This window comes from Pseudoclavibacter sp. 8L, assembly GCF_902506465.1.
Taxonomy (GTDB): domain Bacteria; phylum Actinomycetota; class Actinomycetes; order Actinomycetales; family Microbacteriaceae; genus Pseudoclavibacter.
On record NZ_LR733186.1, the window covers coordinates 1,196,189 to 1,310,033 of the forward strand.

The following is a 113,845-nucleotide window of genomic DNA, read 5'->3' on the forward strand; positions in this document are numbered from 1 at the left end:
CGGCTGGACTGTGGGAGGGGGCGAGCGCGGCGCGCCGCGGCGGGGCGCAGCGGGGCTCGCCGCGGCGGGGCGGAGCTGGCCGCGGCGAGGCCGAGCTGGCTGGGCGCGGCGGAGCTGGCGGAGCTGGCTGGACTGGTGGCGGGCGTTGCCGGTCCGCCGCGTGACGGTCAGTCGATGGCGCGGCGGCCGGAGAAGGCGCGACCGAGGGTGATCTCGTCGGCGTACTCGAGGTCTCCGCCGACGGGGAGCCCGGAGGCGAGCCGGGAGACGGGCACGCCGATGCTCGTGAGGAGCCGGCTCAGGTACGAAGCCGTGGCGTCTCCCTCGAGGTTCGGGTCAGTCGCGACGATGACCTCCTTGACCTCCCCCGACTCGAGCCTGGCCAGGAGCGTGCGGATGTTCAGGTCGTCCGGACCGATGCCTTCCATCGGATTGATGGCGCCGCCCAGCACGTGGAAGAGGCCGCTGAACTCGCGGGTGCGCTCGATGGCGGCCACGTCCTTCGGCTCCTCGACGACGCAGATGACGGTGCGGTCGCGACGCGGGTCGCGGCACACGTTGCACTCGGGCCCCTCGCTGACATTGCCGCAGACGGTGCAGAACTGCACTCGCTCGCGGACGGTGGCGAGGATCTGCGCGAGCCGCGACACGTCGAAGGACTGAGTCTGCACGATATGGAACGCAATGCGCTGCGCGGACTTGGGACCGACGCCGGGCAGGCGCCCGAGCTCGTCGATGAGGTCCTGGATGATGCCTTCATACATGGCTCAGTTGCTCCGACCTTCGGATGATGATGCACGCACGGCTCAATAGCCCCCGTCTTCAGGTGGTGGTGGTGCGGAGAAGTCGTCCTCAGGCGGCAGCTCGGCGGCCTCCGGCTCGGGCACGATGATGTCCTCGCCGATGAAGCGTGCGCCGAGGCGCTCGCGCACGATGGCCTCACCGTAGCGCTCGACGCCGGGAATCACGGGTGCACTCGCGACGCGCTGCGTGCGCTTCGGGGCTGGCGGTGCCGCGGGAGCCGGCGCCCCGTCGACCGGTGCCGCCTGCACCGCGGGTGCTGCGCTCGAGGTGGCCACCGCACTCGGGGCGGATGCTGCGGGCACGCGAGGCGTCGAGCTCGCGTCCGAGGCAGTGCCGGACCCGGGGATGGCCGCGGTCGCCCATCCAGAACCGGGGCCGTCGTCGGGAGCAGACTCCTGCCCGGGGATCCTCGCGACGGTCCAGTTGAGGCCGCTCGACGAGGACGAAGCCTTCGACGGAGAGGGCGTGGATACGGGCTCGGAGGACGCCGCGGTCGCGGTCGGTGCAGCCGTGGGCTGTTCTCGCGGGGCGCGGGTGGCGCGGGTCTCCGCCGCTCGTGCTTGGGCTGGAGCTGGTGCCGGGTCGGGCTCCGCTGGTGCTGGCGCCGGCTCGTCGGCGCGGCTGGGAGCCTGGCCTCCTCCTGGAGCCCCGGCACCGCCCGCTCCGCCCGGTCGCTGCGGCTGGAATTTGACGGTGATGCCGAACATCTCCTGGATGGCGGTGCGCAGCACGGCGCTCGGCGCGTCAGCGGCACCCCGCTCGCCGCGGAACTGATCGAGCACGGCGCGCGACGGCACCTCGAAGACCAGCAGGTCGCCGATGAGGTCGCGCGGGTGCACCGACTGAGCGACGCTCCAGGCGTGTGTGCCGCCGAGGTCGCGCATACGCTCAAGCAGCGTCGGCCAGGCGTCGCGCAGCTGCGCGAACACGGGGGGCTCAGCGGATGCTCGCGCCGCCGTGGCGTGCGGAACAGGACCAGGCCCGGAAACCTCGCCAGATGCGGGTCCCTGCCCGGCGGTGAGGTCCGGTGTCGAGACGGCAGCCGGCGCGGACTCGGCTTCAGGTTCGGGTTCGGGCGCTGACTCCGCGACGGGCGGAGCGGCTGGCTCGTCCTCGGCAGGGGCGTCTGCGCTGGCAGGCGCTTGGCCGTCGAGGGGCGCTTCGGCCTCGGCGCTCCGACCGGGAGCGGCGTCGGGCTCGGAACCCTGGCTCGCTTCGCTGACAGGAGAAGGCGTGGAATGCTCCTCGACTGGCGCGGAGGGAGACCCCGTTTCCACGGCCGAATGTGCCGTGGGCTCGGCCGGTGGCAGCACCACCGGGGCCGGAGCAGGTGCAGGTGCGGGTGCTTCTGGGGCCGGCGAGGCCGAAGCCGCCGCTGGAGTCGTTTCCGAGCCGGAGGCCACCCCAGAGCTCGAGGTGCCCCCAGAGCCCGGGGTCGCGGCGGCCCAGGACGCGGCGGCGAGACGCGCCGCGGATGCCGTGTCGGGTTCCCCGGCGGCAGACTCAGCAGCAGCGGCAGCGGGTGGCGTCGCGGCCTCGCTCGGCGCATGGTCGGCAGGCTTCGGCTGCTGCGACGGCTGCTGTGCGTGGGCTGCGGCTGGCTCGGGGCCTGAAGCGGAGCCGGACTTTGAGGCAGGCGAGGCCGCCTGCGGAGCTGCGGCAGGAGCATCCGCGGACGCCGACATGGCGGAACCAGTCGTCGGCGCAGCGGCACCCGAGGCAGCAGGGGCGGCGACACGCATCGGCGACGTGCCCGGCGCGTCCGCCACCGCGAGCAGCGTGCCGCTGTCGATGAAGTCGGCTCGCGATGCGACGAGGATACGTGCGACGAGCAGCTCGAGGTGCAGCTTCGGCGAGGTCACCCCGCTCATGTCGGTGAGAGTCTCGTTGACGAGGTCGGCGATGCCCGTGAGCGCGGCTGGCGAGAATCGACCGGCCTGGACGCGCAGCGCCTCGACCTCATCCGCTCCGAGCCCGCGAAGCACTGCCCCGGCACCTGGACCCGTCGCCTTGGCGACGATGAGGTCACGCAAGCGCTCGAGCAGGTCCTCGACGTAGCGGCGAGGGTCTTGCCCGGATTGGATGACGCGGTCGACCGCCGTGTAGGCGGCGGCAGGGTCGGCGTCGGCGAACGCGTCGATCGACTCGTCGAGCAGCTCCTGGCCGGTGAAGCCGAGGAGGGCAGCGGCGCGCTGGTAGCCGAGGAGACCCGTCTCGGAGCCCGCGATGATCTGGTCGAGCAGCGAGAGCGTGTCGCGGGCAGAACCGCCGCCGGCGCGCACGACGAGGGGCAGCACGCCGGGCTCGGCGGTGACGCCCTCGCTGGTGCAGAGCTCTTCGACGTACTCGAGCATGAGGGCAGGCGGGATGAGCCGGAACGGGTAGTGGTGCGTGCGCGAGCGGATCGTGCCGATGACCTTCTCGGGCTCGGTCGTCGCGAACACGAAGCGCACGTGCTCCGGCGGCTCCTCGACGACCTTGAGCAGGGCGTTGAAGCCTGCCGAGGTCACCATGTGCGCCTCGTCGATGATGAAGATCTTGTAGCGGTCGCGGCTCGGCGCGAGGATGGCGCGCTCTCGCAGCTCGCGAGCGTCTTCCACGCCACCGTGGCTGGCGGCGTCGATCTCGAACACGTCGAGCGAGCCTCCGCCATCGCGGGCGAGCTCGACGCACGACTGGCAGACACCGCACGGGGTGTCGGTCGGCCCCTCCGCGCAGTTCAGGCAGCGGGCGAGGATGCGCGCGGAGCTCGTCTTCCCGCACCCTCGCGGGCCGGAGAACAGGTAGGCGTGATTGACACGACCGGTGCGCAGCGCGGTCATGAGGGGTTCGGTGACCTGCGACTGCCCGATCATCTCGGCGAAGTTCTCAGGCCGATAGCGGCGGTACAGGGCTGTGGCCATGCGCACCATCGTAGACGGCACCACCGACATCGGGCGCGCCGCGACCGCTCCCTGTCCGCACAGTCCGACTCCCAGCGCGAGCTGACCCCATCCCTGCCAGCCAGGTGGCCCCGAAGCAGCGCCGCTTCCGAAATCGCTGCCAGCCAAGTACCCCTCCAGCGCCACCCCTAAGGGGTAAATCGGCTGGCAGCGATTCCTCCACGACGACGCGGCGGCGCGGGGCGCGGGGCGCGGGATGCGGAAAGCCGTGATCGGAAGGGCAAGGGCAAGCTGGTCCGAGTCAGGCCCCGCCAGGCCGAACCGCGCCGCGCCGGGTCAGGCCGCGTCGCGTAGGGGCCGGCCGAGCCGGGTCGGGTCGGGTCGGGTCGGGTCGAGTCGAGTCGAGTCGAGTCGAGTCGAGTCGAGTCAGGCCCCGCCAGGTCGGGCCGCGCCAGGCCAGGCCCCGCCAGGCCGAACCGCGCCGCGCCGCGTAGGCCCCGCCAGGTCGGGCCGCGCCGGGTCAGGACGCGCCGCGCCAGACCGGGCCGCGTCGAGTCAGGCCGAGTCGAGCCGCGTCGGGTTGGGCCGCGCCGAGTCAGGCCGAGCCGAGGCGGGTCAGGCCGCGCCAGGCCAGGCCGAGCCGCGTCAGCCCAAGGCTCAGGCGATCGCAGCCAGGCTCTGCCGCGCGATCTCGAGCTCCTCGTTGGTCGGCACGACCAGCACCTCGATGCGCGAGTCGTCCGCCGAGATGCGGCGAGCATCCCGCGACGACGACTCGTTGCGCTCGGGCGACAGCTTCACGCCGAGCCATTCGAGGCCCTCGAGCACGTCGGCGCGCAGCTGGGCGTCGTTCTCGCCGATGCCGGCGGTGAAGACGATCGCGTCGGCTCCCCCGAGCAGCAGCATGTAGGCGCCCAGATAGTGGCGGATGCGGTGCGCGTAGACGGCGAGACCGAGCTGAGCGCGCTCGTCGCCCGAATTCGCCTTCTGCCGGACATCGCGCATGTCGCCGGAGCCCGTGAGCCCGAGCAGCCCGGACTTGCGGTTCAGGAGGTCGTCGAGCTGGTCGATCGTGTAGCCGCCGCGACGCGACAGGTGCACGAGCACGGCCGGGTCGAGGTCGCCGGTGCGGGTGCCCATGACCAGGCCCTCGAGCGGCGTCATGCCCATGCTCGTCTCGGCGGAACGGCCCCCATCGACGGCGCACATGCTGGCGCCGTTGCCGATGTGCAGCACGATCGTCTTGAGGCCCGCCAGGTCACGCCCGAGGAAGGCTGCGGTCTCCTCCGAGACGAACTTGTGGCTCGTGCCGTGCGCGCCGTACTTGCGCACCCGGTGCTCCTTGGCGACGGCCGCATCCAGTGCGTACAGCGACGAGGCCTCGCTCATGGTCGTATGGAAGGCCGTGTCGAAGACTGCGACGTGCGGCGTCTCCGCGAAGACGTCACGAGCTCCGACGATGCCCTCGAGGTTGGCCGGGTTGTGCAGCGGGGCGAGCGGGATGAGGTCCTCGATGTCCTGCAGCACCTTACCGTCGATGACGGCCGCGTCGAAGAATCGGCGCCCGCCGTGCACGACGCGGTGCCCCACGACGACCGGCGGGAACTCGGCGAGGCTCGGGCCGTGCTCCTCGAAGCCCTCGAGCATGGCCTCGAAACCGCGCGTGTGGTTGGGGATGTCCGCCTCGCGCGCGAAGGTCTCCCCCCCGGTCTTGTGCGTGACGCTCGCGACGCTCTCGCCTATGCGCTCCACGAGGCCGGACGCGAGCGTCTCCTCGCGGTCCATGTCGATCAGCTGGTACTTGAAGGAGGACGAGCCGGAGTTGACGACCAGGACGATGCTCATGAGCACCCTTTCTCGAGACCCGCGAGGGGCGGGCGGGACGTGAGGCGGATGCTCCTAGGAGCGCTGCGCCTGGATCGCCGTGATGGCGACGGTGTTGATGATGTCGGAGACGAGCGCGCCTCTGGAGAGGTCGTTGATGGGCTTGTTCAGACCCTGCAGGATCGGCCCGATCGCGACAGCTCCGGCGGAGCGCTGCACCGCCTTGTACGTGTTGTTGCCCGTGTTGAGGTCGGGGAAGATGAACACCGTCGCTCGGCCGGCGACCTGGCTGCCTGGCATCTTCTTGCTCGCGACCGCCGCATCCGTCGCCGCGTCGTACTGGATCGGCCCCTCAACGGGCAGCTCCGGCATGCGCTCGCGCACGATGCCGGTCGCGGTGCGGACCTTGTCGACGTCGGCGCCGGACCCCGACTCGCCAGTCGAGTAGGAGAGCATCGCGACTCGCACGGCGATGTCGAACTGGGTGGCCGTCTCAGCGGAGGAGATGGCGATGTCGGCGAGCTGCTCTGCCGTCGGGTCGGGGTTGACGGCGCAGTCGCCGTAGACGAGCACGCGGTCGGCGAGGGCCATGAGGAAGACGCTCGAGACGACGGAGACGCCCGGTTTGGTCTTGACGATCTCGAAGCCGGGGCGGATGGTGTGGGCCGTCGTGTGGGCGGCCCCTGAGACCATTCCGTCGGCGAGGCCGAGGTGCACCATGAGCGTGCCGAAGTAGCTGACGTCGCGCACGCGCTCGGTCGCGGCCTCGATCGTGACGCCCTTGTGCGCCCGAAGCCGCGCGTATTCCTCCGCGAAGCGGGCGACATAGTCGGGGTTGCTCGTGCTCAGCACGTGAGCGGCCGAGATGTCGACGCCGAGGGCGGATGCTCGGCCACGCACCTCGGACTCCTCGCCGAGGATCGTGATCTCGGCGACCTCGCGCGCCAGCAGCGAGCCTGCTGCCACGAGGATGCGGTCGTCGCTCCCCTCCGGCAGGACGATGTGCTTGCGGTCGGAGCGGGCCCGGTCGAGGAGCGTGTTCTCGAACATGAGGGGCGTCACGACGAGCGACGGCTTGACGTTGAGGAGCGCGACGACCTCGATGGCCGGGATGTGCTGCTCGAACTTGGCGAGTGCGAGGTCGATCTTGCGGCGCGAGATGCCCGCGGCGGCGAGGCGTCCGCGCGTCTGCATGATGCGCTGAGCCGTGTCGTAGGTGCCGAAGTTGGTGCGGATGATCGGCACCTCGACGTTGAGGCCGTTGATGAGGCGCTCGATCGCCGGTGGGAACTCGAAGGGGCCGTTGACGACGATGCCCGTCAGCGACGGGAAGGTCTCGGCTCGCTGCGCGAGGAGCACGGCGAGGAGCACCTCGGTGCGGTCGGCCGCGATGACGACGACAGCACCCTCCTTGAGGCGCTCGAGGACGTTCTGCATGGACATGCCCGCGAGCACGATGCCGAGGACCTCGCGACCGAGGAGCTCGCGGTCGCCGTAGACGAGCTCGCCGCCGACCGCATCCAGGAGCTGCGACAGCGACGGAGCCATGAGGAGGGGCGTCTCGGGGATCGCCCACACGGGCACCTTGTGACCGAGCTCACGCAGCGCGCGCTCTGCGACGGCGGCACGCACCTCTTCCGTGGCGTGCTCGTCGGCGCGGTTGATGGCGATAGCGAGCAGCGTCGCGTGCGCCGCGTCGAGCTCGGGGAGGGTGACCTCCAGCGCCTGCGCCAGCTGCTCCGGCGTGCGCGGCTGCCCCTTGTCGGCGTCGAGGCCGGTCAGGACGAGCAGGACCGGCGCGCCGAGGTTCGCGGCGACGCGAGCGTTGAAGCCCAACTCGGCCGGGTTGCCGATGTCGGTGAAGTCGCTGCCGACGATGACCACGGTGTCGCAGCGCCGCTCGAGGGCCCGGTATCGGGTGACGATGCGCGACAGCGCCTCATCAGGGTCGGCGTGCACGTCGTCGTAGGTGACGCCGAAGCCCGACTCGTACTCGAAACCGCGGTTCTGCGGGTCGAGCTGTGAGAGCAGGAGCTCGAGGATGTCGTCTCGCGCCTCAGCGCTCTGCACGATGGGTCGGAACACGCCGACCCGGCCGATCGACCGGCTCAGGGCACTCACCACGCCGAGCGCGATAGCTGACTTGCCAGAGTGACCCTCTGATGACGTGATGTAGATGCTTGTCCCCACGTCAGGCAATGGTAGTCGGGTGCCGAGTCAGCGGGCTGTCGTGATCCTGCCAATTCGAACCGCCCCGGATTCGCGTCTCGCTCCCGTCGCGCTATGATGGTCGACGGCTCCTCGCGTGGCGCCATCCAGGCCAACTCCCCCAGGGCGGAAACGCAGCAAGGGTAACCGGGCTCTGGCGGGTGCGCGGGGGGTCTTTTCTTTTCCCGGGTCTCTCCCCTGCGGCTCCGGCTTCCTCGGCCCCTCGATCACCGGTCGACGCGGTCGCTCGCAGATCGCCCGCCGCGAACGCTGGCCGTGAACTCAGGCTGACCGGCTTGACTGCAGGCATGAGAATTGCAGTCATCGGTGGAAATGGTCAGATCGCACGCCTCCTGACAACCCAGCTCATCGAGCGCGGTCACCGCGTCACGAGCGTCATCCGCAACCCGGACTACGTGGACTCCCTCAAGGAGCTCGGCGCGGACCCGGTGGTCGCCGACCTCGAGCAGAGCACGGCGACCGACCTCGCCAAGCAGCTCGGCCATGTGGATGCAGTCGTCTTCGCCGCAGGCGCTGGCCCTGGCAGCTCCGCGGAGCGCAAGCTCACGCTCGACCGCGACGGCGCGATCCTCTCGGCGGATGCCGCCGAGATCGCGAACGTGCGCAGGTTCGTCGTCGTCTCCGCCATCGGCACGGATACGTTCGACCGCGACTCCGACGACGTCTACCAGGTGTACCTGCGGGCGAAGAGCGAGGCCGACGCCGACATCCGCGCCCGCAGCGCGAAGCTCGACTGGACGATCGTGCGACCCGGCGGCCTCACCGACGACGAGCCGACTGGCCACGTCAAGGTGGGCGAGCAGGTCGAGCGCGGCAGCATTCCTCGTGCGGACGTGGCGGCGGTGATCGCGGCCCTGCTGGTTCGCCGCGTGGGCATCCACAAGCAGTTCGAGGTCGTGTCGGGTGACGACGAGGTGGGCGAGGCAGTCAAGAACCTGTAGCCCGGGTGCGCCTCGCGGGCTCGCCGCGGGTCGATTTGGCGCTCGCGTTCACGAACGGTCGCCAGACCCGCTATGCTCTTTCGAGGTGAGCGCCTGGCGCTCCCGTGGAGGATTCGCCTAGTGGCCTATGGCGCACGCTTGGAAAGCGTGTTGGGTGAAAGCCCTCAGGGGTTCGAATCCCCTATCCTCCGCCATGTGCACGAAAGCCCCGACCAGGGATTCCAGGTCGGGGCTTTCGTCTTTGCCGCTGTCGTGATGCCGCAGTCTCCCCGGGCCTTCCTCGCCGTCTGCCTTCTCACCGACCGCTTTCGCGCCGCCGACGCACATCCCCCTCACCCGCCTCCCGAAGCTGCGAGCCGGGCACATCCGGTCGACAGAAGCACCTTCCAGACGGAGCGATGCTGCATCTTCCCCACTTCTGCGAAGGATGTGGGCGCGTCTGGCGCGATCCGCGACGGATGCGGTGGGGCGGCCGGGCAGAGCAGGACGAGCAGGCCAGCCGTTCGGGGACGCGAAGAGGGCGCCACCCGAAGGTGACGCCCTCTTCACGAAGAGCTCAGTGAGCTACTAGGCCTTCTTGGTCGCCAGGCGGCGGGCGACGAGCACGCCAGCGCCCGTAGCGAGCGCGAGGAGACCGATGCCAGCTGCGCCGAATGCGTCTTCCGCACCCGTCGTGGCGAGCTCAGGCGACTTGTGGCCCGTGCTGGTGCCTCCGCCATTGCCGACGGGGACCGTGGTGACCGTGGGTGCCGTGGTCGGCGCGGTCGTGGTGCCCGGCGTCGCCTCGGCGATGAGGAACGTGAACGTCGCGGAGAGACCGCTCGACTGCGAGAGCGTCACGGTGTACTCACCGAGGGGCAGCGGGGTGCCCGACTGGTTAATGAGGACGCCCGGGTAGCTGCCGTCTTCACCGACGACGGAGTCATCGGTGGGGTCGACCTGGACCGAGGAACCGTCCGGGGAGGTGACCGTGAGGTCGAGCGCGAGACCCGGCGTGAAGTTCTGCGCCGTGTACGTGATGTCGTCCGTGGGGAGGAAGCTGTCTGCGTTCGCGTAGGCGAGCGGAGCCTCGACCGTGGGGGTCGGCGTGGCGGTCGGCGTGCTGGTCGCCGTCGGGGTCGCCGTGGGCGTTGCCGTCTCAGTGGGCGTTGCCGTCTCGGTCGGCGTTGCCGTCTCGGTCGGCGTTGCCGTCTCGGTCGGCGTCGCGGTCTCGGTCGGCTCTGGGCTCGACTCTTCAGCCACGGTGAAGCCGAACGTCACGACGTTCTGCGCGGGCCCGGACGCGTCGGTGTAGTCCTGCGTGATCTCAACGCTGTAGTCGCCCACAGGGAAGTCCTGGGTCGAGATGAGCTCGCCGCTGTAGTTGCCGTCGCCATCGACGTCCCATGCGGAGTCGCCGCTCGGCGGGACGGAGACCGTCGAGCCGTCGGGCAGCGTGAGCGTGATGCTCGCGAGGGCGACATCAGGAGCGAGCCCCGTGAGGACGTACGTGATGTTCTCGTCGGGCGTGAAGCTCGACTTCGTTGCCTGCCCCGTCGCCTCGGACGCGGCGGACGTCTCCGCGGGAGTCGTGGTCTCGACGGGAGGGGTGGTCGTTGCTGCGAACGCAGGGGCGGCGGTCAGCACGGCACCGCCGGCGAACACGCCGAAGGCGATCGCGAACGCGGACGCGCGCTTGCGCGACGGAGAGAAGAATGAGGAAGCCATAACCAAATCTTGGCCTGACTCACAGGTCATGTCCAGAAGGTTGCGAAGGAACCTGGCGAAATCGAGCTTGATTCGGTTCAGCCTTCGACACTAAAAGTGCTGATCAGAGGCCCCTTAGCCGTCCAAGTCTGGACCGGTTTCCTGATCGGGGACTTCTCCCCAACTACGTGAGAAAACATAGATATCAGCGGCGATACACAGAAAGCGGGGCTGGAGCCCATCGGCCCCAGCCCCGCTCATCGCAGGTCGCGCTGCTGTCAGCTCTCGCGTCGGCGACTCAGGAAGCGCGCGCCAGTGACGGCCGCAGCACCGAGGCCGAGGACAAGCAGGCCGATGCCAGCCGCACCGAAGGCGTCTTCCGCACCGGTGGTCGCGAGCGACTTGCTCTGCGCCTTGCCCTTGGTGTCGGCGCTTCCACCGCCACCGTTGCCAGTACCGTTACCACCATTCCCAGCCGGGGCCGAGGTCGAACTCGGCGACGTGCCGCCCGTGGCGGGAGTCTCGCCGGTGACAGCGAAGGACGCCGCAGCAGTCTGCTCTTCGGCAGGCGCGACCGCATCCTGCTCGAGCTCGACAGCTGCTGGAGACTCCGTGGACGCCGTCAGCTCAGACTCGTCCTGGACGATGAGCGGCACCGCGCGGGCGGAGTCGGCGGCGGGAGCGCCGGTCTCCTCCCCAGCCGCGGGACTGATGGTCGTGAGCGTGATGCCGTAGTCGCCAACAGCCCAGGCCGCGTCGTACGTGATGATGCCGGCGTAGTTCCCGTCTGCATCCGGCGTGATCGGCTCGGCCGATTCGAACTCAGCGGAAGTGCCATCTGGGAGCAGGAGCGTGAGGCCAAGCTCGACGCCTGGCGTGAAGCCGGTTGCGACGTAGGTGATGCCTTCTGCGGCCTCTTCCTGCGTGTAGCTGGCCTGCTCGGTCGCCACAGCGGGAGCCGCGACCGGGGCTTCAGTCTCGGTCGGGGAGGGCGTCGCCGTCTCGGTCGCAGTCGGGGCGACACTGGCGGTCTCCGTCGGCTCGAGCGTGGGCTCCTCGGTGAGCGTCGGCTCAGGCGCCTCCGTGGCCGTCTCGGTCGGCTCAGGAGTTGCCGTCTCGGTCTCCGTGGGCTCGGGAGTTGCCGTCTCGGTCTCGGTCGGCTCAGGCGTAGCCGTCTCGGTCGGAGCAGGCGTCTGCGTAGCTGCAGGCGCGACCGCAGCGAAGGCCGTCGACGCCTGGACACCCTCGGACTCGTAGAGCACGACGGAGTAGTCACCCTCGGCCCAGGCCTCGTCGCTCGTCAGCTCTGCACTGACGGCGCCGGAGGCGTCGACCTCGTGCGACGCGGTGCCCCATGACCAGTTGGTCTGGCCTTCAGGTCCGACGACGCGCACGTAGACGAGGTTGCCCGGCGTGAAGCCCGAGCCGGTGACCGTGACGCCGGACGCGTCTGCGGCGATGGATTCCTCGGAGACAGAGGCGGAAGCCGTGCTCGTGTCGCCGTCGACACTCGCATCGACCTGGTCGCCGTTCGCAGCGAACGAAGGCGCGGCCGTGACTGCGACTCCACCGGCGACGACGCCGAAGGCGATGACGAGGGCCGTGGTGCGAGCGCGAGCGCTCTTGAAGGTGTCGGAAAGCATGAGGGGACGCTAACACGGCGGATTATTGTGCGTCGAGGCCGAAATCGGGTCAAGCGACACGCGGAAAGTTCCTGATTCTCGTCAACACACCAGTCACATTGGTCACACTGACCTCAGGAATCGCACCTTCAACAGGGGTTTTCTCACAAACAGGAACGAGGCACCGCATCCAGGAACTGGATGCGATGCCTCGTGAAAAAAGTTCCTTCGGCGTGTCGGAACACACCGCGCAGAACCGCTGCGGGATGACTACTTGACGGTCACCGAAGCGCCGGCAGCCTCGAGGGCGTCCTTTGCCTTGTCAGCAGCTTCCTTGTTGACGCCCTCAAGAACGGCCTTCGGAGCACCGTCGACGAGTGCCTTCGCCTCACCGAGGCCGAGGCTCGTGAGTGCGCGCACCTCCTTGATGACCTGGATCTTCTTGTCGCCAGCGCCCTCGAGGATGACGTCGAACTCCGTCTTCTCCTCCTCTTCGGGTGCGTCTGCTGCTGCTGCAGCAACGCCTGCAACTGCAACGGGAGCAGCAGCGGTGACCTCGAAGGTCTCCTCGAACGCCTTGACGAACTCGCTGAGCTCGATGAGCGTGAGCTCCTTGAATGCTGCGATGAGCTCTTCAGTCGTGAGCTTTGCCATGTTTTTTCTCCTTGTGTGTTGTTCTAGCCGCGAGATCCCGTAGGACTAGTTCGCGGACTCCTGCTTTTCGCGCAATGCCTCGACCGTGCGAACAGCCTTGGCTGCAGGCGCGGTGAACAGGTATGCGGCACCGAACAGCGAGGCCTTGAAGGCGCCGGCAAGCTTGCCGAGCAGAACTTCGCGGGACTCGAGGTCGGCGAGCTTGTTGACCTCTTCTGCACTGAGGGGGTTTCCGTCGAAGAAACCGCCCTTCAGGACAAGCTGAGGGTTGTCCTTGGCGAAGGTACGAAGACTCTTCGCGACTGCGACGGGGTCGCCGTGCACAAACGCGATTGCGCTCGGGCCGGCCAGCTCGTCGTCGAACGCGGTGATTCCGGCGTTGTTCGCCGCAATCTTCGTCAGCGTGTTCTTCACCACGGCGTAGCTTGCGTGCTCACTGATCGAGCGACGCAGCGTCTTGAGCTGCGCAACAGTGAGACCGCGGTACTCAGTCAGCAGGACGGCGGTCGAGTTCTGGAACAAGTCCTGAAGCTCGGCAACAGTTGCTTCCTTGGTCGCCATGGCACTCCTCTCTCTCTTGCACGTGCATGACGTTTGTCATTCACGCACCGCAGGCGCATCTTCGATGCACAACACACAAAAAAGCTCCGGTCGCAGGTGGACCGGAGCTAAGAGGATGCGCTTGCGCGCAGAGCAGATCTGCTTCGTTCACCTGCGCGGGACGTTCTTGCGAACCTTCGTTCGTGTGCGTTCTCACGCACAACGAAGACCTGCGGTCTTGGGCTTCCGAAAGAGTACATGCTCGCGCGGCGATCGTCAACGCGAGTCGCGGAGACTCTTGATGAGGAGGCTGGCGCTGGGGTGAGAACGCTGACCCTCGACGGCATACAGCTCGGTGCGGGGCGAGCCGAGCAGCGGGCGCACGACCACCCCCGGCATGTGAAATCGGGCCACCGACGCCGGCAGGATCGAGGCTCCGACGCCCGCCGCGACCAGGCCGAGAACCGTCTCCTGGTGCACGACGCTCTGCACGATGCGCGGCACAGCCTGGGCTCCCCCGAGCCAGGACATGACGGCCGAGACGAAGCCGGGCATGAGCTCGAACGGGAAGAGCACCACCGCCTTCTCGTGAAAGCTCCCGGGTGCGACGACCGCCTCGTCGGCAAGTGGGTCACCCGCCGGGAGCACCGCCACCAGGTCCTCCCCCTCGAGCAGGATGGCGCGGAGGCCGGGAACGGCGAGTGGGTCGCGGAGGATTCCGACGTCCAGCTCGCCTTCCAGCAGGAGCGTCACCTGCTCGGCGCTCGTGAGGGACCGCGGCTCGAGCTGGATGCGCGGCCTGAGCAGCTGGAACGCCCGCAGCCCCCTGGGCAGCACGCTGTAACTAGCCGAGCTCACGAAGCCGATGCGGAGCCTTCCGGCCGCCCCCGCTGCGACGTCCCCGAGGTCAGAGACGGCCCCGTCCAGATCGTCGAGAACTGCTCCGACTCGCTGTCGGAACATCCGGCCGGCCGCAGTGAGCGAGACGCTCCGCGTCGTCCGCTCGAACAATGCCACGCCGAGCTCCTCCTCGAGCTTGCGGACGGCGACGGTCAACGGGGGCTGCGTCATGTGGAGACGTGCCGCAGCACGACCGAAGTGCAGCTCGTCGGCGACGGCGACGAAGTACCTGAGCTGGCGCAGTTCCATGACTTCCATTCGTGACGCATATCAAATGCTCTGCAAATGATATTGGACACATACGAACCGCGGTGGCCTACTGGAGGTCGAGCACCATTCGAGCACCACTCGATCAACCTCGCAGGGAGCGGATATGACCGACACGATCGTCATCGGCGCGGGACTCGCCGGCGCAGCAGCCGCCTGGCATCTCGCCCAACGCGGACACCATGTGACCGTTCTCGAGCGGACGACCCCGGCGAACGAGCACGGCAGCTCCCACGGCTCCGCTCGCATCTTCCGGTACGCGTACCCGGAGCAGACCTACACCGACCTCGTCGTGCGGTCGAAGGCGGGCTGGGACGAGCTGCAGCGTGTCAGCGGCACGCAGCTCATCCGCCCGACCGGCGCACTCGACCACGGGAACATCCGCGACCCCGCGGGCCTCGCGGCCGTGCTGGAAGTCGCAGGCGTCGAGCACGAGCTCCTCAGCGCCGAAGCGGCCAAGCAGCGCTGGCCGCAGTTCCGGTTCGAGACCGACGTGCTCTGGCATCCGGGGGCCGGAGTTCTCGACGCTGGCGGGACCGTCGACGCGCTCCTGGCCGCCGCATCCGCAACCGGGATGCTCGAGCTGCGCACCTCGTGGCCCGTCGCCCGCGTCGAACGCACCGGCAGCGGCTACCGCGTGCATTCGGCCGACGGATCGACGCTCGACGCGGACAGCATCGTCGTCGCCGCCGGCGGCTGGCTCCCGTCGCTCCTCGGAGAGCTGTCGCTGCCGACCGCGTTCCTCGACCAGTTCCCGAAGCTCGAGGTGCGCCAGGAGCAGGCGTACCACTTCCCCTACCTGGATGATGCGGACTCTGGCCCCGATGCCGCCCCCTGGCCGACCTTCATCAGCAAGTCGCGTCAGCTGCAGACCTACGGGCTACCCGGCGGACGCGACGCCGACTGGCGAGGGCAGAAGGTCGCGCAGTTCAACGGCGGCAAGATAATCGACTCCGCACTCGCACAAGACGGCATCGTGGATGCGGCCAACCGCCGCGCGCTCATCGCGTATGCCGAGAAGTTCCTCCCAGGCGTGCGGCCGGAGCCGTTCGCCGAGACGACCTGCCTGTTCACGACGACACCGAGCGAGGACTTCGTGATCGACCGGGTCGACAACCTCGTGGTACTTTCGGCCTGCTCTGGCCACGGCGGGAAGTTCGCTCCGCTGCTCGGGGAGCTCGCCGCCGACCTGCTCACCGGAGCGGGCACCGTTCCCGATGAATTCCGCATCGCCGCAACGACAGGAGCCGCAGCATGACCACGACCACGACCACGTCGAACGCCGCTCACCCGAGCTCCGTGTCGGCGCTCATGCGCGAGATCGAGCACCTCGGGCGCGACCGGACGCGGGGCGGCTACAGCAGGCCCGTGTACTCGCATCCCGAGTTCGAGCTCCGCGAATGGTTCCTCGCCGCAGCCTCGGCCCGCGGGCTCGACGTCGAGATCGATGCCAACGGCATCATCTGGGCCTGGTGGGACCGCCCAGACGGCAACCGCTCCGGCGCTCTCATCACGGGCAGCCACCTCGATTCTGTTCCAGGGGGCGGCGCCTTCGACGGACCCCTCGGGGTGACGGCGGCCCTCGCCGCCGTCGACCTCCTCCGCAGCGAGGGCCGCCAGCCCACCGTCGCCATCGCCATCGCTGTATTCCCGGAGGAGGAGGGCTCTCGCTTCGGCGTGGCCTGCCTCGGCTCCAGGCTCCTCACGGGCGCCATCGACCCGGACCGGGCCCGGTCACTGCGGGATGCGGACGGCACGACCTTCGCGGAAGCGTCGGCCTCGGCCGGCTTCGACCCCAGGTATCTCGGCCCAGACCCCGCGAGAGTCGCGCAGTTCAGCGCCTTCATCGAGCTGCACGTCGAGCAGGGCCGCGGCCTCATCGACCTCGCCGGCCCCGTAGCGATCGGCTCATCGATCCTCGGCCACGGCCGCTGGCGAGTGAGCTTCACAGGCCAGGGCAACCACGCCGGAACAACGCTCATGGCCGACCGGCGCGACCCCATGGTCGCCGCAGCACGGCTGATCGTCGGCATCGAGGAGATCGCCCGCACCGTGCCGGGCGCCCGCGCAACCGTGGGTCGACTCGAGCCTGTCCCGGGCGGGACCAACGTCATCGCGTCCCGGGTCGACGCGTGGCTCGACGTGCGCCACCCGGACGACGACCTGACCGCTGCACTCGTTGAGCGCATCCGCACTCGAGCAAGCGAGGTGGCAGCCGAGCAGGGCTGCGAAGCAGTGCTCGTCGAGGAGTCGCTCTCGCCGACCGTGTCGTTCGACGCGAACCTCCGCGACACGCTCCAGCGCGCACTCCCCGAGGCGCCGGTGCTCGACACTGGAGCCGGCCACGATGCCGGAGTGCTCGCGGCGCACCTACCCACCGCCATGCTCTTCATCCGCAACCCGAGCGGCATCTCGCACTCCCCGGAGGAATACGTCGAAGACGCGGACGCCGACCACGGCGCGCGGGCGCTCGCGACGGCGATCATGGCAACCTCGGCAATCTCGCACTGACGTGCCGTGGCTGCACGACCTCGACTGACGTGCGTGGCCGACGGGGCGACGCGCCGGGAACTTCCGCGGCAACGGCGCCTGGTACCGAATCTGTCGGTGGTGTGGGGAGGAGTAGCAGCCTCTTTTCTTCCGACAGACGGCACTCCCTGCCGGATCTGTCGGTGGTGTGCGAAAGAATAGCCAGATGGTCATGTTCCGCCCGAGCCACGACGTCGACGAGACGTCCTGGTTCGGCGAACCCAGGATCGAAACCAAGACAGCACCGAAGTCGCGGCGGCGAGACCGCGAGCTCTACGGCCCCGCCGCGCTCGTCGACTACGTGGCGCCGCCCGCGCCGATCCTGCAGGAGCAGCCGCGCACGAGTGGTGGACTCACGGAGGTCACCGCTGAGCCGCTGCCGCGCTTCTACACCTCAGAGACCCGGCCCGCATCAGAAGCATCCCCGCTCTCGGCAAGCGAGGTAGGCGTCTGGCGCGCCCACGTACCGGCCTCCGCCGAGACCGCCGCCATCGAGCTCCCGGCAACCCGCGAGGTCGCGGCAATGAGCGCCCACCTCCTTCGAGTGCTCGCCGACTCCAACGACCGCGCGGTCTGGCTCAAAGCCCGCTCCGACGGCGTCACCGCAACCGACGCGGCGCGACTCGCGACCCCCTCCTCGGTCAAACAGGTCGTCAAGGACAAGGTCATGGGCACCTCCTTCAACGGCAACGCGTACACCGACTTCGGCCGGCAGCGCGAGCCGGAGATCGCCAGGTGGGTCATGGAGCGCCACGGCATTCCCGCGAGCGGCCTCCTCTTCCACGCCGAGGCGTCGAAGAGCCACCTCGCGACCCCCGACGGACTGCACTGCGACGAGGAAGGACGCATCCTCCTCGCCGAGATCAAGACCACCAACAAGGTCTGGAAGCGCATCCCCCGCTCGTACATGCGGCAGATCTGGTGGCAGCAGTACGTGCTCGGCGCCGAACGGACCCTCATGGTCTGGGAGCGGCACCAGGACTTCATCGTCGTCGACCGCGAGCCGAAGTTCGTGTGGATCGACCGCGACGAGGCCGAGATCGCGAAACTCGTGACGCTCGCCAACGAAGTCCTCAAGGACGTCGAGAAGTACCGGGGCGAGTTCGCGCAGTACTCCTCGGGCAACGCTCCGCCGTTCCAGGGATATGGCAACACGCACAGCAGCAGCGACTACACGCAGTCGTTCTACGACGCCGAGACCTACGCGTAGCCAGCAGCCACATAAGTGGGGCTCACATCCCCCGAGAGTCTCGCCTTCTGGGAGAGTCTCCCCTTCCGCGAGAGAATGGCGCGTATGACTGACGCCTCCGACCTCCAGCCCACCTCCGACACGATGCGCGCCGCCCTCCTCACGGGCATCGGCGGGCCCGAGATGATGCAGCTCGGCGAGACGCCCGTCCCGCTCACGCTCAACTCGGACACGCTCGTGCGCGTCAAGGCGGCGGGCGTCAACCCCATCGACGGCAAGACCCGTTCAGGCGCCGGCGCGTCCAAGGCGATCTCGAGCTTCCCCTCGACCCTCGGCGGCGAGTTCTCCGGGGTCGTCGTCCGCGCCCCCTACGAGCTCGCGCCTTTCCAGCCCGGCGATGAGGTCTACGGGATGCTCCTCTTCCCGCGCTACTCCGGCGCGTACGCCGAGTACGTCTCCATCCCGTTCATGAGCCTCGCGAAAAAGCCCGAGAACCTGTCGTTCATCGAGGCCGGCGGCGTTCCGCTCGCGGTACTCACCGCCTGGGCCGCAGTGGTGGAGGCCGGGGGCGTCTACACCGGACAGCGGGTCCTCATCCACGCCGGCGCGGGCGGCGTCGGCCACTTCGCCGTGCAGCTGGCGAAGTACTACGGAGCCCACGTCATCACCACGGCGTCCGAGCGCAACCACGACTGGCTGCGGGAGCTCGGCGCAGACCAGGTCATCGACTACCGCTCAGAGCGCTTCGAGGACGCCATCGCCGAGCCAGTCGACGTCGTCATCGACCTCATCGGCAACGTGAGGGATCAGACGGGGACCCGCTCGCTGCGGGTGCTGCGCGACGGCGGAACACTCATCAACGTGCCAACGGGCAGCTACCCGGAGCTCTTCGAAGAGGCCGCGGCCGAGAACCGCGGCATCGTCGCGTCGACCCTCAAGCTCTCGCCAGAAGGGCGCATCCTGCAGACCATCACGCAGCTCTTCGAGCAGGGCGCCCTGCAGACGCACGTCGACCGCGTCTTCCCCCTCGCCGAGGCCGGAGCTGCACAGGAGCTCATCGCAGAGGGCCACGTGCGCGGCAAGGTCGTCCTCGACATCGACGCCTAGTCCGGCGGGCACCGGCCGCCGTCAGGCCACGCTCTCCGCGAGCTCCAGCAGGTGGGCGCGCGTGAGCGCGGCCGCCGCTGGTGCGTCCTGCGCAGCGATCGCGTCGACGATACGGGTGTGGACGAGGTGGTCGGCGTCACTGCCGAACTCGCTGCGAAGGCGCAGCATGCCGATCATCGCCTGCCTGCTGCGAGGCGCGAAGCCCTCGAAGAGCTCCGAGAGGATCTCATTGTGCGCCGCGGCGACGATGCTGCGGTGCAGAGCGGTATCCGCATCCACATGCGCCTCGATGCTCGATCGCTGCGCGTCGCGAGCATCGGCGGCCCGCCTCATCGCGAGCAACTCCTCGCTCGTGCGGCGCTCCGCGGCGAGCGAGGAGGCCTCGACCTCGACCGCGATGCGCGCTTCGATCACCGTCTGGATATCTGCACGCAGCAGCACAGCGTCCAGTGCCTCCGGGGCGTCCAGCGCAGTCACGAAGACGCCAGCGCCCTGCCTGGTGGTGAGCACGCCGCTCCCCGCGAGTTGGCGGATGGCCTCGCGAATGGTCGACCGTCCGACTCCGAGTTGGGGTGCAAGCGTCGTCTCCCCGGGGAGCTTCTGGCCGAGTTCCCACTCGCCTGCCCGAATGCGCTCGAGCAGCAGCTTGGCCGCCTGCGCGGCGAGTGGTTCACGGTGGAGGGTGCTCATGCTCCCATCATCTCGCACTCCCGCAACTCGTCTACTTGTCTGCTTATCTACTTGTCTGAGGAGTTGTGGTAGCTTCTCTCGCATGCCGCGCACTCCACTCACGCTTCTCTGCCACGGCGGGACCTCGCCTGACCGGTCCCCCGCCGTGGAGCTGAGACGCGCGCCGGTCGTCACGCTCGCACGACAACCAAGGACACGACCATGCACAGCAGCGCATCCCGGATCTCTGCCCCAACCGGCCCGATCCCGAACAACGCACCGCACTGGAACCGCCAGCGCCACTCGCAGATGCCATCGCACCGATACCGCGACGTGTACTCGCGAGTGGAGGTGCCCCTGACGGAACGCGACTGGCCCACACGCCGACTCACGGCAGCGCCCCTCTGGGTGCCAGTCGATCTCCGCGACGGCAATCAGGCCCTGTCGGAACCGATGGACCCAGACCGCAAGCGGGTCTTCTTCGAGCTCATGATCCGCATGGGCTACAAGGAGATCGAAGTCGGCTACCCCTCCGCCTCGCAGACGGACTACGACTTCGTGCGTCGAATCGCGACAACCGACATCGCACCGGAAGACGTCACGATCGTCGTGTTCACGCCAGCGCGTCGCGACCTCATCCAGCGCACAGTGGACTCGATCCAGGGAATCAGGAACCCCGTCGTCATCCACCTCTACACCGCCACGGCGCCGGCCTGGCGCGATGTTGTCCTCGGGAAGAGCAAGCAGCAGCTGAAAGAACTGATCTTGGCCGGGGGAAGAGATGTCCTCGAGCTCGCCGGCCACCTGCCCAACGTCCGATTCGAATTCTCGCCAGAGGTGTTCAACCTCACAGAACCCGACTACGTGATCGACATCTGCGACGCCATGACAGAGCTCTGGACGGCAACCCCGGAGCGGCCGGTCATCCTGAACCTCCCCGCCACGGTGGAGGTCGCGACCCCGAACGTCTACGCGGATCAGATCGAGTACATGCACAAGCGCCTCGCGAGGCGCGACTCCGTGATCCTCTCCGTGCACCCCCACAACGACCGTGGGACGGGAATCGCCTGTGCCGAGCTCGCGATGCTCGCCGGTGCGCAGCGAGTGGAAGGCTGCATCTTCGGCAACGGTGAGCGCACCGGCAACGTCGACATCGCAGTCCTCGCATTGAACCTGCACGCGCAAGGCATCGACCCGATGATCGACTTCTCGGACATCGACGAGGTTCGGCGAACCGTGGAGTACAGCAACCGCCTCGAGATCCACCCGAGGCACCCCTACGCAGGAGACCTCGTCCACACCGCCTTCAGTGGGACGCACCAGGACGCCATCAAGAAGGGACTCGCCGAGCATCGCTCCCGCGCCGCCCTCGACCTGCGGCCAGAACGCGAAACCGAGTGGCGCGTGCCCTACCTGCCGATCGACCCCGCCGACATCGGGCGCAGCTACGACGCCGTCATCAGAGTCAACTCGCAGTCAGGCAAGGGCGGCATCGCCTACCTGCTGGAGGCCGACTACGGCATCGAACTCCCCCGACGCCTGCAGATCGACTTCGCCAGACGCGTCCAGGAGCATGCCGATACCAATGGCCTGGAAGTCGGGGCGGCACAGCTGCTCGAGCTCTTCGAGCGCAGCTACCTGCGCGTCGAGACGTCGGGCCTGGAATTGCTCGACTTCAGCGTCGAAACCCGTGACGATGTCGCGCGCACGCGCATTCGCGTGAGTGTCGACGACATCGAGCACACCGGCATGTACGACGAGCTCGGGCCCGCAGAGGCCGTCACCCAGCTCCTCGCCGGCGCGGGAATCTCCGTCGACATTCGCTCGCTCCACCAGACAGCGCTCGGTGCGGGCAACAGCAGCGATGCCCTGACGCTCCTGGAGTACAACGACTCGTCAGGCGCACACTGGGTCGCCGGCCGAGACCGGTCGGTGCTGTCGGCAACCGTGCAGGCGATCCTGAGCGCGGCACGACGCCAGCTCGCAGCGCTCGAACGCGCGTAGCCTCCGCCGCGGGAAGCCAAGAACGGCCCAGTCCGAAGACTGGGCCGTTCTCGCGTGGCGGATGCGGGGCATCCACCTGAGCTGTGCAGCTCGCGGCAGACTAGATCGCGTTGACGTCCAGCGGGATGCCGGGGCCGAAGGTGGTCGAGACGACAGCCTTCTGGATGTAGCGGCCCTTCGAGCTCGACGGCTTGAGGCGAACGACCTCGTCGAGAGCTGCGCGGAGGTTCTCGCCGAGCTGCTCCGACGTGAACGCCGACTTGCCGACGATGAAGTGCACGTTGGAGTGCTTGTCGACGCGGAACTCGATCTTTCCGCCCTTGATCTCGGTGACTGCCTTGGCCGGGTCGGTCGTGACCGTTCCGGTCTTCGGGTTCGGCATGAGGCCACGGGGTCCGAGGACCTTTCCGAGGCGTCCGACCTTGCCCATGAGGTCAGGGGTGGCGACCGCGGAGTCGAAGTCGGTCCAGCCGTCTGCAACGCGAGCGATGAGCTCGTCGCCGCCGACCTCGTCAGCACCAGCAGCGATAGCCGCCTCTGCCTTGTCACCCGTCGCGAAGACGATGACCTTGGCCGTCTTGCCGGTGCCGTTCGGCAGGCTGACGGTTCCACGAACCATCTGGTCAGCCTTGCGAGGGTCTACACCCAGGCGAAGAGCGACCTCGACGGTGCTGTTGAACTTGGACGAGCCGGTCTCGCGTGCGAGCTCGACGGCCTCGGCGAGACCGTAGAACTTGTCCTCGCCGATCTTCTCTGCCGCGGCACGGTATGCCTTGGACTTAGCCATGTTGTTCTCCTTCAAGAGTTGCGGTTGCGAGCCTGGCCGGCTCTCCCGCGATGTTCAGTACCGCGCCCGAAGCGCGACGTGTGGTGTTGGGAGCGGGAAGGCCTTAGCCCTCGACCGTGATTCCCATGGAGCGAGCCGTACCGGCGATGATGCGCGACGCCATGTCGATGTCGTTCGCGTTCAGGTCGGACTGCTTCTGCTCGGCGATCTCGCGGACCTGGGCGGCGGTGAGCTTGCCGACCTTGGCCGTGTGAGGCGTCGGGGAGCCCTTCTTGACGCCGGCAGCCTTCTTGATGAGCTCGGCAGCAGGAGGGGTCTTCAGGATGAAGGTGAACGAACGGTCTTCGTACACGGTGATCTCGACGGGGATCACGTTGCCACGCTGCGACTCGGTAGCCGCGTTGTAGGCCTTGCAGAACTCCATGATGTTGACGCCGTGCTGACCGAGCGCGGGGCCGATAGGAGGAGCCGGGTTAGCGGCGCCAGCCTGGATCTGCAGCTTGATCAGACCCGAGACCTTCTTCTTGGGTGCCATGTCTTTTCCTTCTTTCGATTCGAACTCCGCGCTGATGCGCGGCGCTCTCCCGGTGGCCCGGCGGTTCCGGACTCCGGTGGTTTCTGAGGGCAGCAGCCCTATTGGAGCGAGATCTAGAGCTTCGTGACCTGGTCGAAGCTGAGCTCGACCGGCGTCTCTCGCTCGAAGAGCGACACGAGCACGGTGAGCTTGCCGCTCTCGGGCTTGATCTCGCTGATCGAACCGGTGAGCCCCTCGAAGGAGCCCTCCTTGATCGTGATGGTCTCGCCGATCTCGAAGTCGATCTCTGCGATGGGCTGGCGCTTCTGGAGGCCAGCCTGACCCGAAGCGTTCGCCTTCGCGGGTGCTTCAGCGACTTCGACCAGACTCTTCAGCATCTCAAATGCTTCGTTGAAGCGCAACGGGGTCGGGTTGTGGGCGTTGCCCACGAAGCCGGTCACACCCGGGGTGTGACGGACAACCGACCAGCTGTCCTCGTTGAGCATGAGGCGAACGAGCACGTATCCGGGGATGCGGACGCGCGTGACCATCTTGCGCTGGCCGTTCTTGATCTCGACCACGTCTTCCATGGGGACTTCCACCTGGTAGATGAAGTCGCTCATGTTCATGGACTCAGTGCGCTGGTGAAGGTTCTGCTTCACGCGACGCTCGAAGCCGGCGTAGGTGTGGATGACGTACCACTTGCCCGGCTTGAGGCGCAGCTCGCGCTTGAAGGTCTCGTACGGGTCGACGTCCGGGTCTTCCTCGAGAGCCTCGACCTCTTCGTCCTCGGTCGCGGCAGCCGCGGCGGCCTCTTCCTCGCTCGTGTCGATCTCGAGGACATCGTTGACGATCGCGTCGACCTCGGGGTCGACGACGTCAGCGCCTTCTCCGTCGTCGAGGTCTTCCTCGGTCACGACTTCGTCGGACTCTTCGATCTCGTGGGCCGCGTCGAACTCTGCGTCGATGTCGCGGTCACCCTCCTGGGCCTCTACGACTTCGGAGTCCTGCTCCAGGGCGGTCTCGTAAAGACCGTTCGGGTCGGCGACGTTCGGGTCTGACACGATTCCTCATCTCGATTCTGTGATGCTGGGCTGCTCGCCCGTTGTCGGTGGAGGCCTGTGAGCCGGTGGAGAGCTTGGCGCGCTCCGGCTACTCCGTCGGGACCGGCGTCGCGGCCGGCTCGCTCGGGAAGAACGAGCTTCCCTGACCGAAGACCCACGAAGCGCCCCACCCGAAGAGCAGGTCGAGCACCGTGACGAGCGCCATCATGAAGATGACGAAGACGAGCACGACGCCCGTGAACTTGAAGAGCTCGGCCCGGGTGGGCGTGACGACCTTCTTGAGCTCGCCCATGACCTGTCGGAAGAAGAGAGCGATACGGCCGATGATGCCGCGCTTCGGCTCGGAGCCTCGCTTTGACTCGGCGACGTCTGTCGCCTCATCTGACTTGCTTGGACTCACGCGCTCTCCCTTTCGATGGTTGAGACCTTCGATGGTGGGCCCCGTAGTGGGTGCGTTCAGCACCGAAATGCAGGGCGGACAGGACTCGAACCTGCAACCTGCGGTTTTGGAGACCGCTGCTCTACCAATTGAGCCACCGCCCTTTGCGTGAACACCGGATGCGTGCATCCGTTCACCCTGATACCGTCTGCAGCCGTTCCATAGGGAACAGTTTCAGGCGCGGTTCAGTATGTCGCTTTCGGCAACCAGGAAAGCATACGACAGGTGCCACACGGAAGTCCAACGCGGGCGCAACTCGCTGACGAGGCGTGGCCGCCGGACCTAGACTCAGGGCCATGGTTTCCGACTCACGTCTCTCCCCTCGCATCGCCGCGATCGCCGAATCCGCAACCCTCAAGGTCGACGCGAAGGCCAAGGCCCTCAAGGCCGCTGGCCGGCCCGTCATCAGCTACGCAGCGGGCGAGCCCGACTTCCCAACTCCGCAGCACGTGGTCGACGCCGCCCTCGTCGCCGTGAGCGACCCCAAGAACCACCGGTACACGCCGGCACCCGGCCTGCCGGAACTCCGCGAGGCCATCGCCGAGAAGACGAAGCGCGACTCGGGGTGGGATGTCCCCGCCTCGCAGGTCATCGTCACGAACGGCGGCAAGCAGGCCGTCTACCAGGCCATCAACACCGTGGTCGGCGCAGGCGACGAGGTCATCCTCCCCGCCCCGTACTGGACCACGTACCCCGAGGTCATCCAGCTCGCGGGAGGCACCACCGTTCCCGTGTTCGCCGGTGCCGACCAGGAGTACAAGGTCACCGTCGACCAGCTCGAAGCCGCACGCACCCCCGCCACGAAGGCGATGCTCTTCGTCTCGCCGTCGAACCCGACCGGTGCCGTCTACTCCGAGGCCGAGACGCGCGCCATCGGCGAGTGGGCCGCTGAGCACAGCATCTGGGTCATCGCCGACGAGATCTACCAGAACCTCACGTACGACGGCGTCCGCGCAGTGTCCATCGTCGAAGCGGCCCCAGCGGTCGCCGACCGCACGATCCTGGTCAACGGCGTTGCGAAGTCGTTCGCGATGACCGGGTGGCGCGTCGGATGGATGGTCGGCCCCATCGACGCCATCAAGGGGGCAGGCAACCTGCAGTCGCACCTCACGAGCAACGTCAACAACATCGCGCAGCGAGCCGCACTCGCCGCGCTCACCGGGCCGACCGAGCCCGTCGAGCAGATGCGCCTCGCCTTCGACCGCCGCCGCACGACGATGGTCGAGGAGCTGAGCAAGGTCAACGGCTTCCGCGTGCCGACGCCAGAAGGTGCCTTCTACGTATACGCCGACGTGCAGCAGCTCATCGGGAAGGAGATCGAGGGGCGCCAGATCAACTCCTCGCTCGACCTCGCCGACCTCATCCTCGACGTGGCCGAGGTCGCGGTCGTGCCAGGTGAGGCGTTCGGCCCATCCGGCTACCTGCGCCTCAGCTACGCGCTCGGCGACGACGCGCTCCTCGAGGGCGTGCAGCGCCTGCAGAAGCTCTTCGCGGGCGTCGAGCTCTAGCGAGCCCGCGCCCGAAGCCGGCGCCAGCAGCCGCGCGTCCCCGAACCCGCGCATCCGCTTCGCCGAATAGGCCAGTTTCGCCCCATCCTGACGCTCAGGATGGGGTGAAACTGGCCTATTCGGGCTTCGCGGGCCGGCCGGAGCGCGAGCGAGCGGGCGGGCGCGAGCAGGCGGGCGGGCGCGAGCAGGCGGGCGCGAGCAGGCGGGCGCGAGCAGGCGGGCGGGCGCGGGATGGGGATGGGGATGATCCCGGAGACGCAAATGACGCGAGACATCTCGGAGATGTCTCGCGTCATGGTGTTCGTGGCGAGTGAGGGATTCGAACCCCCGAATGCTGAGCAGTCTGATTTACAGTCAGATCCCTTTGGCCGCTTGGGTAACTCGCCAGTGCACAGCGCGAAGCGCAAACGTGCAGGCTAGAGACTACCGACTTCCACCCGGTTTGTCGAAACGACCCGACGAACCGCCACGCTCGCGAGATTGTCGGCGGGCCTCGCTACCATGGACGGCATGGCAGATTCCTCGTTTGACGTCGTTAACAAGGTCGACAAGATGGAGGCGGACAACGCCGTCAACCAAGCGCAGAAGGAGCTCGAGACGCGCTACGACTTCAAGGGCGTCGGCGCCTCGGTCGATTGGTCTGGCGAGAAGCTCCTCCTCAAGGCCTCCAGTGAAGAGCGCGTGAAGGCGGTGCTCGATGTCCTGCAGACCAAGTTCATCAAGCGCGGCTTCTCGCTGAAGACGCTCGATGTCGGTGAGCCCTACGCCTCCGGCAAGGAGTACCGCATCGAGGCCTCCCTCAAGGAGGGCATCGACCAGCCGAGCGCGAAGAAGCTCACCAAGCTCATCCGCGACGAGGGCCCCAAGGGCGTCAAGGCGCAGATCCAGGGCGACGAGCTCCGCGTCTCCTCGAAGAGCCGCGACGACCTGCAGGCCACCATGGCACTGCTCAAGGCCGCCGACGTCGAGGTCGACCTCCAGTTCGTCAACCGCCGCTAGTGCCACCCGGGGTCGCAGGCGGCCGCGCCGGCTACGACCCGAGCACGACCGTCGGGGCGCTCATGCCGTGGTACCCAGAACTCGGTCTGACCGGGTTCTGGTTCGGGCTCGTGGCCACCATCTACGTGCTCATCATCGTCACGGCAGTAGTGGTCATCCCCCGCAACCGACGGCCCACGACAGCGCTCGCCTGGATCATCACGATCGTCCTCATCCCCTACGCCGGGGTGATCCTGTTCTTCCTGTTCGGCACCAACCAGCTGCCGACGAGGCGGCGACGCATGCAGGCGCAGGTCGACGGCATCATCCGCGATGCCACCGACCAGATCGCCCCGGCGGAGCGCGCCATCACACACCCCTCCTGGTTCGAGCAGGTCACGAAGCTCGGTGAGCACCTCACCGCGATCCCCCTCGCCGACGGCAACCGCCTCGAGCTCCACGGCAGCTACAACCGCTCCATCAGGCGCATGGCTCGGGAGATCGACCAGGCGGAGAGCTACGTCAACGTGCTCTTCTACGCCATGAGCCACGACGACGCCACCGCCCCCTTCTTCGACGCCCTCGAACGTGCCGTGCAACGTGACGTGAAGGTGCGGGTGCTTTTCGACCACATCGGCTCGATGCGGTACCGGGGCTACAAGAAGATGAAGCAGCGCCTCACCGAGATCGGCGCCGACTGGCACCGCATGCTGTCGCTGTACCCGTGGGAGGGCGGCATGCAGCGCGTCGACCTCCGCAACCATCGCAAGCTCCTCGTCGTCGACGGACGCACCGCCTACCTCGGCTCGCAGAACCTCATCTCCCGCGACTACCACCGTGGCCCCAAGCCCGGCACCGACTCCCTCAGGTGGAAAGACCTCATGCTCCGCATGGAGGGCCCCATGGTGACGGGAGTCAACGCCGTCTTCATCTCCGACTGGTACGCCGAGACGGAGGAGCTGCTCACCGACGTCTTCGAGAACGACCCCGTCACCCCCGAGCCCGACGAAGCGGAAGCAGAGATCGAAGCGGGCGACCAGGAAGACGTCTTCCCGTGCCAGCTCGTGCCGAGCGGGCCAGGCTACGAGAACGAGAACAACCTCCGCCTCTTCAATCAGCTGCTCTACGCGGCGAGAGAGCGCATCGTCATCGTCAGCCCCTACTTCGTGCCCGACGACTCGCTCATGTACGCCATCACGACGGCCGTGCAGCGAGGAGTGAGCGTCGAGCTCTTCGTCGGGGAGATCGCCGACCAGTTCTTCGTCTTCCACGCGCAGCGCTCCTACTACGAGGCGCTCCTCCGGGCCGGAGTGAAGATCATGCTGTACCGGCGCCCGTACATCCTCCACTCGAAGCACATCACCTTCGACGACTCCGTCACCCTCATCGGCTCCAGCAACATGGACATGCGCTCCTTCACCCTCAACGCCGAGCTCATGCTCATGGTGCACGGCGAGGAGTTCGTGAACCGGATGCGCGAGGTCGAGAACGGGTACCGGCAGCGCAGCTACGAGCTCACCCTCGAGGAGTGGCGGCAGCGACCGATCCTGACGCGAGCGCTCGACAACGTCGCACGCCTGACGAGCGTCATCCAGTAGGAACCCACTCGAGGTCGCACTTCTGGATCGAGGCCGCCCGAACGATCAGAAAGGGTCTTCAGCCGACGGCGAGCTCCCCCAGTTTCGCGCCGCGGTCAGAACGACCAATGCGACGCGGCTCAACCGCCGGCTGAAGTCGGTGCCCCGGACCGATTCAGGCCCGGGAATTTCTTCCGCTCTCTGCGCGTACTTCGAGCGTACGAGGTGAACCGTCGTTCCGCGATGGGGAGAACTCCCCTCTTTGCCAACAGGTGGCGGAAGCCCTATTCGCCGCGGGAAATCCGCGTCATCTCCTCGCGGTCCACGACTTTGATCCGCTCGCGACCAGCCGCCTCGCCGAGCGCGAGCTCGTGCGCATCCAGACGACGCCACCCCTCGAGGTCAGTGAACCGCACATCACGTGACTCGAGGAGCTGGATGATGGAGGCTTCGCTCGGGTCGGCCGGAGTCCACCAGTTGCCCTGGTCGGCAACGAGGTGCGTGACGGTCTCGAGCGCATCCGACTTCGTGTGCCCGATGAGGCCGATGGGGCCGCGCTTGATCCACCCGGTCGCGTACATGCCGTTCACCTGCTGGTTGTCGTCGTCCCACACCTGACCCTCGTGGTTCGGGATGACGCCGTGGTGCTCGTCGAAGGGAACCCCGGGAAGCGGCGAGCCGAAGTACCCGATGGCCCGGTAGACGGCCTGCACCGGGTACTCGATGAACTCGCCAGTACCCCGCACGCCACCCTCGGCGTCGGGCTCCGTGCGCTCGATGCGGATCGCGCGCACACGCTCACCCTCTGGGCCCTCCTCGGTGAGCACCGCATCCGGCTTCGAGTAGAAGTGAAGGTGCAGGCGCCGCGATGCGGTGAGCTCACGCTCGCCGCGCCACTTGCCCATGATCCGGCCGATGACCATGAGCTGCTTGTTGGTCTTCGCAAGCTCGGCCGCGGCTGGGTCACGGTCGAAGTCGTCCTCGTCGACGATGATGTCGACGTCAGGGATCTCACCGAGCTCGCGCAGCTCCAGGGGCGTGAACTTCACCTGCGCGGGCCCCCGACGCCCGAACACGTGCACATCCGTCACGGGGCTCGACTCGAGCCCGTCGACGACGTTCTGCGGCACCTCGGTGGACAGGAGGTCCTTGGGGTGCTTCGCGAGCATGCGGGCCACGTCGAGCGCGACGTTGCCGTTCCCGATCACGGCGATCTCCCGCGCCTCGAGCGGCCAGGTGCGCGGCACGTCGGGGTGCCCGTCGTACCAGTTCACGAAGTCGGCTGCGCCGAAGCTGCCGTCGGCCTCGATGCCGGGAATGTCGAGGGAGGCGTCGCGGATGGCTCCGGTCGAGAAGATCACCGCGTGGTAATGCTGCTTGAGGTCGTCGAGCGTGATGTCCTTGCCGAACTCGACCCCACCGAAGACCCGCATGACACCAGACTCGAGCACCTCGCGGAGGGCGTTGATGATGCCCTTGATGCGCGGGTGGTCCGGGGCCACGCCGTACCGGACGAGACCGTACGGCGCCGGCAGCTTGTCGAACAGGTCGATCGAGAGATCGAACTGCCGCTCCATCTTCTGCAGGATGTCTGCCGCGTAGATCCCGGCGGGTCCTGCGCCGACGATGGCAAGGCGGAGCGTGGTCACATGTCCTCCAGAAAAGGGGTCAGGGGGTGAGCTGTCTCGTGGACGGCTCGGTCAGCGGTCGCGGCTGACGACCTCTGCGGCGAAGCGCTCGAGGGCGTTCTTCGCGGGGCCGGCCTTGACCGGCCGCAGCGCCTCGACGGCGAGCGTCACCCAGTTCTGGGCCTCGTCGACCGTCAGCTGCGTCACGCGGTGCTCGCGGAGCTCGCGGATGATGCCTGAGATCTCCTCCTCGCTCGCGCGAGTCTCCTCCGGCTGCTCGTTGACGCCGGCGACCCTGGACCGGATGCGTTCCAGCAGGTCGCGGCTCACCTCGTCGGTCGCGGCCTGGCGCTCGAGCAGCAGCACGGGCAGCGTCTCGACGCCGGCTCGCAGATCCGTGCCGGCCAGCTTCCCCGTCGCGTCCGGGTTCTGCTGCAGGTCGATGACGTCGTCGGCGAGCTGGAAGGCGACGCCGACGCGCTCACCGTACTCGGCGAGCGCCGAGACGACGGACTCCGGTGCGCCGGACACGATCGCGCCGAACTGGGCTGCAGCGGAGATGAGGGAGCCGGTCTTGTCCGCGAGGACCCCGACGTAGTGGTCGATGCGGTCCACATCCGCGGCCGGCCCCGTCGTCTCGCGCATCTGGCCGAGCACGAGCCGCTCGAAGATCGTCGCCTGCAGGCGGACAGCGCGCAGGCCGAGCTCCGAGAAGAGGAGGCTCGAGCGGGCGAACAGCAGGTCGCCGGCGAGGATCGCGATGGAGTTGCCCCACTGCAGGTGCGCCGCGGCGACGCCTCGACGCAGCTCCGCCTCGTCCATGACGTCGTCGTGGTACAGCGAGGCGAGGTGGGTGAGCTCGACCGCGGCAGCCGCGGTGATGACCTCGTCCGACCCGGGGGTGTCGCCGAACTGCGAGGCGAGCACGGTGAGCATGGGGCGCAGGCGCTTGCCGCCGGCGTTGAGGAGGTAGCGGGCGGTGACGTCGGCGATCTCGTCGGCGTACTGGACTTCGGCGCGGAGACGAGTCTCGACCGCGGCCAATCCGGCGTCGAGGCGCTCGCGCAGCACGTCGGAGTTCGGACCGTCGAAGAGGTCGTCGGTTCCGCCCGGCACCACGGTGCTTCGCGCCTTCCGGCGCTGTTCGGTCTTGGGGAGCTCCACGCTCATGTCTCCTGGTGGTTCAGGTTCTCCGCTCGAAGGGGACCTTCGGGCGAACTTGGTTGGGGGTTCAGGCCGGCGCCCTGCCGGATTCCTGCTGGCGCGCCGCTCCCTAGCTCGGGACGCTGCCGGAGTCGGCGAGCGGGACGAATCCCTTGTGCAGGGCCACGACACCAGCGGTGAGGTTGCGGTACTTGACCCGCTCGAAGCCCGCCTCGCGCAGCCAGGACGCCAGCTCACGCTGCGCCGGCCAGGCGATGATCGACTCGTTCAGGTAGGTGTAGGCCTCAGGGTCGCTGCTCACGAGCTTCACGATGGTCGGCATCGCGATCTGCATGTAGGCGCGGTATCCCGTGCGGATGAGGGCCTGCGGCGGCGTCGAGAACTCGGCGATGACGAGGCGCCCGCCCGGCTTCGTGACGCGCAGCATCTCCTGGAGCGCGATCTTCGGCTGCTGCACGTTGCGCAGGCCGAAGCTCACGGTCGACGCGTCGAAGGTGTTGTCGTCGAAGGGGAGCTTGGTCGCGTCGCCCTGCACGAAGTCGATGTTCGGGTTCGCGCCGTGGATGCGCTTGCCCTCCTCGATCATGCCCGCGGAGAAGTCGAGAGCGGTGACCTTGGCGCCCGCGTCGGCGAGGACCTTGCTGACAGTGCCCGTCCCCGCTGCGACGTCGAGGATCTTCTCGCCGGGCTGCGGGGCGATGGCGTGCCGCGTCTGCACGCGCCAACGCGCTGCGTTGCCCATGCTCAAGATGTCGTTCGTCTCGTCGTATTTCTTGGAAACACGGTCGAACATCGACGACACTTGCTCGGGTCGCTTGTTCAGGTCGGCTTTTGTCACCAGATCATCCTACGTTGCGGCGCACGTCTCGCCCTGGCCGTGTTCCAGTGGATTGCTGGGGATAGTCTTGCCGTCGTGCCAGCTGTGATCCTCCCCCGCCTGCGCGCACGGACGATCGAGGTCCCCGATCCGGGCGATCTCCTCCGTTTCGCGTCGTCGACCTCCCCCCTCGTGTGGCTTCGTCAGGGCGATGGGGTCGTCGCCACAGGGAGTGCGTGGCGCGGCGAGTTCACAGGCGCGACGCGAATCCCGGACTCCGCCGCCGCCTGGCGCGACGTCGTGGGGGCAGCCGAGATCGACGATGCCGCCAAGGTGACGGGCTCTGGCCTCATCGCGTTCGGCGCGTTCGCGTTCGCCGCCGAATCCGGGGCGCGCAGCATCCTCGAGGTTCCCGAACTCGTCGTGGGGCGTCGAGGTGCGCGGTGCTTCGTGACGGCGATCACCGCCGACGGCTCGGCCCCGGAGCCGCGCCTCCCCGACGCTGCACCGCTCGGCGACATCGACGCCGCGGCGACGCTCACGGACGGCCTGATGTCCGGCGACGAGCACCGGCGCGCCATCGACCGAGCCCTCGACCTCATCCACACCGGTCACCTCTCGAAGGTCGTGCTAGCGCGCGAGCAGCGCGGCTCACTCCCGGAGGGCGCCGACCGCCGCCGCCTGATCGCGAGGCTCGCCTCGGCGTATCCGGAGTGCTGGACCTACGCCGTCGACGGGCTCACGGGCACAAGCCCGGAGACGCTCGTGCGTGTGCTCGAGCGTCAGGTCTCGGCGCGTGTGCTCGCCGGCACGGCGCCCCGCGGCAGCGACGAGGAGGCGGACGCGCGGGCCGAGGCGAGGCTGCGGCACAGCGAGAAGAACCTGGCAGAGCACCGCTTCGCCGTCGAGAGCGCGCTCACCTCGCTCGCGACCCTCGATACGCACGACGACCCGGGCACGGGCCTCACGAGCAGCCGCGTCCCCTTCACCCTCAAGCTCCCGAACCTGTGGCATCTCGCGAGCGATATCCGCGGCACCCTGCCTGCAGGGGTGACGGTGCTCGATCTCGTGGATGCACTCCACCCGACGGCGGCCGTCGGCGGCACCCCGACACCCACGGCCCTTGACGCGATCCTCGCCCTCGAGCCGTTCGACCGACAGCGCTATGCCGGCCCAGTCGGCTGGGTGGGCGCTGGCGGGGACGGCGAGTGGGCCGTCGCGTTGCGCGGTGCCGAGATCGACGCGAACGGGTCGATCACGGCGTACGCGGGCGGTGGCATCGTGGCGTCCTCGGATGCCTCAGACGAGTACCGCGAGACGCAGCTGAAGTTCCGTCCTATCGTGGAGGCGCTCCGCGGCGACAGCGCTGACGGGCCGCACGAGGGGGTCCTGCGATGACCGAGACTCCCAACAGCAATGCGGCCCTCGGCCGCACGGAGCTCCCAGAACTCGACCGGGTCGCGGCCGCCACGATGTGGGGCGCCTACCGTGCCGCCAATCCCGGTGCCGCCGCCGCCGCGCCCGAGTACTCGGTCGAGAACTTCGGCGACAGCGTCGAACTCGCCGATGAGCTGCTTGCACTGGTGACACACGGACCGAAGCGCGCTACCGCCGCACTCGTCGAGGAGTTCGCCGAGGAAGGCGAGCTGCTGCCCCGCATCGGCTCGCACTGGATCGCGTGCGATGGCCGGGGCAGGCCCGTCGTCGTCATCCGCAGCACGGAGCTGCGCGTCGGCCCCTTCGACAGCGTCGACGAGGCCTTCGCCTACGACGAGGGTGAAGACGACCGGAGCCTCGAGAGCTGGCGCCGGGAGCACCGGAGGTACTGGGAACGCACCCGGGCCGCGGTCGGTCGCGACTTCACGCCGGAGCACGAGGTCGTCTTCGAGCGGTTCAGCGTCGTCTGGCCGCCCGAGTTCGCAGACTGAGCTACGAGCTCTCGGCGAGACGCTGCTTCTCGGCCTCGACGTCGAAATCGGCGGCGGGCCACTGCAGGTCGAAGCCGCGTAGCGCATCCAGCAGCAGGCCCTTCACGACGAGGCGGGAGAACCATTTGCGGTCGGCGGGCACGCAGTACCAGGGCGAGGTCTGCGTCGACGTGCGCTGCAGCGCGATCTCGTAGGCCTCCTGGTACTGGTCCCAGAGCAGCCGCTCGTCGATGTCGCCAGGGTTGAACTTCCAGTGCTTGTCGGGGCGCTCGAGCCGCTCCGCGAGCCTCGCGCCCTGCTCTTGTTTCGAGATGTGCAGCATGACCTTGATGAGCTTGGTTCCGGATGCGGCGAGCTCGTTCTCGAAGTCGACGATGGCGCCGTAGCGGCGCTCGATCTCCTCTGGCGGCGCGAAGGAGCGGACGCGCTGGATGAGCACGTCCTCGTAGTGGGAGCGGTCGAAGACGCCGATCTTGCCTGCCGCGGGCAGCTGCTTGCGAACGCGCACGAGGAAGTCCTGCTCACGCTCCTCGTCCGTCGGCGCCTTGAAGGACGCGATCTGCACCCCCTGCGGGTCGACGCCCCCGATGACGTGACGCACGATTCCGCCCTTGCCGGACGTGTCCATGCCCTGCAGGAGCAGCAGCACGGACGGCGCCTCGAGACCAGCCCGCGAATTCGCGAACATGCGCTCCTGCAGCTCCGCGATCTCGTCGTCGTGCTCGGTGAACAGGGAGGCGGCGTCGGCTTTCTTGCCGGTGAATCCAGGGGTCGAGCGGGGGTCGAGCGCACCCAGATCGAAGTTCTCATCGACGCGCAGCACTGCAGCGTCTTCGGTGGTGAAGTGAGGCATGAGGACAGGCTAACGCCACCCACCGACGCTATGCTCTGCTCGCGCGAACAGCTTTCGCGACGGAGCGGAAGCGGCGCCCAGCAGAGGAGAAGCACATGGGCATCGAGAACATCACCGGCAAGGCGCAGGAGTTCCTCAAGGACCCGCGAGTCACCGAGGCGCTCAAGAGCGAGAAGGCCGAGGACATCAGCGACAAGATCCTCGACGGCGTCGCGAACGCCGCCCAGAAGGCGACCGGCGACAAGTTCACCGATCAGATCAAGGGTGCACGCGACGCGGCGGACAAGCAGATCGGCAACCAGTAGCTCGACGCCGACGCAGCCGCGCGCGGGAGTGGGCGCCCCAGCTTGAAGTGGCCTGGGCTCAGGAGCCCCCGCGCGTGGCTGCCGCTCGGAGCGGCGGCGCTACTCGCCGACGCGGGGCACAGCGATCGTGCCAGTCTGCGGATGCGTGGTCGGCATCCGGTCGCGCGCATACGTGATGCTCGAGTAGCCGTGCGGAACGGGATGCCCGTCATCGCCGAGGCTCACGAACACGATCTTCTCGATCGAGAGGATCGTGCGTCGTGTGATCATGTTGCGCACGACGGCGCGCATGGTCATCGACGTGCGGCCGAAGTGCGTCGCCACGAGCCCCATCTCGATGAGGTCGCCCTGCTGGGCGGAGGCCTCGAAGTTGATCTCCGAGATGTACTTGGTGACGCAGCGGTAGTTGCCGAGCTGGATGATCGCGTAGATCGCGGCCTCTTCGTCGATCCACCGCAGCAGGCTTCCGCCGAAGAGGGTGCCGTTCGCGTTCAGGTCCTCCGGTCGCACCCACTTGCGGGTGTGGAAGTTCATGTCTCCCTCGGCGGCGGCGCGCGTCTCGGGGTTGGGGGATGTGGGGGCCATCGTTTCTCCGCTGCTCAGGCCGGACAGTACACAGCAAGCATATGTCCTGACATTTGCTTCAGCCTCGGTGCAGAGGCACCTCGATGAGGACACGCTCGTACTCCCGCGAGACGAGCGCGCGTTCCAGGTCGGCACGTGTCTCGACGCGCAGGTAGCTCCAGCCGTACGCCTTGGCCAGAGCCTCGAGGTCGACCACGGTCGGCGTGTAGAGGACCCGTGCGTGCGCGGCGGCGGCGGCCGTGCGAGCCACCTCGAGATCGTCGAAGATCGTCCCCCCGCCGTCATTGCCGACGATGAGCTGCACGCGAGGCGACCACTCGCCCCCCTGTCCGACCAGCAGCGAAGAGGCGTCGTGGAGGAAGGTGAGATCGCCGATGAGCGCACGCGTCACGCCCCCCTGCGCGGAGACGGGGCCAGCGAGCTGGCTGCCCACGGCGACGCCGAGCGTCGTCGCGACGGTGCCGTCGATACCGGCGAGCCCCCGATTCGAGTGCACTCGCACGGGCTTGCCCGCGACGTGAGCATCGAGCACCCTGATGAGAGTGGACGCGCCGAGCACAAGCCGGTCATGGGGCCAGGTGGCGCTCCAGACAGCCTCGACCAGCATCCGCCTGTCGACCTTCGTGCGGGCGACAGCGAGTTCCTGCCTGGCGAATCGGCTGCGCACGGCCTTGTCGCTCGAACGTGACGCCTCGATGTCGGGCGCTGGCGGCTGCTCCGCTGACGCAGCGACGATCTCCCGACTCGCGAGCACCCACTCGCGCAGCCAGGAGCGCGACTCGGCACGGGACTCGGCGTCGCGGGCGGAGACGGGATGCACGCGCACGGCCTCGACGTGCGCCGCGACCGCGCGGCCGGGGTTGTAGGGCTCGCCGCCCGTCGACCCCACGACGACGGCGTGCACTCCCTCGCGAGCGATGAGCTGGGGAATCTCGCGGCTGAGCGTCGGGTGCCCGAACACGAGGACCCGCGTGATGGCGTCCCGGAGATCCGGCCGGGGGGAGCTCGCGCCGAGGAGCTGTCGGTACGCGAGCACGAGGTTGCGTCCGTACCGGGAGCCGCTCGACGCCTCGGCGATGAGCGGCCAGCCGCCGGCGTGGGCGACCTCCTCGGCCACTGGGCCGGCGCCAGCCCCGGCGATGACCAGCGTCCGCTGCCACTCGGCCGCGTCCACGTCGAGGACCCCGTCCGTATCGGCGGACTGGCTGGCCCCGGCGGCTCGGTCGCCGCCTGGAGCTTCGCCCGGGTCGACGCCCTCGGCCCACGCCTCGAGCGATGGAACGGCGACGCTCAGCGGGTCGCGGAAGGCGAGGTTCAGCTGCAGCGGTCCGGTCGTGGATGCTGCGCGCAGCGCGAGGCGCTCGGCCTCCGCCGATTCCGTGGGTGCCCCCGTCGGCGCATCCATCGCCTCGTGCACGATGTTGGGCCCGAAGATCCCGGGCTGCGTCGTGGCCTGGTTCGCCCCGATGCCGAGGAGCTCCTCCGGCCGGTCTGCGGTCACCGCGACAAGCGGCACTCCGGCGTGGAACGCCTCGAGCATGGCAGGGAGCAGGTTGGCGACGGCGGTTCCCGAGGTGGTGATGATGGGTACCGTGCGGGCGGTCTCCGCGGCCAGACCGAGAGCGAAGAAGCCGGCCGAGCGCTCGTCGATGCGCACGTGCAGGCGAACCGCGCCGACTCGCTCGAGCTCGGCCGCCACGAGGGCGAGTGCCTGTGAACGGGAACCGGGGCAGACCACAAGATCGGTGATGCCGAGGCGGACGAGGGAACCCAGGAAGTCCAGGCTGAAGTCGACCGCCGGGTTGCCGGTGCGAGGCATGCTCGCCCCGGGTGCAGGCGCACGCGACTCAGCGCCCACTGTGGGGCGCTGGGAGTTGGAGGCTTCGGTGTGGGCGTGCCGCTCAGGCACGGGGCGACCCGTCGCCCTGAGTCCAGTCGTCTTTGTGCTCGATGGGCTCTTCGTGCTCGCCGGGCTCGTCGTCGTTGGCGGCAGGCTTCTCGTGGCCCTTGCGGGGCTTCTTGCCGCCAGACTCGGGCTTCGCGGACTTCTCCGACTTCTCGCCGGACGATGCCTCGTCGTTCGCGTCCTCGAGTGCCGTCGCAACGCCACCCTCCGAGACCGGACCAGTCGGTGCTGCGGCCGGGAAATCGACGTCGTCGAGCGCCTGCAGCTCCTCCTCGAGCTTGCGGATGCGCTCATCGCTGTCGGACTCGATGCCGATCGAGCGCAGGAACGTCTCGTCATCGTCCGGGGTGGTCTGCACCGGTTTCGCGGCCGCCGCGTTGCCGCGGACCTTGCCGAAGAAGAGCCAGAGGAGGGGACCGACGACGGGGACCAGCAGCACGACGACGACCCAGACGGGCTTCGGGAGTGCGCGCGTGCGCTTTGCGTCCGTCATCGCGCAATCGACCACGGCGAAGATCGTCACCGCGACGACGATGACTGCGGCAGTAATGAGGAGGCGAGACATGGTCCCCCGAGGATACGCGACTTGCCTCCGCCCGACCTGGTGATGCCTTCGCCCTCCGCGAACCGTGCTCGGTGCGAGTGCCGGGCGGACACCGGGCGTTCAGGGAGTCGGTGAGGCGCGCATCCGCCTCGCTCGTAGAATTGAGGGATGAACTCGAAGCGCGCCTGGCTCGTCTACTCCGTCATCAGACTGCTCGCGTTCGCGATCCCGTTCGCGGTTGTCATGCTGGCCCTGCCCACATGGCAGTGGAGCTGGCTCGCGGGAGCTCTTGTCGGCGCCATCATCAGCGCCTGCATCTCGGTGATCTTCCTGCGCGGCACCCGCCAGAAGATGGGCGACGACCTGCAGCGCCTCAGCGAGCGCAAGGACGCGCGCACCGCGGATGACAAGCTCGAGGACGCGGCCCTCGACGGCGAAGCGGGCCCAGCCTCCGCTGCCGCTGCCGAGGCAGACGTCGACACAGCTCCAGAGGCTGTCGACGTCACGGACGCAGGAACAGACGCGGACGCAGATGCAGACGCGGAGTCACACGAGCTCACCGCAGCCGAGCAGGCGGAGGCACCAGACAGCTCCGACGAGCCGGATGCTCCGAAGGGCACCCGACCGAGCGTCAACTAGCGCACATACCCGCTGAAGACGATACCGAGGCCGAGCAGGAGAGCGTAGGCCAAGGTCGCGAAGCTCGTGAGCATCAGAGCGAGGATGAGCTCTCGCGGCTTGCGGGCCGTCGACGCGATGAGCACGGCCGGTGCCGCCAGCAGCAGGGCGAAGAAGGTGAAGACCGCGTTGCGGTACGCGATGGCGAAGAAGATCGCGAGGACAAACGGCGCCAGCGTGAAGACGCCGAACAGCCACCGCGACACGACCGGACCGACGAGCACGGCGAGCGTGCGCTTGCTCGCGAGACGGTCCTGCTCGATATCGCGGATGTTGTTGACCATGAGCACAGCGCACGCGAAGAGGCCGACCGCCGTCGCCATGATCCACACGTTCGTGGAGACGCTCCCGATCTGCACGAACGTCGTGCCAGCGGTCGCCACGAGACCGAAGAAGACGAACACGAACACTTCGCCGAGGCCCGCGTAGCCATACGGACGCTTGCCGCCCGTGTAGTACCAGGCGGCGATGATCGCGGCGGCACCGACGGCGAGCAGCCACCAGTGCCCTGAGGTCACCACCAGGAAGAGGCCGGCGAGTGCGCCGAGGCCGAAGAAGATGAACGCCACGAGCCTCACGCGCTTCGGCTCGACCAGGCCAGAGCCGGTGAGCCTGGCCGGCCCGACCCGGAAGGCGTCGGTGCCGCGGATGCCGTCGGAGTAGTCGTTGGCGTAGTTCACGCCGATCTGCAGGCACAGCGCAACCGCAAGGCAGGCGAGGGCGCGGACCCAGTGGTACTGGCCGGGCTCGCCGTCGACGATGGCACCGGCAGTGCCGAGCAGCACCGGAGCGATCGCCAGCGGAAGCGTCCGCAGACGCGCACCCGCGATCCAGGCGCGCGCATCCAGCTTGCGCACCTCCCTCGCCTTCGGCCGTGGCCGCTGCGTCGGGTTCGCCTGCTGCTGCTTCCGCTGTCTGTGCTTCTGTTTCTGCGCCACGGAGCGATTCTAGAGGGCGGCGCAGGGCCGCATCCCTGCGACGCCGGCTGGCGCACCCCAGAAGCGAGCTCTCCAGCACGTTCCCCGGTCAGCATCGCGGTGGCACTATGAGACCACCACCTCCCCGTCCCGATCGACGTCCGCTCGACAGGAGATCCATGACTTCCCGATCACGCCTGCGCGCGGCCGCCGGCTGCGTCGCGGCCGCATGCATTGCGCTGCTCGCGCCTTCCGGCGCCCTCGCGGCGCCCCTCGGCGATGCGACGGTGAACGGAGGCACCCAGGCGCGCGAGTACATCGCGCTGGGTGACTCGTATTCCTCGGGCTTCGGGCTCGTCCCGTTCAGCGAGGAGCCCGCCGCCGGCTGCTTCCAGGCGCTCGCGAACTACCCGCACCGCGTCGCCGATTCGCTCGGCCTGGCCCTCGACGACCGCACGTGCAGCGGCGCCGTGACTGCCGACATCCGCGACACCGAGCAGGTCACCGCATCCGGCGCGAGCGCACCAGTGCAGTCGGCGAGCCTCTCCGCGACGACGGAGTTCGTCACCCTGTCGATCGGCGGCAACGACCTCGAGTTCTCGGACATCGCCGCCTCCTGTGTTGCCGCGAGCTCCCTCGGCCCCCTCGTCGCCGACCAGACCGTCCCCAACTGCCGATCGCAGTACGTCGTCGACGGAGGGGGCATCGAGGTCGACGCCCTGAAGGACCGCATCGACTCGCTCATCGCCCCCGCGCTGGCCTCGACGTTCGCCCTCATCGCCGAGAAGGCGCCGAACGCCGACATCGTCGTCGTCGGATACCCCGCCATCACACCCGACCCCACGAACACGCCGGTCGGTGGATGCTTCTCCCCCGCCTTCACCTCGGCGGGCTACCCGGAGAACTCCTTCCCGTTCACCGACGTCGACACCGCGTACCTGCACGAAACAGAAGTCCACCTCGACGAGGCCATAAAGACGGCGGCCGAGGCCAGCGGCGCCACCTTCATCTCCACGTTGAAGGCGACCTCCGCCCACTCCGCATGCTCGACCACGGCGCCTTACATGAACGGCATCACGGTAGAACCCGGCGAGGGAGCGTCGACCACGCCGGGCGCAGCTCTCAAGCTCGGCGCGCTCCACCCCAACGAGGCCGGTGTCGCCTACCTCGCGGAGACCGTCGGGGCGGAGCTGCAGGCGCTCCTCGGGCCGGGCACGCCCGAGACGACCACGCCGACTGCGACAGCGACGGCGACCGCGACCGCCACCGATCAGCCGGCGGACACGGCTGCGACCACGGCCACGCCGGCAGCACCACTCGTCATCGCCGGTGTTCTGGTCCTCGTCGGAGCCGGTATCGCCACGACGATCATCCTCCGCCGGCGCTCGGCCGCAGCCAGACGCCCCCCGGAGCACGACACCGAGGCCTGACGCGGCCCACAGGGTCGATCGGCAGCCGGCGCTCAGCCCTCGCCGACTCCGCGGGCGAGCCCCGCGACCAGGCGCTCCAGCGATCGACGGTCTGGCTTCCCGCTGGGCAGGTAAGGGATGCGCCGTGCAAGCACGAGCAGCGCCGGGCGAGCCGCACGGCCGGCGGCCCCCGTCGCCTCGCGAACAGACTGCCAGCGCTCGTCGCCCGCGAGCGCACGCGCGCCCAGCAACGCCGCCTCGGCCCCGGGAGGGGGCCCGTCAAGCGCCCAGCCGGAAGCCTCCACCACAAGCGCGGGCACCTGCCCCCACTCCTCGGACGGTGCGGGAACGACAACCGCGTCGGTGAGGCCGCGCAGCTGCCGCACAATGCCCTCGACCCGATCGAGGAGCACCTTCTCACCCCCGGAGACGATGACATTGTCGAGGCGGCCGGTCACCACGAGCCGCTCTCGGCCCGTGGCCTCATCACGCTCGAAGCGTCCGCCGTCGCTCGTGCGATACCAGCGCTCGCCGCCATCTTCGACGAAGGCCTCCGCCGTGCGGCGCGGGTCACCAAGGTAGCCGGCCGCGAGCACGGGACCAGCCAGCTGCACCTCACCATCGCGGATGCGCATCCGCACCCCGTCGAGCGGCTCACCGTTGTAGAGGCTCCCGCCGCTCGTCTCGCTCGACCCGTAGCTCGTCGCGACGTTCCAGCCGAGAGCCTCGGCCCGCGAGCGAAGCGCGGGCGGCAGCGACTGCCCGCCGACAAGAATGGCGTCGAAGCGAGCAACCGTATCCGCGACCGCAGGAGACGCATCGAGCAGGCGCGCCAGCTGAGCGGGCACCAGTGAGACGTATCGCCGCTCGGCAGTCAGCTCCGAGGCAGCGCGCGCGAACCCTTCAGCCGTGAAATGCTCATCGCCCAGCACGACGGGCTCCGTCCCGGCCAGGATCGACCGCATGAGCACCTGGGCGCCCGCCACGTACGACGCAGGCAGTGTCAGAAGCCACTGGCGAGTGGGCTCAGCCGCACGCGCCCTCCCGAACAGCAGGTCGAAGCGCGCGTACGTCGCCGCAGCGGATGCGCGCAGCGCGTCTCCGGTGAGCATGACGCGCTTGGGCTCCGCCGTCGACCCGCTCGTCTCGATCACCAGCACGACGCCCTCCGGCACGGCGCCGAGCGCCTCACCGGCCAGGCCAGGACCGCCCGACAACAGCGCCTCCGCCGGCAGCTGCGTGGGCAGCACGGCAGGACCTGCGCCGCTCAGCGCGCTCCGGAGCGCGGCCGTGACCGCGGACGCGTCACGCGCATCCACGCGGACCAGCGGACGCGTGCCGCCGACTCCGAGCTCAGCGCCCACGTCGAAGCCCCCGCTCCAACGAGACGCCAGGGATCCGCGACGTCAGAACTGCCACGGGAACGGCGACCAGTCCGGTTCGCGCTTCTCGAGGAACGAATCCCGACCCTCGACCGCCTCATCCGTGCCGTAGGCCAGGCGGGTCGCCTCGCCAGCGAACACCTGCTGCCCGACAAGCCCGTCGTCGACCGCATTGAAGGCGAACTTCAGCATGCGGATAGCCGTGGGCGACTTCGTCAGGATCGTCTCCGCCATGCGAACGGCCTCGACCTCGAGCTCCGCGTGCGGCACGACCCGGTTGACGGTGCCCATCTCCATGGCGCGGTCCGCCGAGTACTCCTCGGCGAGGAAGAACACCTCGCGCGCGAACTTCTGCCCGACCTGCTTCGCGAAGTACGCGGAGCCGTAGCCGGCGTCGAACGACCCGACATCCGCATCCGTCTGCTTGAACTTCGCGTGCTCACGCGACGCGATCGACAGGTCGCACACCACGTGCAGCGAATGCCCGCCACCAGCGGCCCAGCCGGGAACGACCGCGATGACCACCTTCGGCATGAAGCGGATGAGCCGCTGCACCTCCAGGATGTGCAGCCGACCGTTGCGGGCCGAGTCGATGGTGTCGCGCGTCTCCCCGTCGGCGTACTTGTAGCCGTCACGACCGCGGATGCGCTGGTCGCCGCCCGAGCAGAACGCCCACCCGCCGTCCTTCGGGCTCGGACCGTTGCCCGTGAGCAGCACCACGCCGATGCGCGGGTTCATGCGCGCATCGTCGAGGGCACGCGCGAGCTCATCGACCGTCTGCGGGCGGAACGCGTTGCGCACCTCGGGCCGGTTGAACGCGACGCGGGCGATGCGACCCGTCAGATCCTGGTGGTAGGTGAGATCGGTGAGCTCCTCGAAGCCCGGGACGGTGCGCCAGCGCTCGGCGTCGAAGAGTTCGGAGACGAAGGCAGTCATGCCATAACGCTATCCGACGAGCGGGCAGGGTCCTGCGGGGGGCGTGAGCCCGCGGAGTCCGCGCCTTCAGGTGTGGCTCGCTACCAGAGGGGCGGCGCGACGGGGAGGGTGCCGCCGTTCGCCATCAGCTGGATGATCGTGTTGCCGACCAGCCATGCAGGGGGTGCCCCGAACGGCAGTCCGAGGATGATCGCGAAGATCGCCGCACCCCTGGCACTGTTGAAGATGATTCCCCAGAGGGCCATCGCGATCGTCAGGAAGCCCGCGATGCCGGCCGTGAGCAGCCACATCTCGATCTCGAACTTGCGGTCGATGCCGAACAGGTTCGAGGCGTAGAAGAAGACGAAGACGTCGGCGAGCACCGTGATGAGCACGCCGAGGAGCGCCCAGTGGCCGGCCGACCAGCGTCTCGGGTTGAAGGCGATCTCGTACCAGGTGCGCTGCACGAGCGAGCCGTGCCGATACTGCGGCTTCCCGTACCCGAGCCTGCCCAGGCCGCCCGTCGAGGCGACTCGTGGGGGGCGGTGCTCTCCCGAGCCGGAGCTGACGAGGGCGTCACCGAAGTCCTCGTCGGCCGGCGGAGGGCTGAAGCGAGGTGCGGGGCTGGAGAGGTTCGTAGACATAGGAGTTTGCGTCCGGCATGACCGATCGATGCCTCAGCCTAGCGCGATCCGCGCCGAACGTCCCCAGCCGGTGAGACCTTCCCGGGACCGCGCGAGACAATGGCGGCATGCAGCTGCCCGAGATCGACGAGCTCCTCGACCGCACGCACATCGTGACGCTTCCCCTCGTGACCCGGTTCCGTGGGGTGGATGCACGCGAGGTGGCGATCATCCGCGGCACCGTCGCGTGGAGCGAGTTCTCGCCGTTCCTCGAGTACGGCGACACGGAAGCCGCGAACTGGCTGCGCGCCGCGATCGAGTTCGGCTTCGATGAGACCCTCGAGCGTCACGCGGACGGCGAGATCTGGGTCAACGCGACCGTGCCCGCCGTCGAGGTGTCCGCGCTCGACGGCGTGCTCGCGCGCTTCGACGGCTGCCGAACGGCCAAGGTCAAGGTCGCCGAGCGAGGGCAGACGCTCGCCGACGACGTCGCCCGGGTGGCCGGCGTGCGCGAGCGCCTCGGCGCGGATGCGCGACTGCGGATCGACGCGAACGGTGGCTGGTCGGTCGACGAGGCCATCACGGCGCTCCGGGCTCTCGCTCGCTTCGGCCTGGAGTACGCGGAGCAGCCGTGCGCGACGACCGCCGAGCTCGGCGAGCTCAGGCGCCGCCTGCGGGACGCGGGTATCGAGGTGCCCGTTGCCGCCGACGAGTCCATCAGGAAGGCCGAGGACCCCCTGGAGGTCGCGCGTCTCGGCGCGGCTGACGTGGTCGTCGTGAAGATGCAGCCCCTCGGCGGGGTCCGCCGCGCAGTCGACATCGTCGAGTCTGCTGGGCTTCCCGCGACCGTGTCGAGCGCCCTCGACTCCTCGGTCGGCATCGCGATGGGAGCACAGCTCGCCGCAGCCCTGTCAGCGCCGCGCCACGACGCGGGCCTCGGAACGGCGTCGCTGCTCGCGGAAGACGTCGTGATCGAGCCACTCCGCCCGCGCGCCGGGCGCATCCCGCTCGCCCCCGTCACGGTCGACGAAGCCGCACTCGAGCGGCTCGCGTCGCCCGCCGAACGGCAGGAGTGGTGGAGGGAGCGCCTCCGCCGCTGCCACGCCCTCCTCGCCGGAGGGTCTGCTCAGATCCCCGAGTAGGCGTGCAGTCCCTTGAAGAACACGTTGACGACGCCGAAGTTGAACATGACCGTCGCGAAGCCCGCGATGGCAAGCCACGCCGACGGCGTTCCGCGCCAGCCGCGCGTGGCACGAGCGTGGATGTATCCCGCGTAGACCACCCAGATGATGAAGGTCCACACTTCCTTGGTGTCCCAGCCCCAGTAGCGGCCCCAGGCGCGCTCAGCCCAGACGGCGCCCGCCATGAGGGTGAAGGTCCAGAGGATGAAGCCGATGATGTTGATGCGGTACGCGAGGTTCTCGAGGCGCACCGCGTCTGGCAGCGCCGAGAGGAGCTTGAGCTTCGTGGGCAGGCCGGCACGCACGCGCGCAACTCGACGAGTCTGCAGGAGCTGCGCGGCGCTGAGGCCCGCGCCGATCGCGAGGCAGCCGGTCGCGAGAGACGCGACGAACACGTGGATGACGAGCCACACCGACTGCAGGGCGGGGGCAAGCGGCACGACATCGACGTAGAAGCCGAGCGTGGCGATGCCAAGCGTGATGACGGTGAAGCCCGTGATGAAGGTGCCGAGGAAGCGCACGTCGGCCCAGAAACGGGCGAGGAGGAAGACGAGCACGATGAGGAGCGTTGAGGTCATCGAGAACTCGAACATGTTCGACCACGGCACCCGATCTGCGGCGATGCCACGCAGGGTGGTCGCCGCGAGGTGCACGACGAACGCGGCGATGGTCAGCCACATCGCGATGCGCAGCGACGGCGTCGCGCGAGTGTCGCGCCAGGCGTCGCCCGACTCGGTGCGGGTGGATGCGAGAGACACCGAACTCGCGGGGTCTTCCGTCGTGTAGCTGGCCGGCTCGGACACGTCGCGGTCTGCCGCGACACCGTCGTGCGCCGCTGCTCCTACCGGGGCTGCCGCGCCGACGAGTGCGTTGCGGCGCGCGGCGGTCGCTCCGACCGCAGACTGCCGTTCGGAGCGTTCGGCTGCGCGTGCGCTGCGACCGGCCAGGTCCATGGCGAACGCGATGAACGCGATCGAGTACACCGCCATCGCGACGTAGAGGAGCAGGTTCGACCAGCTGGACAGCGTTTCGATCATGGAGCTTCCTGAGTGGGAGAAGAGGCGAGCGCCGCGCCTTGGTTGCCGGCGCCAGATGGTGAGCTTTGGGTGGCCTCGGACCCTCGAGGTGCCCCGGCGGCGCGGGCCGGCGACGCAGGTTCCGCTAAGCCTACGATTTTTCTCGTGTGGGCGTCGAGGAGATCGTTGACCGAGGCGGCCAGCTGGGGGTCGTCTCCACGCGCGAGGCCCGCGTACTCGACGAGCACGGTGCCGTCGGAGCGGGTCGTGGCCTTCACCCAGAGGCGGCGCCTCGGCACGAGCAGTGAGGTGAAGAGGCCGCCGATGATGAGGATCGCGAAGATGAGCACCGGTATCTGCGTCGGGTCCTCGTGCACGTCGAAGGACGCGTAGCGGGGAACCTCGCCGAGCTCGATCGTGCCGAGGCCGTTCGGCAGCTCGGCGGTCTCACCCGGCCGGAGCTCGATGGGCTTGAAGTCGAGGTCGCGCGCCGCGATGGGCGTGAGCGTATCCGTGTCGAGCGTGTACACGGACCTCGGGACCCCGTCGTCGAGGCCGAGGTCACCCGAGTAGACGTTCAGCGTCAGCATCGGGTCGCGGAGGTCGGGATGGTTCGAGGTGAGTGCACCCGACTCGAGTTCGACGGCTGAGGGGTAGAAGAAGCCGAGCATGCCGATCTGCTCGTCGAGCCCATCCGGGACCTTCACGACGCCCATTGAGGTCAGGAAGGAGTCCTGCGGGAGGAACGGGACGAAGTCGGAGAAGACCTCGTTGCCGTCCGGGTCGCGCACCGTGATCTCGGGGGCGTACCCGTTGCCGAGAAGGTAGCTGTCGGTGCCGGCGAAACGAAGCGGGTCGTTGACGCGCACCGTCTCGGTCTTCGGTTCGCCGCCCGGCGTGTTGACGGTGACGTTCGCCGCGTAGTCGGTGGCCTGCCCGATGGCGTTCTGGTTCTCCTCCTCGTAGGTGATGTCGAAGGAGTCGAGGCGCATCGAGAACGGCGCGAGCACGTCGGGCGTGAAGAAGCGTCCGGGGTTGAAGGACGAGTAGCTGACGAGGCCGTTCACGAACGTCTGGCCCTCGACGAGCACACGCTGCCCGGACCAGGTGAAGCCGCCGCCGATGCCGACGGCGACGATGATGCCGACCATGGCCGAGTGGAAGACCAGGTTGCCTGTCTCCCGCAGGTAGCCGCGCTCCGCGGACACTGAGATGCCGCGCTTGCCGTCATCGAAGATGACGGTGCGGTACTTCTTGTCGCGCAGCAGCTTGGCGGCTTCATCGATGACGGCGCCGCGCTTGGGGTCGAGCGACGAGTCGAGGACCTGTGTGGAGTAGGCGTCGAGCCGCGAGAGCCGCGCGGGAGTCTTCGGCGGCTTCGAGCGCAGCGCATCCCAGTGGTGCTTGATGCGCGGGATGATGCAGCCGATGAGCGAGACGAAGAGCAGCAGGTAGATCGCCGTGAACCACGGGGAGCTGTACACGTCGAACATGCCGATGTCGTCGAGGAACGGCGCGATGTCCGGGTACGTGTCCTGGTAGACGATAACCCCGTTGGGGTCGCTCGAGCGCTGCGGCACCAGCGAGCCGGGTACGGCGGCGATGGCGAGCAGCAGCAGGAGGAGGAGCGCGGTGCGCATGCTCGTGAGCTGACGCCAGGCCGTGCGGAGCCAGGCGACGAGCGCAGATGCGCGGCCGGGCTTCTTGATGTCGCCCGGCTTCGTCGGCATGCTCGCACGCGCGGCGCCTGATGCGGTCTTCTTCGGTTCGCGGTCGCGGGCTTCGAAGCCGTCTTTCCCCGCGTCGAAGTGGTCAGAGGGCCGGGACATAGCCGCCGATCGTCGCCGCGAACGCGGACATGAAGTGCTGCCAGACGCCGATCACCATGAGGAACCCGATGAGGATGAGGATGCCGCCGCCGACGAGGTTGATGGTGCGGATGTGCTTGCGCACCCAGTTGATGCCCGTCGTCACGCGGCCGATGCCGAGCGCCACGAGGATGAACGGGAGGCCGAGGCCGATGCAGTAGAAGAACGCGAGGAGCGCTCCGCGGCCGGGGGACGCGAACTGGTAGCTGAGGGAGTTGATCGCGATGAGCGTGGGACCGAGGCACGGGACCCAACCGACGCCGAAGACGATGCCGAGGAGGGGCGCCCCGAGCAGGCCGGACGGCGCGAACTTCATGCGTGCCGTGCGCTGCATGAACGACACCTGGCCGATGAACACGACGCCCATGACGATGACGACGACGCCGAGCACCCGCATGATGACGCCCTGGTACTGGATGAGCCAGAACCCGAGCAGCCCGGAGGCCGCCCCGGAGAGGACGTAGACGACGGTGAAGCCGAGCACGAACAGAGCCGCGCCGAACGCGACTCGGCCGCGTCCGGTTGTGAGACGGGCGAGCAGGCCCCGTTTCGCTTCGGGCTGGTCGTCTGGCCGAGAGGCGGGCTCGGCTGCGGTTGCAGGGCCGGAGCTGGCTCCGACGCTCTGGCGCGCAGGAACCTTGGCCGGCGCATCCTGTGCCACTGCGCCGACGAGTCCGAGGTAGCCGGGCACGACCGGCAGCACGCACGGCGAGGCGAAGGAGATGAGGCCGGCCAGGACGGCGAGCGGGATCGCGAGGAGGAGCTGGCCGCTCACGATCGTCTCGCCCACCGCGCTGCCGGGGGCGATCGCCGTCAGCGCGGAGGAGGCGAGCAGGGGGGTCGTCACTTGCTGCTCTCTGCGAGCGTGTCGGTGATCATGGAGTTCAGGATCGAGGGGTCGATCGGCCCGCGGATGACGGAAGCGACCCGGCCCTCGGCGTCAAGCACGAGCGTGGACGGGATGGCCTGGGGAGGCACGTTGTCGGCGAAGGCGAGTCGCACACTCGCGTCGTCGACGTCGAGGATCGACGGGTACGTGATGCCCTGCGTCTCGGCGAAGGTCTTGGCGGTCGCCGCCTGGTCGTAGATGTTGACGCCGACGAACTTCACGCCGTCGTCTTCGTGCTCTTCCCAAGCTGCCTGAAGGTCGGGGGCCTCGAGGCGGCAGGGCGGGCAGGAGGCGTACCAGAAGTTGACGACGGTGACGGAGCCCGCGAGGTCTTCGCTGGAGAGCTCGTCTCCGAACTCGGTGACGCCGCCGAACTGGATCGGGTCCTGTCGTTCACCTTCCGGGAAGATCTCGTAGCTGCCGTCGCCCGCGACGTAGCCCTGATCTCCCCCGGCGGCGTAGTCCTGGGCGAGCGGCTCGTCTCCGGAGCAGGCCGCGAGCGCCAGCATGGCGGCGACCCCCGCCGTCGCGAGGGCTGCACGGAGGGTTCGGGGAAAGCGCGACGTCTTCACGCTCTCTGAGCGGATGGTCACACGGCTCCCTCATCGGTGGCGGCGCCGAGTTCGTGCGCCGCCGGTTCGCGGTAGTCGGCTTCCACGAAGCCGGTTGCGGGGTGGTACTCCAGCGTCGTGATGCTCGAGAGCGAGCACCGCCGGTGCTTCGGGTTGTGCGCGAGCGCCTCCTTCGAGAGCGCGCGGTGCACCATCCAGATCGGCAGCTGGTGAGAGACCACGATAACATCGCCGCCATCTGCCAGCTCGGCCCCGTCGAGCACGGCCTCTCGCATGCGGGCGACGATGGACTTGTACGCCTCGCCCCAGCTGGGGCGCAGGGGGTTCACGAGCTTCGGCCACGAGCCCGGGCGACGAAGGGCTCCGTATCTGCCCGTCATCCGCCGCCCCTCGAACGCGTTCGTCGGCTCGATGACGCGCTCGTCGATGACGGGCTCGAGGCCGAACAGCTCGGCGATGGGCGCAGCCGACTCGCGGGTGCGCTGCAGCGGGGAGACGACGAGACGGGTGGCGGGAACAGCCCGGGCATGCAGGTCCTCGGCTGTGACGCGCGCCATTCGCGCGCCGAGCTCGGAGAGGCCGAAGCCAGGGAGGCGCCCGTAGAGGAGCCCGTTGGGGTTTTCGACCTCGCCGTGGCGGACGAGGTGGATTCGCTGTGCCGCCATGCGCTCCAGTCTACGAACCGCCACCGACACTGAGGCACAGGATGCGCGTCCGCCCCCCAAGCTGTGCCTTGTTCTCTTCCCGCTCGCACGCGTCTGCGCCTCGGGTACCCTTGCGAGGTGACTGATCGCGCCCTCATCTCCTCCCTTTCCACGCTCGAAGACGGCCCCGTGCTTGTGCAGGGGTGGGTCGATACGGTTCGAGACCAGAAGAAGGTGCAGTTCGTCGTCCTCCGCGACGAGAGCGGCGCCGTCCAGCTCGTGAACCCGCGCGCCGAGGGCCGCGAGGCGATCTCCGACACGATCTCCGCGCTCGCCCAGGGCAGCTTCATCTCCGTGCGCGGCCAGAAGAAGGCCGACGAGCGCGTGAAGCTCGGCGGGCTCGAGGTGAAGGTCGACGAGATCGTCGTCGAGACCGCAGCGCTCCCCGAGACGCCAATCGCCGAGGACACGTCGATCGACAAGCGCCTCGACTGGCGCTTCCTCGACCTGCGCATCCCCCGCAATGCCCTCATCTTCCGCATCCAGACGACGTTCGCGCACGCGTTCCGCACCTACTGGGTGGAGAACGGCTACGTCGAGCTGTTCACCCCGAAGCTCATGGCGTCGGCCTCCGAGTCGAAGGCCGAGCTGTTCAAGGTCGACTACTTCGACACGAGCGCGTACCTCGCGCAGAGCCCCCAGTTCTTCAAGCAGATGGCGATGAGCTCGGGCCTCGGCAAGATCTTCGAGATCGGGCCCGTGTTCCGCGCTGACCCCTCGTTCACGTCGCGCCACGCGACCGAGTTCACGGGCATCGACGCCGAGGTGAGCTGGATCGAGTCGCACGAGGACGTCATGCAGATGCAGGAGCAGCTCATGGTTGCCGGCCTGCAGGCGGTCAAGAATGCCCACGGCGAGGAGATCAAGGCGCTCTTCGACGTCGACATCGTCGTTCCTTCGCTGCCGTTCCCGCGCATCCCGCTGCTGGAGGCTCGAGAGATCGTCGAGGCCCGCGGCCACAAGCTCGAGCGCAACGACCTTGACCTCGACCCGGAAGGCGAGCGTCAGATCGCGGCGCACGTGCAGGAGACGTTCGGCCACGAGTTCGTGTTCCTGACGGACTACCCGGCTTCGATCCGGCCGTTCTACCACATGCGCCACGAGGGCGACGAGTCGCTCACGAAGAGCTACGACCTCATCTGGAACGGCGTCGAGATCTCGACGGGCGCTCAGCGCGAGCACCGTGTCGACGTGCTCGAGGAGCAGGCGAAGCAGAAGGGCATGGAGGTCGACGAGCTCGGCTTCTACCTCGACTTCTTCCGCTATGGCGCACCGCCCCACGGTGGGTTCGGCATGGGCTTCGCGCGCATCCTGATGCTGATGCTGCACCAGACGACTCTGCGCGAGGTCACGTACCTGTTCCGCGGCCCGAACCGCCTGCAGCCGTAAGCCATCTGGCAGCCTGGTCTGCCGAGCTTCCTCAGAGCCGTCCGCGAGTGATCGCGGGCGGCTCTGCTGCGTCGGGGCACGGGTCAACGTCGTCGGGACACCTGGTGACCGGGCGGTGGCGGCGTGCAGGGCAGGTCGTCGCCGCGGCGGCTGGTGCTCTCGCGAATGTCGGGGCTCGCCTCGAAGGGCCCGTCTGGACTGAAGAGCACGCCGAGATGGTAGTCGGCATGGTCTCGGAACCAGAGAGACGCACCTCCGGGCACGTCCTTCAGCTCCTCCCACGCCTGCCAGAGCCCACCGAGGCGGAGCACCGCTTCCGGCGAGTCCCACCAGCGCGCCGACCAGACACGCGTCCGGCCGTCGACTCTGCGCGCGCAGCTCCGAGCGATGAACTCGCGCACGAAGTCGGCGAGGCACTCGAACTGCGGTCCTGGAGCCCGCGAGAGTTCGCTCGCGAGGCCAGCCTGGCGCTGCTCCTGACTCAACGCAGTGCCTCATCTCCTCGTTGCGCCTCGTCACGTTCCGCCTCGTCTCCTTCTGCGGCGTCACTGCGTGGTTGGTGCGCGGTGATCGACGCGCGGATGCGCGGGGCGTGTGGGCCCTGCATCCACGACCTGGTCCTGATGAGGGTGGGGCGACTGCCGGATGCCAGGACAAGCGCGCGCCCGCGCGGGAGCGCGCTGAGTTCGGCGACGTCGAGGATGCGCTCCCGATGGAGCTGCTTCGAGACGGTGCGGTGGCCTCGCCCGTAGCTCAGCGAGGAGAGCTCGCGGTCGTGGTCGCCGACGAGTTTGGAGAGCTCGTCGAGGAAGGTCGCCTCGCTGACGCCTCCCCCGTAGATCTTGATGTTGGCCGCCGACCAGAGCTTGCGCATGCCGCCTTCGCCCCAGACTTCGACGCCTTGCGACCACGATTGGAGGATGGTGATGAGCACGATGCCCCGCGAGCCGTAGTGGCTGTACAGGTCGGGGAGGCTGCGCCAGCGGCAGACGTTCGCGGCCTCGTCGAGGACGCCGAGCAGGGGCCGAGCGAGACGTCCGGACGGCGAGGTCGAGGCGAGTTCCTCCGCCGCCTCGGCCACGGCGACGGTGAGGGCGGTGACCAGTGGGCTCGTGGTCCCTTGCCCTTCGCGGGACAGAGAGTAGAGCGTGTCGGTCCCGCGGATGAACTCGTGGGGGTCGAACCGCGGCCTCGTGTCGAGCTCTCCGGTCGCTGTGATCCACGGGGCGAGCGCGCCGTTGGTGAGGCAGGAGGCCATCTGCTGCGCGGTTCCGTAGATGCCGCCGCGCTGGCGCTCGGGCGCGCTGATCACCCCCTCGAGCTGGTCGGCGATGAGGCGGTACCCAGCATCCCGCAGGATGCCGACTGCGTCGTCGTCACCGGGCCGCGTCACCCACCGGTACACCTCGGTGATGCGGGTGCCTGCGACCGCCCCTGCGAGGAGGAGCGCGGCGAGGAGATCCTTCGCAGCTGGGTCGAAGAACGCGTCTGCCCTGGAACCTGGCTCCCGGGATCCGCTCGCGAAGTGCTCGGCGAGCTTTGCCGCCTGCACCTCGTCGGTGACGTAGCTGAGCGGGTCCCACCACCAGCCTGCGGCTTCGCCTGCGACGCCCTGCGGGTCGAACACCCAGACTCGCCCGGCCTCTGCGCGCACGCCCCGGGTGGCGTCGACGACATCCCGTTTGTTGGACGTGACGATGACGGCTCCCGGCGCCTCGACGATGGCGGGGATGGCGAAGACCGTCGACTTCCCGGTCCGCGGGCCGCTGATGTTGATCTGCATGTCCTCCCAGCCGCCGTAGACGGGTGAGCCGCCCGGCATGCTCGTGCCGAGCCGCACGCCGATCGGGCCCGCGACGCCGAGGCGCTGGCTGCTTGCGCGTGCCCCGCGGGCGCTGATGCCCGCGATCTCCCGACCCCGTCCGAGGAGTGCCGCAGAGCGGTCGAGGCGTCGACTGCCGGAGCGATGCCCGCGAGCGAGGAGCAGTATCGCCGAGACTGCGAGCGCAAGACCGACCCCGAGCGCCACCGCGGCCCCGGTCGCTGTGGCACTCCAGCGGATGCTCCCCCGAAGCACGCCGAAGAACAGCGCGAACACGTCGTCGGGCAGCGGCTCGCTCGGGGGTTCGACGTTCGCAGCGACCCGCACGGAGAGGTTGGTCCCGCCGATGGCGACCACGGCGACGGTGAGCCCGACCCACAGCAGCACGGACTCGGCCGCCATGCCGCCCGGGCCACGCTTGCGCGGCGCGCTCATCGCCGTGTCCGCTCTGGGTCGAGACCAGCCGACCGTTCTTGGCCGAGCCCGCCCACACGGCTCGTCTCGTGCCAGAGCTTGTTGGTGTCGTTGATGCTCGCCTCTGCGGCGGTCAGCTGCACGTCGACCGGGATGCCAGGCCTGCCGCCGACTTTGACGAGGAACTTGCCTCGCCCTGGTGGCTCGGCTTCCCGACCGCTTGCCGGGTCCCAGGCTGGCGGGTCCTGCCAGCCGATGAGGAGCTCCTGCTCTGCAAGCGACAGTGGCACCGCGGAGGTGAGGCGCGGCATCTCGGCCCCCGGCAGCCCGCCGCAGATGACCATGCCGGCGCGTTCCACGAAGCCTTTCGCCTTCATCCGCTCTGACTCGGTGGGCAGCGCGAGCAGGTCGCTCATGGTGTGCGAGATCATGGCCATGCCGACTCCGCGCTGGCGGTTGAGGCGGGTGAGGGCGTCGACTCTGTCGACCATTCCCTTGCCTGCTCGGAGCGCGCGCCAGAGCTCGTCGAGGATGACGAAGTAGTGCCGGCGGGGCTCGAGCCCCGCATCCGCGAGCACATTCGCGACGTTGACGGTGCCGAACCCCGCCGACCAGCAGGCGAGGAGCGCGGCCGCCTGCAGGTCGACGTCGGAGTCGTCGATGGAGGAGACGTCGTACACGACGGGCGCGTCGCGCCGCATGGGGTTGGTGGTCTGGCGGGAGAACGTCTCGCCGAGCCTGCCACCTCCGACAAGCCCGATGAGGGAGGCCTCGAGGTCTTCCGTGATGGCCTTGTACCTGCTGTCGTCTCCGCGGTCGAGCGCAACCGCGCGCACCTCCGGGGGGCCCGCGCGCACGACCTCGAGGAGGTCGCCGAGGACGGGCACGCCGTCGTGGTGCTGGTCGAGCCATTTGAGTGCTCGGTCGATGATCGTCTCCTCTCGATCGCTCGGTGGCTGGAGCCGCATGATCGTGAGGAGGGCTGACACCATCGTGTGCCTGCGGCCATGCGCGTCGGCGAGCACTTGCCCAGCCTCGGCGTCGAAGCCGCTCGCCCTGAGCCGCCGCGCGGCGGCCGTCGCCTCTCCGGGGTCGAGCACGTTGAGGTAGCCGCGTCCGCGCCCGAGCGAGATGACCTGCCCGCCGAGGGCGGTGATCATGTCGACGTGGTCGGGCTTGAGGTCGCCGAGCACGAGCGGCATGACGCCGTAGCCGGCGAGGCCTGTCGCCATGCGACGCACGAGCGATGACTTCCCGAGTCCGGGCTTGCCGAGGATGAACGCGGAGGGGTTGCTGATGAGCTTCGCCCGCTGGAACCACGAGATGGGGTCGCAGCAGAGGGTCGCGCCGGTCTGCGTGTGCCGACCGAGGGGCACCCCGATCATGGGAGTTCCCGTGCCGACTGCGAAGGGCCAGAGCCCGCACACCTGGACAGTGGTGCCGCGCCATTCGTCGGGTGCCTGGACGTAGGTGGACGCGCCCCGGCCGCTCCCGCTCCAGCCTCTGGGTCCCGGCCTCTCGGGTGGGCGCGCCTGCTTCTGGGTCGCCTGCTTGCGTGACCTGGCGTGTGCTCTTCTCATAGCTTCTCTCGCAGTTCGCTCGGCACTCGCAGGTGCTTGCTGAGGACCAGGCCGAGCGGGAGCGCCGCGGCGAAGGCCGAGTCCTGGGACCCGTAGACGGGGCGCAGGCGGAGGCGTGCTGTTGCGGCGAGGTTGTCGACGGCCGCTCGGGCGTCGAGCTCGTGCGCGGCGTCGAGCACTGTCGCCGTGACGAGCACTCCGAAGTTGATGAGGCCAGCGCCAGAAGCCTCCTCGCTTGCCGTCGCGGCGGCGGCGCGAACGGCGAGCGTGTCGCGCGCGGCGGGTTTCGAGGTGGAGGTCTGCCTGAACTGGGCCGCGCTGAGGTCGGCTTCGACGAGTGCTGCTGCTCTGGCGGCGTCGATGGGTCGATAGAGCAGCGTCACCCGCTTGCGCGCGATGTCACGATGGGGCGCCAGGAGCCGTGCGAGCACGCTCGACTGCACGCTGCCCCTGGGCGCGACGGTCATCGCCCAGGTCGTCGAGCAGGCGGAGTCGTGACGGTATCCGGCCCAGCTGGCGCGGGTGGCCGCTGGGCCGACGTCGCTCCAGCTGAGTTCCGGGATCTCCCCTCCGGCGTGCGCCTCGTCGATCAGCACCGCCGCTGCCGGGTCGTAGGCGACTCGGACGACCTCGCAGAGCTCCTGTGCGGTGAGTGGTCGCGCGGCGCCCGCGCCGGTTGCCTGGAGCCCCGCGCTGAGCCCGGGGAGCCGCGCCGCGAGCTCGCGCGCCATCTCGTCCGGCGCTCTCCTCCTCGCACCGGCCCGGAGGGCCCCCTGGAAGGTGAGCGCGACGAAGGCCTTCACGGTGGAGGAACCCTCCGGGTACCCCGCGACGGTCTCCTCGAGCACGGCACGTGCGAAGGCTGGTGCGTTGGGGTCGATATTCATGGCGACCTCTCGCCTGAGGCGAGAGCCGGAGTCTGGGGCCGTCTCGATCGTCACCGAGGCCGCCTCGATGCCCGGTTCGTCGCCGAGGCTGGAGAGCCAGTGGCCCCACTCGGCGACCCAGGAGTCGATCTGCTCCTGATCGACGAGCGCCGCACCATCCGGGTCCGTGCCCAACACGACGGTGTAGCTGCCGACCGCGGGCGTCAGGAGCAGCGCGAATGGTCGGCCGTGCGAGTCGACGTGCTCGCTCAGCCTGGTCGGAGCCGCGATGCCCGGCAGCTGGAACGTCGCCCACGGCACTCGACCGACCGGACCGGACCGGTACCCGGATTCACCCCTCGCCCTCGAGAGGGCCCAGCCTGAGTGGGCCCCGAGCCGCGACAGCGCGTTCTTGCCGTGCGCGTCGCGCACCACGAGCATCAGGAGCGCGACGCCGATCCCCGAGGCGACGATGAGCGCAGCGATGAGACCCGAGATCATGACGGCCACGACGACGAGCACCAGTCCGCCCAGCAGGAGCGCCGTCCCCACCGAGCCGAGACCGAGCAGTCCCGCTGACGTCGGCTTCCGCCAGTTCCCGTAGGTTCGCATCTGTCGTGTCATCGAGCTATCGACCACCGCTCGGGTCCTCTCCTGTTGTCCGTTCTGCGACCGCGATCGCGGCGTCAGTGCCGTACTGGACGGCTTTCTTCAACGGCTGGATGCCTGCGATCGCTGCCGCGACGTAGGGCCCAGCGAGGGCCTTGCCTGCTCCCGCTGCAGCTGCCGCACCACCGGAGGTGGCACCCGTCGATGCGGCTGCGCGTGTGCTCGCCGACGATGCGGCAGGAGATCCCGCTGGAGCGGGCGCTGCCTGCGGGCTCGGTCCTGACCCGCGCGACGCAGCGCCGCCGCCTGGCGAGGCACGCGCTCCGCCACGCGGGACGCTGCTCCCCTGGGGTGCTGGGGCCGGCCTGGGTCGTGCGCCCTCTGGCACCCGATCCGCGACCGTGGTGGCGATCGCAGCACCGCCTCCGCTCGACGCGATCGCTCCCACCATGGGCGTGACGAAGCGCATGAGCGCGGGGAGCGCGACGATGGCGAGCACGAGGATGACGATCCCCGTGTAGGTGGTCAGCACGGCTCCGCTCTCGGCGCTCGGGGCCGCCCCGCTCATGCGGAATCCGGCGGCGTAGACGATCGCGGCCGCTGGCTTGTAGAGGATGAAGGCGGTGAGCCAGGCTAGGCAGCGCTGGAACCAGCCCCGGCCGAGCTCGGTGTTCGTCGCCGAGGCCGCAAGCGGGAGGATCCCGGCGAGGATCACGAGCATCCCCCCTCGCACGATCATGAGGAGCACCTGGACGACGGACACGAGGCCGACGATGACCCCGATGAAGAGGCCGTTCACGACGCCGGAGAACGCGGCAGGCCCGGCAGTCCCGCCTGCTGCGCCTGCGACACCGGCGATCGAGGTGCCGAGCATCACGCCCACGTTGTCCTTGAAGCAGTTCGGTGTCCCATCGAGGTCGCATTCGAGCGACTCGTCGATGATCCAGGTCGAGAACGAGTCGCCTGCCCGGACGAGCAGCCACACGATCGTGAGGCCGACGCTGGCGACGACCACCAAGGTGAGGAGGCTCTTCAGCAGCTCCTGCCCTGGCCTCGCGCGCTGCTCCCAGGCCATGCGAGCACCGCCGATCATGACCGATACGATCGCGCAGACCCCGGCCAGCCACCACGTCGACGACTGCAGGAACGTCGCAGTATTGGTCGTCGCCGCTGGGGCCGTTGGTATGAGGGCAGACACGAGCGACGAGGCTCCCGCTATGAGCACCCCGCCAGCGAGTACCGCGAACAGCCTTCCGTGGAAGGGGACGCCGTCGCCCGAGCGGATGCGCAGACCCACCATGACGGCCAGGAAGACGAGTCCGATGACCGCGACAGTGCCCGAGATCCAGCTGACGTAGCCGAGGACGGTCCCGAGGTGCGTCTCGATGTCACCCGTCGGCGCCGCTGTCGCCGTGCCAGAAGGCGCGCCGGTCGTCCCGAGGTCGGGCGTCGGGACGTCGACCCACATCGTGCCGAGGGTCGAGAGCTGCTCGGCCATCCATTCGTTGATGTCGTTCTGGAGGGCTTCGCGTGTTCGGGTCCACACCGTCGAGGCGATCTCCTTGGAGTAGCACTCGAAGTCCATGAGTCCGCAGTCGGCCATCAGGCGCTCCATCTCACGTAGCCGCCGACGTCGCCGAGCGACTGCAGTCGCACCGGAGCAGGCTCATCGCTCGGAATGCGCCAGTCGCCGTCGATCCAGACGAGGTCGACGACGGCGGCGATGAAGCTGCTGGCCCCGTCGACGCTCACACGCTGGGCGACGTCGACGCGCGCGGTGTCGCCGTCGAACGCGAGCATCCGGTAGCCCACGATCTGGAGTCGGACGCCGGAGCCCTCCGCGCCCGAACTGGCGAGCAGAGAATCCCGGTGCTGGCCTGCGGCGAGCGCGTAGTCAAGGAGCGGTGCTCGAAGCGCGGGAGTGTTCGACTGCACGAGGAAGTTCGCAGCGGCGAACAGCGCCCCATCGGCCGAACGCTGGAAGCAGTATCCGAAGCCGCCCTCGTGCATTGCCGCCGGGCCAGCTTCCGGTGAGCTCGGTGCCAGGTTGACGTCGATGCCGCGCCAGCTGGTCTCCGGCGCGATCAGGAGTTGCCTGTCGGCGGGAAGTGGTGAGGTCTGCTCTGGTCCGCGCAGCCCGCAGCTGCTCGGCGAGACGGTCGCGATCGTGTCGGCATCGCCGACCTCGTGCTCTGGACCCGCATGGGCGGCACCCGCCGGAGCGGCTGCCCGCTGGCCGTCGCCCACCGTCATGTCGCCTCCGGATGCGTCGCCGCCGAAGGCGGCCTGGATGGAGACCACGACACCGGCCACGACAAGCAGGGCGACGCCCAGCGCGGCGACGATGAACCCTGGCCGGCTCCCGGAGGAAGCCTTTCGGCGCTGCGCTGACCGCCGTTGGATCGATCCGCCGCTCGGCATGATGCTCGTCCTCCCGGCATCAGACGAAGAAGCCGACGAGGCTGGTCGCCGCCGAGATGATGATGACGCCGCCGAGCGCCATGCCGATCTTCCCAGCGTGCTCGCCACCCTCGCCTCTGCGTGACTGGATCGCCATCATGGTGCCAGCGGCGATGAGGCCCAGGACGCACACGGCGAGCCCGATCCACTTCACCCAGCCGAGCAGCGTCGTGAGGCCCTCGGTGCCTGGAGGCTGCACGGGGTCGGGGTCGGGGAGCGTCGTGAGGCGCGCTGAAGCGTCGAGCAGCAGGTCGGTGAGTGCGGCGATCGTCATGGTCAGTGGTCTCCTGTCGAGATGAACGCGGGAACGCGCGATGAAGGGCAGCCCCCCTCACGGCGGGCTCGAGCCGTCGCCGGTCAGTCAGACCGCGAGCGCTCGAGTCAGCTCGCCATGGGCCCACCGGGGACGTGAGCCGGCAGGTCGACGACCTCGGACGGTCCGTCGGCGTTGTGCACCGGCTCGGTACAGGAATGGACTCTACGCACGGTCGACGGGGCTGCGAGGAGTTATCCACAGCCACGATCTGGGGGCTCCCCAGCCACCTAGATTGGTGCTCGCCGCAGCCGGTCTGCGGCGAGAAGGGGGTGCTCCATGCGCCGAAGGATCGCTGTCGCCGGGCTTGCCGCCATCGCCCTCGGTGTGAGCGCAGGCGTGAGCGGCTGCGCGCCCGCCGAGGTGCCGAGGCGCGCTCCAGCCAACGCTCCAGCTTCGCCATCCGTGCCGACGCAGCTCGTCCGTGGGCCGCAGGATGAGCACGTCGACACGCAGCCCCCTGGTCCGTCTCCGACGCATGACGAGGCCTCGGATGTGGAGGCTCTGGCCGTCGCCTCGGCCGCCATCGAGGCGTACCTCAGCCGCGAGATCCCGCGACGCACCTGGCTCGAAGCGCTGGAACCGCACCTCACGGCGTCGGCGATGGCAGCGCTGAGCTCGGTCGACCCCGCCACCATCCCCGGAGCCTCCCTGACCGCCGCGACATACCTCGAGCGCCACACGAGCGGGTACCTGGTTCACGCCACCGCACCGACCGGGTCGGGCTCCTACCGGCTTCTGCTCGTGCGCGACGGCAGCTCGGGGCCCTGGCTCGTCGCCGAGATCACGACCCGGGAGTCGAGCTCGTGAGCACCCGGAACGGCCTCTGGTGGGGCGTTGCGATGGTGGTCCTGCTCGCTCCCGGCCTCCTGCTCGGCGCTCTCGTCGTCGCAGCCATCGCGAGTACCTCGCTCGTGGGTGTGGCCGCCTGCGCGACACCAGACTTCCCAATGCCGGGCGTCTTCTCCGACACCGAATCGAACTCGAGCGTGGGCATGGGGGCCGAGCCGGATTCCGCGGCACAGCTCGAGGTGAGCACCATGATCGGCGCAGATCAGGTCGATTTCGCCGGCGCCCAGCTGTCGAATGCGGCCCACATCCTGCTGGCGGGCCGCGAGGCTGGACTCGGCGCGCGTGATCAGGTCATCGGCGTCATGACCGCGATCGGCGAGTCGACGCTGCTGGTCATCGACCACGGCGACGAGGCTGGCCCTGATTCACGTGGCCTGTTCCAGCAGCGCGACAACGGCGCATGGGGCAGCTACTCCGACAGGATGGACCCGCGCATCAGCGCGGACAACTTCTTCGCAGCACTGCTCGCGGTGACCGAGCGAGACGCGCTCACCCCCTCTGAGGCAGCTCACCGAGTACAGGGCAACGCCGATCCGGCGCACTACTCGAAGTACTGGCAGGCAGCCGTCGCAATCAGCGAGACGATCAGCGGTTCCAGCACGGACCTCGGCGACGGAGCACTCGCTTCCGGTGCCAGCGCAAGCGGCTCGGATCGCGATGGATGCGGTGCCGCAGGAGCAGGAGCAGGAGCAGCCACCCTCGGCGGCGGCACCAGCACGGCGGTGAGTCCGGGCGGCTGGGCAGCTCCCGGCCTGGGCGGCATCACCGACACCTTCGGCAACAGGTTCCACCCGACCGACTTCGAGTGGCGCATGCACAACGGCATCGACCTCGCCGCCGGCGGCTGCGGGGGCCAGATCTGGGCCGCGCACTCGGGCACCGTCATCGAGGCCGAACCGGACAGCTCCGGCAACGGGACGATCGTCGTCGACCACGGCGGGGGTCTCATCACCAAATACCTGCACATGGAGGCGGACGGCTACCTCGTCGGGGTCGGAGCCACGATCGCGGCGGGGCAGCAGATCGGCATCACCGGCACCAGCGGGCAGTCGACCGGCTGCCACCTGCACTTCGAGGTGGTCGTCGACAACAGTCGCGTCGATCCTCTGCCGTTCCTGGCAACCCACGGGGTGAGCTTCTGATGGCGAGGAGGCGACGGTCCGACGCAGCCGAGCCGGGCATGGCGGTGCCCCGGTGGCCCCGCATCTCCGCGCGGCTCGGAGTGGACGGCCAGGGGGAGCTGTCCTGGAACTCCGTGGTGCGCCGGATCTCCGCGTCGGATCGCGACGCGGCACGCGCCGCCATCGTCGCGCGGTGCACGCGCGTCGCGCAGACGATCGCACGCCCCGTCCGACTCGAGCTGCACGAGCGCGACCGGATGCGCGAGCTGGTGGTGCATCCGTCTGGCGCCGCGGAGCCCGGAGACACCGAGGACGGGTCCTACCGCACCGAGTCGGACCTCCCACCGCTGGTGGCGGTGACCGGCACGTGTCGCGCGTGCGGGTGCACGTCGAGCGCCGCAGACGCCCAGTGCCAGGGGTGCGGCATCCTGGAACCGCTGAGTCGAAATGCCGATACCCCGCCCAGAGATCTGAGGGCAGCTCCCGGCGAGGACGGTGCGGACGAGCGCCGGCGGACCGGCAGACGCGAGCTCCGCCGAGAAGAGCCGCAGCCACCTCAGCAGACGCAACCGCCGAGGCAACTGCCCGCACCATCGCCCTCGCCCTCATCCTCGCCCTCGCCCTCGCTCTCCCGACGTTCCCGAGAGAGATCCAGGCAGCAGGGGTCAGCTCGCGCGTCTTCACGACGGCCGGTTTCTCCTCGAGCCCTTGTCATCGAGTTCGACGACGACTCTCGCGCGGTCCTCGCGGGCAGCGCGGCCCTTGGACGCAACCCGTCACCCGTCGACGGCCGCATCCCGGTTCGTGTCGACAGCCGAGACAGCACGGTCTCTCGCACCCACGCGCTCGTCGACGTCGACCACGCCGGTCGCATCCTCGTCACCGACTACCACTCGACGCACGGCGTGCACCTCAGTGGGAGACACATCTCGACGTTCGTGCCGGGCGTCGTGTACCGCGTCCCCGACGGCGCGCAGCTTCGACTCGGCGACGTCCTCTGCCGCGTGAGCACCGAGGCCACCGCCGCCAGCTGAGTGCACTCGCAGCGACCGGCCGAGCCTACGTACGTGCCGCCGCTGCGAGCGCGACGTCCAGCCGCTCGGCCTCCACGAACCACTGCGAGTGCTGCACCCCATCGACGAGGACGACCGGGATGAGCTCGCCATACTGCCGCTGCAGGGCCTCATCGTCGAGGATGCTGAGCACCGACAGCGCCGCGCCGTGACGAGCCGTCACCTCCCGCACCACTGGTTCAGCCTGCTCGCACAGGTGACAGCCCGGCTTGCCTAGGAAGGTGACCATCGGAACGCGCGCATCCGTCATGTCTCGAGTCTCGCAGACGAGCGCCCTGAGACGGCAGGCCCGCAGGTCACCGCCGGTCGAGCACTCGACCGGCGAACCGGCCCCTTAACGCAGAAAACGCCTGACCCGAGGGCCCGGCGCTCTGCGTCGTCGCGACTACTTCTTGTTGCGACGCTGGTGGCGAGTCTTGCGAAGCAGCTTGCGGTGCTTCTTCTTCGCCATGCGCTTGCGGCGCTTCTTGACTACTGAACCCATAGGAACATCCTTTATCTACAAGTACGAGGTGTGCGCAGCGGTAGGCTGCGGCATCGCTCGCGCCAGCTTACACGTCACCTGCCGGTAACCCTGTGTCCAGCGGAACTCAGGCAGTGTGCTGGTCGAGCTCATCTCCGCGGCCGGACTGCTTGATGGCCTCGGAGACCGCCGACTCCGGCACCCGGAACGAGCGACCGAAGCGCACCGCGGGAAGTTCACCGGAGTGCACGAGTCGGTACACCGTCATCTTCGAGACCCGCATGAGTTCTGCCACCTCGGCAACGGTCAGGAACCGCACATCAGACAGGTCGTTTGCCATGTGTTGCAGCTCCAAGGTGACAGATGATCCGCGCGTTACGGAAGTGAAGTGAGTGTCAATTGAACACCTTATGGCCCAGAGCACTGCAGAAACAAGGTCCAGAGCGAATCATGCCGTGCCACGGATTCGCGATTCCACCCGCGAGGAGTAGCATGACCGACGCCTCGCGCACGCGCGGCGTCGTCGACGGTGCAGTGAATTGGGGATGGGATGCGCACTCCGCGGGCCTCGAGCATCCCCGCACCTGTGGACACGGATGGGCTGCTGCGGCGCATCGTCGCGGCCATCGGCCGGAAGATCGACGACTTCGCCCATCACACGCCCTCCCGGTTCGCGGTCATCATCTTCACGAGCATCATCCTGCTGTGGACGACGATCTACATGCTGCCGATCTCCTCAGCCGACGGAACCATGACTCCGTTCCACGAGGCGCTCTTCACCGCCGTCTCCACGATCTGCGTCACCGGCCTCTCCGTGGTCGACATGGCCACCCACTGGTCGGGCTTCGGCCACTTCATGGTGTGGCTCGGCATGCAGGTCGGGGCCATCGGAGTGCTGACGCTCGCGAGCATCATGGGCGCGATCGTCACGCGGCGCCTCGGGCTGCGGCAGAAGCTCGTCGCGGCGAGCGACAGCAACGCGCTGCGCACGCACGCCGGCCCCGTCTCCGAATCGCAGGCGGTGAAGCTGGGCGACATCGGCGGGATCCTCGCGACCGTCGCGATCTCGCTCGTCATCATCGAGACGATCATCGCGATGCTCATCATCCCGCGCCTCCTGATCGCCGGTGAGCCGCTCTGGGACGCGATCCTCGACGGCTTCTTCTGGGCGACGTCGGCGTTCACCAACACGGGGTTCATGCCGACGAGCAGCGGCATAGCGCCCTTCGCGACGGACGTGTGGATGCTCACATGCCTCGCGACGGCCGTCTTCCTCGGCAGCCTCGGCTTCCCCGTCATCTTCGCCCTCACGCGCTGGGTGAAGACGAAGCAGCGCATCTCGGTGCACGTGAAGCTGACCATCTCGACGACCGTGCTGCTCTTCGTGCTCGGCGCGGTCGCGATCTACTTCCTCGAGGGCGACAACCCCCAGACGATCGGTGCGCAGGACCCGTGGTTCCGGCCGGTGACGGCTGGTTTCATGTCTGCCATGACCCGCTCAGGCGGCTTCTCCACGATCGACCTCGCCGACGCAGACCCCGCCACCATGCTCGCCATGCAGATGCTCATGTTCGTGGGTGGCGGCAGCGCATCCACGGCGGGTGGCATCAAGGTGACGACCCTCGCGATCCTCTTCCTCGCAGCCTTCGCCGAGGCGAGGGGCGTCAACGACATCCAGGCGTTCGGCCGCCGCATCCCGAACGACGTGCTGCGCCTCGCCGTCAGCGTGACGCTCTGGGGGGCGACGATCGTGGCGGTCTCCTCGATCTCCCTCATGCACTTCGCCTCGGTGCCGTTCGACGAGGCGATCTTCGAGGCGATCAGCGCATTCGCCACCTGCGGCCTCTCGACGGGTCTCACCGGGGACCTGCCCGAGCAGGGCGCGTACATTCTCTCCATCACCATGTGGCTCGGCCGCGTGGGCACGGTCACCATGGCCGCCGCGCTCGCTTCCAGCGAGCACAAGCAGCTGTTCAGGCTGCCCGAAGAAAGGATCATCGTTGGGTGAGCCGATTCCACACAATGCGCCGGTGCTCGTCATCGGCCTCGGCCGGTTCGGCGCTGCGACCGCGGGCCAGCTGCAGCGTCAGGGTCGCGAGGTGCTCGCGGTCGACACCGACGAGGGACTCGTCCAGAAGTGGGCGGAGCGGGTGACGCATGCGGTGCAGGCGGATGCGCGGAACATCGAGGCCCTTCGGCAGATCGGCGCGCACGAGTTCGCGGTCGCCGTCGTCGCGGTCGGCACGTCGCTCGAGTCGAGCGTGCTCGTCACGGCGAACCTCTCCGACCTGAAGGTGCCGCAGATCTGGGCGAAGGCGATGTCGGCGACGCACGGCAAGATCCTCGGCCGCATCGGCGCGCACCACGTCATCTACCCGGAGCGCGAGGCTGGCGAGCGCATCGCGCACCTGCTCTCGGGGCGCATGCTCGACTTCATCCAGTTCGATGACGACTTCGTGCTCGTGAAGCTCTACCCGCCGAAGGCGATCCGGGGCGTCCCCCTCATGGAGTCCGGCGTTCGCACGAAGTACCGGGTGACGGTCGTCGGGGTGAAGAGCCCGGGCAAGCCCTTCACCTACGCGATGGCGGACACGGTCGTCTCGAACCACGACCTCGTGATCGTGTCCGGCTCGGCCTCCGATGTGGAGCGCTTCGCGGCGCTCACGTAACCGCCCCGGCGACCCACGGCACGTGACCCGTCCTGCGCTGATCGCTGTCGAAGACGTGTCCCATGCGCTTGCTGTAGTGGAGCATGATGCTGCGCTCGACGACCCGCACGTCGCCATCCTGCACGATCTGCATCTCCACATCCGGCGCCTCAGCCAGTGAGCTCAGCCAGACGATCGCGTACAGGTTCGCGCTGCCTCCCGCGAGCGCCGCGCAGGCACGCACCGACTGGCGCTGGCTGATGCGGGCCGCGGCACTGTAGAGGCGGCCAGCCGGCACGACCATCCACAGCACGAGCGAGTATGGCCAGCGAGGCTGCTCGAGCTGCACGTCGATGCGCTGCACGATGTGTCCCGACCGCACGGCGCGGTGGACGAACCTTCTCGCGTGAGCTTCCGAGACACCGAGTGCCGATGCCAGCTCGCTGCTCGGCGCGCGACCGTCGCGCTCGAGGACGCTGATGGCCGTCGCCAGGGCGGGTGAGAGCGGCGACGGCGCTGACGTGCCTCCGTCCCTGGCCTCGACGGGCCGGGAGGAGACGCCGAACCCGGACCGCCAGTGCGAGCCGTCGAGGAACATCCGAGTGACGAGCATGGTTCGCATGCGTGCGACATCGGCGTGCGAGGTGAGGCCGACACGCAGGAACCGGCGCAGTTCGTGCACGTCGGGGACGAGCACGGTGAGCATGAGGTCGTGATCGCCGGTGATCTCGGCGATGGTCACGACCCTCGGGTGGGTGACGAAGGCGTTGATGACGGTCTCGACCGACCCTGGCCGACATTGCACCGCGACGATGGCGGTGACGACCCCGGAGTTCCAGCCGACGTGCGTGGTGACCCAGGCGGACTCCTCGGCGTGGAGACGTTCCCATCTGCGCCGGGCGGTCGGGGCGCTGACCCCGATCGTCTGCCCGATCTGCGCCCATGGAGCGCGCGGATCCTCCTGCATGACGTCGATGAGCGCGAGGTCCGATTCGGACAACACCGGGGACAGTTCTCGCGGTTTGAGATCCATATCGAACATCTTGGACCAACTTGGTGGCCGATGCGACCAACGTAACACTGCCGTAAAGCACAATCAGAACACTCAGGACAGCGAAGTCCCCTCGAACATCGGAGTGCTCATGACTCGGACTGACACCACGGAGCTCACGCTCGCGGAGGCGCCAGGACTCAGCGGAAGGATGCTGCGCGGCGTTGAGCGCGTCGGCAACCGACTCCCGCATCCGTTCTTCCTCTTCCTCATCCTCGCCGGCCTCGTCGCCGTCGCCTCGGCCATCGCGGCGGGGCTCGGGGCGACGACGATCGACCCGGCGACCGGCGAGGTCATTCCCATCCGAAGCATCCTCTCGGCGGAGGGCCTCGTCTACGCGGTCTCGACGGCGATCGAGAACTTCATCACGTTCCCGCCGTTCGGCCTCATCATCACGGTCATGCTGGGCATCGGCGTCGCCGAGCGCACTGGCCTCCTGAGCACGTTCATGCGTGCCACGGTGCTGTCCGCACCCAAGTGGGCCGTCACGTACGTCGTCGTCTTCGTGAGCCTCATGGGCAACCTCGCCTCGGACACGGCCGTCATCATCCTTCCCCCACTCGCGGCAGCGGCCTTCCTCGCCGCGGGCCGGCACCCGCTCGCCGGGTTCATCACGTCATACGCGGCTGTCATCGCCGGGTTCAGCGCCAACGTGGTCCCTGCGGGCACCGACGTGCTCATGTCGGGCATCACGACGAGCGCCGCCCAGATCGTCGAACCGGGTGCCGAGGTGTCGGTGCTGGCGAACTACTACTTCTTCGCCTCTTCGACCGTGATCCTCTCCATCACGATCACATTCGTCTGCCAGCGCTTCCTCGAACCGAAGCTCGGCACCTTCGTGCCCCCGAAGAACACGCTCCTTCCGAGCGCGCTCACCCCCGACTCCGAAGCAGGACCGGCGACCAGCAAGGAGCGTCGCGCGCTCCTCATCGCCACGGTGGCGATCGTCGCCTACCTCGCGGTCCTGGTGGTCCTCCTCCTGCTGCCAGGTTCCGCCCTGCAGGGTGAGGGTGGCGCGATCCTGCGCTCGCCGTTCATGTCGAGCATCCCGATCTTCATCCTGTTCATGTTCCTCGTCGGTGGCGTCACGTACGGCATCACTGCCGGAACCCTCACCAGCTGGGCACAGGTGCCCAGCATGATGACGGAAGCGGTCAAGGAGCTCGTGCCGTTCATCGTCGTCATCTTCACGGCGGCGCAGGCCATCGCCTGGTTCTCGTGGTCACAGATCGGCCTGCTCCTCGCCACGGGCGGTGCTGACGCGATGGAGGCGACGGGCCTCGGCGGCATCGGCGGCCTCATGATCTTCAGCATCTTCGTGTTCGTCCCCGCGCTGCTGCTCACCAGCGGTTCGGCGCTCTGGACCCTGCTCGCGCCGATCTTCGTGCCCATGTTCATGCTCAACGGCGTCGACCCCGCCTACGTGCAGGCGGCGTTCCGCATCACCGACTCCGCCTCGAACCCGCTCGTGCCGATGAACCCGCTGCTACCGGTGGTCCTGGGCCTCATGCAGAAGTGGGCGCCGAAGGGTGGACTCGGCACGCTGTTCAGCCTCGTCATGCCGTTCACGATCGCGATCTGGGGGGTCTGGCTGCTGCAGCTGCTCGTCTGGGGAATCTTCGAGCTTCCCGTCGGCCCCGGCCACTCCCTCATGATGGGCGGCTGATGTGCACGCCTGGCCACTCGACCCTGACCCCGACCCCACTGGAGGAACACCCAGCATGAACATCAGCACCGACCACGTGCCCGCGATCGTCGACGAGCTGAGCGCACAGCTGCCAGCGCGACTGCCTCTGCTCGTCGACGTCGCCGCCGACCTGCACGCGAACCCCGAGATCCGCTTCACCGAGGTGCACGCCGCAGCCAGGCTCACCTCCGAGCTCGAGTCGGCGGGCTTCGCCCTCGAGCGAGGCTTCGCCGGCCTCGACACGGCCTTCGTGGGCCGTTGGTCGACGCCCGATGCGGGTGAGGGCACCCCGACGATCGCCGTGTTCTGCGAATACGACGCCCTCGAGGGCATCGGGCATGCGTGTGGCCACAACATCATCGCCGCGAGCGGACTCGGTGCGGGCATCCTGCTGAAGGACGCCCTGACCGCCGCCCCTGGCACTCCCGCCCATGTCGTCGTGATCGGCAGCCCCGGCGAGGAGGGGGCCGCAGGAAAGGTCCCGATGATCGAGGGCGGTGTGCTGGATGGCATCGACCTCGCGATCATGGTGCACCCGGCAGCGACGAACACCGTCGGCGGGTCGACGCTGTCGCGGGTGGCCCTCGACGTCACGTTCACCGGGCGCGCCAGCCACGCTGCCGCGAGCCCCGAGACGGGGATCAACGCACTCGACGCCTCCACGCTGTCGCTGACCGCGATCGGGCTGCTCCGACAGCAGCTGACCGACGATGCACGTGTGCACGCCATCGTCACCGATGGCGGCCAGGCGCCGAACATCATCCCCGAGCGCTCGGCGCTGCGCATCTTCGTGCGCGCCAATGACCGGGACCATCTGCTGGAGAACATCGTGCCGAGGGTTCGCGCCTGCTTCGAAGGGGCAGCGATCGCAACCGGGTGCACGGTGCTGATCGAGGAGAACACCCCCGCCTACTACTCACTCATCTCGAACCCGGTGCTCGCCGACATCGCAGGCACTGCCTACGAGCGGCTCGGCCGCATGGTGACGGAAGAGCCCATAACGGGCTCCACCGACATGGGCAACGTCAGCCATGTCGTTCCGTCCATCCACCCGATGATCCAGCTCATCCCCGACGGGGTCACGCACACGAGGGAGTTCGCTGAGGCAGCGGATGGCCCGAATGCCTCGGTCACGATCGCCGACGGCGCGGCCATGCTCGCTGCGACTGCACTCGCCGTCTTCCGCGAACCGAGTCTCGCGGTCGAGGCGAAAGCGGCATTCGACGCGCGCTGATTAATCCTGCGGCGGCTCCCTGGACGCTGCTGCGACGAAGCCCCTCGGATGGACACTGGGTCCATCTCGAGGGGCTTCGTCGTGCCCGACCGTCCGAGCCGAGCGGCGGGCGCTACTCGCGGCCCCGGTTCGTGTCGGCTGGCGGCGTCGAGTCCGACTGCTGCTGCTGACCGAGGTTCGGCGCCTGGCCGTCGTGCTGCGCCGGAGCCTGACCGTACTGCTGCGCCGGTGCCTGACCGTACTGCTGCGCCGGTGCCTGACCGTGAGCCTGACCGTACTGCTGCGCCGGCACCTGGCCATGCTGCTGGTTCGGGACCTGACCGTGGACCTGGCTGTCCTGCTGCACCGGGGCCCGGCCGTAGGTCTGCCCGTAACTCTGACCGGGCAACTCGCCGTAGGTCTGCATCGGCTGCTGCGCGGCCTGCTGGGCGAGCTGCGCCTGCTGCTGCGCGTACAGCTCGTAGGCGGCGCGCGCCGCTTCCTCCTTGCGCTGCTTGGCGGTCACGAGCGGCGCCGTCGTCGTCTCGATGCCTTCCTTCCTGGCACGCCAGATGACAAACGCCGCGACGATCGCGAGGAACGCGGCAGGGAGGAGCATGATCGGGCCGCCCGCACCCTCCGAGCGGTCGATGCCCTCGCTGAGCTGACCGGTGAGCACGGAAGGGATGAACAGCATGACGTTGTTGGCCGCGTGGATGAGCACCGCGCTCTCGAGCCCACCCGTGTACTTGACGGTGACCGACATGATGACGCCGAAGAAGAAGTAGTACCCGATGAGCCACCAGTCGCCGGCACCGTGCGCGAGGCAGAACAGCGTCGCGGAGACCGCGGTCCCGATGATGAAGGACAGCTGCGGTGAAGCGAACCAGGAGCCGGCCGCGCGCTGGAAGCCGCCGCGGGCCACGTACTCCTCCGACGCTGCCTGGAAGGGCGTCGTCAGCAGCACGAACACGAGCATGAGCATCGCCGTGCCGTCGATGTTGACCTCGGCTGGCTCGAGCAGGAACAGCCCAGCCGAGTAGACCGCGAAGACCGGGACGATGACCAGAGCGAGCTTGCGGAACCACGCCCACCGGAAGCGGCCCGTGACCGACGAGATCGTGCCCGGCCGGACGCCGAAGAGCATCCGCTGGCCGAGGTACGCCAGCGGGAGGAGCGCCGCGAGCGCCAGGTTGTTCGTCACGAAGATCGCGGGCGTCATGGGGACGATGCCGCTCTCGACGGCGTCCATGAGCTGCTGCTGGCCGATCTCCCCGGTCAGTGTCGAGATCAGGATTCCGAGACCGCCGATGGTCATGGAGCTGATGAAGAAGCCGACGACGAGGAACGCGATGAAGAGGAGCCCCCTCCACCATCCCTTGCCGCGCCCGATCGGGCTCAGCGCGTGGTCGTACGTGAGTCTGCTGTTGCCGGTTGCGGGTTGCTCGGTGAGCGGTGCACTGCCGGTCGGGGTCGGAGTCATGCCGTGGTTGCTCATGCTTCGACGGTATCGAGCAGCGGATGCCCGGGGATCAGCCGCACGAATGATTCCTCATCCGGTCCCTCCGCTGCGCGAGGGAGGCGCCCGCGGTGCGGCAGCGTCAGCGCTTGTGGGCGACGAGGTCGCGCAGGAGCAGCCGGTCGACGCGATTGCCGTCGCCGGCGAGCCAGTCGCCGACCTCGCGCAGCAGCGATTCCGTGGTGGCGAGCCTGACCCGCTGCCAGGTGAGCGCGTTGTCGACCTCGAGCGTCCCCTCGCGTTCCGCGACGACCGTCATCCACCCGCGCACGGCCGACATCTCGCCGAACAGCTCGTGGAATCGCTCGACGGCGTGCGGGAACTCCGCCGCGGGCGAGGAGAAGGCGACGCCATTGTGCGTGAGCTCGCCATCTGCCGAGATGCCGTAGGTGCCCGGCGCCCAGAGCTCGTCGTTGATGAGCGCCACCCGGCGGCCGCTGATCACCGCGTGCGCGATCGATCCGGTGCCCTGGCCCGGAACCCGGAGGCCATGCACGATGCGCACACCTGGGATGCGGAGCAGCTGGGCGAGGGGTTCGCCGACCGATCGCTGCGCGAGGAACGCCCGCATCGGGTTCGTCCCGCCCGCGGTTCCGCCGGCGTCCATGGCCGTCTGGCCTGGTTCACCCCAGACTCGCCTGCCATCTCCCGCCGGGGGCGCGGACTCGTTGGCGAGCTGGACGAGGAGTCGTTCGCGGGTCACTGCGACGCGGCGCTGCGTGAGGCCGGACCAGGCGAAGTAGCCGGACACCGCGGCCGCGAGGTAGATGGCCGCCTGCGCGAGCAGGCTCGCGAACGCCGGGTTCTGCATGCCAGCAGTCGTCGCGAACAGGGACATGACACCGAGCGTCGCCGACAGCACTCCCGCGACCACGGCCACCACGAGCGACACGAGCCACAGCACAAGAGCCCAGCGCTGCGCCCGGACACGCAGCCGCAGGGTCAGCCAAGCCGCGCTGACCGCCACGTAGGCGAGCACCGCGGGCCACATGGTCGGCTCCTGCCCCGGCCCGAACGTGGGAACCGTGAGGCGCACGAACGACGCGTCGACGAGGAGCAGGAGCGCACCGATGACGACGATCGCCGCGTGCACCGAAACCGCCATCAGCTCACGGCGCGTGTACGGACGCTTCGCGGCGACGGCGGGCGGCCAGTAGGCGGGCTGCTCCGGCCAGCGCGTGCGGAACCACGCCATGCGCCGCACATCGAAGATCTGCGCGGGGATGCGCGACGGCGGCGGTGCGTCCCGCGTCGCCGGCTCGGCGTGGGCGCTGCGACGAGGAGCTGAGGCGGCCGAGTCGCGCTTCGCGCTGGCGCGAGGGGGTGTGCGGAATCGCCCGCCGCCACCGGCTGAGCGCCTGCTCGTCGGCGCCCACTGCGTGCGCTGCTGGGTGCGGACACGACGCGAGCCACCGCCCGCGAGCCACGCGTCGTGTTCTCGCCGCGTCGTCTCGTCGGTCAGCACCTCGACCGCGAGTCGCACCCTGACGAAGTCGTCGGAGCTGCCGCCGAGGTCGGGGTGGGACTCTCGCTGCCTGGCACGCCCGACACGACGGACCTCTTCGAGGGACGCCGTTCTGGAGACGCCGAGCACGAGGTAGAGGTCTTCTGTGAAGACGTGCCGTCGACCGCTCATGGCCGCCCCTCCCGCTCCTGGTTCAAGTGCCCAAGCCTACGCAGTGATCGCCTCGTCGCCCGTCGCCGTGCGGGCGAGCGCGAGTGTGGACTCAGGAGTTCTCTGCGGCCAGCTCAGCGGATCGACGCCGGTTGGCGTCGAACGCACGCTCGAAGAGGCCGGCGAGGTCGGCATCCTGCAGCTCCGCGACGGAGCGCTCAGTTGTTCCCTTGGGGCTCGTCACCCGACGACGCAGCTCGGACGGCTCGGTCGCGGGATCGCGGACCACCATGCCGACAGCGCCCTCGAACGTCCCGACGACCAGCTGCCTCGCGAGTTCCTCGTCGAAGCCGAGCCGCTTGGTCGCCTCGAGGTACTGCTCGATGAGGAGGAACACGTGGGCTGGTCCCGAACCGGAGACCGCGGCGAGCGCATCGATGCGGTCCTCGTCGATGGTGGCCACCCTGCCGACACTCTCGAAGAGCGCGACGGCGACTGCGAGCGCAGCCTCGCCTGTCGAGTCGTTCGCGGCGAGCCCCGTGACGCCGAGGCCGATGCTCGCGGGCGTGTTCGGCATCGAGCGCACGATCTGCGCCCCGTCGGGAAGACGTGCCGCGAGGCTCTCGAGACGCACGCCTGCCGCCACGGAGATGACAACCGCGTCCGGCTTGAGCGCCGGCGCGATCTCGTCGAGCAGCTCACCGATCAGGTAGGGCTTGACGCCGAGGACGACGACGTCAGCCTCTTCGACCGCGGCGAGGTTCGCACGCGCATCGGACTCGAGGGCCGTAATCGTGACCCGGCCGTCGCTCTCGCCTGCCGCCGCGGAGGCCGCTGACCTCGTCGTGACGTGGACCCGCGCCCCTTCGCCGAGGGGCGCATCCAGCAGCCCGCGCAGGATCGCGCCGTTCATGTTGCCGCCGCCGAGGAACGCATAGGTGAGTGCCGTCATACCGGGATTGTACGGACGCACCACCGACATTCGCCCGCCGTGCACCCTCGCGCGCCTCCTCCCCGCCGCCGCCGCAGACACGGGCCAGGTCGAAGCCGCCTCGGCGTCGCGACTGTACGGATGCACCATGGAGGACGCCGAGATGCAGCACCTGCTCTGAGAGGCGCCAAGGTGGCCTCGGTATGCTGGCCGTTACTCGTCACCGTCGAAGGGGAACTCGTGCCGAATCAGGAACTCGCCGCACACATTCGCGAACTGCTGCTCGAAAACGTGCACGTGGGCGAGGTGCTCCAGGTGCGCAGCGTGGAAGTCGATGACCGGGTGACGCTCGTGGGAGTCCGCGTCTCGGTGCTGAACCTCCCGCAGGTGCTCGATCTGCCTCCGGTCCTCGCTCAGCTCCGCGCGCTCGTGCGCGAAGCCGCCCCGCATGCGGAGTCGATCTTCGTCGAGCCCGACGTGACCGAGCGACACAACGTGCACGTGAGCACCGAGTCGATCGTCATCCGCTCCGTCGACTGACCCGCGCGGGCACCGCGGCGCTCAGTCGCGGAAGAAGCCGCGCACGAGTGCCGCGCATTCCGCTTCGCGCACCCCGGCGATGACCACAGCACGCTCGGGGAGCCTCCGGTCGCGCACGAGGTCGTAGCGCGAGCCGACGGCGCCGGCCTTGTCGTCCCAGGCGCCGTAGACGAGCGTGCCGACTCTCGAGGAGAGGATCGCCCCCGCGCACATGGCGCAGGGTTCGAGCGTGACGACGAGCGTGCATCCGTCGAGTCGCCAGCCACCGAGGCGCTCGGCCGCACGCCTGAGCGCGAGCACCTCCGCGTGCCCCGTCGGGTCCCCGGTCAACTCCCGCTCGTTGTGCGCCGTGGCGATGACCTCGCCCGCAGCGTCGGTCACAACCGCACCGATGGGGACGTCAGCGCTCGCGAGCGCCAGCTCGGCCTCACCGAGGGCGATTCCCATGAGCTCATGCAGGCGCTCGTCGACGTGGAGTGGCACGCCGCCCATCTTCCCATCACGGCCCCGACGTCATCGACCGGATGTCACCGGGACGCCTCCAGCATCGTTACTCTGTATTTCATGCGCCTGCACGTAGCTGACCACCCGCTCATCACCCACAAGCTCTCGGTGCTGCGGGACGAGAAGACCTCGTCGCAGCAGTTCCGCTCGCTGGTCGAAGAGCTGGTGACCCTCCTCAGCTACGAGGCGACCCGAGACGTCCGCACCGAGTCGTACGAGCTGCAGACCCCGGTCGCGAAGACCACTGGCCTGCGCATGACCGACCCCGTGCCCCTGGTCGTCCCGATCATCCGCGCTGGCCTCGGCATGCTCGACGGGTTCCTGAAGCTCGTCCCCAACGTCGAGGTCGGCTTCCTCGGCATGCGCCGCAACGAGGAGACCCTGCAGCCGGAGACCTACGCCAAGCGCCTCCCCGAGAACCTCGCGAACCGCCAGTGCTTCGCCCTCGACCCGATGCTGGCGACAGGAGGTTCACTTGTCGCCGCGATCGACTTCCTGTTCGACGCAGGGGCAGTCGATGTCACCGCCATCTGCATCGTCGCATCCCCGGAAGGCATCGAGAAGATGCGGGAAGCGTTCGCCGACAAGAACGTCACGGTGGTCGTCGGAGCCCTCGACGAGGGACTCAACGAGGACGGCTTCATCGTGCCGGGCCTCGGCGATGCCGGCGATCGCCTCTACGGCGTCGCGGAATAAACTTCGCGTCATCTGTTGACATGTGCCGTCACGAGGAAAGATACTGGCGGCATGACGAACCTCTCGCGCACCCTGACCGCCATTTCGGCGACGGGAACCGCTGGCATGATGATGCCCAGCAGCGTGATGTGCTGTCGAATGTGCCGCTGACTCCGGAACTCAACCTCCGTCGAGTCGCCGCATTTTCCGTCCCCTTCTCTCATGATGGCCTGCCCATGAAGAAGGAACCCTGCGCCCCTTGGGCCAGCGCGGTCGCGCTGCACTCTGCACCCGACTGCATCCCGCCGAGGCTCCAGTCCCTCGGCACCGTCCGCGAACCGTCGCGGGCAGCACCCGCCAGCAGGTGGGTGCCATGAGCATCATCACCTCGAAGGACTTCCTCCCATGTCGCTTGCCACCGACTTCCGCCGCCCTCGCACCCTGAATGCCGTGACCCAGATCCCAGAAACCCCTCGCCCCGCCTATGTCCAGGCGGTCCCCGCCGCGCCTGAAGCGCGCGGCTTCGTCCTCTACGTCGGCCTCGATGAAGCGAAGGCCACCCTCGACGGGACGACGCTCACCGAGCTCGTCGAAGCGCTCAAGCGCGTCACGGCCGAGGTCGCCCCGCACGCCGAGACGCACGCAGCCGTCGCCCTTGCTCCGAAGGGCGCCGGCGGTCGCGATGTCGACGTCGTCCGCCTCGCACTGCAGGACCCTCAGGCGCTCGCCGCCCGCGGGGTCGAGGAGGACCACCTGCCTGACTCCGCCGAGGGGGTCACGATCGACACGACTCGGAAGCGCGTGAGCGTCTCCGGCGAGAACGCGGGCCTCACGTACAAGGAGTTCGAGCTCCTCCAGGCGCTGGTGCTGCGCGAGGGACGCACCGTCGACCGCACCGAGATCATCGACATCCTGTGGCGCGACAGCGACGAGGAGCGCCCGAACGAACGCACCATCGACGTGCACGTCCGCCGCCTCCGCTCCAAGCTGGGCGCTTACGGAGACATCGTCCGCACGGTCCGCGGCACGGGCTACCGCTTCGATCGTCACGCCGACGTCGAGGTGCTCTACCCGAACGCGCAGTCGCCCGACCGCCTCTGATCGGTCTGGGAGCATCCCCCCCCCGGATCAAGGCCTCTGCGCCGGATTGCGGTGAGTGGATGCGGCCTCGCTCGCCGCGTGGTCGCGCCGGATTCCGTCGCCTGATGTACTGGCCAGTACACTGCAACGGAACCTGACGAGACGACGAAGCTGGAGGCCCGATGCCGACGACGAGCAACCCAGTGGAGGCTTGGGAGTCCCTCTTCCGCGCCCAGGTCTCGATAATGCGAGAACTCCGCGGCGAGTTCTCGAGCAATTCCTTGTCGATGAACGAGTACGACGTGCTCTTCAACGTCGTGCGGGAACCACAGGGACGCATCCGCCTTCGCGACCTGAATCGCAACGTGCTGATCACGCAGTCCTCGGTGTCGAGGCTCGTCGATCGACTGGTGCAACGCGGGTTCCTCGTGAAGATCGACGACAGGCTCGACCTGCGATCGACGCTCATCGAGGTCACGCCGGAAGGCCGCGCCGAGTTCACGCGTGCGGCTCGCACGCACATGCGCAATATCCAGGAGCGGATGACCAGCTCGCTCGACGCCGACGAGCTCCGCACCCTGCAGCACCTCTGCACGAAGCTCCGCGTCGGCCAGACGGGTGGTCGCGGGCGTGACTTCGGCGCCTGATTTCGCGTGGGCCGGTGCTGCGTCCGCAGCACCGCTTGATGCGGCGACCGCCAACGCGCTCGCACATGGACTCCAGGTGCTCGCCGACCCGACCCGACTGCGCATCCTGTCTCTTGTCGCCGCGAATCCAGACCGGCCCACGACCGTGACGGAACTCGTCTCGGCGCTCGGATGCGCGCAGTCGACCGCCTCGCACCACCTGCGGATCCTCGTCGATGGCGGGTATCTCACCTACGAGCGCAGCGGCACGTGGGGACTGTATCGCCTCGATGCGACGAAGCTCCAGGCGACATCGGCGAGCATCCGCCCTCGCTGAGCCCGGTCCTGAGCGCGGTCCTGAGCCCGACCTTGAGAGCCTCCCCACAGTCGCAACCCGCGAGACTCGGGGTGGCGGCGGCTGGCCCGCCTCAGCCCTCGAGGTGGCGCTCGTCGACGCCGTTGTACACGGCAAGCGGGCGGATGAGGGAGTTGGCTCCGGCCTGCTCCATGATGTGAGCCGTCCATCCCGTGATGCGCGCCGCGGCGAACAGGGGCGTGAACGTCGGGGTGTCGAAGCCCATGAGGTGGTAGACGGGACCCGCCGGATAGTCGAGGTTCGGCTTGATGCCCTTGCGCTCGCCGAAGCTCTGCTCGAGCGCCTCGGAGAGCTCGAGCAGGTCACGCCGATCGTAGTGCTCAGCGAGGCGCTCGAGGGCCGCGTGCATGGTGGGAACGCGTGAGTCGCCGTTCTTGTACACGCGGTGCCCGAATCCCATGATCTTCTTCTTGTTCGCGAGCGCGTCGTCGAGCCAGGCTTCGACGTTGGCCGCATCGCCGATCTCCACGAACGTGTGCATGACCGCTTCGTTCGCGCCGCCGTGCAGGGCGCCCTTGAGCGCGCCGATAGCACCGACGACCGCCGAGTAGAGGTCTGCCGTGGTCGATGTGATGACGCGTGCCGTGAAGGTGGAGGCGTTGAAGGAGTGCTCGGCGTACAGCACCATCGAGACACGGAAGGCATCGACGACCTCGGGGGCGGCCTCTTCCCCGAACGTCATCCAGAGGAAGTTCTGCGAGTAGTCGAGGTCGTCGCGAGGCTCGACGAGCTCCAGGCCGTGCCTGCGGCGCTGGTCGTAGGCCACGATCGCGGGGAGCGCCGCGAAGAGGGCCTTCGCCTTCGCGAGCTCCGCCTCGGGCGACGGGTCGTCCGCGTCTGGGTCATTGGCGCCGATGACGCTCACGGCCGTCCGCACGACGTCCATGGGATGCGCCGTGACAGGCAGGACATCGATGATCGAGCGCACGTTGTCGGCGAGCGCACGGCCCGAGCGCTCCTGCGCCACGAACTCGGCGAGTTCCGCGTCGCTCGGCAGCTCGCCTCCCCACAGCAGCAGAGCGACCTCCTCGAAGCTCTTCTGCGCCGCGAGCTCCTGCACCGGGTAGCCGCGGTAGAGCAGGGAGTTGGTCTCCGGGTTGACCTTCGAGATGGCGCTGTAGTCGACGGGCACCCCTGCGAGGCCCTTGTAGATCTCCTGCTCAGTCATCGTTGACCTGCCCTTCCTTGTGTGGCGAACGCTGCTGTCGTCAGCGCTTGACGGTGAAATTGAACACTCCGCTGTCGAAGTGGTTATACCCCTCGTAGTCGACAAGCTCGTACAGCTCCGCGCGGTGCTGCATCTCGTCGAGCTTTCCCGTGAGCGTTCCGTGGCTGATGAGCTCGTCGAGCGCCCCGGCTGTCGCGCCCATCGAGATGCGGAGGGTCGAGACGGGCCAGATGACGAGGTTCATGCCGACGTCGGCGAGCTGCCGCACCGTGAAGAGCTCGCTCTTGCCGAACTCGGTCATGTTGGCGAGCAGCGGCACGTCGACGGCCGCGCGCATGGCCGCGAACTCCTCGAGCGATGCCATCGCCTCAGGGAAGATGGCGTCGGCGCCCGCGTCGACGAGCTTCCTGGCGCGGTCGATGGATGCGTCGAGCCCGTCGACCGCGCGGATGTCGGTGCGGGCCATGACGAGGAAGTTTGGGTCACGTCGCGCATCCACGGCCGCCCTGATGCGCTTGAGCGCCGTCTCCTCGTCGACGACCTGCTTGCCGTCGAGGTGCCCGCAGCGCTTCGGGTTGACCTGGTCTTCGATGTGCATGCCCGCGAGGCCGGCGTCTTCGAGCTCCTGCACGGTGCGGGCGACGTTCATGGGCTCCCCGAAGCCCGTGTCGGCGTCGATGATGGCCGGCAGCTCCGTCATGCGGGCGATCTGCCTGCCACGCCCTGCGACCTCGCTGAGCGTCGTGAGCCCGATGTCGGGCAGGCCGAGGTCTGCGGAGAGCACTGCCCCGGAGATGTAGACGCCTTCGAAGCCCTTCTGCTCGATGAGGCGAGCCGAGAGCGGGTTGAAGGCGCCAGGGAAGCGCAGCAGCTCCCCGCTCGCGAGACTCGCGCGGAACGCCGCGCGCTTCTCTGCGGGGGTGGTCTTGGCGTACAGCATCAGAAGATCCCTCCGCCTTCGTTGAACTCGATGACGCCGGGCGACGCGACGAAGCCGAGCTGGCCAAGCTCACCGGGGGCGAGCTCGGGGAGCCGTTGCACGGTGTCGAGGAAGCGCTCGATCTCGTGGTCCTCGACGACCTCTGCGGCGAGGGTGCGGAACTTGTTGATGTACTCGTCCCTCGCGAACGGCCGCGCGCCGAGCGGATGCGCGTCGGCGACGGCGATCTCGTCACGGATGACGGTTCCGTCGGCGAGCAGGATCTCGACGCTCCCGCCGAACGCCTTCTCGGCGATGTCGAGCGAGTGGTAGCGGCGGGTCCACTCCGGGTCCTCCTCCGTCACGACGCGCTTCCACAGCTCGACGGTGTCGGGCCTGGCGGCGCGCTCCGGCGCGTAGGAGCCCACGTGGTGCCAGGCGCCGTCCTGCAGCGCGACGGTGAAGATGTAGGGGATCGAGTGGTCGAGGGTCTCGCGGCTGGCGGTCGGGTCGTACTTCTGCGGGTCGTTCGCGCCGGAGCCGATCACGAAGTGCGTGTGGTGGGAGGAGCGGATGAGGATGCGCTCGATGCGGTCGGGCGCAGTCGCGAGCTGGGGGTGCTCGTTGTGCAGCTTGCGCGCGAGGTCGATCCAGGCCTGCGCCTGGTACTCGGCGGAGTGCTCCTTCGTGTAGCTGTCGAGGATCGCGAGCTTCGACTCCCCTGCGGCGGGGAGGGGCACCTGGTAGCGCGCGTCCACACCCCCAAGGAGCCAGGCGATGACGCCGTCCTCGCCCTCGTAGATGGGGGTGGGGCTCGTCTGGCCGCGCATGGCACGGTCGACGGCCTCCACAGCCATCTTCCCCGCGAAGGCCGGCGCGTGCGCCTTCCAGGTCGAGATCTCGCCCTTGCGCGACTGCCGTGTGGCCGTGGTCGTGTGCAGCGCCTGCCCGACAGCCTGGAAGATGGTCTCCGCGTCGAGCCCGAGGAGCGTCCCGATGCCGGCCGCCGCTGACGGGCCGAGGTGGGCGACGTGGTCGATCTTGTGCTTGTGCAGGCAGATGCCCTTGGCGAGGTCGATCTGGATCTCGTAACCGGTCGCGATGCCTCGGACGAGCTGCTCGCCGGAGATGGCTCGCTGGCCCGCGAGGTGCTGGGCGACCGCCAGGATCGGCGGGATGTTGTCGCCGGGGTGCGAGTACTCGGCGGCGAGGAACGTGTCGTGGTAGTCGAGCTCACGCACCGCGACGCCGTTCGCCCAGGCCGCCCACTCCGGTGAGGTTCGCTGTGCGTCTTCGAGGCCGAAGAGCGTCGAGCCGGCACCGTGACGCGAGACGCCGTGCGCGAGTGCCTGGTCGCGGGCCGCGACGATGGGGGCCCTGGTGAGCGAGGCGGCCGCGACTGCGGCGTTGTCGATGACGCGGTTGATGACCATGTCGGTCACCTCGGCCTGGACGGGGACGGGATCGGCGGCGACCTCGGCGATCTTCCACGCCAGCTGGTCGCGGCGCTCGAGGTTCTCGTCGCTGCGGTGGACTCGGACGTCGTGGAGATTCACGTGTGGAGGATCCCTTCTGGAGGAGTTGGTCGTGGAGCGCTCGACTGCAGGGAGGAGAGCGCGGTCGTGAGGCTGCGGTGCAGGTGGACGTGGGTCGCGTGCGAGGCGAGGCGAGGGTCACGGGCGAGGATTGCGTCGACGACGCTGAGGTGCTCGCTCGCGGCTTCCCGCAGGCGTTCGGGGTTGTGGCTCGCGAGCCTGCGGACTCGCGAGGAGTGGAGGCGGCACGATTCGAGCGCGACGCTGAGGTAGTCGCTTGCCGCAGCCTCGTCGATCGCGCGGTCGAGGGCATCGACGAGCTCGAAGTAGTCGGCGATGCCGGCTTCCCCGAGCTCGAGGAGCTCGGGTGCGTGCAGCAGGCGGATGCGGATGGCCTCGAACGGCCGCTCGTCTCGGCGCATCGCGGCGAGGGCGGCGGCCTGCGTCTCGAGCGCCTCCCGCAGCTCGTAGAGCTGGACGACGCGTTCTGCGCTGATCTCGGAGACGAGCAGCACTCGCGGTGACTGGCTGCGCACGAGCCCGTCGGCGAGGAGTCTCGTGAATGCACCGCGGACTGGCGTGCGAGATACCTCGAGGCGGCTGGCCTGCTCGACCTCGGTGAGGACCGTCCCGGGCGGGAGCGCGCCCGCGAGGATCTCCTCACGGAGCACCGCGTAGACCCGGTCACTGGCGAGCATGGAGTCCCCTCGTTTCGACACCCCTCAATGTATGCACAGTCAGGCCATTGGGCAATGTTTCTGCCCGAATTACCAGGCTATGCATACATAGCAGCATTCCCGCTCGCGCCGGCACCACGCGAGTTCGCCCCACCGCTCATCACGACGAGTCGTGCGGAGCCGGTCGTGCTCTAGCCTTAGAGGAAATCCCCTCAGAAGAAGGCTTTTTGATGCCCGATATTCGCAGCACAGCGACTGATCTCTTTCGTCGCAATCCCGTCATGTGGGCCTTTTCCGTGGCAATCGGACTTCTCCTGGCTGCGCTTCTCGCAACCACCGTCATTCAACTGCAATCGGTAGTCCTCTCCGTCTTCATCGCATTCTTCATCACCCTCGGACTCGACCCGCTGATTCGCCTCCTTCAGCGTCTTGGGCTCAAGCGAGGAATGGCGATCATCGCCGTGATCGTCGTCTTCATCCTCATCGTCGCCGGGCTCATCTGGATCGTCGTGCCGATTCTGGTCAACCAGATCACCTCCCTCGCGACGACCATTCCTCAAGAGATCACCAGGATCAACAACGAGGGCTGGTTCGACACGGTCAACAAGGCCACGAACGGTGCCGCCACCAACGCCCTCGACTGGGCGCAGAAGACCGCGACCGACCCGAACACCTGGGCGACCGTCGGCGGCGGCGCCCTGAAGGTGGGAACGACGATCGTCAACGGCGTCAGCACCGGGCTGTTCGTCTTCATCCTGACCCTGAACTTCATCGCGACCCTCGGCAGCATCAAGCAGGCGGGCTACTCGCTCATCAACGCCTCGGTTCGCCCCCGCTTCGAGGAGTACGCGGAGCGGATCATGGCATCGGTCGGCTCGTACCTCAACGGGATGGTGGTGCTCGCCTTCATCAACGCGGTGTTCAGCGGGCTCCTGCTCTGGATCGTCGGCGCGCCCTACCCGTTCATCATCGCGGTCATCTGCTTCTTCATCACGCTCATCCCGCTCATCGGAACCATCATCACCACGATCTTCATGACCGTGATCGCGTTGTTCGCCTCCCCCATCGCGGCGCTCATCGTCCTCGTCGCGATGCTCGTCTACATGCAGGTCGAGGCGTACATCCTCACGCCACGCGTCATGTCGAAGGCCGTGCAGATCCCAGGCTCCCTCGTCCTGATCGCCGCCCTCGCTGGTGGAACGCTGCTCGGTCTCGTGGGCGCCCTCGTCGCGATCCCGCTCGCCGCCGGCATCGTGCTGCTCGTGCGCGAGGTCGTCATCCCCAAGAAGGCGCGGAGCTAGCCGAACAGCTCAGTCTCAGACGGCTTCGACGACCTCACCGCCACCGGAGCGCCGGGTGAGGAAGTTCATGACGAGCCCCCCGAGGACCGCGACGAGCGTCGCGAAGAGCACCGCTTCGAGTCGGTAGATCCCGAGCGCGAAGGTGGAGAGCTCTGAGGCGGCTGTGAGGAGGATGGCTGGCGTCAGGAAGAGCACGAACAGCGCGTACTCTCCGGCGTTGACGTAGGCGACGCACAGCACGAGGAAGAGGCCGGCCAGGATGAGCGGAATCGGCTCCGGCAGCATCGACGCGAGCATGGCGAGAAGGACCCCGGCGACCGATCCGAGCACCCTGAGGTAGCCGCGTCGCAAGCGCTGGTCCGCTCCCACGGCGAGGATCACGCTGAACGAGAGCAGCGTCCAGTCGCGGTAGGGGAACTCCAGTAGCTCCGAGGCGAAGACGATGAGGAAGGATCCGCCCGCGGTGACCGCGCCATAGGCGATCCGGTCGACGAGCGGCGTGCCCGGGTCGTGAGCATGCGCCCTCGCCTTCACGAGCGCGGCGAAGCCGACGACGACACCCGCACCGATCGCGGACCCCAGCATCGCCTGCCAGAGTTCGGCACCCGTCTGCGAGAGCGCGGCGAACGCCAGCAGGTTCACGGGGGACCGCGTGAGGAAGGCCGTCTCACCGACCGTCACGAAGGCCTGCACGAGGCAGACGAAGACGACTGCGGCGAGCGTGACCCAGAGCCCGAGGCCCCCGACCGCGAAGCCGAGGGCCGCGATGGCAAGCGACCAACCCACGGAGAAGAGCCGGGCCCGCCAACTCCCCGCGCGGATGATCGAGAGCAGGAAGAGGATCGTCAGGTAGCCGGACGCCGCCGTGTTCGGGCCGATGAGGAGCTGGCTGGCCCCGAGGATGAGCGCCGCGGCGGAGACCAGGGCGACCGCCACCAGCAGCTGTTTGACCGAGAGGGCCGCGCTGACCGCACCGCCACTGACATCAGGACCATGCCGCACGATGCTCTCCCTATCTCCGGCTCCTGGAACCGTGGCGTCTCCGGCCGAGCACCCCGGCCGGCTCCTGATACGACGACAGCGGGCGCCCCGAGGCGGGGCGCCCGCTGCCGCGCGCGGACTATCCCTTCTTGCCGACGAGATCCTGCACGAGCGTCTTCACCGCAAGGAAGTCGTCCTTCTTGTTCGCCACGAACTCCAGCGCCTTGACGCCGGTCGCGAGCGCTTGCGTCGCCTCCGCCCCGACGTCGGTGAACTTGTGGCTCACGTTGCCGGCGAGTCCGCCCTCGAGCGCCAGCTGGCCGACGAGGTCGAGCTTGAGCACCTTGGATCCCTCAGCGAAGCTCACCTCGTCGAAGTCCACCCAGACGATGTTGGGACGGGTCGTCGACTCGAACACGTAGCGCTTGTTCGTGAGGTCGAGCACCACCTGCCAGATCGTCTGCGATGCGTCCGGCTTGCCGGGCTCCGGGGTCCGGAACGGCTGCGCCGCGTTCCGGATCATGCTGAACATCGCGGCGATCGCATCCAGCTGCGTCTTGGGCTGCACCTGGTGCTCGACGTAGAAGGATGCGCGAGCGAAGCGGTCGCTCGCGAGCGTCGACCCCGGCAGCGGCTGGTCGCCGCCGAGCCCCTCGATCTTCTTCGCGAGCTCGAGCTGCTTGTCGTAGGTCGGGGAGTTCGTCATGACCTTGTAGTCACGGCTGTGATACACCGTCGGCTTGCCGCTCGTGTACTCGATGATGGCCGAGTCACCCGTGGCGTCGTTGATCGCGAGGTGCAGGGTCGGGACGAGGTGGCCCGTCGGGTCGAAGAGCTGCGAGATCTGCACCTGCGACTTCTTGGTCCAAGCGACGGCCTCCTCGACCGTCGCGAAGTTGTCGAGGTAGTACTGCAGCCAGACCGACTGGCTCAGCTGAGTCGTCTTGTCGTTCGGCTTTCCGTACTCCGACTCGGCGAGCCACAGGATGTGCCCTGCGAAGCCCTCCTCGTTCATCCCGTCGGTGGCGATGAGGTCGAAGGCCGTCGCCACGATGCTGCCGTACTTGGCCGTCCAGGTGAGGTTTCCCTCGACTCCGTCTGCCCGCTCGATGCCGCGTGGGTACTTCCAGAGGTTCGTGAGGAGATCCATGTGGAAATCCATGTTCCGGCCGACAATGACGGACCCGTTGGCGTCGGGCCACACAATTCGAGTGCACATGTTCGTTGACACGTCCTTTCGTAAGGGAACTGCTGTGCACGCCGCCGCGGATGCGACGGCGGCGGGTGCGCGTGCGGGGTCAGGCGATCGCGTCGTCGCTGCGGTCGTGGACTCGAGCGTTCTGCGTGGCGGGGATCAGGTTGAAGTCGGTCAGCAGCTGGCCGAGCTCGGTCTGATCGAAGCGATTCACGAGGTGTCGCTTCGCGAAGCTCGGCCCTGGGATGTCGAGCTGTTCGCCGTCGCGCAGGACGTTCGTCGAGTGCAGCAGGAACCTGAGGTCGTACGTCGAATTGAAGACCTCCGGAACACCGCGTTCGACGCCGAGGAGCTCGTAGGTCGCCTCCATGGCAGTGCGCACGGAGTACTCCGTCGTGAAGATGCAGTCTCGCGTCGTCTCGGCGAACTGGCCGATGAAGGCGAAGTTCACGCTGCCCTTCGGGACGACGGCCGGGCGGTCGCCGGCCTTCCTCGGCATGAAGAAGGAGGTGACGTACGGCATCATCACGGGCACCGTCTTGACGCCGGTGGCGGCGAGTTCGGGGATCTCGTCGACGGGGACCCCCAGGTGGAAGAGCCACTCCTGGGTGATCTCCTCCCCCGTGCAGTCCTGCATGCTCTTCTTGACGAAGGCCCCGGGAGTGTCGACGAGGAGGCCGTAGATCCAGACGACGATCTCGGTCGGCTTCTGCGCCTTGAAGTGGGGCTGGCGGTTGACGGTCCAGCTCATGAGCCACGGCGAGTCGCGTGCCGTGACGATGCCGCCGGTCACGACCTTGCCCGAGAACGGGTCGCGCTCCGCGATGCGCTCGATGTACTCGGGCACGCGAGCGTCGAGCGTCGTCGCCGTCGCCGATTCCCACTTCGACTTCTGGATGTCTCCGCAGAACACCTCGGGGCGGCCGAACGCCTCGTCGCGTGCGGCGATCTTGCGCCAGAGGTCCCAGGCCGGAGCCGGGCCCGTGTTGAGTCGGGCCGCCGTGGCGTGGTCGCCCTGGTCGGAGTTCTCCGTCAGCGATCCGATGGTGATGTAGGCCAGGTCGTTCTCGCTGAGGTCGACGCCGCCTTCCTCGCCGTCGCGGACCCAGTCGATTCGCGTCGCCTGCTTCTTGTCGCCCGCCAGGTCGAACTGCACGTCGGTGACCTTGGTGCCGTACTGGAAGGTCACGCCGCGCTCGAGCAGCCACTTCTGCATGGGCAGCACAAACGACTCGTACTGGTTGTACTTGGTGAACTTCAGGGCCGACATGTCGGGGAACCCACCGAGCTGGTGCACGAAGCGGTGGAGGTAGAGCTTCATCTCGAGGGCCGAGTGCCACTCTTCGAAGGCGAACATCGTGCGCCAGTAGAGCCAGAAGTTGCTGTCGAGGAATTCGGCGCTGAACACCTCGTCGATCCGCTTGTCCTCCATCTGCGCACGCGTAGCGAGGAAGACACCGACGATCTCCTTCTGCGCCTTCTCGGACAGGCCGAACTTGAAGTTCGTTCCGGCGTCCTGGCCCTGCTTCTCCGTGACCCGCCTCTTCGTCGAGTTCGGGTCGTCGATGTTGAGCCAGTAGAACTCGTCGAGCACGCTGGCGTCCTCGATCTCGAGCGATGGCACGGTGCGCAGGAGGTCCCAGAGGCACTCCATGTGGTCCTCGAGCTCGCGGCCACCGCGGATGACGAATCCCTTCTCGGGGTACTTGATGCCATCGAGTGCGCCGCCGGCGATGTTGAGCTCTTCCAGGATGGTGATGCGGTCGCCGCTCATCTGCCCGTCGCGGATGAGGAAGATCGCCGCAGCGAGGCTCCCGAGCCCTGCGCCGACGAGCCAGGCGCTCTTGTCGTCGACGCCCTGCGGCTTGCGCGGGCGTGCGAATGCTTCGTAGTTTCCACTGCTGTAATGCATAGTCGACTCATTTCCCGCCGGCTCGCGTAAATGGCCAGGATAAAATGCCATCATGATTTGTCCGACGTTATCAAAGTATATATTTGACCCTTTTGCACCGATAAGAGATGCTCGTTATTTCACCCGCCCACTAACCCTTCCTCTCACCCGCGGATGAGGAATTCGAGACCTCGTCGACGGGAGACTTCTCGGCCCGCGCCAGCTGAATCACTCCGGTGATAGCGACGGCACCTGCCGCAAGGAATGCGACGACCGCCCAGAGCGGGGCATTCGTCGCCTCGCGCAGGATGACGATGCCGAGGACAACCGCGATCGTAGGGTCGATGACCGTGAGCCCCGCGACGACGACCTCCGGTGGGTTGTCCAGATGTGCGCGCTGGACGAAGATCACGGACAGGGCCCCGGCGATCCCGATGCCGAGGATGCTGGCGATGGTGAGGATGTCCGTCGAGTTGAACGGCATCTCATGGGCCTTCAGGATGGCCTGCACCCGGAGGATGACCGTCTTCCCGAGCGTCGCGACGAACGCGGAGTAGACCCCGCCCAACAGCACCCACAGCAGCGGCGGCGTCGGACGGCCCTTCCCCAGCACTTCGACGATGCCGGTCGCGACGAGCACGCCGCCGAGCGTCACGAGCACGGCGACCAGCTGCGCGTCTTCGATCGGCTGCTGCGTGCTCACGATCGCGGCGACCACGACGAATCCGCCGACGCCGACGACGCACAGCAGGATCGACCGGATGATGGCTCTCGACGGCCGCGTCTTGCGGAAGATGCTCGTCAGGACGACGGAGAACACGAGAGCCGCCACGCCGATCGGCTGCACGACGATCAGCGGCGCGAACGCCAGGCTGCCGACCTGCACGAGCATCGCGACGACCAGCGCGACGCTCCCGAAGAGCCAGATCCGATTCCGCAGCACGTGGACGGCCGCATCCTTGCGGCTGCTCGACCTCGTCTCCGCGAGGTGGACGCCGCGCGACTGGAGCAGGTTGCCAACGGCCATGAAGGCCGCGGCGGCCAGGGCGAGCGCGATGCCGATGAGCATGGCCTAGGCGTTCCGTCCGACACTGGAGCCGTCGCGAGCCGGAGTCGCACCGGCCTTCGTCGCCCCTGGCAGGACGACGAGGGACGCGAGGAAGAAGCAGACCGCGCCGATGAACGTGCCCCACGTCGCCAGCGAGGCGTTGATCGTCGCCCCGCCAGGAAGGATGTAGGCACCGACCGCGGAGGCGCCGAAGGCCACACAGCCGACGAAGTTGATGACCACGGACCAGGACGCGCTCGAACGCACGCTCCACGTCTGGTTCGTGTGCGCGAACGCTATGAAGGCGACGCATCCGCTCACGAGGAACGCGACCGACCCGCCCGCGTCCGGGTTCCACACGAGCTTCTCCTGGCTGGCCAGCGACTTGGCGTGCAGCGCCGCTGTCGTGCTGACGTTGAAGAGCAGCGTCCCGAACGACTGGGTGGACGCCGTCAGCCACTCAGCTCTCACCATTCGGCCGGGGGCGTAGGAGACGGGAACCGCCACCGCGCCGCTGAGGAAGAGCTGGATGAGGCCGGCTGAGGTGAAGAACCATGCCCCGACGAAGAAGAACAGGTTCGAGAGCTGCGAGCCCATCTGCTCGCTGAGCACCGGCGCGGAGCCCAGCGCGAAGAGCGCGGAGCCCACCATGAAGAGCCAGCACTGCTTGACGACGGTCGGCACGAGGAGCTTCCCAGTGGCGCCGAGGGGTCCCGTGTGCTCGCGAGGGGAGGTGGCTGCGCTCGTCATGTCCGTGGGTTCCGTCTCCTGCTCGTGGGCGAGGGCCGGCGGGAGAGCAGCTCGGCTCCCCCGCGCGGCCGCTGATCTCAGTGGTGGAAGTGCACGCCGCGGCCGGCTTCGCGCGGCAGCGGCGTCTCGAGGGAGTCGAGGTACTCCACGTCACCGCGGATGTCCGCGAGGAGCGACGACGCGAGGTCGCGGCTGAGGCCGACCTTGACGACGATGCGCTGGAGGATGACGTCGCCCATGTTGTCGGCCATGGGGTACGCGGGCACGAGCCAGCCCTTCATGCGGAGCCGGTCGGCGAGGTCGTAGAGACTCCAGTTGCCGGTGTGGCCGTCTTTCAGCACCCAGGCGAAGACGGGGATCGTGTCCCCGCGGCTCACGAGCTCGAACGGCCCCATCTTCTCGATCTCCGAGGAGAGGTAGGTGGCGACGTCGATCGAGTTCTGCTGGACGAGCCGGTAGCCCTCGCGACCGAGGCGGAGGAACTGGTAGTACTGCAGCAGGACCTGAGCGCCCGGGCGGGAGAAGTTCAAGGCGAGGGTCGGCATGTCGCCGCCGAGGTAGCTGACGTGGAAGATCATGCTCTCGGGGAGCACCGCCGTGTTGCGCCACACCACCCAGCCGACGCCGGGGTACACGAGCCCGTACTTGTGGCCGGACGTGCTGATCGAGTTCACCCGGTCGATCCCGAAGTCCCAGCCGAGGTCCGGCTGGCAGAACGGTGCCACCATCGCGCCGGATGCGCCGTCGACGTGGATCTTCACGTCGTTGCCGGTCGCGGCCTGGATCTCGTCGAGTTTCGCGGCGATCGCCACGACGTCGTCGTAGAGACCGGTGAAGGTCTGTCCGAGGATCGCGACGACGCCGATGGTGTTCTCGTCCACGTACTTCTCGAGCTCGTGGCCGTCGAGCACCAGGTGGTCGGGCGACACGGGCACGTACCGCGCCTCGATGTCCCAGTAGTTGCAGAACTTCTCCCAGACGACCTGCACCGCGGCCGACATGATGAGGTTGGGCTTCTCGGTCGACTTCCCCTCCGCCTTCCGCTTCTCCTGCCAGAGCCTCTTGAGTGCCAGGCCGCCGAGCATGCAGGCCTCCGACGATCCGATCGTGGAGGTGCCGATGGTGTCAGCGACGTCCGGGACGTTCCAGAGGTCGGCGAGCATCCGCCAGCAGCGGTCTTCGATGGCCGCCGTTCCCGGGTACTCGTCCTTGTCGATCATGTTCTTGTCCGCGGCTTCGGCGTAGAGCTTCTTCGCCTCGTCGTCCATCCACGTCGACACGAACGTCGCGAGGTTGAGGCGCGAGTTGCCGTCGAGCATGGCCTCATCGTGCACGATCTGGTAGGCCGTCTCCGGGAGGCTCTGGTCTGCCGGCAGCTTGAACTTGTCGAAGACCGTCGCCTCGCCGGGTCGAACGAAGACGGGGTTCACGTCGAGATCCGGGTTGATGTTTCGGTGGTGGCCGTTGCTGGTGCTTTTCTCCATGGGAACTCTCTCTTCTCGTTCGGACGGGGACTTCGTGGAAGTACTGGGGGTTCGTGGTGATGCTGACACGGTCAGACCTCCACCGGCGGATACAGGCGGTCCATGTTGTACTGCCGGTTCCTTCTCGCGGCCCAGGTCGAGATGGCGATGAAGGCGACGGTCATGGAGAGGATGACGATGATCGCTGTGAGCAGGCGGTCGTCGATGCCGCCGAGGATCAGCTGCCGCAGTCCGTTGTTGGTGTAGGTCATCGGGTCGATGACGTTGATGTACTGGAACACGTTGGTGGTCGTCGGCACGGGATAGATGCCGCCGGCGGAGGTCAGCTGGATCATGAGGAAGGCGAGCGTGAACACGCGTCCGACTGCCGGGCCGAAGACCGCGTTGAACATCTGGATCATCGCCATGAACATCATCACCATCAGCAGGAGGAACCCGTACGTTCCCCAGGTGTGCTCGGGATGCAGCCCGATGCCGAAGTAGATGACCAGGTAGAGGATGGTCGCCTGCAGGAACCCGACGAACACGGTCGGCACGTACGAGGCGAGGATCACGCGGAAGGAACCGAGCCCCTGGGCGAGCGGACGCGCCTGCAGCGGGGTGAAGAGCATCCACGCGATGATGCCGCCGACGAAGAGCGCGAGGCCGAGGAAGAACGGCGCGAAGCCGTAGCCGAAGGTCTTGGCCTCGTTGTTGATCGTCTCCTTCAGCTCCACCGGCTGGGCGAGCGCCTGCACGAAGTTGGACTGCTGGTCCTCGTCCCAGTCGGGAAACAGGTTGAGCGCAGTATCGGCGGCATCGGCCAGCTCGATCGTGCCAGCCGCGAGCTGGTCGGTGCCAGACGACAGCTGTGCGGCGCCGGCGGAGAGCTCACCGAGGCCGGTGTCCAGCTGATCAGCTCCGGAGCGCAGCTGCTCCGCGTCTGAGGAGGCGGTCGCGAGGTCGCGCTGCACGGCGCCGTCCTCGATGGCCGTCATGATGACGTTGACGCGGCTGTCTGGATCATTGAATTCGCCGGCGAGCAGGTTCATGTCGGTGTGCAGGGTGTCGAAGACCGTGACGAACTCCTCCGTCAGCCTGGAGTCCTGGATGTGCGTGTGCACGCTCTCGAGGCGGGCCGCGATCGCCTGCTCGACCGGATCGTCGCTTGCTGCGAGCTCGGTCATTATGGTCGCGAGCTCGGTGTCGGCTCGCGCTTGCGCAGCAGCCGCCTCGTTGAGCGCCGTCGCGATGGTGTTCGTGCTCGTGACGACATCCGCCGAGAGGTCTCGCAGCTCAGCGCCGGTGATGCCGGAGGTGGCGATGGCGTTGTCGACTCGGGTCACGGCGCCCTGCACGGCCTCGTCGAGCGTGTCGATAGCACCGGCGAGTGTGGCCGACCCGTCCTTCGCCGTCACCAGGTTGTCCGCGATCTCCTTCGCACCGCTATTCGCCGTCTGCATGCCGGAGTTGAGTTCGTCGACGCTGCTGACGGCTTCCTTGAGCGTCGGGATCTCGGCTCTGACGGCAGCCAGCGCCTGGTCGAACATCTGCGCCGAGACCTGCTGGTTGACCATGACGATGACCTCTTCGGCCGCGTCCTGGCCGATGACCGTCGAGAGGTAGTTGTTGGAGTCGTTGTAGGTGAACTCGAGCTGCGCGGAGCGTGACTCGTTGGTGGTCACCGACGCCACGGCCTCGCTGAAGTCGGCGGGCACCGTGATCGTGAAGTAGTACTTGCCGTGGGCGAGGCCGTCGACGCCGTCCTGCTCGCTCGTCTCGGTGAGGTCCAGCTGCTTGGAGTCGATGAGGCCCTGCACGACCGAGTCGCCGGCGGTGAGCGGCTCACCCTCGACCGTGGCGCCCCGGTCGAGGTTGATGATCGCGACCGGGATCTTGTCGACGTTGCCGAACGGGTTCCAGAACGCCCACAGGTAGAGCGCGCCGTAGAGCAGCGGCATGAGGATGACAACCGCGAGCGCGAGCCGCGGCATGCGGCCACGGTAGTAGCGCTTGAAGTCGCTTCCTGGTGAGAACGCAGCGATCATCGCCCATCAGCCTCTCGCTCGAGCACGGCGAACTCCTTGTTCGTCAGGTTCTCCACGAGGAACTGGTCGCGGATTCCAGAATCTGGGCTGACGCCGTTGACGTCTGCGGTGATGACGGTCTGCTCCCTGCCGAGCTCGACGAGGCGCTCGAGCAGCTTGTGGGAGCTCTCGATGCTCGCGAGCTTGTCGATACCCCCGACGACGAGGATCGGCGGCTTGCGGGTGTTCGCGACGGCGATGCGCAGCAGCGCTCCGGTCAGCTCCGGAAGCTCCTCGACCATCGCGTCCATGGTCGGCAGGGTGTACTCGCCGAAGACCGGGGCGCAGATGCGCTCGAGGTCCGCCTGCTTCGACTGCCGCACCCAGCGGGCCCCTCTGGCTCCCCACCGGATCTGCTCGGTGATGATGTCGTGGACTCGGATGGTCTGGCCGATGCCATCGACCTCGTCGATGTTGGCGAGGGCAGCCTGCTTGAAGAGGTGGTGGGCGTCGTTGACCCGCCCGAACGACTCGAGCTGCCCCTTCGAGGGCTTCATGCGCCCGGCCAGGGTGAGCAGCAGCGCTGTCCGGCCCCGGCCGCCCGCGCCGACGAGCACGGTGACTCCACCGGACCGGATCGTGAGGTTCACCGGCCCGAAGATGTGGCCCCAGGACGCCTTCACCTCGATGCCGTCGGCGTTCAGGATGACGTCGCCGACCGCCGCCTCGCCTTCGGCGCGGGTCAAGGGAAGCGGTTGGTCACCGAACAGCTGCGTCACATCGCTCACGTCAGGCACTCCTGTTCGATGGTCCGGATACATGCAGCATCAGAGTTCGTCCTTCACGATCTGGCCGTTCTTGACGATGAGTGGGAAGTTCAGCTCCGGCTCGGCGATGAGCGAGAGGTCGGAGAGCGGGTCGCCGTCGACCAGGATGAGATCGGCCCAGGCTCCCTCGGCGATGACGCCGAGCTTCGCGTCCCGATACGAGTTCCGCTCGCCGGCCATCTCGAAGAGGCTCGCGTTCCCGGAGGTCAGCATCAGGAGCGCCTCGGTCGGGCTGTAGAACTCGCCGAGTCGAGCTGCCATGACGCTCTGCCTCGCGGCCGCTCCGGGCTCGAGCAGGAGGTCGGTGCCCCAGGCGGTCTGCACTCCATGCTGCTTGGCCCAGGCGTAGACCTGCGCTGTGCCTCGGCAGATCTCGGCGTTCTTCTGCGCGCGATCGCGGTCGGGATAGTGGTGGTCGTCCTCCGCGAAGGGCTGCACTGAGAGCCAGGCACCCGCGTCCCGGATGAGCTTGACGGTGGCCTCGTCCATGAGGTGGCCGTGCTCGATCGAGCGCACACCGCAGTCGAGCGCCCTGGCGACTCCCGCGGAGGTGTAGACGTGCGCGGCGACGTAGGTTCCGTAGTCGGCAGCAGCCTGGACCGCTGCGCGGATCTCCTCCGGCGTGTACTGCAGCGTGCTGAGCGGGTCGTAGAGCGATGCCGCACCGCCCCCGAGCGTGAGCTTGATCTGGCTCGCGCCGGTCTTCAGCTGCTCCCTCACCGCGGTCAGCACCTGGGGGACTCCGTCCGCAACCTTCGTGAAGTGGATGTCCTCGGTGCGTGCGGGCCTGCCACCGAACTCGCTCGGCTCCTCGTAGACGAACGAGAAGTCGGCGTGGCCTGAGGTCTGGGAGATCATGGCCTGGCTGGGGAAGATGCGCGGCCCTTCGAGCACGCCGCGGTCGATGAGCGTCTTGATCGGGCTGGTGTCGCCACCCATGTCGCGCACGCTCGTGAAACCGCGGAGCAGCATCTTCTTGGCTTCCGCGATCGTGTTGCCGTACAGCTCGCCCGTCGCCGCCTGCAGGAAGTCGTTCATGCTGTTGGCGTTGCCCATGAGGTGGACATGGGCGTCGGTGAGCCCGGGCATGAGGAATCTGCCGTGGGCGTCGATCTCACGCGCGCCGTCCGGGGAGTTGCTCGCCAGAGGAGATTCCGAGATCGCGAGCACTCGCGCCCCCTCGATAAGCACGTCCACATGATCGCGAACACGTTCACTTATCCCATCGAAAAGCCTGGCATTTCGAATGATGATTCGTGGAGGGTTATCCGCATCCTGGGGCATGAAAGCCACAGTAACCCGAGAGAAAAAATGTACCGCGACTGCCAGAGAATTTCACCCGGTTCGTAACCTGGGGTGTAACCCGACGCTTCACCCCGGGTTTCACCCCGCGCTCCAAAGGCGTTCGCGACACCGCTCGTCACGACACGCTCGAGGGTCGCGTGACGCGTTCATTTCAGGATAGGTTTCTTCGGACAAGATACCCACCGACCCGTATCGACAGTCGCCGCTGACGCCGACTCTGCGGGAATTACAGCCATCACACCCGTCCCTTCTCCCCACTCCGAGAGGGGCGAAGAGACCCTTGAGAAGACGGACGGTCGATCGATGAACATGTTTTTACCATGAGATAAACACTTTCTCGCCGAACCATCGAAAATGCCCCGCACTTCCCCCAGAGAATGGCGATTCATGACCGCAGCCACTGCCGCAGACTCCAAGCAGAAGCTCGACGCCGCAGTGGAGACGGGAAATCCGCGCAAGATCGCACAGGCCGCGATGGCGCACATCTGGCCACTGTTCGACAAGCACTACCTGGATCTCATCCACGCTATAGAGAAGATCCCGCTGTCACTTCTCGAAAATTACCCGGTTCTTTGGATTCTTCACCGGGTGAATCCGGTTCTCGCCCATAAACGAACCCCGTTTAAACCGCACCTCAATCCGGAAACCGTCAAGAGCATGACCACCGACGAGGTCGACATGCTCACGCTCGCGCAGATGATCGCCTTCCGGTACAGCGGCGATGTGACCGCCGCACTCGCCTACGCTGCTCGCCTCGCCGACCGCATCAGATCGCGGGGAACAGGATTCCGCGAGCGGGCCGACGGGCCGCTGTGGTTCTACCACCAGCAGATCGGCTCGACGATGCTCGCCGCCGGAGAGACGGGGCCCGCGCTGACCGAGCTCGCCGCCTCAGCGGAGATCGGCCAGATCGCGGGCCGCCCGGACGCCAGGCGGCTCGCCCTCTCACGGGTCGCGCTCGCCCACGCGAAACGGGGATCGCTCGAGGAAGCGGAGCGCGTCCTCGCTGAACTGCCGCTCCTGCCCGAGCCGTGCGCGCCGTACATCGAGCCCACGCGCTTCGCGGAGAACACGGCAGCTGCCCTCATCGGCGTCGAGCGGATGATCGACGACATCGACCCCCTGCTCGCGAAGCTCGACTCGTTCGGCAGCCTGCAGGTGACCTGGCCGTACGGGCTCCTCGCCCGAACGCGTTCCCTGCTCGCCCGCAAGCGACCGGACGAGGCACTCGAGTGCGTGCACCTCGCGCGCGACGCACACACGGAGCAGCACGGCTCGCTCGCCATCGACGTCATGAACGCCGCGACCATCGACGCGCTTTGGGCACTCGGCTCGAAGACGCAGGCGAGAGCAGCCGCCTACCGGACCGAGCAGAAGGGGTTCCTCGAGACGAGCGCCGCCATCCGCCTCGCCATCGCCGACGACAAGCTCGACTTCGCCGAGACGCACCTGCGGCGCCTGTCCGAGCAGCGAACGCTCGCACCGGCCCAGCACACGGAGCGCATCATCCTCTCCGCCTGGCTTTCCATCGCCAGGGCCGACTCGATCGATCCGGCGACCGCCCAGCGCGTCGCGCACATCGTGCAGCGGGGCAACTCCCGGCGCATCCTGAGCCAGATCCCGCGAGAGGTGCTCTCGAGCGTGAGGTGCGAGCTCGACGCCTCCATGCACCCGATGTTCGACGTCTCCGTCACCGGCATCACGCACGTCATGGTGCAGACGCGGCCCACCCTGACCAACGGCGAGCTCCGCGTGCTCACCGCGCTCAGGAGAGAGCTGACCACCGCCGAGATCGCGGCGCAGCTGCACGTGTCCCCGAACACCATCAAGTCCCAGCTCAGATCCGTCTACCGGAAGCTCGCCTGCTCGAACCGCGCGGAGGCGATCCAGACGGCGCTCACCCTGCAGCTCATCTCCGTCGACGACGACAACCGCTGAGTTCAGCAGCGGGTGAGCTGATGCGCAACACCCTCCGCCTGCTCCTGGCAGCTCGCGACCCTGCCCGTGCACGACTCACCACGGCCACCGCCGTCTCGCTCGGTGTCCTCGCGAGCGCGCTCCTCACCAACCAGCTCATCGGACAGCTCCACGCCGAGCGCTCGCTCCTGAGCGTCGGCATCTTCCTGTCGATCATGGCCGGTGCCTCGGTCAAGGATCGTTCGCCACGAGAGCGCCTCGTCACGACGACGCTCCTCATTCCCGTCTCGGTGGCCGTGATCGCCCTCGCAGCGCTCCTCGCCCCGAACCGCATCCTCGCGATCGGCGCCTTCATCCTCGTCAGCGGAGCCGCAGTCTGGGTGCGCCGCTACGGCGCCAGGGCGGGCTCGCTCGGCACCGTCGCCTTCATGGGGTGCTTCTTCGCGCTCCTCATGAAGCCCACGCACGATCAGCTGCCGGCGCTGTGCCTGATCGCCCTCCTCGCCTGCACGACACAGCTCGGCGCGCGCGCGGCGCTTCTCCTGCAGAGACCCAGGCGGCAGCTGCTGCTGCTCTTCAGAGAGCTGCGGGCCGCGTCGGAGTCGGCGCTCGACGCCGCCTCGCGCCCCGGTCGCCCCGGAACCATGCGCCTGAGGCTCGCGCGCATAGACGCGACCAGCGAATCCATCGACGCGTGGCAGCGGAGCTCGGACGCCGAGCTGCACGCGGACGGTGACCCGAGGACGCTCGGCGATCGGGTCCTCGACGCCCGCGTCGACATTCAAGAGCTCTGCTACCTGCTGGCCCGCCTCACCGCGAGCGCCACCGATCTGCCCACCCAGCTCCATCGGGATCTCGCGCACCTCCGGACGGTGCTCGACGAGCGTGCTCCCGCGCGTGACATCAGCGCCGCTACCGAGTGGGCGACGGACATCATCGCGCATCGACCCTCGCAACGCGGCACCCGTCTCGGGGCGACGTTCGCGAGCTACCTCATCGCGCGCTGCGTTCACGCGCACGCCCGGCTGCGAGAGCTCACCATCGTCGACACGCGACCAGACCCGAGGCCGAGGTCTGGCTCAGGCTCGGCACAGCCGCACGTCTCGCTTGCCCCGAAGCAAGATCCCTGGACGCGCATGACGGTGCAGGCCATGGCCGCCGCATCGATCGCATCCATCGTCGGCGAGGCCATCTCCGCCTCGCATTGGTACTGGGCGGTCATCACCGCCTCCCTGATCTTCGCCGGAACCACCACAAGAGGCGGGATCCTCACGCGCGCCTTCCGTCGGATCCTCGGCACCGCCATCGGCATCATCGTCGGCGTCGCCGCGGTGGCCCTCGCCTCGGGGAACGTGAACGTGCTGAGCGCGATCTGCGTCCTCGGCGTCTTCGGGGCGCTCTACTTCGGGCCGCTCAACTACCTCTACTCGGCGCTCTTCACCACGACCATCCTCGTCGCCCTGTACCGCCTGCTCGGGAAGCTCGGCGCCGACGTCCTCGAGACTCGCATCGAGGAGACCATCGCGGGCGGCGTCATCGGCGTGCTCTGCGCCTACCTCATCCTCTCGTCCAGCTCGAAACCGGCGCTGGACGCCAAGGTGAACGCCTACCTGGACGCGTTGGATGCACTCCTCGGCAGACTGCTGGCGACCCCGGTGAACCCCGTCACGACCACCGCGCTCCGAACGGGACTTCGCACGCTGGAGCTCGCGCAAGGCGACGTCGACACCGCCGTCTCCGGCATGTCCACGGCCTTCCTCGTCACCGGCCCGAGGAGAACAGGGAACGCCGTGCACCTCATGTACATCGCCACGAGATCCGCAGCTCGTCTCGTCCAGCTCGACGGCGATCTCGCCCGGCCGGACCCGCTGGTGGCCGCCGCGATCTCGAGGGTCGCCGCGCGCGCATCCGCCGCCCGCCACGCGCTGGCCGAGGCTCGTGGCCAGCCCGCGATCGACAGGGACGCCGACGACCACCAGTCGGTCAACGCCCTGCTGCAGGACCAGGCCAGCTCCTTCGACCCCAGATCACCCTCCGGAGAAGCGCTGATCGCGCTGCTCCGGATGGACTGGACGCTCGCCCAGGTGATCGACGACAGCACGACTGAGCTGCCCCTCGAGCGCGGTGGACGGAACAGGAAGCGCGCACTCAAGGTGACCGTGCCACCCGTGTGACGGGGCGGCGACTCTGACGGCGGCGGACGATCGGTGCAACGAATCGGACGGACGGTCACACGCTCGACCCCGAGTTCGAGGATGCTTGGCACATGACCACAGGAACCATCCCCACCGTCGCTGCGACGCAGACTCCTCAGACGCAGACTCCCCCAAAGACGGCGTGGGCCGCCATCGCGGCCATGATGGCGACGAGCTTCGTCCTCGTCGTCGCCGAGTTCCTCCCGCCGAGCCTCCTGCCGTCCATGGCCGCCTCCCTCGGCATCACGGAGGGGCAGGCCGGGCAGACCGTCACCGTGACGGCGTTCGTCGGGTTCCTCACGGCCCCCACGATCGGCATCCTCGTGCCCCGCCTCGACCGTCGCACCCTGCTCGTGGTGCTCGCCGGCGCCGCCGCGCTCTCGAGCGCGGTCGTCGCCGTCGCGCCCGGGTTCGTGCTCCTGCTCATCGCCCGGCTCCTGCTCGGCGCGGCGCTCGGCGCCTTCTGGGCCATGTCCATCGCCATCGCCGCGAGCCTCTCCCAGCCCAAGCACCTGGGCAGGGCCATCATGCTCGTCAACACAGGCACCACGGTCGCGACCGTCGCCGGCGTGCCGCTCGGCAGCTACCTCGGCACGATCATGGACTGGCGCCTCATCTTCGCGAGCGTCGCCATCGTGACCGTCGTCGTCGCGATCGCGCTGCGACTGGCCCTCCCGCACGTTCCCCCGACCGCATCGAGCGGCGGCTTCCGCTCGCTCGTGGAGACGCTCCGCGTCCCCGGCATCCGCGTGGGACTGACCGGACACATCCTCACCGTCCTCGGCCACTTCGTGGCCTTCACGTACATCCGCCTCGCCATCGACCGAGTGCCCGGACTCGACGGGGTCGGCGTCGCCGCCCTGCTCGTCGCCTTCGGCATCGGCGGCGTCATCGGCAACTTCGTCGTGGGGCTGCTCGTCGACCGGCACCTCGCCGTGCTGCGATTCGCCGTGCCCCTCCTCATCGGCGTCTCGATCGGCATCGTCGCGCTCGCACCCGGTCAGATCTGGCTCGTCGCGGTCGCCGTCACCACGTGGGGCATCGGGTTCGGGGGCTGGCTCACGACGCTGGGAACGTGGATGGGTCGCCTGGTCCCCGACCGCATGGAATCGGGTGGCGGGCTCTCGGTTGCCGGCTTCCAGCTCGCCATCACCCTCGGTGCCGGTGTCGGCGGCCTGCTCATCGACCTGATCGGCGTCACGCCCGCACTTGTCGTCGCATCCGTATCGGCGATCGTCGGCGGTCTCATCTTCGGCAGCGCGCGCTTCCCCGGCCGCTCCAGCTGAGCGGTTCGCTTGGCCAGGTCGAGCGGATGCGCGTCAGGAGCTGGCGCGCATTCCTCGCTCCGACCGTGATCGCGCCTCGGCACGCCAGCGTCCGGGCGTGGAACCCGTGTGCCGTTGGAACGCGCGACTGAAGCCCGCCTGCGACTCGTAGCCGAGTCCGCTCGCGACAGCCCCGATCGTCAGCTCGCTCCGCAGGAGCAGCCCCTTGGCCGTCTCGATGCGCACGCGCGTCAGGTATCCGATGGGCGTCTCGCCGACGGACTCCTGGAACCGCGCGGCGAAGACCGAGCGCGACATCCGCGCGACGCGGGCGAGCTCGTCGAGCGTCCACGGGTCGCCCGGCTTCTGGTGGAGGGCTTCGAGGGCAGCCGCGAGCTGCGGCTCGGTGACGTCACGCAGCCAGCCTGCCGGCGCGCATCCGGCCTCGTTCCAGGCGCGGAGCGCCGTCGACACGATGGTCGTCGCGATGCGGCTGCAGATCACGGCGTCGCCCGGCCGAGTACGTGCGCCCTCGAGACTCCAAGCGCACGCCATGCCGTCGATGAGCGCCACCATCGAGGGCTCCTGCCCGGCGAAGTCACGCACGATCAGAGACGCCGGCAGCGCCTCGGCCGCGGTCTGCGCCTGTGGCGCCTCCTCGAAGCCGACGTCGATGAACTCGGCTTCGACGCTCGCGAGCACCGACGACACGTGCTCCCTGGGGAAGAAGACCAGATCACCCACCGCGAGGTCCACGACCGGTGCCCCCAAGGTCGAGAGTCGGACGCCGCCGCGGAAGACGAACACGAACCCCGGACCAGCATGGCGACGCACGATCGGCTCCCCAGCAGCGAGCCGATGGCGGTGCGATCCGATGAGCGTCCACTCCAGGGAGGCGAGGGCGCGGTCGAACGCGTCACTCGGGGGCGCCTGCAGCATCGTCGTCGTCACACTGAGTCGAACACCACGGACCCGGCGCTTGTTCCGCGCCTCACCGAAGCGCGCGCTCGTACCTCCGCCTGGCCACGATCTGCGCGACCCGGAGGAGCGGGAACAGCGTGCGCCAAGGCCCCGAGGGTGCAGGACGGGTCAGCGATCGGATCGTGAACTCGACCCGAGCATCCACTCGCCGGACGATGAATGCCTCCTCGCCCTGCACGGGATGCCCCGGGAGGGTCCGGTAGGCGAACCCAACCCTCGTCGGCTCGTCGACGACGGCCACGACCTCGACGGGCTCCTGGATGCGCACCCCAGCCCACCCGGCGATGATCGTCGGCCGCGCCCCCACAACTGCACGGGCCCCGTCCGGGTGCACCTCGAACCCGCTGCGCGTCTTGACTCGCCAGAAGAGCACGTCTGCCGCGGCGCGCTCCCACAGCGCATCCCCGTCGCCGAGGGTGACCGTCTTCTCGAAGCGTTGGAGCCGCCCCGTCTCAGGACGCCACACGCCGAGGTGCGGTTGCGTGAGCGCCTGCGAAATGGAGGTGGCCATGCCCCCAGCCTGGCATTCGGGCAACTCTTCGGCGAGCTCGGGTTCCGAAGCGCTCGGTTCCTGCGCCGCAGGTGCCCGGCCGCCTGAGCCGAAACTCCGTCGGGACGGTCAGCTCAGCAGGTGCGTCTGCCCGAACATGTCAGCGGTCGCGCGCGCCGTCGGCGTTCCCGCGTCGAGGTCCGCGCCCGCGTCCCGGAGCAGCCGTACGATCTCATCCTCGCCCTTGAAGAGCGCCCCCGCGATGGGCGACTGGTTCCGCGCATTGCACAGGTCCACATTGGCTCCGTGACGGATGAGCGCCTGGACGGCCCCCGCGTGGCCGCTGTACGCGGCGAGCATCAGCGCGGTGTTGCCGGCCGCGTCCTGCAGGTCGACCGGCATGCCCTGCTCGATGAGCTCCACCAGCGTCTGGCTGTCACCGCGGCGAGCGCAGCCCATCGCGAGCTCCGTCAGCGTCTCGACTTGTTCTGGCGTCAGTTCGGGCATGGCAACAGGGTATCCGCCGCTCCGGCTCGACTCGCTACGATGTGGACACCCCCGAGCATCGGAGCCCTCGTGAAGAACATCGGCGTCAGCATCGCAGTCGCGGCAGCAACCCTCCTGTTCCTCAGCGGATGCGCGCAGACAGCCGCGTCGGCGGCCGGCACCTGGGGCACCCCCGACTCGAGCGGGCAGGGCGAACCCGGCCTGCGTCTCTCGGATGACGGCAGGGTGACGGGCAACGACGGCTGCAACCGGCTCATGGGCGACTGGAGCGAGACCGACGGGAAGGTCGAGTTCGGCGCCCTCGCCTCGACGATGATGTTCTGCGAGGGCGTCGACACCTGGCTCGTCGGCGCCACGTCGGCCTCGGTCGACGGCGACTCGCTCGTGATCTACAACGAAGCCGGCGACGAGATCGGCGCGCTCCCCCGAAACTGACGCGCACCCCGGGCGACCACGGTCGATGCGGCAATCCGGGCGACGCGCACGCTCCGAATACCCCCACAGAGACCAGCACTGACCGGAGGGTAGGATTCTGCGTTGATCATGCTTTCCTTCCCCCAGCCTCAGCCAGTGCACTCGCGCATCGTCGGAGTCGGCTACGAGTCGCCGGAGCGCATCGTGACGAACGATGAGCTCTCGCAGACTCTCGACACGAGCGACGAGTGGATCACGTCACGCGTCGGCATCCGCGAGCGCCGACTTGCCGCAGACGGGCAGAGCGTCACCGACCTGGCCGCAGCTGCCGGCGTCAAGGCGCTCCTCTCCGCAGGCGTTCAGGGCACGGACATCGACATGGTCATCGTCGCGACGATGACGGCCATGGACCGTTCGCCGTCGACGGCCGCGCAGGTCGCGACCCGCATCGGCGCGACGCACCCCGTCGCCTTCGACCTCAACGCGGCATGCGCCGGCTTCTCGCAGGCGCTCGCCGTCGCCGACCAGGCGATCAGCGCCGGCTCCGCGAGCCGCGCCCTCATCATCGGCGCAGAGCGCATGAGCGACTTCATGGACTGGACCGACCGCACCACCGCCATCCTCATGGCAGACGGTGCCGGCGCGGTTGTGCTCGAGCGCAGCGAGACTCCCGGCGTCGCCCCCGTCGCATGGGGTTCGCAGCCGGAGCTCGGCAACCTCGTGCGCATCCAGCAGCCGTCCGGCCGCTTCGAGCAGGAGGGCCGCAGCGTCTTCCGCTGGGCCATCACGCAGGCGCAGCACGTCGCGATCGATGCGCTCGCGAAGGGCGGAGTGCGAGCGGACGAGCTCGTCGCGTTCGTCCCGCACCAGGCGAACCTGCGCATCATCGACGCCCTCGGCAAACAGCTCGGCCTCGCCGACGACGTGGTCGCTCGCGACGTCGTCTACTCGGGAAACACTTCAGCCGCCTCCATCCCCATCGCGCTCGCCAAGCAGGTCGAGGCTGGCGTCGCGGAGCCCGGTGGACCCGCCCTGCTGCTCGGCTTCGGCGGCGGATTCTGCTACTCGGGTCAGGTCATCGCGTTCCCCGAGGTCCGCAACCCCGCGTAGACGCCACAAGCGTCCCCCGCGCGCGCCCGGCACTCCGTAGCTCCGCGCATGCCCGCTTGCTCGCCCCGCGAGATCCCGTTTCGGGATGGAAAAGTAACTTCGAGCCGGGAAGATTCCCCGAACGAAGTGACTTACCCAGCCCGAAGTCCTGGAGGGGCAGGAGCGGCTCGCGCATGCCCGCACAAACCCCGTACGCCCCTCGCTGCCCCCGCCAGATCCCGTCTCGGGATGGAAAAGTCACTTCGTACCGGGAAGATTCCCCGAACGAAGTGACTTACCCAGCCCGAAGCACGGGAGGCGAGGCGGGCGAGCTACGGCGAGGCGCGCGCGAGGGACCGAGCTGCGGACGCTAGCTGTATTGACCCGTGAGGTTGTGAACGCGGTCTGAGGGGCGTTGGCCGCCGATTCCGGTGTGGGGTCTGTGGTGATTGTAGTGATGGAGCCAGGTGTCGTAGGTCGCGGCTCTGGCTTCATCGCTGCCGCCCTCGCGCGTCGCCGCCCTCCCGCTCCGCCGCTGCTCGAATGGGGCGCTTTCACCCCGTGTTGCGGCCGAGGACGGGGTGAAATCGACCTATCCGTGGGGCTCGGCCTGCAAAATCTCGCGCTCGGTTCGGAAGTTGCGCCGCGACCCGCTACGATAGGTGAGTCTTGGAGACGTCGCATAGTCCGGCCGAGTGCACCACCCTGCTAAGGTGGAGTCCCCTTTGAGGGGACCAGGGGTTCAAATCCCCTCGTCTCCGCTCTGCAGAGAACACCAAGATGAAGCCCCGGTACGAGCCCAGCTCGGAGCCGGGGTTTCGTGCATCCATCTGCGTCAACGTGCATGCGTGTGCGTCCACCTGCATCCAGCGCCCAGCCGGCTCGCTGCCCGCGCTTCCCGTCGAGCCCGGCGCAATACAATGCCCATCATGGGCGAATCCCGCAGGAGGAGCTCCTCGAAGGCAGAAAGCTCCCCGACTCCTGGCATCTCGAAGGTCATCAACAACAACGTTGTGATCCAGATCGATGGGGCCGGGCAGGAGCGTGTGCTGATGGGGCGCGGTCTCGGCTTCCAGTTGAAGCCGGGCGACCTCATCGACCCCTCGAGGGTGGAGAAGACGTTTGTGCTCGCGACGGGCAGCGAGGGCGACCAGGCCCTGCAGCTGCTGAGCGCCGTGCCGTACCCCGTGGTCGAGGCGGTCATGAGCGCGGTCGACGAGGCCGAGCGGATGCTGGGGCGCGACCTCGGCAAGCGACTTCCCCTCGCGGTCATCGACCACATCCAGTACGTGCTCGAACGCCTCGATCGGGGCATCCGCATTCCGGCGACGTCGATGCCGGAGCTGCGCGTGCTGCACCCGCAGGAGTTCGCGGCGTCGAAGCACATGGCGAAGGTCATCTCCTCGGCCCTCGACCGGGAGCTCCCGCCGGAGGAGGCCGTGTTCCTGACGATGCACGTGCTGAACTCGACGCGCGACGAGCCCGACGGCACCTCCGCCCTGCTCTTCCGCCGCGTCCAGCACGTGGTCGTGACCGTCGAAGCCGGCCTCGGTGTCGACCTCGACGTCGATAGCCACGACTACGCGCGCTTCGTGCTGCACATCCAGTTCCTCCTCCAGCGGCTCGTGTCGCGCAGCATGCTCCGCTCCACGGACTCGTCGTTCTTCGACTTCACGAAGCGCACGTACCCGCGCTCGTTCGCGATCGCCGAGCAGGTGAAGGGGTACGTGCGGGAGGCGACGGGGGTCGAGCTGACCGACGAGGAGCTCCTGTACGTGACCGTCCACATCGAACGGCTTGCGCAGCACATTGCCTATGGCACAGACGTGGAGCCGATGCTAGAGTGACTGCCGCAGGGCAATGAAGTCCTGCGGAATCCTTGGATTGTTACCGGTCAAGCGGGCAAAACCTGAACTCATATCGCCGAAATGGCGGTGTTCGAGTTCAGGTTTTTTTGTTGCCCAAAATCTGCCGGTTCGGCCCAGGGGCTCCAGACCGAATTGCCGCCGATGGCGGGAGAAGGAGAGCGGTCCCATGGATCACTCAAGAGTTGCAGCGGATGTGCTCAAGGGCGTCGGCGGCGAAGAGAACGTCAAGTCGGTCGTGCACTGCATGACCCGCCTGCGCTTCGCGATCAGGGATGATGCGAAGATCGACAAGGCCGCGGTCAAGGCCATCCCGGGCGTCATCACGACGGCCGAGGCCGGCGGCCAGTACCAGGTTGTCATCGGCAACGAGGTCCCGGAGGTGTACGCCGAGCTCGGCAAGATCTCGAACCTCGTCGCGGGCACGCAGACGGCGACGGTCGATCCTGACGAGCCGAAGAAGAATCTCTTCAACCGCTTCATCTCGATGATCGCGGCGCTGTTCACCCCCCTGCTGTGGGCGCTCGCCGGCACCGGTCTGCTGAAGGCATTCCTTTCCGCCGCGGCGACCTTCGGCTGGATCGCCACCGACACGACGACGTACCTCGTCCTCAACGCGCTCTCTGACGCGTTCATCAACTTCCTGCCGATGGCGCTCGCGATCACGGCGGCCCGCTACTTCAAGGCCTCCGAGTGGACCTCGTTCGCGATCGCCGGCGCGCTGGTCTACCCGACGATCACTCCACTGGTCGGATCCGAGGGGCTGACGTTCTTCGGGATCCCGTTCACGATGGTCAGCTACGTCTCCAGCGTCATCCCGATCATCCTCATCGTGTGGCTGCAGAGCTACGCGGAGAAGTTCCTCTACGCGAAGCTGCACTCCTCGGTCCGCCGCTTCCTGACGCCCATGATCGTGGTGCTGATCGCGGTGCCCCTCGTGTTCGTCGTCGTCGGCCCGATCTCCGCGCTGCTGAGCGGATGGCTCGGCGAGGGCATCGGCTGGATCTTCGCGAACGTCCCATGGCTCGGCGGCGCGATCATGGGTGGTCTGTGGCAGGTCTTCGTCATCTTCGGACTCCACTGGGGCTTCGTGCCGCTGTTCACGCTCGAGTTCCAGGCAACAGGTCAGATCCTGCTGATCGGCCCCGTGTTCGCTGCCGTCCTCGCGCAGTCCGCGGCCGTCGCCGGCGTGTGGGTCCGCACTCGCGACAAGAAGCTCAAGTCGCTCGCCGCGCCCGCCACGCTGTCCGGCTTCCTCGCCGGCATCACCGAGCCCGCGATCTACGGCATCAACCTGCCCCTCAAGCGCCCCTTCATCTTCGGCGTCATCGGTGGCGCACTCGGCGGGGCGATCATCGCCATGGGCGGCGTCTTCTCCACCGCCTTCGTCGTTCCCTCCGGCCTGGCGCTGCCTGCGCTCTTCGGCAACGGCAACATGGTCTTCCTCGGACTCGGCCTGGTCGCGGCGATCGTGGTGTCGTTCCTCCTCACCGTCATCCTCGGATTCAAGGACCCGGTGGATGAGGAAGCTCCCGTCACGGCCGCAAGCAACGACCTCGAGATCCGCAGCCCCCTCGATGGCACCGCGGTTGCGCTGTCCGAGGTGTCCGACCCCGTCTTCGCCGGCGGTGTGCTCGGCAAGGGCGCAGCGGTCATCCCCAGCTCCGGCGCCGTCTACGCACCCTTCGACGGTGTCGTGGCAGCCGCCTTCCCGACGGGCCACGCGGTGGGCCTGCGCCACGCGGACGGCGCCGAGGTGCTCATCCACATCGGTGTCGACACGGTGAAGCTGGGCGGCCAGCACTTCACGATGAAGGTCGAGTCTGGTCAGGCCGTGAAGGCTGGCGAGCTGCTCATCGAGTTCGACGTCGACGCCGTCAAGGCGGCGGGCTACGACATCACGACGCCCGTCATCATCACGAATTCCGAGCTGTACCCGGAGATCACGAGCCAGGTGACCGGCCCCATCTCGCACGGAGAGTCGCTGTACCTGGCCAAGTCGGTCGAGACCGTGGCACTCGCCAAGTAGCCGCATCCACACCGCACGACTTCACGCACCAACGCATCGCAGAACGAAGGAGACACGCGAATGACGACAACGAACTTCCCAGACGGATTCCTCTGGGGCGGCGCGACCGCAGCCAACCAGCTCGAGGGCGGCTACCTCGACGGGGGCAAGGGCCTCTCCATCCAGGACGTCATGCCGAAGGGCATCATGGCGCCGCCGACCGAGGGGCCGACGGACGACAACCTCAAGCACGTCGGCATCGACTTCTACAACCGCTACGCGGAGGACATCGCGCTCTTCGCCGAGATGGGGTTCAAGACGTTCCGCTTCTCGATCGCCTGGAGCCGCATCTTCCCGAAGGGCGACGAGCTGGAGCCCAACGAAGAGGGCCTCGCGTTCTACGACCGCGTGCTCGACGAGCTGGAGAAGCACGGCATCGAGCCGCTCGTCACGATCTCGCACTACGAGACGCCGCTGCACCTCGCGCAGCAGTACGACGGCTGGGTGAGCCGCGAGCTCATCGGCTTCTACGAGCGCTACGCCCGAGTGCTGTTCGAGCGCTACGGCTCGCGAGTGAAGTACTGGCTCACGTTCAACGAGATCAACTCGGTGCTGCACGCCCCGCTCCTGAGCGGTGGCATCCTCACGCCGAAGGAGCAGCTCAGCGAGCAGGACCTGTACCAGGCCATCCACCACGAGCTCGTCGCCTCGGCGCTCGCGACGAAGATCGCGCACGAGGTCGCCCCGAATGCGCAGGTCGGCTGCATGCTCATCGCCATGCCGGTCTACCCGCTCACGCCGAGCCCCGCGGATGCGCTCAAGGTCATGGACGTCGACCACTCGAACCTCATGTTCGGCGACGTGCACGTGCGCGGCGAGTACCCGGGCTTCGCGCTGCGCCTCTTCAAGGAGAAGGGCATCGACCTCAACATCACGGATGAGGACCGCGAGATCCTGAAGAACACGGTCGACTTCATCTCGTTCAGCTACTACATGAGCATCGCCGAGACGGCGGATCCCGCTGCCGGCGCCGGTGAAGGCAACATCATGGGCGGCGTGCCCAACCCGACGCTCGAGAAGAGCGAGTGGGGCTGGGCGATCGACCCGACCGGCCTGCGCATCGTCATGAACCAGTTCTGGGAGCGGTGGCAGAAGCCGCTGTTCATCGTCGAGAACGGGCTCGGGGCGAAGGATCAGCTCGTCGAGATCGACGGCGTGAAGACCGTCGATGACGGCTACCGCATCGCCTACCTCAACGACCACCTCGTGCAGGCAGGCGAAGCGATCGCTGACGGCGTCGAGCTGCTCGGCTACACGACGTGGGGCTGCATCGACCTCGTCTCGGCGAGCACGGCGCAGCTGAGCAAGCGATACGGCTTCATCTACGTCGACCGCAACGACGACGGCTCCGGCACGCTCGAGCGCTACAAGAAGAAGTCGTTCGACTGGTACGCCGAGGTCATCCGCACCAACGGAGGCAGCCTGCAGGCGTAACGGCCAGCATCCCGAGCCCCGGTATCCGGCCCTCGCGGCCGGACGCCGGGGCCGGCACTCGCAGGAGGCGGGTCGCGCACATCGCGCGGCCCGCCTTTTCGCGTTGATCGGGCGAGCGCGCGGGCTCTGCCGGGCGGGTGCCGGGCGGGCCTGTCCAACATCAGTGCAATATCGGCCGTTCCAGGCCCCCAGGGCCGAGTTCGGCCACTTTCTGCACTGATGTTGGACGGTCGACGCGGGAAGCGACCGGTCGTCTCGGACCGCGCGACCGGACTGTCCGCGGCGCGGCCCGCCGCGCGTGTTGCCTGTGAGGCAACTCGGAGTCGAGCGTGCGCCACTTTCTGACGCGGTTGATGACGCAACGTGACGCTGCCTGAAGCCCCACAACGTTCGGCGAAGGGAAGCGACGGCCGCGCCTGTTCACGCCATCAGCGCTTCCGTACCTTTCGAGGGATCCTTCCCGCCTCCCGTCGAAAGGCCAGCATGCCCACCGAGCTCGCCACCCCAGCGCCGACCGCACAGCTCTCCTCGCTCGAGGGAGCGGGGCCCCTGCAGCGGGTCATCGACGAGCTGCAGGCGGAGCTGCCGCAGCTCGAGGTGCGCGCGCCCTCGGCTCTGACGCGCGAGTACGCGGTGGATGCGAGCACGAGGGGCCGCCTCGCTGGCATCGACCTCGGCCCGGCCGTCGCGTTCCCGAGCACGGCGGCTGAAGTGCAGGTGGTCGTGCGGACGGCTGCCGAGCATGGCATCGCGGTGGTGCCGCGCGGCGCTGGCTCCGGCCTCGCAGGAGGCGCGACCGCCGACGCTCGGCAGCTGGTCGTCTCGACGGAGCGCCTCAACCGGGTCGTCGAGGTGAGCCCGCTGGACGAGGTCGCCGTGGTCGAGCCTGGCGTCATCAACGCCGACCTCAACCGGCACCTCGAGCCATACGGCCTCTTCTACGCGCCGGACCCGGCCAGCTGGGACATCTCGTCCATCGGCGGCAACATCGCCACCAACGCTGGCGGGCTGCGCTGCGCGAAGTACGGGGTGACGCGCGAGTCGATCCTCGCGCTCGACGTCGTGCTCGCCGACGGCACGCTCGTGCACGTCGGCCACCGCTCCATCAAGGGCGTCACGGGCCTCGACCTCGTCTCCCTCTTCGTCGGATCGGAGGGCATCCTCGGCATCGTCGTCGCGGCGACCGTGCGCCTGCGTCCGATCCCCGTCGCCCGCCGCACGGTGTCAGCGTTCTTCGCGACGACGGCAGCGGGCGCGGATGCGCTCTCCGCCATCACCCGCAGCACGGTGCGCCCCAGCGTCGTCGAGTTCTTCGACTCCCGCACGCTCGCGAACATCGACGCGCACAGCGGCAGCACGCTCACCGCCCGCGGTGGCGCCCTGCTGCTCATCGAGCTCGACGGCTACGGCATCGACGAGCAGTCCGCTGACCTCCGCGCGGCGCTCGAAGCAGTCGGCGGGCTCGTCACCGAGGAGACCGTCGAGGACGGTGAGTCCCTGTGGGAGCTGCGCCGTTCAGGGCGCGGCTTCGATCCCGCCGAGTGGTTCGCGGGCGGCGACATCGCCGTTCCCAAGTCGCGCATCCCCGAGATCTTCGCCCATTTCCCGGTCGTCGAGGAGCGCTTCGGTGTCACGGTGGGCGCTGTCGCCCACGCCGGCGACGGCAACCTGCACCCCGTCATCACGCTCCGCATCCCGGAGGGAGCGGACCCGGCCGTCGTCCCGCCGCAGCTGCACGACGCGGCCGTCGCCCTCGCCGAGTTCGCGCTCGAGCTCGGCGGAACCGTGAGCGGTGAGCACGGCATCGGCTCCTCGAAGCTCGACCTCGCAGCCCTCGAGCTGTCCGAGCGGAACCGCGAGGCGCAGCACGCCATCAAGCGCGCGCTCGACCCCGCCGCGCTCTTCAACCCGGGCAAGGCCATCTGACCCGGGCCCCGAGCGCCCCATCCCGAGCATCCGCTCACCAGCACACGCACCAACACCCACCGTCCCACCGCTCTCCCCAACGCAGACCCCGAGAAAGCAGCCACCATCATGTCGACACGACACCCACGACTCCGACGGAAACTCGCCGCAGCCATCGGCGTGCTCGCCAGCATGTCGCTGCTCGCAGCCTGCGCGACCTCCGACGCCGCCCCAGGGGCTGCGGGTGAGGGGGAGCCGAAGAACGGCGGCGACATCACGTTCCTCATCGACTCCCTCGGCGACAGCTGGATCCCCAACAACAGCGCCATCTCCAGCTACCAGGGGCACGTCTGGGGCCACGTCACCGACAAGCTCGTGTACGTCGACGGCGAGGGCAACGTCAGCCCGTGGGTCGCGGAGAGCTGGGAGCAGAACGACGACGCGACGGAGTACACGCTGCACCTCAAGGACGGCGTGACCTTCTCGGACGGCACCCCCGTCGACGCCGCGGCGGTCGTCGCGAACCTCGACATCTGGGCCAAGGGCGACCCCGACCGCGGCATCAACCGCATCGGGCTGTTCCCCGCCGCGAACTACGACGGTGCGACCGCGGTCGATGCGGCGACCGTCGAGGTGAAGTTCTCGAAGCCCACCCTCGGTTTCATCCCGACGCTCGGCTACCACGGCTCGATCCTCACCTCCCCGGCCGTCATCGCGCTGCCGGCTGAGGAGCAGGCCGACCTCAGCAACTTCGTTGGGAGCGGCCCGTTCACGGTCGAGTCCTGGCAGGAGGGGCAGGACGTGGTCCTGACCAAGCGCGAGGACTACACCTGGGGTCCGGAGGCGCTCGAGCATACGGGCCCCGCGTTCCTCGACTCCATCACCTACCAGATCGTCGCCGAGCCGTCGCTTCGCACCTCCTCGGTGCAGGCGGGCCAGGCGGATGTCGCCTACAACACCTCCCCGCAGGAGCTGGATGCGCTCGCCGACGAGGGCCTCGAGGTCGCGGTTCCCCGCTACCTGGGCTTCGTCAACGGCTACGCGCTGAACACGCAGGTCGCTCCGTTCAACGAGACCGAGGTGCGTCAGGCATTCCAGCACGGCATCGACCGCGACGAGATCCTCTCCACCGTGTACACGGAGGACTGGGAGGCCGCGGAGACGTTCATCCAGAGCAACGTTCCAGAGGCGACGGACCACAGCGACGCCTTCGCGTTCGACCCGGAGGAGTCGAAGAAGCTGCTGGATGCGGCCGGCTGGACGGAAGGCGCTGACGGCATCCGCTCGAAGAACGGCGAGACCCTCGCCGTGACGCTCTACCCGAACCCCTACCTCGCCACCTCGCAGTCGGTCGACGAGCTCGTGGCGCAGCAGCTGAAGAAGATCGGCTTCGACGTGAAGATCGAGGCGTACGACGTCGTCACGTACGGCGAGCGCGTGCTGAACAGCGGCGTCGAGATCCCGGCCACCGAGATCACGCGCAGCTTCATCGACGTGGGCACGGTCGCGGGCATCCTCACGAGCCTCAACGAGGGCGACGAGGACTGGTTCGGCGTGGGCACGAGCGACACGAAGCTCAACGAGTACGCCGAGGGCATCTCGAGCTCGAGCGACACCGAGGCACGTGCGGCGCTCGCCGACGAGCTGCAGGGGTACGTGCTCGAGCAGGGCTACTTCGCCCCGATCACGCAGATCGTGCAGCGCGTCTACGTGCAGTCGCCGAACCTGCACGGCGTCACGTACAACGGCGTCGCGTACGCCAACTACGCCACGGCCTGGGTCGACTAGGCCCCGGCCGGCGGGAGGGGATCGGCATGAGACACAACTACACGCGCTTCGCGCTGAGGCGCACGGGCCAGGCGATCATCGTCGTGCTGCTCGCCTACGTCTTCACGTTCTTCGTCATCAGCGTGCTGCCGGGGGACCCGGTCACGAGCACGCTGCGCAACCCCGACAATGGGTTCACGGAGGAGGAGATCGCCCGCATCGTGGCCTACTACGGCCTCGACCAGCCGCTGCTCGTGCAGCTGTGGGGTTCGCTCACGAGGTTCGTCGTCGGTGACTTCGGCATCTCGCTGCGCTCGAACCTGCCTGTCGCCGACCTCATCGGGGATGCGCTGCCCTCGACGCTCGCGCTCGCGGGCAGCGCCCTCCTCGTGGCGGTTGTGCTTGCCGTGCTCATCGCGTTCGGCACGCAGGTGGTGCCGGCCCGCTACGGCCAGGGCATCCTGCGCGCATTCCCGTCGCTGTTCCTGTCGGTGCCGAACTTCGTCATCGGCCTGCTCCTCATCAACGTGTTCGCGTTCGGACTCGGCCTGTTCCGCATCGTCGACCCGGAGAGCGCGTGGGCGACGTTCTTCGCCGCCGTCGCCCTCGGCATCCCGGTCTCCGCGCAGATCGCGGAGGTGCTCATCACGAACCTCGACCACGCGTCCTCGCAGGAGTACGCGTCGGTGGCGCGCTCTCGCGGTCTCACGCAGCGGCGGCTCTTCACGCGGCACCTCCTGAAGCCGTCGGCGCTGCCCGCGGTGACGGTGCTCGCGCTCACGGTGGGCGAGCTGCTCGGCGGTTCCCTCATCACGGAGGCCGTCTTCGGGCGCAGT

General features: G+C 68.2%; 102 protein-coding genes, 4 tRNA genes, 1 other RNA gene and 1 pseudogene (1 of these 108 only partly in view). 44 read left to right on the forward strand and 64 right to left on the reverse strand.

Annotation, left to right across the window (positions count from 1 at the left end; translation table 11 throughout):
- Positions 1 to 167: 167 nt before the first annotated feature.
- The 4 genes from recR to pta all read right to left on the reverse strand — a co-directional run bounded on the left by recR (position 168) and on the right by pta (position 7,700).
- Positions 168 to 764: a recombination mediator RecR gene (gene recR / locus GV007_RS12280; protein ID WP_068476612.1), complete on the reverse strand. Its 597-nt coding sequence runs from the start codon at positions 762 to 764 to the stop codon at positions 168 to 170.
- A gap of 42 nt (positions 765 to 806) precedes the next feature.
- Complete coding sequence (locus GV007_RS12285) at positions 807 to 3,707, reverse strand: DNA polymerase III subunit gamma and tau (protein ID WP_160072953.1); 2,901 nt, start codon at positions 3,705 to 3,707, stop codon at positions 807 to 809.
- Between the two features lie 636 nt (positions 3,708 to 4,343).
- Positions 4,344 to 5,531, reverse strand: coding sequence for an acetate/propionate family kinase (locus tag GV007_RS12290; RefSeq protein WP_160072955.1), 1,188 nt, complete (start codon positions 5,529 to 5,531; stop codon positions 4,344 to 4,346).
- Positions 5,532 to 5,585: 54 nt separating this feature from the next.
- Positions 5,586 to 7,700, reverse strand: coding sequence for a phosphate acetyltransferase (pta, locus tag GV007_RS12295; RefSeq protein ID WP_104330458.1), 2,115 nt, complete (start codon positions 7,698 to 7,700; stop codon positions 5,586 to 5,588).
- Positions 7,701 to 7,802: 102 nt separating this feature from the next.
- Between pta and ffs the strand changes: the two genes are divergently transcribed.
- The 3 genes from ffs (at position 7,803) to GV007_RS12310 (ending at position 8,874) form a co-directional block, all read left to right on the forward strand.
- An RNA gene (gene ffs, locus GV007_RS12300) (signal recognition particle sRNA small type) lies at positions 7,803 to 7,899 on the forward strand.
- A 127-nt stretch (positions 7,900 to 8,026) separates the two neighbouring features.
- A complete protein-coding gene (locus GV007_RS12305) occupies positions 8,027 to 8,680 on the forward strand; it encodes an SDR family oxidoreductase (RefSeq protein ID WP_160072957.1) in 654 nt (217 codons plus the stop codon).
- Positions 8,681 to 8,786: 106 nt separating this feature from the next.
- A tRNA-Ser gene (locus GV007_RS12310) sits at positions 8,787 to 8,874 on the forward strand.
- Between the two features lie 373 nt (positions 8,875 to 9,247).
- Here GV007_RS12310 and GV007_RS12315 read toward each other — a convergent pair.
- The 5 genes from GV007_RS12315 to GV007_RS12335 all read right to left on the reverse strand — a co-directional run bounded on the left by GV007_RS12315 (position 9,248) and on the right by GV007_RS12335 (position 14,331).
- On the reverse strand, positions 9,248 to 10,387 hold the full coding sequence (locus GV007_RS12315; RefSeq protein ID WP_160072959.1) for a hypothetical protein: 1,140 nt from the start codon (positions 10,385 to 10,387) through the stop codon (positions 9,248 to 9,250).
- 257 nt (positions 10,388 to 10,644) lie between these two features.
- A complete protein-coding gene (locus GV007_RS12320; RefSeq protein ID WP_160072961.1) occupies positions 10,645 to 12,009 on the reverse strand; it encodes a hypothetical protein in 1,365 nt (454 codons plus the stop codon).
- Positions 12,010 to 12,258: 249 nt separating this feature from the next.
- Positions 12,259 to 12,642 carry a 50S ribosomal protein L7/L12 gene (rplL, locus tag GV007_RS12325; RefSeq protein WP_104243228.1) on the reverse strand — a complete coding sequence of 128 codons (384 nt, stop codon included), beginning with the start codon at positions 12,640 to 12,642 and terminating at the stop codon, positions 12,259 to 12,261.
- 45 nt (positions 12,643 to 12,687) lie between these two features.
- Complete coding sequence (gene rplJ, locus GV007_RS12330; RefSeq protein WP_104243230.1) at positions 12,688 to 13,203, reverse strand: 50S ribosomal protein L10; 516 nt, start codon at positions 13,201 to 13,203, stop codon at positions 12,688 to 12,690.
- Positions 13,204 to 13,458: 255 nt separating this feature from the next.
- Positions 13,459 to 14,331 (reverse strand): LysR substrate-binding domain-containing protein, encoded by an 873-nt coding sequence (locus tag GV007_RS12335; RefSeq protein ID WP_201297680.1) that lies wholly within the window; start codon positions 14,329 to 14,331, stop codon positions 13,459 to 13,461.
- Positions 14,332 to 14,455: 124 nt separating this feature from the next.
- Here GV007_RS12335 and GV007_RS12340 point away from each other — a divergent pair, with 124 nt between their 5' ends.
- The 4 genes from GV007_RS12340 to GV007_RS12355 all read left to right on the forward strand — a co-directional run bounded on the left by GV007_RS12340 (position 14,456) and on the right by GV007_RS12355 (position 19,174).
- Positions 14,456 to 15,607 carry an FAD-dependent oxidoreductase gene (locus GV007_RS12340; protein WP_160072965.1) on the forward strand — a complete coding sequence of 384 codons (1,152 nt, stop codon included), beginning with the start codon at positions 14,456 to 14,458 and terminating at the stop codon, positions 15,605 to 15,607.
- Positions 15,604 to 16,860: an allantoate amidohydrolase gene (locus GV007_RS12345; protein ID WP_160072967.1), complete on the forward strand. Its 1,257-nt coding sequence runs from the start codon at positions 15,604 to 15,606 to the stop codon at positions 16,858 to 16,860. The genes GV007_RS12340 and GV007_RS12345 overlap by 4 nt, the downstream gene beginning before the upstream one ends.
- Positions 16,861 to 17,044: 184 nt before the next feature.
- On the forward strand, positions 17,045 to 18,088 hold the full coding sequence (locus GV007_RS12350) for a YqaJ viral recombinase family protein (RefSeq protein ID WP_236558486.1): 1,044 nt from the start codon (positions 17,045 to 17,047) through the stop codon (positions 18,086 to 18,088).
- 84 nt (positions 18,089 to 18,172) lie between these two features.
- A complete protein-coding gene (locus GV007_RS12355) occupies positions 18,173 to 19,174 on the forward strand; it encodes an NADP-dependent oxidoreductase (RefSeq protein ID WP_228503097.1) in 1,002 nt (333 codons plus the stop codon).
- 21 nt (positions 19,175 to 19,195) lie between these two features.
- On the opposite strand, the gene GV007_RS12360 is transcribed toward GV007_RS12355, so the two are convergent.
- Entirely contained in the window at positions 19,196 to 19,864 is a 669-nt protein-coding gene (locus GV007_RS12360; RefSeq protein WP_160072969.1) for a FadR/GntR family transcriptional regulator, read from the reverse strand.
- 201 nt (positions 19,865 to 20,065) lie between these two features.
- Here GV007_RS12360 and GV007_RS12365 point away from each other — a divergent pair, with 201 nt between their 5' ends.
- Positions 20,066 to 21,847, forward strand: coding sequence for a 2-isopropylmalate synthase (locus GV007_RS12365; RefSeq protein WP_160072971.1), 1,782 nt, complete (start codon positions 20,066 to 20,068; stop codon positions 21,845 to 21,847).
- A 100-nt stretch (positions 21,848 to 21,947) separates the two neighbouring features.
- Here GV007_RS12365 and rplA read toward each other — a convergent pair whose 3' ends face one another.
- From rplA to GV007_RS12390, 5 genes are all read right to left on the reverse strand, one after another.
- Positions 21,948 to 22,634: a 50S ribosomal protein L1 gene (rplA, locus tag GV007_RS12370; RefSeq protein WP_068482355.1), complete on the reverse strand. Its 687-nt coding sequence runs from the start codon at positions 22,632 to 22,634 to the stop codon at positions 21,948 to 21,950.
- A 103-nt stretch (positions 22,635 to 22,737) separates the two neighbouring features.
- Entirely contained in the window at positions 22,738 to 23,169 is a 432-nt protein-coding gene (rplK, locus tag GV007_RS12375; protein ID WP_104243242.1) for a 50S ribosomal protein L11, read from the reverse strand.
- Positions 23,170 to 23,282: 113 nt separating this feature from the next.
- Entirely contained in the window at positions 23,283 to 24,212 is a 930-nt protein-coding gene (gene nusG / locus GV007_RS12380; protein ID WP_104243244.1) for a transcription termination/antitermination protein NusG, read from the reverse strand.
- 88 nt (positions 24,213 to 24,300) lie between these two features.
- Positions 24,301 to 24,612, reverse strand: a complete 312-nt coding sequence (gene secE, locus GV007_RS12385; RefSeq protein ID WP_104243246.1) for a preprotein translocase subunit SecE — start codon at positions 24,610 to 24,612, stop codon at positions 24,301 to 24,303.
- A 70-nt stretch (positions 24,613 to 24,682) separates the two neighbouring features.
- Positions 24,683 to 24,755 (reverse strand) — tRNA-Trp (locus tag GV007_RS12390).
- Positions 24,756 to 24,947: 192 nt separating this feature from the next.
- Between GV007_RS12390 and GV007_RS12395 the strand changes: the two genes are divergently transcribed.
- Positions 24,948 to 26,159: a pyridoxal phosphate-dependent aminotransferase gene (locus GV007_RS12395; protein WP_160072973.1), complete on the forward strand. Its 1,212-nt coding sequence runs from the start codon at positions 24,948 to 24,950 to the stop codon at positions 26,157 to 26,159.
- Between the two features lie 304 nt (positions 26,160 to 26,463).
- Here the strand turns inward: GV007_RS12395 and GV007_RS12400 are convergent.
- Positions 26,464 to 26,545: transfer RNA gene (locus tag GV007_RS12400), tRNA-Tyr, on the reverse strand.
- 124 nt (positions 26,546 to 26,669) lie between these two features.
- Between GV007_RS12400 and GV007_RS12405 the strand changes: the two genes are divergently transcribed.
- Both GV007_RS12405 and cls read left to right on the forward strand, forming a co-directional pair.
- Positions 26,670 to 27,158 carry a YajQ family cyclic di-GMP-binding protein gene (locus GV007_RS12405; RefSeq protein WP_104307651.1) on the forward strand — a complete coding sequence of 163 codons (489 nt, stop codon included), beginning with the start codon at positions 26,670 to 26,672 and terminating at the stop codon, positions 27,156 to 27,158.
- A gap of 62 nt (positions 27,159 to 27,220) precedes the next feature.
- Positions 27,221 to 28,735 carry a cardiolipin synthase gene (gene cls, locus GV007_RS12410; protein ID WP_160074266.1) on the forward strand — a complete coding sequence of 505 codons (1,515 nt, stop codon included), beginning with the start codon at positions 27,221 to 27,223 and terminating at the stop codon, positions 28,733 to 28,735.
- A 263-nt stretch (positions 28,736 to 28,998) separates the two neighbouring features.
- Here the strand turns inward: cls and GV007_RS12415 are convergent, their stop codons facing one another.
- From GV007_RS12415 to GV007_RS12425, 3 genes are all read right to left on the reverse strand, one after another.
- Positions 28,999 to 30,363 (reverse strand): FAD-dependent oxidoreductase, encoded by a 1,365-nt coding sequence (locus GV007_RS12415; protein WP_160072975.1) that lies wholly within the window; start codon positions 30,361 to 30,363, stop codon positions 28,999 to 29,001.
- A 51-nt stretch (positions 30,364 to 30,414) separates the two neighbouring features.
- The gene (locus tag GV007_RS12420) at positions 30,415 to 31,512 is read right to left on the reverse strand and encodes a polyprenyl synthetase family protein (RefSeq protein WP_160072977.1); all 1,098 of its coding nucleotides are present in this window, start codon (positions 31,510 to 31,512) and stop codon (positions 30,415 to 30,417) included.
- 103 nt (positions 31,513 to 31,615) lie between these two features.
- Positions 31,616 to 32,344 carry a class I SAM-dependent methyltransferase gene (locus tag GV007_RS12425; RefSeq protein WP_160072979.1) on the reverse strand — a complete coding sequence of 243 codons (729 nt, stop codon included), beginning with the start codon at positions 32,342 to 32,344 and terminating at the stop codon, positions 31,616 to 31,618.
- Between the two features lie 75 nt (positions 32,345 to 32,419).
- Here GV007_RS12425 and GV007_RS12430 point away from each other — a divergent pair, with 75 nt between their 5' ends.
- Positions 32,420 to 33,721, forward strand: a complete 1,302-nt coding sequence (locus GV007_RS12430; protein WP_328809474.1) for an isochorismate synthase — start codon at positions 32,420 to 32,422, stop codon at positions 33,719 to 33,721.
- Complete coding sequence (locus GV007_RS12435; RefSeq protein WP_236558487.1) at positions 33,718 to 34,251, forward strand: ASCH domain-containing protein; 534 nt, start codon at positions 33,718 to 33,720, stop codon at positions 34,249 to 34,251. Before GV007_RS12430 ends, GV007_RS12435 begins: the two co-directional genes overlap by 4 nt.
- Position 34,252: 1 nt before the next feature.
- Here the strand turns inward: GV007_RS12435 and GV007_RS12440 are convergent, their stop codons facing one another.
- Positions 34,253 to 35,104, reverse strand: a complete 852-nt coding sequence (locus GV007_RS12440) for a PPK2 family polyphosphate kinase (protein ID WP_160072981.1) — start codon at positions 35,102 to 35,104, stop codon at positions 34,253 to 34,255.
- A 95-nt stretch (positions 35,105 to 35,199) separates the two neighbouring features.
- Between GV007_RS12440 and GV007_RS12445 the strand changes: the two genes are divergently transcribed.
- Positions 35,200 to 35,409 (forward strand): Rv0909 family putative TA system antitoxin, encoded by a 210-nt coding sequence (locus GV007_RS12445; protein WP_160072983.1) that lies wholly within the window; start codon positions 35,200 to 35,202, stop codon positions 35,407 to 35,409.
- Positions 35,410 to 35,508: 99 nt separating this feature from the next.
- Here the strand turns inward: GV007_RS12445 and GV007_RS12450 are convergent, their stop codons facing one another.
- From GV007_RS12450 to GV007_RS12460, 3 genes are all read right to left on the reverse strand, one after another.
- Positions 35,509 to 35,994: an acyl-CoA thioesterase gene (locus GV007_RS12450; RefSeq protein ID WP_104243423.1), complete on the reverse strand. Its 486-nt coding sequence runs from the start codon at positions 35,992 to 35,994 to the stop codon at positions 35,509 to 35,511.
- A gap of 58 nt (positions 35,995 to 36,052) precedes the next feature.
- Complete coding sequence (gene menD / locus GV007_RS12455) at positions 36,053 to 37,813, reverse strand: 2-succinyl-5-enolpyruvyl-6-hydroxy-3-cyclohexene-1-carboxylic-acid synthase (protein WP_160072985.1); 1,761 nt, start codon at positions 37,811 to 37,813, stop codon at positions 36,053 to 36,055.
- An 82-nt stretch (positions 37,814 to 37,895) separates the two neighbouring features.
- Positions 37,896 to 38,465, reverse strand: coding sequence for a PLDc N-terminal domain-containing protein (locus GV007_RS12460; protein WP_160072987.1), 570 nt, complete (start codon positions 38,463 to 38,465; stop codon positions 37,896 to 37,898).
- 147 nt (positions 38,466 to 38,612) lie between these two features.
- Between GV007_RS12460 and GV007_RS12465 the strand changes: the two genes are divergently transcribed.
- Positions 38,613 to 39,083: a DUF4229 domain-containing protein gene (locus GV007_RS12465; RefSeq protein ID WP_160072989.1), complete on the forward strand. Its 471-nt coding sequence runs from the start codon at positions 38,613 to 38,615 to the stop codon at positions 39,081 to 39,083.
- On the opposite strand, the gene GV007_RS12470 is transcribed toward GV007_RS12465, so the two are convergent.
- Complete coding sequence (locus GV007_RS12470) at positions 39,080 to 40,060, reverse strand: 1,4-dihydroxy-2-naphthoate polyprenyltransferase (protein ID WP_160072991.1); 981 nt, start codon at positions 40,058 to 40,060, stop codon at positions 39,080 to 39,082. The two genes, GV007_RS12465 and GV007_RS12470, sit on opposite strands and share 4 nt — an antisense overlap.
- Positions 40,061 to 40,218: 158 nt before the next feature.
- Between GV007_RS12470 and GV007_RS12475 the strand changes: the two genes are divergently transcribed.
- Entirely contained in the window at positions 40,219 to 41,469 is a 1,251-nt protein-coding gene (locus GV007_RS12475) for an SGNH/GDSL hydrolase family protein (RefSeq protein WP_160072993.1), read from the forward strand.
- A gap of 32 nt (positions 41,470 to 41,501) precedes the next feature.
- Here GV007_RS12475 and GV007_RS12480 read toward each other — a convergent pair whose 3' ends face one another.
- The 3 genes from GV007_RS12480 to GV007_RS12490 form a co-directional block, all read right to left on the reverse strand.
- Entirely contained in the window at positions 41,502 to 42,812 is a 1,311-nt protein-coding gene (locus GV007_RS12480) for an AMP-binding protein (RefSeq protein ID WP_160072995.1), read from the reverse strand.
- Between the two features lie 42 nt (positions 42,813 to 42,854).
- On the reverse strand, positions 42,855 to 43,766 hold the full coding sequence (locus tag GV007_RS12485) for a 1,4-dihydroxy-2-naphthoyl-CoA synthase (protein ID WP_160072997.1): 912 nt from the start codon (positions 43,764 to 43,766) through the stop codon (positions 42,855 to 42,857).
- An 80-nt stretch (positions 43,767 to 43,846) separates the two neighbouring features.
- The gene (locus tag GV007_RS12490) at positions 43,847 to 44,389 is read right to left on the reverse strand and encodes a hypothetical protein (RefSeq protein WP_160072999.1); all 543 of its coding nucleotides are present in this window, start codon (positions 44,387 to 44,389) and stop codon (positions 43,847 to 43,849) included.
- 107 nt (positions 44,390 to 44,496) lie between these two features.
- Here GV007_RS12490 and GV007_RS12495 point away from each other — a divergent pair, with 107 nt between their 5' ends.
- Positions 44,497 to 45,510, forward strand: coding sequence for an o-succinylbenzoate synthase (locus GV007_RS12495; protein WP_160073001.1), 1,014 nt, complete (start codon positions 44,497 to 44,499; stop codon positions 45,508 to 45,510).
- Here GV007_RS12495 and ccsB read toward each other — a convergent pair.
- From ccsB to GV007_RS12520, 5 genes are read right to left on the reverse strand one after another with little or no spacing between them, the layout of a single operon-like run.
- Complete coding sequence (gene ccsB / locus GV007_RS12500; protein ID WP_160073003.1) at positions 45,495 to 46,586, reverse strand: c-type cytochrome biogenesis protein CcsB; 1,092 nt, start codon at positions 46,584 to 46,586, stop codon at positions 45,495 to 45,497. The genes GV007_RS12495 and ccsB overlap by 16 nt on opposite strands.
- The gene (gene resB, locus GV007_RS12505; protein WP_160073005.1) at positions 46,583 to 48,394 is read right to left on the reverse strand and encodes a cytochrome c biogenesis protein ResB; all 1,812 of its coding nucleotides are present in this window, start codon (positions 48,392 to 48,394) and stop codon (positions 46,583 to 46,585) included. Before resB ends, ccsB begins: the two co-directional genes overlap by 4 nt.
- Positions 48,378 to 49,280, reverse strand: coding sequence for a cytochrome c biogenesis CcdA family protein (locus GV007_RS12510; protein ID WP_268893491.1), 903 nt, complete (start codon positions 49,278 to 49,280; stop codon positions 48,378 to 48,380). The genes resB and GV007_RS12510 overlap by 17 nt, the downstream gene beginning before the upstream one ends.
- Positions 49,277 to 49,915, reverse strand: coding sequence for a TlpA family protein disulfide reductase (locus tag GV007_RS12515; RefSeq protein WP_236558488.1), 639 nt, complete (start codon positions 49,913 to 49,915; stop codon positions 49,277 to 49,279). The genes GV007_RS12510 and GV007_RS12515 overlap by 4 nt, the downstream gene beginning before the upstream one ends.
- Positions 49,912 to 50,559 (reverse strand): histidine phosphatase family protein, encoded by a 648-nt coding sequence (locus GV007_RS12520; RefSeq protein ID WP_160073007.1) that lies wholly within the window; start codon positions 50,557 to 50,559, stop codon positions 49,912 to 49,914. Before GV007_RS12520 ends, GV007_RS12515 begins: the two co-directional genes overlap by 4 nt.
- A 117-nt stretch (positions 50,560 to 50,676) precedes the next feature.
- On the opposite strand from GV007_RS12520, the gene aspS reads away from it, so the two are divergent.
- The gene (gene aspS / locus GV007_RS12525) at positions 50,677 to 51,987 is read left to right on the forward strand and encodes an aspartate--tRNA(Asn) ligase (RefSeq protein WP_160073009.1); all 1,311 of its coding nucleotides are present in this window, start codon (positions 50,677 to 50,679) and stop codon (positions 51,985 to 51,987) included.
- 83 nt (positions 51,988 to 52,070) lie between these two features.
- Here the strand turns inward: aspS and GV007_RS12530 are convergent, their stop codons facing one another.
- From GV007_RS12530 to GV007_RS12560, 7 genes are read right to left on the reverse strand one after another with little or no spacing between them, the layout of a single operon-like run.
- Positions 52,071 to 52,472 carry a DUF4913 domain-containing protein gene (locus tag GV007_RS12530; protein ID WP_160073011.1) on the reverse strand — a complete coding sequence of 134 codons (402 nt, stop codon included), beginning with the start codon at positions 52,470 to 52,472 and terminating at the stop codon, positions 52,071 to 52,073.
- A complete protein-coding gene (locus GV007_RS12535; protein WP_160073013.1) occupies positions 52,469 to 54,244 on the reverse strand; it encodes a type IV secretory system conjugative DNA transfer family protein in 1,776 nt (591 codons plus the stop codon). The genes GV007_RS12530 and GV007_RS12535 overlap by 4 nt, the downstream gene beginning before the upstream one ends.
- Positions 54,241 to 55,803: an ATP/GTP-binding protein gene (locus GV007_RS12540; RefSeq protein ID WP_160073015.1), complete on the reverse strand. Its 1,563-nt coding sequence runs from the start codon at positions 55,801 to 55,803 to the stop codon at positions 54,241 to 54,243. Before GV007_RS12540 ends, GV007_RS12535 begins: the two co-directional genes overlap by 4 nt.
- Positions 55,800 to 57,293 carry an SCO6880 family protein gene (locus GV007_RS12545; protein ID WP_201297682.1) on the reverse strand — a complete coding sequence of 498 codons (1,494 nt, stop codon included), beginning with the start codon at positions 57,291 to 57,293 and terminating at the stop codon, positions 55,800 to 55,802. Before GV007_RS12545 ends, GV007_RS12540 begins: the two co-directional genes overlap by 4 nt.
- Before the next feature lie 4 nt (positions 57,294 to 57,297).
- Entirely contained in the window at positions 57,298 to 58,881 is a 1,584-nt protein-coding gene (locus GV007_RS12550; protein ID WP_160073019.1) for a hypothetical protein, read from the reverse strand.
- The gene (locus GV007_RS12555) at positions 58,881 to 59,699 is read right to left on the reverse strand and encodes a hypothetical protein (protein WP_160073021.1); all 819 of its coding nucleotides are present in this window, start codon (positions 59,697 to 59,699) and stop codon (positions 58,881 to 58,883) included. Before GV007_RS12555 ends, GV007_RS12550 begins: the two co-directional genes overlap by 1 nt.
- Before the next feature lie 19 nt (positions 59,700 to 59,718).
- Entirely contained in the window at positions 59,719 to 60,012 is a 294-nt protein-coding gene (locus tag GV007_RS12560) for a hypothetical protein (protein WP_160073023.1), read from the reverse strand.
- Between the two features lie 318 nt (positions 60,013 to 60,330).
- On the opposite strand from GV007_RS12560, the gene GV007_RS12565 reads away from it, so the two are divergent.
- The 3 genes from GV007_RS12565 to GV007_RS12575 are packed head-to-tail and all read left to right on the forward strand — an operon-like array spanning position 60,331 to position 63,058.
- Positions 60,331 to 60,861, forward strand: a complete 531-nt coding sequence (locus tag GV007_RS12565) for a hypothetical protein (protein WP_160073025.1) — start codon at positions 60,331 to 60,333, stop codon at positions 60,859 to 60,861.
- Positions 60,858 to 62,045 (forward strand): M23 family metallopeptidase, encoded by a 1,188-nt coding sequence (locus tag GV007_RS12570; RefSeq protein ID WP_160073027.1) that lies wholly within the window; start codon positions 60,858 to 60,860, stop codon positions 62,043 to 62,045. The genes GV007_RS12565 and GV007_RS12570 overlap by 4 nt, the downstream gene beginning before the upstream one ends.
- On the forward strand, positions 62,045 to 63,058 hold the full coding sequence (locus GV007_RS12575; protein WP_160073029.1) for an FHA domain-containing protein: 1,014 nt from the start codon (positions 62,045 to 62,047) through the stop codon (positions 63,056 to 63,058). Before GV007_RS12570 ends, GV007_RS12575 begins: the two co-directional genes overlap by 1 nt.
- A gap of 25 nt (positions 63,059 to 63,083) precedes the next feature.
- Here GV007_RS12575 and GV007_RS12580 read toward each other — a convergent pair whose 3' ends face one another.
- The 3 genes from GV007_RS12580 to GV007_RS12590 all read right to left on the reverse strand — a co-directional run bounded on the left by GV007_RS12580 (position 63,084) and on the right by GV007_RS12590 (position 63,900).
- A complete protein-coding gene (locus GV007_RS12580; protein ID WP_201297684.1) occupies positions 63,084 to 63,347 on the reverse strand; it encodes a glutaredoxin family protein in 264 nt (87 codons plus the stop codon).
- A 135-nt stretch (positions 63,348 to 63,482) separates the two neighbouring features.
- Positions 63,483 to 63,581 (reverse strand): 30S ribosomal protein bS22, encoded by a 99-nt coding sequence (locus GV007_RS12585; RefSeq protein WP_082775156.1) that lies wholly within the window; start codon positions 63,579 to 63,581, stop codon positions 63,483 to 63,485.
- Between the two features lie 106 nt (positions 63,582 to 63,687).
- Complete coding sequence (locus GV007_RS12590; protein WP_104243471.1) at positions 63,688 to 63,900, reverse strand: helix-turn-helix domain-containing protein; 213 nt, start codon at positions 63,898 to 63,900, stop codon at positions 63,688 to 63,690.
- A gap of 210 nt (positions 63,901 to 64,110) precedes the next feature.
- Here GV007_RS12590 and GV007_RS12595 point away from each other — a divergent pair, with 210 nt between their 5' ends.
- On the forward strand, positions 64,111 to 65,568 hold the full coding sequence (locus GV007_RS12595; RefSeq protein ID WP_160073031.1) for a TrkH family potassium uptake protein: 1,458 nt from the start codon (positions 64,111 to 64,113) through the stop codon (positions 65,566 to 65,568).
- The gene (locus GV007_RS12600) at positions 65,561 to 66,229 is read left to right on the forward strand and encodes a potassium channel family protein (RefSeq protein WP_068478414.1); all 669 of its coding nucleotides are present in this window, start codon (positions 65,561 to 65,563) and stop codon (positions 66,227 to 66,229) included. Before GV007_RS12595 ends, GV007_RS12600 begins: the two co-directional genes overlap by 8 nt.
- Here the strand turns inward: GV007_RS12600 and GV007_RS12605 are convergent.
- On the reverse strand, positions 66,222 to 67,211 hold the full coding sequence (locus tag GV007_RS12605) for an Lrp/AsnC family transcriptional regulator (RefSeq protein ID WP_160073033.1): 990 nt from the start codon (positions 67,209 to 67,211) through the stop codon (positions 66,222 to 66,224). The genes GV007_RS12600 and GV007_RS12605 overlap by 8 nt on opposite strands.
- A gap of 139 nt (positions 67,212 to 67,350) precedes the next feature.
- On the opposite strand from GV007_RS12605, the gene GV007_RS12610 reads away from it, so the two are divergent.
- Together GV007_RS12610 and GV007_RS12615 are read left to right on the forward strand one after the other, a co-directional pair.
- Positions 67,351 to 68,925: an AbgT family transporter gene (locus GV007_RS12610; RefSeq protein WP_160073035.1), complete on the forward strand. Its 1,575-nt coding sequence runs from the start codon at positions 67,351 to 67,353 to the stop codon at positions 68,923 to 68,925.
- A 55-nt stretch (positions 68,926 to 68,980) separates the two neighbouring features.
- Positions 68,981 to 70,180 (forward strand): M20 family metallopeptidase, encoded by a 1,200-nt coding sequence (locus tag GV007_RS12615; RefSeq protein ID WP_160073037.1) that lies wholly within the window; start codon positions 68,981 to 68,983, stop codon positions 70,178 to 70,180.
- A gap of 112 nt (positions 70,181 to 70,292) precedes the next feature.
- On the opposite strand, the gene GV007_RS12620 is transcribed toward GV007_RS12615, so the two are convergent.
- The 3 genes from GV007_RS12620 to proC all read right to left on the reverse strand — a co-directional run bounded on the left by GV007_RS12620 (position 70,293) and on the right by proC (position 74,245).
- Positions 70,293 to 71,657 (reverse strand): CPBP family intramembrane glutamic endopeptidase, encoded by a 1,365-nt coding sequence (locus tag GV007_RS12620; RefSeq protein WP_160073039.1) that lies wholly within the window; start codon positions 71,655 to 71,657, stop codon positions 70,293 to 70,295.
- A gap of 103 nt (positions 71,658 to 71,760) precedes the next feature.
- A complete protein-coding gene (locus tag GV007_RS12625) occupies positions 71,761 to 73,314 on the reverse strand; it encodes a J domain-containing protein (protein WP_160073041.1) in 1,554 nt (517 codons plus the stop codon).
- Between the two features lie 91 nt (positions 73,315 to 73,405).
- Positions 73,406 to 74,245, reverse strand: coding sequence for a pyrroline-5-carboxylate reductase (proC, locus tag GV007_RS12630; protein ID WP_160073043.1), 840 nt, complete (start codon positions 74,243 to 74,245; stop codon positions 73,406 to 73,408).
- Here proC and GV007_RS12635 point away from each other — a divergent pair.
- The gene (locus GV007_RS12635) at positions 74,232 to 74,405 is read left to right on the forward strand and encodes a hypothetical protein (protein ID WP_160073045.1); all 174 of its coding nucleotides are present in this window, start codon (positions 74,232 to 74,234) and stop codon (positions 74,403 to 74,405) included. The two genes, proC and GV007_RS12635, sit on opposite strands and share 14 nt — an antisense overlap.
- Positions 74,406 to 74,464: 59 nt before the next feature.
- Complete coding sequence (locus GV007_RS12640; protein ID WP_146080122.1) at positions 74,465 to 74,764, forward strand: hypothetical protein; 300 nt, start codon at positions 74,465 to 74,467, stop codon at positions 74,762 to 74,764.
- Between the two features lie 21 nt (positions 74,765 to 74,785).
- On the opposite strand, the gene GV007_RS12645 is transcribed toward GV007_RS12640, so the two are convergent.
- A complete protein-coding gene (locus GV007_RS12645; RefSeq protein ID WP_323741400.1) occupies positions 74,786 to 75,247 on the reverse strand; it encodes a nucleoside deaminase in 462 nt (153 codons plus the stop codon).
- 81 nt (positions 75,248 to 75,328) lie between these two features.
- Here GV007_RS12645 and upp point away from each other — a divergent pair, with 81 nt between their 5' ends.
- The 4 genes from upp (at position 75,329) to GV007_RS12665 (ending at position 77,986) form a co-directional block, all read left to right on the forward strand.
- Positions 75,329 to 75,964 (forward strand): uracil phosphoribosyltransferase, encoded by a 636-nt coding sequence (gene upp / locus GV007_RS12650; protein ID WP_104243489.1) that lies wholly within the window; start codon positions 75,329 to 75,331, stop codon positions 75,962 to 75,964.
- 384 nt (positions 75,965 to 76,348) lie between these two features.
- A complete protein-coding gene (locus GV007_RS12655; RefSeq protein ID WP_160073047.1) occupies positions 76,349 to 77,044 on the forward strand; it encodes a winged helix-turn-helix domain-containing protein in 696 nt (231 codons plus the stop codon).
- Between the two features lie 161 nt (positions 77,045 to 77,205).
- On the forward strand, positions 77,206 to 77,670 hold the full coding sequence (locus GV007_RS12660; protein ID WP_160073049.1) for a MarR family winged helix-turn-helix transcriptional regulator: 465 nt from the start codon (positions 77,206 to 77,208) through the stop codon (positions 77,668 to 77,670).
- A complete protein-coding gene (locus GV007_RS12665; RefSeq protein ID WP_160073051.1) occupies positions 77,654 to 77,986 on the forward strand; it encodes an ArsR/SmtB family transcription factor in 333 nt (110 codons plus the stop codon). The genes GV007_RS12660 and GV007_RS12665 overlap by 17 nt, the downstream gene beginning before the upstream one ends.
- Before the next feature lie 91 nt (positions 77,987 to 78,077).
- On the opposite strand, the gene GV007_RS12670 is transcribed toward GV007_RS12665, so the two are convergent.
- From GV007_RS12670 to GV007_RS12685, 4 genes are read right to left on the reverse strand one after another with little or no spacing between them, the layout of a single operon-like run.
- Complete coding sequence (locus tag GV007_RS12670; RefSeq protein WP_160073053.1) at positions 78,078 to 79,193, reverse strand: bifunctional 2-methylcitrate synthase/citrate synthase; 1,116 nt, start codon at positions 79,191 to 79,193, stop codon at positions 78,078 to 78,080.
- Positions 79,194 to 79,233: 40 nt separating this feature from the next.
- A complete protein-coding gene (gene prpB / locus GV007_RS12675) occupies positions 79,234 to 80,133 on the reverse strand; it encodes a methylisocitrate lyase (RefSeq protein WP_160073055.1) in 900 nt (299 codons plus the stop codon).
- Entirely contained in the window at positions 80,133 to 81,668 is a 1,536-nt protein-coding gene (locus GV007_RS12680; RefSeq protein ID WP_160073057.1) for an MmgE/PrpD family protein, read from the reverse strand. The genes prpB and GV007_RS12680 overlap by 1 nt, the downstream gene beginning before the upstream one ends.
- Positions 81,665 to 82,345 (reverse strand): GntR family transcriptional regulator, encoded by a 681-nt coding sequence (locus tag GV007_RS12685; protein WP_160073059.1) that lies wholly within the window; start codon positions 82,343 to 82,345, stop codon positions 81,665 to 81,667. The genes GV007_RS12680 and GV007_RS12685 overlap by 4 nt, the downstream gene beginning before the upstream one ends.
- A gap of 275 nt (positions 82,346 to 82,620) precedes the next feature.
- Here GV007_RS12685 and GV007_RS12690 point away from each other — a divergent pair, with 275 nt between their 5' ends.
- Complete coding sequence (locus tag GV007_RS12690; protein WP_160073061.1) at positions 82,621 to 83,625, forward strand: AI-2E family transporter; 1,005 nt, start codon at positions 82,621 to 82,623, stop codon at positions 83,623 to 83,625.
- A 15-nt stretch (positions 83,626 to 83,640) separates the two neighbouring features.
- Here the strand turns inward: GV007_RS12690 and GV007_RS12695 are convergent, their stop codons facing one another.
- The 9 genes from GV007_RS12695 to GV007_RS12735 form a co-directional block, all read right to left on the reverse strand.
- Positions 83,641 to 84,627, reverse strand: a complete 987-nt coding sequence (locus tag GV007_RS12695) for an FUSC family protein (RefSeq protein WP_160073063.1) — start codon at positions 84,625 to 84,627, stop codon at positions 83,641 to 83,643.
- A gap of 118 nt (positions 84,628 to 84,745) precedes the next feature.
- A complete protein-coding gene (locus GV007_RS12700; RefSeq protein WP_160073066.1) occupies positions 84,746 to 85,825 on the reverse strand; it encodes a linear amide C-N hydrolase in 1,080 nt (359 codons plus the stop codon).
- A gap of 79 nt (positions 85,826 to 85,904) precedes the next feature.
- On the reverse strand, positions 85,905 to 87,713 hold the full coding sequence (locus GV007_RS12705) for an oleate hydratase (protein WP_160073068.1): 1,809 nt from the start codon (positions 87,711 to 87,713) through the stop codon (positions 85,905 to 85,907).
- A 130-nt stretch (positions 87,714 to 87,843) separates the two neighbouring features.
- Entirely contained in the window at positions 87,844 to 88,761 is a 918-nt protein-coding gene (locus tag GV007_RS12710) for a DMT family transporter (protein ID WP_160073070.1), read from the reverse strand.
- A 3-nt stretch (positions 88,762 to 88,764) separates the two neighbouring features.
- Positions 88,765 to 89,490, reverse strand: coding sequence for a hypothetical protein (locus GV007_RS12715; RefSeq protein WP_160073072.1), 726 nt, complete (start codon positions 89,488 to 89,490; stop codon positions 88,765 to 88,767).
- Between the two features lie 77 nt (positions 89,491 to 89,567).
- A complete protein-coding gene (locus tag GV007_RS12720; protein ID WP_160073074.1) occupies positions 89,568 to 90,974 on the reverse strand; it encodes a glutamate decarboxylase in 1,407 nt (468 codons plus the stop codon).
- 71 nt (positions 90,975 to 91,045) lie between these two features.
- On the reverse strand, positions 91,046 to 93,001 hold the full coding sequence (locus GV007_RS12725; protein ID WP_160073076.1) for a YhgE/Pip domain-containing protein: 1,956 nt from the start codon (positions 92,999 to 93,001) through the stop codon (positions 91,046 to 91,048).
- Positions 92,998 to 93,768 carry an ATP-binding cassette domain-containing protein gene (locus GV007_RS12730; RefSeq protein WP_201297686.1) on the reverse strand — a complete coding sequence of 257 codons (771 nt, stop codon included), beginning with the start codon at positions 93,766 to 93,768 and terminating at the stop codon, positions 92,998 to 93,000. Before GV007_RS12730 ends, GV007_RS12725 begins: the two co-directional genes overlap by 4 nt.
- 39 nt (positions 93,769 to 93,807) lie before the next feature.
- Entirely contained in the window at positions 93,808 to 94,998 is a 1,191-nt protein-coding gene (locus GV007_RS12735; protein WP_201297688.1) for a metal-dependent hydrolase family protein, read from the reverse strand.
- A 501-nt stretch (positions 94,999 to 95,499) separates the two neighbouring features.
- Between GV007_RS12735 and GV007_RS12740 the strand changes: the two genes are divergently transcribed.
- From GV007_RS12740 to GV007_RS12750, 3 genes are all read left to right on the forward strand, one after another.
- Positions 95,500 to 97,050, forward strand: coding sequence for a response regulator transcription factor (locus tag GV007_RS12740; RefSeq protein WP_160073080.1), 1,551 nt, complete (start codon positions 95,500 to 95,502; stop codon positions 97,048 to 97,050).
- Positions 97,051 to 97,070: 20 nt separating this feature from the next.
- Complete coding sequence (locus tag GV007_RS12745) at positions 97,071 to 99,203, forward strand: FUSC family protein (protein ID WP_160073082.1); 2,133 nt, start codon at positions 97,071 to 97,073, stop codon at positions 99,201 to 99,203.
- Between the two features lie 92 nt (positions 99,204 to 99,295).
- On the forward strand, positions 99,296 to 100,510 hold the full coding sequence (locus tag GV007_RS12750; protein WP_160073084.1) for an MFS transporter: 1,215 nt from the start codon (positions 99,296 to 99,298) through the stop codon (positions 100,508 to 100,510).
- A 33-nt stretch (positions 100,511 to 100,543) separates the two neighbouring features.
- On the opposite strand, the gene GV007_RS19065 is transcribed toward GV007_RS12750, so the two are convergent.
- The 3 genes from GV007_RS19065 to GV007_RS12765 all read right to left on the reverse strand — a co-directional run bounded on the left by GV007_RS19065 (position 100,544) and on the right by GV007_RS12765 (position 102,467).
- Positions 100,544 to 101,440 carry a helix-turn-helix transcriptional regulator gene (locus GV007_RS19065; protein ID WP_201297690.1) on the reverse strand — a complete coding sequence of 299 codons (897 nt, stop codon included), beginning with the start codon at positions 101,438 to 101,440 and terminating at the stop codon, positions 100,544 to 100,546.
- Between the two features lie 40 nt (positions 101,441 to 101,480).
- Positions 101,481 to 101,981 carry a DUF1990 family protein gene (locus GV007_RS12760; protein ID WP_160073086.1) on the reverse strand — a complete coding sequence of 167 codons (501 nt, stop codon included), beginning with the start codon at positions 101,979 to 101,981 and terminating at the stop codon, positions 101,481 to 101,483.
- Between the two features lie 108 nt (positions 101,982 to 102,089).
- Positions 102,090 to 102,467, reverse strand: coding sequence for an ankyrin repeat domain-containing protein (locus GV007_RS12765; protein ID WP_160073088.1), 378 nt, complete (start codon positions 102,465 to 102,467; stop codon positions 102,090 to 102,092).
- A gap of 39 nt (positions 102,468 to 102,506) precedes the next feature.
- Between GV007_RS12765 and GV007_RS12770 the strand changes: the two genes are divergently transcribed.
- Together GV007_RS12770 and GV007_RS12775 are read left to right on the forward strand one after the other, a co-directional pair.
- Positions 102,507 to 102,902: an META domain-containing protein gene (locus GV007_RS12770; RefSeq protein ID WP_160073090.1), complete on the forward strand. Its 396-nt coding sequence runs from the start codon at positions 102,507 to 102,509 to the stop codon at positions 102,900 to 102,902.
- 108 nt (positions 102,903 to 103,010) lie between these two features.
- On the forward strand, positions 103,011 to 103,991 hold the full coding sequence (locus GV007_RS12775; RefSeq protein ID WP_160073092.1) for a beta-ketoacyl-ACP synthase III: 981 nt from the start codon (positions 103,011 to 103,013) through the stop codon (positions 103,989 to 103,991).
- A 349-nt stretch (positions 103,992 to 104,340) separates the two neighbouring features.
- Here the strand turns inward: GV007_RS12775 and GV007_RS12780 are convergent.
- Positions 104,341 to 104,469 (reverse strand): annotated as a pseudogene (locus GV007_RS12780) (integrase core domain-containing protein); the annotation flags it as partial.
- Positions 104,470 to 104,641: 172 nt separating this feature from the next.
- Between GV007_RS12780 and GV007_RS12785 the strand changes: the two are divergent.
- The 7 genes from GV007_RS12785 to GV007_RS12815 form a co-directional block, all read left to right on the forward strand.
- Positions 104,642 to 104,731 (forward strand) — tRNA-Ser (locus GV007_RS12785).
- A gap of 168 nt (positions 104,732 to 104,899) precedes the next feature.
- Positions 104,900 to 105,817, forward strand: a complete 918-nt coding sequence (locus GV007_RS12790) for a PRD domain-containing protein (protein WP_104342118.1) — start codon at positions 104,900 to 104,902, stop codon at positions 105,815 to 105,817.
- A 187-nt stretch (positions 105,818 to 106,004) separates the two neighbouring features.
- Positions 106,005 to 107,864 carry a beta-glucoside-specific PTS transporter subunit IIABC gene (locus GV007_RS12795; protein ID WP_160073094.1) on the forward strand — a complete coding sequence of 620 codons (1,860 nt, stop codon included), beginning with the start codon at positions 106,005 to 106,007 and terminating at the stop codon, positions 107,862 to 107,864.
- A 60-nt stretch (positions 107,865 to 107,924) separates the two neighbouring features.
- Positions 107,925 to 109,337 carry a glycoside hydrolase family 1 protein gene (locus GV007_RS12800; protein WP_104244338.1) on the forward strand — a complete coding sequence of 471 codons (1,413 nt, stop codon included), beginning with the start codon at positions 107,925 to 107,927 and terminating at the stop codon, positions 109,335 to 109,337.
- A 483-nt stretch (positions 109,338 to 109,820) separates the two neighbouring features.
- On the forward strand, positions 109,821 to 111,263 hold the full coding sequence (locus GV007_RS12805) for an FAD-binding oxidoreductase (RefSeq protein ID WP_160073096.1): 1,443 nt from the start codon (positions 109,821 to 109,823) through the stop codon (positions 111,261 to 111,263).
- 108 nt (positions 111,264 to 111,371) lie between these two features.
- Positions 111,372 to 113,030 (forward strand): ABC transporter substrate-binding protein, encoded by a 1,659-nt coding sequence (locus GV007_RS12810; RefSeq protein WP_160073098.1) that lies wholly within the window; start codon positions 111,372 to 111,374, stop codon positions 113,028 to 113,030.
- 26 nt (positions 113,031 to 113,056) lie between these two features.
- Positions 113,057 to 113,845, forward strand: the 5' portion of a protein-coding gene (locus GV007_RS12815; protein ID WP_160073100.1) for an ABC transporter permease. 261 nt of this gene lie beyond the right edge of the window; only the first 789 of its 1,050 coding nucleotides appear in the window; the start codon lies at positions 113,057 to 113,059; its stop codon lies beyond the right edge, outside the window.

Coding starts and splice junctions, on each gene's coding strand:
- GV007_RS12670 (WP_160073053.1), bottom strand. CDS start 79,193: ATGACTGAGCAGGAGATCTACAAGGGCCTCGCAGGGGTGCCCGTCGAC.
- GV007_RS12585 (WP_082775156.1), bottom strand. CDS start 63,581: ATGGGTTCAGTAGTCAAGAAGCGCCGCAAGCGCATGGCGAAGAAGAAG.
- GV007_RS12750 (WP_160073084.1), top strand. CDS start 99,296: ATGACCACAGGAACCATCCCCACCGTCGCTGCGACGCAGACTCCTCAG.
- recR (WP_068476612.1), bottom strand. CDS start 764: ATGTATGAAGGCATCATCCAGGACCTCATCGACGAGCTCGGGCGCCTG.
- GV007_RS12450 (WP_104243423.1), bottom strand. CDS start 35,994: ATGGCCCCCACATCCCCCAACCCCGAGACGCGCGCCGCCGCCGAGGGA.
- GV007_RS12460 (WP_160072987.1), bottom strand. CDS start 38,465: ATGTCTCGCCTCCTCATTACTGCCGCAGTCATCGTCGTCGCGGTGACG.
- GV007_RS12620 (WP_160073039.1), bottom strand. CDS start 71,657: ATGAGCAACCACGGCATGACTCCGACCCCGACCGGCAGTGCACCGCTC.
- upp (WP_104243489.1), top strand. CDS start 75,329: ATGCGCCTGCACGTAGCTGACCACCCGCTCATCACCCACAAGCTCTCG.
- GV007_RS12705 (WP_160073068.1), bottom strand. CDS start 87,713: ATGCATTACAGCAGTGGAAACTACGAAGCATTCGCACGCCCGCGCAAG.
- rplL (WP_104243228.1), bottom strand. CDS start 12,642: ATGGCAAAGCTCACGACTGAAGAGCTCATCGCAGCATTCAAGGAGCTC.
- GV007_RS12540 (WP_160073015.1), bottom strand. CDS start 55,803: ATGAGAAGAGCACACGCCAGGTCACGCAAGCAGGCGACCCAGAAGCAG.
- GV007_RS12550 (WP_160073019.1), bottom strand. CDS start 58,881: ATGGCCGACTGCGGACTCATGGACTTCGAGTGCTACTCCAAGGAGATC.
- GV007_RS12435 (WP_236558487.1), top strand. CDS start 33,718: ATGACCGAGACTCCCAACAGCAATGCGGCCCTCGGCCGCACGGAGCTC.
- GV007_RS12660 (WP_160073049.1), top strand. CDS start 77,206: ATGCCGACGACGAGCAACCCAGTGGAGGCTTGGGAGTCCCTCTTCCGC.
- GV007_RS12395 (WP_160072973.1), top strand. CDS start 24,948: ATGGTTTCCGACTCACGTCTCTCCCCTCGCATCGCCGCGATCGCCGAA.
- rplA (WP_068482355.1), bottom strand. CDS start 22,634: ATGGCTAAGTCCAAGGCATACCGTGCCGCGGCAGAGAAGATCGGCGAG.
- GV007_RS12475 (WP_160072993.1), top strand. CDS start 40,219: ATGACTTCCCGATCACGCCTGCGCGCGGCCGCCGGCTGCGTCGCGGCC.
- GV007_RS12465 (WP_160072989.1), top strand. CDS start 38,613: ATGAACTCGAAGCGCGCCTGGCTCGTCTACTCCGTCATCAGACTGCTC.
- GV007_RS12740 (WP_160073080.1), top strand. CDS start 95,500: ATGACCGCAGCCACTGCCGCAGACTCCAAGCAGAAGCTCGACGCCGCA.
- GV007_RS12560 (WP_160073023.1), bottom strand. CDS start 60,012: ATGACGATCGCCGCACTCACCGACCTGCTGCTCGACGCTTCAGCGCGC.
- GV007_RS12590 (WP_104243471.1), bottom strand. CDS start 63,900: ATGGCAAACGACCTGTCTGATGTGCGGTTCCTGACCGTTGCCGAGGTG.
- GV007_RS12745 (WP_160073082.1), top strand. CDS start 97,071: ATGCGCAACACCCTCCGCCTGCTCCTGGCAGCTCGCGACCCTGCCCGT.
- GV007_RS12495 (WP_160073001.1), top strand. CDS start 44,497: ATGCAGCTGCCCGAGATCGACGAGCTCCTCGACCGCACGCACATCGTG.
- GV007_RS12305 (WP_160072957.1), top strand. CDS start 8,027: ATGAGAATTGCAGTCATCGGTGGAAATGGTCAGATCGCACGCCTCCTG.
- menD (WP_160072985.1), bottom strand. CDS start 37,813: ATGCCTCGCACCGGCAACCCGGCGGTCGACTTCAGCCTGGACTTCCTG.
- GV007_RS12775 (WP_160073092.1), top strand. CDS start 103,011: ATGCTTTCCTTCCCCCAGCCTCAGCCAGTGCACTCGCGCATCGTCGGA.
- GV007_RS12360 (WP_160072969.1), bottom strand. CDS start 19,864: ATGAGCACCCTCCACCGTGAACCACTCGCCGCGCAGGCGGCCAAGCTG.
- GV007_RS12655 (WP_160073047.1), top strand. CDS start 76,349: ATGTCGCTTGCCACCGACTTCCGCCGCCCTCGCACCCTGAATGCCGTG.
- GV007_RS12710 (WP_160073070.1), bottom strand. CDS start 88,761: ATGCTCATCGGCATCGCGCTCGCCCTGGCCGCCGCGGCCTTCATGGCC.
- GV007_RS12345 (WP_160072967.1), top strand. CDS start 15,604: ATGACCACGACCACGACCACGTCGAACGCCGCTCACCCGAGCTCCGTG.
- GV007_RS12795 (WP_160073094.1), top strand. CDS start 106,005: ATGGATCACTCAAGAGTTGCAGCGGATGTGCTCAAGGGCGTCGGCGGC.
- GV007_RS12485 (WP_160072997.1), bottom strand. CDS start 43,766: ATGACTGCCTTCGTCTCCGAACTCTTCGACGCCGAGCGCTGGCGCACC.
- GV007_RS12490 (WP_160072999.1), bottom strand. CDS start 44,389: ATGTCTACGAACCTCTCCAGCCCCGCACCTCGCTTCAGCCCTCCGCCG.
- GV007_RS12685 (WP_160073059.1), bottom strand. CDS start 82,345: ATGCTCGCCAGTGACCGGGTCTACGCGGTGCTCCGTGAGGAGATCCTC.
- GV007_RS12350 (WP_236558486.1), top strand. CDS start 17,045: ATGGTCATGTTCCGCCCGAGCCACGACGTCGACGAGACGTCCTGGTTC.
- GV007_RS12610 (WP_160073035.1), top strand. CDS start 67,351: ATGACTCGGACTGACACCACGGAGCTCACGCTCGCGGAGGCGCCAGGA.
- GV007_RS12365 (WP_160072971.1), top strand. CDS start 20,066: ATGCACAGCAGCGCATCCCGGATCTCTGCCCCAACCGGCCCGATCCCG.
- GV007_RS12565 (WP_160073025.1), top strand. CDS start 60,331: ATGCGCCGAAGGATCGCTGTCGCCGGGCTTGCCGCCATCGCCCTCGGT.
- prpB (WP_160073055.1), bottom strand. CDS start 80,133: ATGCTGTACGCCAAGACCACCCCCGCAGAGAAGCGCGCGGCGTTCCGC.
- cls (WP_160074266.1), top strand. CDS start 27,221: ATGCCGTGGTACCCAGAACTCGGTCTGACCGGGTTCTGGTTCGGGCTC.
- GV007_RS12580 (WP_201297684.1), bottom strand. CDS start 63,347: ATGACGGATGCGCGCGTTCCGATGGTCACCTTCCTAGGCAAGCCGGGC.
- GV007_RS12725 (WP_160073076.1), bottom strand. CDS start 93,001: ATGATCGCTGCGTTCTCACCAGGAAGCGACTTCAAGCGCTACTACCGT.
- GV007_RS12800 (WP_104244338.1), top strand. CDS start 107,925: ATGACGACAACGAACTTCCCAGACGGATTCCTCTGGGGCGGCGCGACC.
- GV007_RS12355 (WP_228503097.1), top strand. CDS start 18,173: ATGACTGACGCCTCCGACCTCCAGCCCACCTCCGACACGATGCGCGCC.
- GV007_RS12405 (WP_104307651.1), top strand. CDS start 26,670: ATGGCAGATTCCTCGTTTGACGTCGTTAACAAGGTCGACAAGATGGAG.
- GV007_RS12340 (WP_160072965.1), top strand. CDS start 14,456: ATGACCGACACGATCGTCATCGGCGCGGGACTCGCCGGCGCAGCAGCC.
- GV007_RS12790 (WP_104342118.1), top strand. CDS start 104,900: ATGGGCGAATCCCGCAGGAGGAGCTCCTCGAAGGCAGAAAGCTCCCCG.
- GV007_RS12535 (WP_160073013.1), bottom strand. CDS start 54,244: ATGAGCGCGCCGCGCAAGCGTGGCCCGGGCGGCATGGCGGCCGAGTCC.
- GV007_RS12545 (WP_201297682.1), bottom strand. CDS start 57,293: ATGACACGACAGATGCGAACCTACGGGAACTGGCGGAAGCCGACGTCA.
- GV007_RS12700 (WP_160073066.1), bottom strand. CDS start 85,825: ATGTGCACTCGAATTGTGTGGCCCGACGCCAACGGGTCCGTCATTGTC.
- GV007_RS12615 (WP_160073037.1), top strand. CDS start 68,981: ATGAACATCAGCACCGACCACGTGCCCGCGATCGTCGACGAGCTGAGC.
- GV007_RS12760 (WP_160073086.1), bottom strand. CDS start 101,981: ATGGCCACCTCCATTTCGCAGGCGCTCACGCAACCGCACCTCGGCGTG.
- GV007_RS12625 (WP_160073041.1), bottom strand. CDS start 73,314: ATGAGCGGTCGACGGCACGTCTTCACAGAAGACCTCTACCTCGTGCTC.
- rplK (WP_104243242.1), bottom strand. CDS start 23,169: ATGGCACCCAAGAAGAAGGTCTCGGGTCTGATCAAGCTGCAGATCCAG.
- GV007_RS12575 (WP_160073029.1), top strand. CDS start 62,045: ATGGCGAGGAGGCGACGGTCCGACGCAGCCGAGCCGGGCATGGCGGTG.
- GV007_RS12555 (WP_160073021.1), bottom strand. CDS start 59,699: ATGCCGAGCGGCGGATCGATCCAACGGCGGTCAGCGCAGCGCCGAAAG.
- GV007_RS12290 (WP_160072955.1), bottom strand. CDS start 5,531: ATGAGCATCGTCCTGGTCGTCAACTCCGGCTCGTCCTCCTTCAAGTAC.
- resB (WP_160073005.1), bottom strand. CDS start 48,394: ATGTCCCGGCCCTCTGACCACTTCGACGCGGGGAAAGACGGCTTCGAA.
- GV007_RS12595 (WP_160073031.1), top strand. CDS start 64,111: ATGCGCACTCCGCGGGCCTCGAGCATCCCCGCACCTGTGGACACGGAT.
- GV007_RS12445 (WP_160072983.1), top strand. CDS start 35,200: ATGGGCATCGAGAACATCACCGGCAAGGCGCAGGAGTTCCTCAAGGAC.
- rplJ (WP_104243230.1), bottom strand. CDS start 13,203: ATGGCGACCAAGGAAGCAACTGTTGCCGAGCTTCAGGACTTGTTCCAG.
- GV007_RS12520 (WP_160073007.1), bottom strand. CDS start 50,559: ATGGCGGCACAGCGAATCCACCTCGTCCGCCACGGCGAGGTCGAAAAC.
- ccsB (WP_160073003.1), bottom strand. CDS start 46,586: ATGATCGAAACGCTGTCCAGCTGGTCGAACCTGCTCCTCTACGTCGCG.
- GV007_RS12715 (WP_160073072.1), bottom strand. CDS start 89,490: ATGACGAGCGCAGCCACCTCCCCTCGCGAGCACACGGGACCCCTCGGC.
- GV007_RS12285 (WP_160072953.1), bottom strand. CDS start 3,707: ATGGCCACAGCCCTGTACCGCCGCTATCGGCCTGAGAACTTCGCCGAG.
- GV007_RS12335 (WP_201297680.1), bottom strand. CDS start 14,331: ATGGAACTGCGCCAGCTCAGGTACTTCGTCGCCGTCGCCGACGAGCTG.
- GV007_RS12420 (WP_160072977.1), bottom strand. CDS start 31,512: ATGAGCGTGGAGCTCCCCAAGACCGAACAGCGCCGGAAGGCGCGAAGC.
- GV007_RS12805 (WP_160073096.1), top strand. CDS start 109,821: ATGCCCACCGAGCTCGCCACCCCAGCGCCGACCGCACAGCTCTCCTCG.
- GV007_RS12810 (WP_160073098.1), top strand. CDS start 111,372: ATGTCGACACGACACCCACGACTCCGACGGAAACTCGCCGCAGCCATC.
- GV007_RS12770 (WP_160073090.1), top strand. CDS start 102,507: ATGTGGACACCCCCGAGCATCGGAGCCCTCGTGAAGAACATCGGCGTC.
- proC (WP_160073043.1), bottom strand. CDS start 74,245: ATGACGGCACTCACCTATGCGTTCCTCGGCGGCGGCAACATGAACGGC.
- GV007_RS12765 (WP_160073088.1), bottom strand. CDS start 102,467: ATGCCCGAACTGACGCCAGAACAAGTCGAGACGCTGACGGAGCTCGCG.
- GV007_RS12720 (WP_160073074.1), bottom strand. CDS start 90,974: ATGGAGAAAAGCACCAGCAACGGCCACCACCGAAACATCAACCCGGAT.
- GV007_RS12315 (WP_160072959.1), bottom strand. CDS start 10,387: ATGGCTTCCTCATTCTTCTCTCCGTCGCGCAAGCGCGCGTCCGCGTTC.
- GV007_RS12440 (WP_160072981.1), bottom strand. CDS start 35,104: ATGCCTCACTTCACCACCGAAGACGCTGCAGTGCTGCGCGTCGATGAG.
- GV007_RS12320 (WP_160072961.1), bottom strand. CDS start 12,009: ATGCTTTCCGACACCTTCAAGAGCGCTCGCGCTCGCACCACGGCCCTC.